At 69.2% G+C, this 115,343-nt stretch carries 101 protein-coding genes and 2 tRNA genes (2 of these 103 running past the window's edge); 59 read left to right on the top strand and 44 right to left on the bottom strand.

Features of this window, described 5'->3' with window-relative positions; genetic code table 11:
* Together OG746_RS05550 and OG746_RS05545 are read left to right on the top strand one after the other, a co-directional pair.
* Nucleotides 1–258 carry the 3' end of an ATP-binding protein gene (locus OG746_RS05550; protein ID WP_266712149.1) on the top strand. Its footprint begins 381 nt before the window's first position, so 258 of the gene's 639 nt are visible here — the last part of the coding sequence; its start codon lies beyond the left edge, outside the window; its stop codon occupies nt 256–258.
* Nucleotides 259–360: 102 nt separating this feature from the next.
* Entirely contained in the window at nt 361–1,347 is a 987-nt protein-coding gene (locus OG746_RS05545) for a DUF5926 family protein (RefSeq protein ID WP_266712147.1), read from the top strand.
* A 237-nt stretch (nt 1,348–1,584) separates the two neighbouring features.
* Here OG746_RS05545 and OG746_RS05540 read toward each other — a convergent pair whose 3' ends face one another.
* On the bottom strand, nt 1,585–2,283 hold the full coding sequence (locus OG746_RS05540; protein ID WP_266712145.1) for a hypothetical protein: 699 nt from the start codon (nt 2,281–2,283) through the stop codon (nt 1,585–1,587).
* 56 nt (nt 2,284–2,339) lie between these two features.
* Entirely contained in the window at nt 2,340–3,035 is a 696-nt protein-coding gene (locus OG746_RS05535; RefSeq protein WP_266712143.1) for a bifunctional DNA primase/polymerase, read from the bottom strand.
* A gap of 534 nt (nt 3,036–3,569) precedes the next feature.
* Between OG746_RS05535 and OG746_RS05530 the strand changes: the two genes are divergently transcribed.
* The gene (locus OG746_RS05530; RefSeq protein ID WP_266712141.1) at nt 3,570–5,078 is read left to right on the top strand and encodes a PP2C family protein-serine/threonine phosphatase; all 1,509 of its coding nucleotides are present in this window, start codon (nt 3,570–3,572) and stop codon (nt 5,076–5,078) included.
* Nucleotides 5,079–5,202: 124 nt separating this feature from the next.
* Nucleotides 5,203–6,666 carry an aminopeptidase P family protein gene (locus tag OG746_RS05525; RefSeq protein WP_266712139.1) on the top strand — a complete coding sequence of 488 codons (1,464 nt, stop codon included), beginning with the start codon at nt 5,203–5,205 and terminating at the stop codon, nt 6,664–6,666.
* A 51-nt stretch (nt 6,667–6,717) separates the two neighbouring features.
* On the opposite strand, the gene OG746_RS05520 is transcribed toward OG746_RS05525, so the two are convergent.
* Nucleotides 6,718–7,176, bottom strand: a complete 459-nt coding sequence (locus tag OG746_RS05520) for an ATP-binding protein (protein WP_266712137.1) — start codon at nt 7,174–7,176, stop codon at nt 6,718–6,720.
* A 191-nt stretch (nt 7,177–7,367) separates the two neighbouring features.
* Between OG746_RS05520 and OG746_RS05515 the strand changes: the two genes are divergently transcribed.
* The 9 genes from OG746_RS05515 (at nt 7,368) to OG746_RS05475 (ending at nt 17,355) form a co-directional block, all read left to right on the top strand.
* Nucleotides 7,368–8,159 carry a hypothetical protein gene (locus OG746_RS05515; RefSeq protein WP_266712135.1) on the top strand — a complete coding sequence of 264 codons (792 nt, stop codon included), beginning with the start codon at nt 7,368–7,370 and terminating at the stop codon, nt 8,157–8,159.
* A gap of 158 nt (nt 8,160–8,317) precedes the next feature.
* Nucleotides 8,318–9,058 carry a YcnI family copper-binding membrane protein gene (locus OG746_RS05510; protein WP_266712133.1) on the top strand — a complete coding sequence of 247 codons (741 nt, stop codon included), beginning with the start codon at nt 8,318–8,320 and terminating at the stop codon, nt 9,056–9,058.
* 78 nt (nt 9,059–9,136) lie between these two features.
* A complete protein-coding gene (locus tag OG746_RS05505; RefSeq protein ID WP_266712131.1) occupies nt 9,137–9,820 on the top strand; it encodes an SCO family protein in 684 nt (227 codons plus the stop codon).
* Nucleotides 9,817–10,293, top strand: a complete 477-nt coding sequence (locus tag OG746_RS05500) for a copper chaperone PCu(A)C (RefSeq protein ID WP_266712129.1) — start codon at nt 9,817–9,819, stop codon at nt 10,291–10,293. The genes OG746_RS05505 and OG746_RS05500 overlap by 4 nt, the downstream gene beginning before the upstream one ends.
* Before the next feature lie 16 nt (nt 10,294–10,309).
* Nucleotides 10,310–12,241, top strand: coding sequence for a copper resistance CopC/CopD family protein (locus OG746_RS05495; protein WP_266712127.1), 1,932 nt, complete (start codon nt 10,310–10,312; stop codon nt 12,239–12,241).
* An 8-nt stretch (nt 12,242–12,249) separates the two neighbouring features.
* Entirely contained in the window at nt 12,250–13,542 is a 1,293-nt protein-coding gene (efeB, locus tag OG746_RS05490) for an iron uptake transporter deferrochelatase/peroxidase subunit (RefSeq protein ID WP_266712125.1), read from the top strand.
* Nucleotides 13,543–13,628: 86 nt separating this feature from the next.
* On the top strand, nt 13,629–14,564 hold the full coding sequence (gene pheA, locus OG746_RS05485; RefSeq protein WP_266712123.1) for a prephenate dehydratase: 936 nt from the start codon (nt 13,629–13,631) through the stop codon (nt 14,562–14,564).
* Between the two features lie 643 nt (nt 14,565–15,207).
* Complete coding sequence (gene serS, locus OG746_RS05480; RefSeq protein WP_266712121.1) at nt 15,208–16,479, top strand: serine--tRNA ligase; 1,272 nt, start codon at nt 15,208–15,210, stop codon at nt 16,477–16,479.
* Nucleotides 16,480–16,530: 51 nt separating this feature from the next.
* Nucleotides 16,531–17,355: an HAD family hydrolase gene (locus OG746_RS05475; protein WP_266712119.1), complete on the top strand. Its 825-nt coding sequence runs from the start codon at nt 16,531–16,533 to the stop codon at nt 17,353–17,355.
* A gap of 326 nt (nt 17,356–17,681) precedes the next feature.
* Here the strand turns inward: OG746_RS05475 and OG746_RS05470 are convergent, their stop codons facing one another.
* The 5 genes from OG746_RS05470 to OG746_RS05450 all read right to left on the bottom strand — a co-directional run bounded on the left by OG746_RS05470 (nt 17,682) and on the right by OG746_RS05450 (nt 21,616).
* Complete coding sequence (locus tag OG746_RS05470; protein ID WP_266712092.1) at nt 17,682–17,924, bottom strand: SGM_3592 family protein; 243 nt, start codon at nt 17,922–17,924, stop codon at nt 17,682–17,684.
* A 130-nt stretch (nt 17,925–18,054) separates the two neighbouring features.
* Nucleotides 18,055–18,774, bottom strand: coding sequence for an ABC transporter permease (locus OG746_RS05465; protein ID WP_266712090.1), 720 nt, complete (start codon nt 18,772–18,774; stop codon nt 18,055–18,057).
* A 9-nt stretch (nt 18,775–18,783) separates the two neighbouring features.
* Nucleotides 18,784–19,695, bottom strand: a complete 912-nt coding sequence (locus tag OG746_RS05460) for an ABC transporter ATP-binding protein (protein WP_266712088.1) — start codon at nt 19,693–19,695, stop codon at nt 18,784–18,786.
* Nucleotides 19,692–20,594, bottom strand: a complete 903-nt coding sequence (locus OG746_RS05455; protein ID WP_266712086.1) for an ABC transporter permease — start codon at nt 20,592–20,594, stop codon at nt 19,692–19,694. The genes OG746_RS05460 and OG746_RS05455 overlap by 4 nt, the downstream gene beginning before the upstream one ends.
* A complete protein-coding gene (locus OG746_RS05450) occupies nt 20,591–21,616 on the bottom strand; it encodes an ABC transporter ATP-binding protein (RefSeq protein ID WP_443063113.1) in 1,026 nt (341 codons plus the stop codon). The genes OG746_RS05455 and OG746_RS05450 overlap by 4 nt, the downstream gene beginning before the upstream one ends.
* A gap of 226 nt (nt 21,617–21,842) precedes the next feature.
* On the opposite strand from OG746_RS05450, the gene OG746_RS05445 reads away from it, so the two are divergent.
* The 6 genes from OG746_RS05445 (at nt 21,843) to OG746_RS05420 (ending at nt 28,169) form a co-directional block, all read left to right on the top strand.
* Nucleotides 21,843–22,685: a M24 family metallopeptidase gene (locus OG746_RS05445; protein WP_266712084.1), complete on the top strand. Its 843-nt coding sequence runs from the start codon at nt 21,843–21,845 to the stop codon at nt 22,683–22,685.
* 11 nt (nt 22,686–22,696) lie between these two features.
* Entirely contained in the window at nt 22,697–24,475 is a 1,779-nt protein-coding gene (locus tag OG746_RS05440; protein WP_266718731.1) for an SDR family oxidoreductase, read from the top strand.
* Nucleotides 24,472–25,452, top strand: a complete 981-nt coding sequence (locus tag OG746_RS05435) for a MerR family transcriptional regulator (RefSeq protein WP_266712082.1) — start codon at nt 24,472–24,474, stop codon at nt 25,450–25,452. The genes OG746_RS05440 and OG746_RS05435 overlap by 4 nt, the downstream gene beginning before the upstream one ends.
* A 150-nt stretch (nt 25,453–25,602) precedes the next feature.
* Complete coding sequence (locus tag OG746_RS05430; protein WP_266712080.1) at nt 25,603–26,145, top strand: RNA 2'-phosphotransferase; 543 nt, start codon at nt 25,603–25,605, stop codon at nt 26,143–26,145.
* A gap of 72 nt (nt 26,146–26,217) precedes the next feature.
* Nucleotides 26,218–27,171, top strand: coding sequence for an LLM class flavin-dependent oxidoreductase (locus tag OG746_RS05425; protein ID WP_266712078.1), 954 nt, complete (start codon nt 26,218–26,220; stop codon nt 27,169–27,171).
* A 107-nt stretch (nt 27,172–27,278) separates the two neighbouring features.
* Nucleotides 27,279–28,169 (top strand): HAD hydrolase family protein, encoded by an 891-nt coding sequence (locus tag OG746_RS05420; RefSeq protein ID WP_266712076.1) that lies wholly within the window; start codon nt 27,279–27,281, stop codon nt 28,167–28,169.
* Nucleotides 28,170–28,220: 51 nt separating this feature from the next.
* On the opposite strand, the gene OG746_RS05415 is transcribed toward OG746_RS05420, so the two are convergent.
* From OG746_RS05415 to hisC, 6 genes are all read right to left on the bottom strand, one after another.
* The gene (locus OG746_RS05415) at nt 28,221–29,207 is read right to left on the bottom strand and encodes a M23 family metallopeptidase (protein WP_266712074.1); all 987 of its coding nucleotides are present in this window, start codon (nt 29,205–29,207) and stop codon (nt 28,221–28,223) included.
* Nucleotides 29,208–29,461: 254 nt separating this feature from the next.
* Complete coding sequence (locus OG746_RS05410; RefSeq protein ID WP_266712072.1) at nt 29,462–31,192, bottom strand: GAF domain-containing sensor histidine kinase; 1,731 nt, start codon at nt 31,190–31,192, stop codon at nt 29,462–29,464.
* Nucleotides 31,193–31,298: 106 nt separating this feature from the next.
* Entirely contained in the window at nt 31,299–34,799 is a 3,501-nt protein-coding gene (gene cydD / locus OG746_RS05405; protein ID WP_266712070.1) for a thiol reductant ABC exporter subunit CydD, read from the bottom strand.
* 79 nt (nt 34,800–34,878) lie between these two features.
* Nucleotides 34,879–35,883, bottom strand: a complete 1,005-nt coding sequence (gene cydB, locus OG746_RS05400; RefSeq protein WP_266712068.1) for a cytochrome d ubiquinol oxidase subunit II — start codon at nt 35,881–35,883, stop codon at nt 34,879–34,881.
* A 13-nt stretch (nt 35,884–35,896) separates the two neighbouring features.
* A complete protein-coding gene (locus tag OG746_RS05395) occupies nt 35,897–37,471 on the bottom strand; it encodes a cytochrome ubiquinol oxidase subunit I (RefSeq protein ID WP_266712066.1) in 1,575 nt (524 codons plus the stop codon).
* 205 nt (nt 37,472–37,676) lie between these two features.
* On the bottom strand, nt 37,677–38,756 hold the full coding sequence (gene hisC, locus OG746_RS05390; RefSeq protein ID WP_266712064.1) for a histidinol-phosphate transaminase: 1,080 nt from the start codon (nt 38,754–38,756) through the stop codon (nt 37,677–37,679).
* 366 nt (nt 38,757–39,122) lie between these two features.
* Here hisC and OG746_RS05385 point away from each other — a divergent pair, with 366 nt between their 5' ends.
* From OG746_RS05385 to OG746_RS05375, 3 genes are all read left to right on the top strand, one after another.
* A complete protein-coding gene (locus tag OG746_RS05385) occupies nt 39,123–40,235 on the top strand; it encodes a LacI family DNA-binding transcriptional regulator (RefSeq protein ID WP_266712062.1) in 1,113 nt (370 codons plus the stop codon).
* Between the two features lie 219 nt (nt 40,236–40,454).
* Nucleotides 40,455–41,519 carry a metallophosphoesterase gene (locus tag OG746_RS05380; RefSeq protein ID WP_323179549.1) on the top strand — a complete coding sequence of 355 codons (1,065 nt, stop codon included), beginning with the start codon at nt 40,455–40,457 and terminating at the stop codon, nt 41,517–41,519.
* 182 nt (nt 41,520–41,701) lie between these two features.
* On the top strand, nt 41,702–42,526 hold the full coding sequence (locus OG746_RS05375; protein WP_266712060.1) for a hypothetical protein: 825 nt from the start codon (nt 41,702–41,704) through the stop codon (nt 42,524–42,526).
* A 71-nt stretch (nt 42,527–42,597) separates the two neighbouring features.
* On the opposite strand, the gene thiC is transcribed toward OG746_RS05375, so the two are convergent.
* The gene (gene thiC / locus OG746_RS05370; RefSeq protein WP_266712058.1) at nt 42,598–44,373 is read right to left on the bottom strand and encodes a phosphomethylpyrimidine synthase ThiC; all 1,776 of its coding nucleotides are present in this window, start codon (nt 44,371–44,373) and stop codon (nt 42,598–42,600) included.
* Between the two features lie 235 nt (nt 44,374–44,608).
* On the opposite strand from thiC, the gene OG746_RS05365 reads away from it, so the two are divergent.
* A complete protein-coding gene (locus OG746_RS05365; protein WP_266712056.1) occupies nt 44,609–45,967 on the top strand; it encodes a YibE/F family protein in 1,359 nt (452 codons plus the stop codon).
* Between the two features lie 153 nt (nt 45,968–46,120).
* Here the strand turns inward: OG746_RS05365 and OG746_RS05360 are convergent, their stop codons facing one another.
* The 4 genes from OG746_RS05360 to OG746_RS05345 form a co-directional block, all read right to left on the bottom strand.
* Nucleotides 46,121–46,585 (bottom strand): SsgA family sporulation/cell division regulator, encoded by a 465-nt coding sequence (locus OG746_RS05360; RefSeq protein WP_266712054.1) that lies wholly within the window; start codon nt 46,583–46,585, stop codon nt 46,121–46,123.
* 100 nt (nt 46,586–46,685) lie between these two features.
* Nucleotides 46,686–47,465 (bottom strand): IclR family transcriptional regulator, encoded by a 780-nt coding sequence (locus OG746_RS05355; RefSeq protein WP_266712052.1) that lies wholly within the window; start codon nt 47,463–47,465, stop codon nt 46,686–46,688.
* Between the two features lie 187 nt (nt 47,466–47,652).
* Nucleotides 47,653–47,868, bottom strand: a complete 216-nt coding sequence (locus OG746_RS05350; RefSeq protein WP_266718729.1) for a DUF5326 family protein — start codon at nt 47,866–47,868, stop codon at nt 47,653–47,655.
* 202 nt (nt 47,869–48,070) lie between these two features.
* Nucleotides 48,071–48,388 carry a cupin domain-containing protein gene (locus OG746_RS05345; protein WP_266712050.1) on the bottom strand — a complete coding sequence of 106 codons (318 nt, stop codon included), beginning with the start codon at nt 48,386–48,388 and terminating at the stop codon, nt 48,071–48,073.
* Between the two features lie 48 nt (nt 48,389–48,436).
* On the opposite strand from OG746_RS05345, the gene OG746_RS05340 reads away from it, so the two are divergent.
* The 5 genes from OG746_RS05340 (at nt 48,437) to OG746_RS05320 (ending at nt 52,152) form a co-directional block, all read left to right on the top strand.
* The gene (locus OG746_RS05340) at nt 48,437–48,817 is read left to right on the top strand and encodes a phage holin family protein (protein WP_266712048.1); all 381 of its coding nucleotides are present in this window, start codon (nt 48,437–48,439) and stop codon (nt 48,815–48,817) included.
* 12 nt (nt 48,818–48,829) lie between these two features.
* Complete coding sequence (locus OG746_RS05335; RefSeq protein ID WP_266712046.1) at nt 48,830–49,324, top strand: low molecular weight protein-tyrosine-phosphatase; 495 nt, start codon at nt 48,830–48,832, stop codon at nt 49,322–49,324.
* Nucleotides 49,321–50,505 carry a cystathionine gamma-lyase gene (locus OG746_RS05330; RefSeq protein WP_266712044.1) on the top strand — a complete coding sequence of 395 codons (1,185 nt, stop codon included), beginning with the start codon at nt 49,321–49,323 and terminating at the stop codon, nt 50,503–50,505. Before OG746_RS05335 ends, OG746_RS05330 begins: the two co-directional genes overlap by 4 nt.
* Nucleotides 50,506–50,704: 199 nt before the next feature.
* A complete protein-coding gene (locus OG746_RS05325) occupies nt 50,705–51,610 on the top strand; it encodes a LysR family transcriptional regulator (RefSeq protein WP_266712042.1) in 906 nt (301 codons plus the stop codon).
* Between the two features lie 59 nt (nt 51,611–51,669).
* Nucleotides 51,670–52,152 carry an NUDIX domain-containing protein gene (locus OG746_RS05320; protein WP_266712040.1) on the top strand — a complete coding sequence of 161 codons (483 nt, stop codon included), beginning with the start codon at nt 51,670–51,672 and terminating at the stop codon, nt 52,150–52,152.
* A gap of 75 nt (nt 52,153–52,227) precedes the next feature.
* On the opposite strand, the gene OG746_RS05315 is transcribed toward OG746_RS05320, so the two are convergent.
* Nucleotides 52,228–53,604 (bottom strand): globin domain-containing protein, encoded by a 1,377-nt coding sequence (locus OG746_RS05315; RefSeq protein ID WP_266712038.1) that lies wholly within the window; start codon nt 53,602–53,604, stop codon nt 52,228–52,230.
* 577 nt (nt 53,605–54,181) lie between these two features.
* Here OG746_RS05315 and OG746_RS05310 point away from each other — a divergent pair.
* Nucleotides 54,182–55,066 carry a GNAT family N-acetyltransferase gene (locus tag OG746_RS05310; RefSeq protein WP_266712036.1) on the top strand — a complete coding sequence of 295 codons (885 nt, stop codon included), beginning with the start codon at nt 54,182–54,184 and terminating at the stop codon, nt 55,064–55,066.
* Between the two features lie 67 nt (nt 55,067–55,133).
* On the opposite strand, the gene OG746_RS05305 is transcribed toward OG746_RS05310, so the two are convergent.
* Together OG746_RS05305 and OG746_RS05300 are read right to left on the bottom strand one after the other, a co-directional pair.
* A complete protein-coding gene (locus OG746_RS05305) occupies nt 55,134–55,553 on the bottom strand; it encodes a GlcG/HbpS family heme-binding protein (RefSeq protein ID WP_266712034.1) in 420 nt (139 codons plus the stop codon).
* 80 nt (nt 55,554–55,633) lie between these two features.
* Complete coding sequence (locus tag OG746_RS05300) at nt 55,634–56,839, bottom strand: MFS transporter (protein ID WP_266712032.1); 1,206 nt, start codon at nt 56,837–56,839, stop codon at nt 55,634–55,636.
* Nucleotides 56,840–56,981: 142 nt separating this feature from the next.
* Between OG746_RS05300 and OG746_RS05295 the strand changes: the two genes are divergently transcribed.
* Nucleotides 56,982–57,440 (top strand): MarR family winged helix-turn-helix transcriptional regulator, encoded by a 459-nt coding sequence (locus tag OG746_RS05295; RefSeq protein ID WP_266712030.1) that lies wholly within the window; start codon nt 56,982–56,984, stop codon nt 57,438–57,440.
* Between the two features lie 46 nt (nt 57,441–57,486).
* Nucleotides 57,487–57,939, top strand: coding sequence for a GNAT family N-acetyltransferase (locus OG746_RS05290; RefSeq protein ID WP_266712028.1), 453 nt, complete (start codon nt 57,487–57,489; stop codon nt 57,937–57,939).
* Nucleotides 57,940–58,027: 88 nt separating this feature from the next.
* Here OG746_RS05290 and OG746_RS05285 read toward each other — a convergent pair whose 3' ends face one another.
* Nucleotides 58,028–59,410, bottom strand: coding sequence for a serine hydrolase domain-containing protein (locus OG746_RS05285; RefSeq protein ID WP_266712026.1), 1,383 nt, complete (start codon nt 59,408–59,410; stop codon nt 58,028–58,030).
* Nucleotides 59,411–59,510: 100 nt separating this feature from the next.
* A complete protein-coding gene (dnaB, locus tag OG746_RS05280; RefSeq protein WP_266712024.1) occupies nt 59,511–60,989 on the bottom strand; it encodes a replicative DNA helicase in 1,479 nt (492 codons plus the stop codon).
* A 459-nt stretch (nt 60,990–61,448) separates the two neighbouring features.
* Between dnaB and OG746_RS05275 the strand changes: the two genes are divergently transcribed.
* A complete protein-coding gene (locus tag OG746_RS05275) occupies nt 61,449–62,786 on the top strand; it encodes an MATE family efflux transporter (protein ID WP_266712022.1) in 1,338 nt (445 codons plus the stop codon).
* A 199-nt stretch (nt 62,787–62,985) separates the two neighbouring features.
* On the opposite strand, the gene rplI is transcribed toward OG746_RS05275, so the two are convergent.
* The 4 genes from rplI to rpsF form a co-directional block, all read right to left on the bottom strand.
* Entirely contained in the window at nt 62,986–63,432 is a 447-nt protein-coding gene (gene rplI, locus OG746_RS05270) for a 50S ribosomal protein L9 (RefSeq protein WP_266712020.1), read from the bottom strand.
* Nucleotides 63,433–63,450: 18 nt separating this feature from the next.
* Nucleotides 63,451–63,687, bottom strand: a complete 237-nt coding sequence (gene rpsR, locus OG746_RS05265) for a 30S ribosomal protein S18 (protein ID WP_003949403.1) — start codon at nt 63,685–63,687, stop codon at nt 63,451–63,453.
* 63 nt (nt 63,688–63,750) lie between these two features.
* Nucleotides 63,751–64,362: a single-stranded DNA-binding protein gene (locus tag OG746_RS05260; RefSeq protein ID WP_266712018.1), complete on the bottom strand. Its 612-nt coding sequence runs from the start codon at nt 64,360–64,362 to the stop codon at nt 63,751–63,753.
* Nucleotides 64,363–64,437: 75 nt separating this feature from the next.
* Nucleotides 64,438–64,728, bottom strand: coding sequence for a 30S ribosomal protein S6 (gene rpsF / locus OG746_RS05255; RefSeq protein WP_164559357.1), 291 nt, complete (start codon nt 64,726–64,728; stop codon nt 64,438–64,440).
* A gap of 287 nt (nt 64,729–65,015) precedes the next feature.
* On the opposite strand from rpsF, the gene OG746_RS05250 reads away from it, so the two are divergent.
* The 3 genes from OG746_RS05250 (at nt 65,016) to OG746_RS05240 (ending at nt 67,698) form a co-directional block, all read left to right on the top strand.
* On the top strand, nt 65,016–65,336 hold the full coding sequence (locus OG746_RS05250) for a hypothetical protein (protein ID WP_266712013.1): 321 nt from the start codon (nt 65,016–65,018) through the stop codon (nt 65,334–65,336).
* Nucleotides 65,337–65,486: 150 nt separating this feature from the next.
* Nucleotides 65,487–66,608, top strand: a complete 1,122-nt coding sequence (gene femX, locus OG746_RS05245) for a peptidoglycan bridge formation glycyltransferase FemX (protein WP_266712011.1) — start codon at nt 65,487–65,489, stop codon at nt 66,606–66,608.
* Between the two features lie 58 nt (nt 66,609–66,666).
* Nucleotides 66,667–67,698 (top strand): alanine racemase, encoded by a 1,032-nt coding sequence (locus OG746_RS05240; RefSeq protein WP_266712009.1) that lies wholly within the window; start codon nt 66,667–66,669, stop codon nt 67,696–67,698.
* Between the two features lie 133 nt (nt 67,699–67,831).
* Here the strand turns inward: OG746_RS05240 and OG746_RS05235 are convergent, their stop codons facing one another.
* Both OG746_RS05235 and OG746_RS05230 read right to left on the bottom strand, forming a co-directional pair.
* Nucleotides 67,832–69,343 (bottom strand): glycosyltransferase family 87 protein, encoded by a 1,512-nt coding sequence (locus OG746_RS05235; protein WP_266712007.1) that lies wholly within the window; start codon nt 69,341–69,343, stop codon nt 67,832–67,834.
* A 129-nt stretch (nt 69,344–69,472) separates the two neighbouring features.
* The gene (locus OG746_RS05230) at nt 69,473–72,226 is read right to left on the bottom strand and encodes a transglycosylase domain-containing protein (protein WP_266712005.1); all 2,754 of its coding nucleotides are present in this window, start codon (nt 72,224–72,226) and stop codon (nt 69,473–69,475) included.
* A gap of 375 nt (nt 72,227–72,601) precedes the next feature.
* Between OG746_RS05230 and OG746_RS05225 the strand changes: the two genes are divergently transcribed.
* The 3 genes from OG746_RS05225 (at nt 72,602) to OG746_RS05215 (ending at nt 75,793) form a co-directional block, all read left to right on the top strand.
* The gene (locus OG746_RS05225; protein WP_266712003.1) at nt 72,602–73,282 is read left to right on the top strand and encodes a PadR family transcriptional regulator; all 681 of its coding nucleotides are present in this window, start codon (nt 72,602–72,604) and stop codon (nt 73,280–73,282) included.
* Nucleotides 73,283–73,326: 44 nt separating this feature from the next.
* Nucleotides 73,327–74,409 carry an inositol-3-phosphate synthase gene (locus OG746_RS05220; protein ID WP_266712002.1) on the top strand — a complete coding sequence of 361 codons (1,083 nt, stop codon included), beginning with the start codon at nt 73,327–73,329 and terminating at the stop codon, nt 74,407–74,409.
* A gap of 124 nt (nt 74,410–74,533) precedes the next feature.
* Entirely contained in the window at nt 74,534–75,793 is a 1,260-nt protein-coding gene (locus tag OG746_RS05215; protein WP_266712000.1) for an MFS transporter, read from the top strand.
* 90 nt (nt 75,794–75,883) lie between these two features.
* Here OG746_RS05215 and OG746_RS05210 read toward each other — a convergent pair whose 3' ends face one another.
* The gene (locus tag OG746_RS05210) at nt 75,884–77,356 is read right to left on the bottom strand and encodes a CCA tRNA nucleotidyltransferase (RefSeq protein ID WP_266711998.1); all 1,473 of its coding nucleotides are present in this window, start codon (nt 77,354–77,356) and stop codon (nt 75,884–75,886) included.
* A gap of 198 nt (nt 77,357–77,554) precedes the next feature.
* On the opposite strand from OG746_RS05210, the gene OG746_RS05205 reads away from it, so the two are divergent.
* The 7 genes from OG746_RS05205 to trxA all read left to right on the top strand — a co-directional run bounded on the left by OG746_RS05205 (nt 77,555) and on the right by trxA (nt 87,108).
* Nucleotides 77,555–79,927 (top strand): DUF6049 family protein, encoded by a 2,373-nt coding sequence (locus OG746_RS05205; RefSeq protein ID WP_266711996.1) that lies wholly within the window; start codon nt 77,555–77,557, stop codon nt 79,925–79,927.
* Nucleotides 79,928–79,972: 45 nt separating this feature from the next.
* Nucleotides 79,973–82,219 carry a murein biosynthesis integral membrane protein MurJ gene (gene murJ, locus OG746_RS05200; RefSeq protein ID WP_266711994.1) on the top strand — a complete coding sequence of 749 codons (2,247 nt, stop codon included), beginning with the start codon at nt 79,973–79,975 and terminating at the stop codon, nt 82,217–82,219.
* Between the two features lie 120 nt (nt 82,220–82,339).
* Nucleotides 82,340–84,052, top strand: coding sequence for a protein kinase family protein (locus OG746_RS05195; RefSeq protein WP_266711992.1), 1,713 nt, complete (start codon nt 82,340–82,342; stop codon nt 84,050–84,052).
* A 34-nt stretch (nt 84,053–84,086) separates the two neighbouring features.
* The gene (sigM, locus tag OG746_RS05190; RefSeq protein WP_266711990.1) at nt 84,087–84,800 is read left to right on the top strand and encodes an RNA polymerase sigma factor SigM; all 714 of its coding nucleotides are present in this window, start codon (nt 84,087–84,089) and stop codon (nt 84,798–84,800) included.
* The gene (locus OG746_RS05185; RefSeq protein WP_266711988.1) at nt 84,797–85,633 is read left to right on the top strand and encodes an anti-sigma factor family protein; all 837 of its coding nucleotides are present in this window, start codon (nt 84,797–84,799) and stop codon (nt 85,631–85,633) included. The genes sigM and OG746_RS05185 overlap by 4 nt, the downstream gene beginning before the upstream one ends.
* A 118-nt stretch (nt 85,634–85,751) precedes the next feature.
* Entirely contained in the window at nt 85,752–86,729 is a 978-nt protein-coding gene (gene trxB, locus OG746_RS05180; RefSeq protein ID WP_266711986.1) for a thioredoxin-disulfide reductase, read from the top strand.
* Between the two features lie 46 nt (nt 86,730–86,775).
* Complete coding sequence (trxA, locus tag OG746_RS05175; protein ID WP_266711984.1) at nt 86,776–87,108, top strand: thioredoxin; 333 nt, start codon at nt 86,776–86,778, stop codon at nt 87,106–87,108.
* A 105-nt stretch (nt 87,109–87,213) separates the two neighbouring features.
* Here the strand turns inward: trxA and OG746_RS05170 are convergent, their stop codons facing one another.
* From OG746_RS05170 to rpmH, 9 genes are all read right to left on the bottom strand, one after another.
* A complete protein-coding gene (locus OG746_RS05170; RefSeq protein WP_266711982.1) occupies nt 87,214–87,831 on the bottom strand; it encodes a GNAT family N-acetyltransferase in 618 nt (205 codons plus the stop codon).
* A gap of 305 nt (nt 87,832–88,136) precedes the next feature.
* Nucleotides 88,137–89,240, bottom strand: a complete 1,104-nt coding sequence (locus OG746_RS05165) for a ParB/RepB/Spo0J family partition protein (RefSeq protein ID WP_266711981.1) — start codon at nt 89,238–89,240, stop codon at nt 88,137–88,139.
* Entirely contained in the window at nt 89,237–90,313 is a 1,077-nt protein-coding gene (locus OG746_RS05160; protein ID WP_323179670.1) for a ParA family protein, read from the bottom strand. The genes OG746_RS05165 and OG746_RS05160 overlap by 4 nt, the downstream gene beginning before the upstream one ends.
* 255 nt (nt 90,314–90,568) lie before the next feature.
* Nucleotides 90,569–91,285 carry a 16S rRNA (guanine(527)-N(7))-methyltransferase RsmG gene (gene rsmG, locus OG746_RS05155; protein WP_266711979.1) on the bottom strand — a complete coding sequence of 239 codons (717 nt, stop codon included), beginning with the start codon at nt 91,283–91,285 and terminating at the stop codon, nt 90,569–90,571.
* Nucleotides 91,286–91,395: 110 nt separating this feature from the next.
* A complete protein-coding gene (locus OG746_RS05150; protein WP_266711977.1) occupies nt 91,396–91,905 on the bottom strand; it encodes a Jag family protein in 510 nt (169 codons plus the stop codon).
* Nucleotides 91,906–91,962: 57 nt separating this feature from the next.
* On the bottom strand, nt 91,963–93,270 hold the full coding sequence (gene yidC / locus OG746_RS05145; RefSeq protein ID WP_266711975.1) for a membrane protein insertase YidC: 1,308 nt from the start codon (nt 93,268–93,270) through the stop codon (nt 91,963–91,965).
* Between the two features lie 8 nt (nt 93,271–93,278).
* Nucleotides 93,279–93,629: a membrane protein insertion efficiency factor YidD gene (gene yidD / locus OG746_RS05140; protein ID WP_266711973.1), complete on the bottom strand. Its 351-nt coding sequence runs from the start codon at nt 93,627–93,629 to the stop codon at nt 93,279–93,281.
* The gene (gene rnpA / locus OG746_RS05135; protein ID WP_266711971.1) at nt 93,626–93,997 is read right to left on the bottom strand and encodes a ribonuclease P protein component; all 372 of its coding nucleotides are present in this window, start codon (nt 93,995–93,997) and stop codon (nt 93,626–93,628) included. The genes yidD and rnpA overlap by 4 nt, the downstream gene beginning before the upstream one ends.
* Before the next feature lie 20 nt (nt 93,998–94,017).
* Nucleotides 94,018–94,155 carry a 50S ribosomal protein L34 gene (gene rpmH / locus OG746_RS05130; RefSeq protein WP_010985740.1) on the bottom strand — a complete coding sequence of 46 codons (138 nt, stop codon included), beginning with the start codon at nt 94,153–94,155 and terminating at the stop codon, nt 94,018–94,020.
* Between the two features lie 382 nt (nt 94,156–94,537).
* Here rpmH and dnaA point away from each other — a divergent pair, with 382 nt between their 5' ends.
* The 9 genes from dnaA to OG746_RS05085 all read left to right on the top strand — a co-directional run bounded on the left by dnaA (nt 94,538) and on the right by OG746_RS05085 (nt 107,416).
* Nucleotides 94,538–96,616 carry a chromosomal replication initiator protein DnaA gene (gene dnaA, locus OG746_RS05125; protein ID WP_266711967.1) on the top strand — a complete coding sequence of 693 codons (2,079 nt, stop codon included), beginning with the start codon at nt 94,538–94,540 and terminating at the stop codon, nt 96,614–96,616.
* A 952-nt stretch (nt 96,617–97,568) separates the two neighbouring features.
* A complete protein-coding gene (gene dnaN, locus OG746_RS05120; protein WP_266711965.1) occupies nt 97,569–98,699 on the top strand; it encodes a DNA polymerase III subunit beta in 1,131 nt (376 codons plus the stop codon).
* Between the two features lie 165 nt (nt 98,700–98,864).
* Entirely contained in the window at nt 98,865–99,740 is an 876-nt protein-coding gene (gnd, locus tag OG746_RS05115) for a phosphogluconate dehydrogenase (NAD(+)-dependent, decarboxylating) (RefSeq protein WP_266711963.1), read from the top strand.
* Nucleotides 99,741–99,795: 55 nt separating this feature from the next.
* Nucleotides 99,796–100,920, top strand: coding sequence for a DNA replication/repair protein RecF (gene recF / locus OG746_RS05110; RefSeq protein WP_266711961.1), 1,125 nt, complete (start codon nt 99,796–99,798; stop codon nt 100,918–100,920).
* On the top strand, nt 100,917–101,477 hold the full coding sequence (locus OG746_RS05105; RefSeq protein ID WP_266711959.1) for a DciA family protein: 561 nt from the start codon (nt 100,917–100,919) through the stop codon (nt 101,475–101,477). Before recF ends, OG746_RS05105 begins: the two co-directional genes overlap by 4 nt.
* Nucleotides 101,478–101,776: 299 nt before the next feature.
* Nucleotides 101,777–103,825 carry a DNA topoisomerase (ATP-hydrolyzing) subunit B gene (gene gyrB / locus OG746_RS05100; protein WP_266711957.1) on the top strand — a complete coding sequence of 683 codons (2,049 nt, stop codon included), beginning with the start codon at nt 101,777–101,779 and terminating at the stop codon, nt 103,823–103,825.
* 41 nt (nt 103,826–103,866) lie between these two features.
* Complete coding sequence (gene gyrA / locus OG746_RS05095; protein ID WP_266711955.1) at nt 103,867–106,494, top strand: DNA gyrase subunit A; 2,628 nt, start codon at nt 103,867–103,869, stop codon at nt 106,492–106,494.
* A gap of 18 nt (nt 106,495–106,512) precedes the next feature.
* The gene (locus OG746_RS05090) at nt 106,513–107,211 is read left to right on the top strand and encodes a DUF3566 domain-containing protein (RefSeq protein ID WP_266711953.1); all 699 of its coding nucleotides are present in this window, start codon (nt 106,513–106,515) and stop codon (nt 107,209–107,211) included.
* A gap of 131 nt (nt 107,212–107,342) precedes the next feature.
* A tRNA-Ile gene (locus OG746_RS05085) sits at nt 107,343–107,416 on the top strand.
* Nucleotides 107,417–107,869: 453 nt separating this feature from the next.
* On the opposite strand, the gene OG746_RS05080 is transcribed toward OG746_RS05085, so the two are convergent.
* Complete coding sequence (locus OG746_RS05080) at nt 107,870–108,205, bottom strand: DUF6344 domain-containing protein (RefSeq protein ID WP_266711951.1); 336 nt, start codon at nt 108,203–108,205, stop codon at nt 107,870–107,872.
* Between the two features lie 264 nt (nt 108,206–108,469).
* On the opposite strand from OG746_RS05080, the gene OG746_RS05075 reads away from it, so the two are divergent.
* Both OG746_RS05075 and OG746_RS05070 read left to right on the top strand, forming a co-directional pair.
* Entirely contained in the window at nt 108,470–108,598 is a 129-nt protein-coding gene (locus OG746_RS05075; RefSeq protein ID WP_003999697.1) for a DLW-39 family protein, read from the top strand.
* A gap of 148 nt (nt 108,599–108,746) precedes the next feature.
* Nucleotides 108,747–110,240 (top strand): hypothetical protein, encoded by a 1,494-nt coding sequence (locus tag OG746_RS05070; protein ID WP_266711949.1) that lies wholly within the window; start codon nt 108,747–108,749, stop codon nt 110,238–110,240.
* A 42-nt stretch (nt 110,241–110,282) separates the two neighbouring features.
* Here the strand turns inward: OG746_RS05070 and OG746_RS05065 are convergent, their stop codons facing one another.
* The gene (locus tag OG746_RS05065; RefSeq protein WP_266711947.1) at nt 110,283–112,094 is read right to left on the bottom strand and encodes a serine/threonine-protein kinase; all 1,812 of its coding nucleotides are present in this window, start codon (nt 112,092–112,094) and stop codon (nt 110,283–110,285) included.
* A 54-nt stretch (nt 112,095–112,148) separates the two neighbouring features.
* Complete coding sequence (locus OG746_RS05060; RefSeq protein WP_266711945.1) at nt 112,149–112,697, bottom strand: helix-turn-helix domain-containing protein; 549 nt, start codon at nt 112,695–112,697, stop codon at nt 112,149–112,151.
* A 184-nt stretch (nt 112,698–112,881) separates the two neighbouring features.
* Here OG746_RS05060 and OG746_RS05055 point away from each other — a divergent pair.
* A tRNA-Ala gene (locus tag OG746_RS05055) sits at nt 112,882–112,954 on the top strand.
* Between the two features lie 61 nt (nt 112,955–113,015).
* On the opposite strand, the gene OG746_RS05050 is transcribed toward OG746_RS05055, so the two are convergent.
* Nucleotides 113,016–113,714, bottom strand: coding sequence for a DUF5324 family protein (locus tag OG746_RS05050; protein ID WP_266718727.1), 699 nt, complete (start codon nt 113,712–113,714; stop codon nt 113,016–113,018).
* 282 nt (nt 113,715–113,996) lie between these two features.
* Here OG746_RS05050 and OG746_RS05045 point away from each other — a divergent pair, with 282 nt between their 5' ends.
* Nucleotides 113,997–114,524 (top strand): peptidylprolyl isomerase, encoded by a 528-nt coding sequence (locus tag OG746_RS05045; RefSeq protein WP_266711943.1) that lies wholly within the window; start codon nt 113,997–113,999, stop codon nt 114,522–114,524.
* A 151-nt stretch (nt 114,525–114,675) separates the two neighbouring features.
* Nucleotides 114,676–115,343, top strand: the 5' portion of a protein-coding gene (locus OG746_RS05040; RefSeq protein ID WP_266711941.1) for a rhomboid family intramembrane serine protease. It continues 232 nt past the right edge of the window; 668 of the gene's 900 nt are visible here — the first part of the coding sequence; the start codon lies at nt 114,676–114,678; its stop codon lies off the right edge, out of view.

Raw genomic sequence — 115,343 nt, 5'->3', positions numbered from 1 at the left:
ACCCGCCCGATTCCGGCCACACCCTCGATCACGGCGCACGGCGGCCGCGGGCTCAACATCATCACGGCGCTCGCCGACGACTGGGGCGTACGTGACGGCATGCGCGGCGAGGTCACCGTCTGGGTGATCGTCCACAAGGACGTCCACGCGGAGGCCATGGCAGGCCGCCGGGACGACTTCGCCTCGCGGGTGGCCGCGCCGCCCGTCGCGGACCTGGCCGACCTGGGCTTCCCGGACGCTTTCGACGAGCTGGGCTGAAAGCCGCCCGGGCGCGGCCAGTTGGGCGCATCCCCCTCTTGTCGGTACGAGCGGCTAGGCTCGCGCCGTACGTATGAGCGCCGTATCCGGGAGACACCCAAGATGGCCAAGAAGCGCCCGCAGACCAAGGGCAAGCCGCACGTCACCGCTGGTGCCCGCGCCGGAGGCGCTGACGGGAACTTCCCGGTCGTCGGTGCCCGCGAACCCTGCCCCTGTGGCAGCGGTCGCCGCTACAAGGCGTGCCACGGCCGGGCCGCCGCGCACGCCGTGACCGAGCTCGTGCAGCGCCCCTTCGAGGGCCTGCCGGGCGAGGGCGACTGGGTCGCGCTGCGCGAGCTGGTACCGGCCGCGACGGCCGAGCTGACGCTGAAGGACGGCCTCCCGGAGGGCGTCCCCTCGGTCACGCTCGCCACCGTGCTGCCCATGGCCTGGCCGGCGCTGCGCCGTGACGACGGCTCGGTCCTGCTCGGCCTGCAGAACGAGACGCCTTCCGGGGACATCAGCCGGGACCTGGCCGACACGCTGCTGCGCGCGCTGGCCGCGGAGCCGGGCAACCCGGTGCAGACCCGCCGCGCGCCGGCCGACGGGCCGCGCCTTCAGGACGTGCTCGCCCCAGAGGGCACTTTCGAGCCCATCGTCCACACCGGTTTCGAATTCTGGGTTCCGGACTCGGAGAACGCTTCGGGCGAGGTCGCCGCCTCCCTGGAGCGGGCCAACGCCGCGGCGATCCCCACGGTGAAGCTCTCCGGCGTGGACAGCGCTTATTGGTGCGAGACGCCGGAGAAGAACCACCTCCGGTGGGTCATGCCGCACGCGGAGGAGAAGCTGCTCGACGCGCTGGCGCGGCTGCACGCGGCGGGCACGTCGTCGCTCGGCGAGGGCACCCGTCTGGTGGGCTCCTTCAGGGCGCACGGCCTGACCGTTCCGGTCTGGGACCTGCCCAGCGCGATGCAGGCGGAGGACATCGAGAAGCCGGCCACCGAGTTCGCCGAGCGGCTGGCCGCCGCGCTGGCCTCGGACGCACCGCTGACCCCGGACGAGCGCCGGGCCCGCGGAGGACTCACCAACCGACAGGTGACGCTCAGCTGATTCACAGCTTCGGGGGCTGACCGACCAGTCAGCCCACCGGGACGTGAACACCTCTCCGAACCGCGAGGTGAGCCGGGTCACAACTCCCGGTAGTTGCAGGTAAATCCATGTCCGAATAGAAGAGATCGAATTTGCTAACCGGCGATCTCTTGTTACCGTTCAAGTAGCCCGGTTGCTGGTGCATCCCCCGTCGCCAGCAACCGGGCGCTTCCATGTGCGCCCAGCGCCCACCGGGTCTCAACCCCCGTGCAGCGGCGCCGAGTTGCTTCCGGAGCGCAGCAGCAGCGGGCCTTCCGCGCCCTTCGCGTACTCCGCCACCGCCGTGTACTGGCCGGGCTCTCCCCGCGTACGTCCCCGCGGCGTCTCGCACATCCCCGGCTCGTCCTCCACACCCACGGCACAGTGCAGCTGCACCGTGCGTCCCCCGGGTGCCATCAGGGTCAGTACGGCGGCCAGACCCGAGCCCGTCGCGTTGCGGTAATAGGTACGCGCCCAGGTCTCGTGCCCCTGGACGAGCACGCAGGTCTGCGCCTCGATGCCGTCGGGGGCGGACAGTTGGGGACCGCAGTGGGCCTCGGTGGTCAGGCCGAGACCGGTCAGCAGGGAGGGCTTTCCGGTGTTCCGCTCAGCCGGTTTGGCGTCCCCGTTTTCGCCCCTGTTTTCGTCCCCGCTGTCGCTCGCCTTGTCGCTCGCCTTGTCATTCGGCTTGGCGTTCGCCTTCTCGGCGCCATCGGGCACGTCCGCCTCGGAGGCGTCGGCCTCGGTGGCCGTCTGTCGCGTGGGCCCGTCGTCCACAGGACCCGCGGACGCACCCGCCAGCGGCAGCGCCGCTGTGAGAACCACCACGGCCAGCAGACCGAACAGCCGGAGTCGCGCGCGCGGCCGCTCCCGCTCGATCTCGTCCGGGAGCTGGGGGAGGCGTGGCGCGGCAGGCATGCGCCGAAGATATCGGCGCACACGCCGCCCACCGGCCCGCCGCGCGCCGGATTCCGCTACAACTCGGGCGCGCTCACACCCGTACGGGTGAGGGCGTCGACCAACGTGCCGACCACGGCCTCCACATCCGGCACCCACGGGGCCGCCGAGCCGGGCAGCGGCGCGCGCTCCCAACACACCTGCCCCGCGCCCGAGACCGACGGCGGCAGGGCGAGATATCCGCCCTCCCCGTGGAACCGCAGCGAACCGGGCACGAAGTCCTGCGCGTACAGGAGTTCGCCGAGCTGCTCCAGCGAGTAGGGCGCCACGAGGATCGCGAGCCGCTCCGGCGTCGCGATCACCGGGCCGAGCCGGACGTCCCTGCGGTCGAGCGCGGCAAGCGCGCGGGCGCCCGCGTCGGCCGGGAGGCTCACGGCACAAGGTGCGTGCCCCCCGGAGGCCCCGGACGGGGCACCGGTGGCGAGCACGATCGGCGCGTCGGGACGGTTGGTCCACCACCAGCGGACCATGCGCTCATCGGTCGTCGCGGCGAGCAGCCCCGGGTCGAAGGGGTGCGCGCCCGGCACTGTGCACTCAGGGTCGGGGCAGGCGCAGCGGACGCCGTCACGACGGCCTCCCGCTTCGAGCCCTATGCCCGGCAGGACCGGCCACTGCCACGCTGTCGCGAACGTGAGGGCCGCGCTGATCAGGTCAGACTTCCCGTTGTCACGCCTGGACAGGAGCCTGCGTCGCCTTCCGAGGATCTCGCGCATGAGCGCTCGTTCCTTTCCGTAGACCGAAGAGAACGCTATGGGCCACATCACACCATGTGTCGATCAGTCACTGCGTGTACGTGTTGCAGCGCCGCACCCCAGCCCGATCCGCCGGCCTGAGGCAGGGAGAACCCCTATAGTCCGAGCGCGTGCTGTGTGCTTGAAAAGCCTGGCGTGGGGTGGCGGCGCCTGGCGTTTGCCGTCCCGCGTATTTCTCGCCGCCTCCGCCACCGGAGGATGGGACACGGTCGCCGATGGTTATGACGCCCGGTTCCGTCACCAGGTTCCGGGCGGATCCCAACTACCCCTGGTCTTCACCGAGTACGTACCCATCGCGGCCGCTATGACGCTCTGTCGACCACAGCTGAACAATGCCAGTCGACCGCAATAGACGCTTCCCCCAGGCGGTTTTTGGCCATCTTCGAACGATCGGGATCGGCTCGGGATCGGGAGGAGATCACATATGAGAACCGAGATCGTTTTTAGTGCGGATGGCACCTGACCACGGCAGACACCCACAATCCCAACGGGACAATGCTGGACATCCCCTTACGAGTCCGTGTACATGTGGAGGCATTGCTAGCGGCGCAGAATGACATGGGGGTTTGCGATGCTAATGAGCAATATGCACCGGCCGGAAAGCCGGAAGCCATGACAACCCCACGCCTGCCGAAAGTGGCCGGAATCGATTCCTCTCCTGGACAGGTTCCCCCTCCCACCCCCGGCATCACGCCCGCTCCCCCCGTGTCGCAGATCACTCCTTCCGCCGTGGCACCCGGAGCCGTGATCCAGGACCGGCTCGCGGGCTGGGTCTCCGATCTCACGACGCTGCACGAACTCACGGAACGCCTGGCCCGCACGGCCGCACTCGAGGACGCACTGCACGAACTGCTGCGCGCCGGAGCCGCCCTGGTGGGTGCCCGGCGCGGACTTGTCGTCCTGGAACCGGGCGACGGACGCGGCCCCGACACCACCGTCGGCCTCGGCCTGTCCAGGCCCGACCTCGGGCACATCGAGACGGTGCCGCGTGGCGCGACCTCGTACGGACGGATCCTCGACGGGCTGTGCGCCGAGCCCGAGGCGCGCGCCGATCTGCTCGCCGAGGACGGGCTCGACCCGCGCCACCGCGAGGTCGCCGCGCGCCTTGGCTACGCCGCGAGTTACGCGATGCCGCTCGCCACCGAGGCGGCCGGCCGGCTCGGCGCCGCCGTCTGGCTCTACGACGAGCCGGCCGAGCCCGGCGAGCGCCAGCGCCACCTCATCGGGCTCTACACGCGCTACGCCACCGAGCACCTCGCCCGCCTCCTGGAACTGGAGCGCACGCGCGCGTGGTCACGCACCGTCGCCGACGAGCTGCTGCCGCCGCGCCTGCCCCGGGTCGCCGGTGTGCAGCTCGCCGCGCGGCACCGCACAGGGCCGCGCGGCGGCGGCGACTGGTACGACGCGCTGCCGCTGCCCGAGGGGGCGCTCGGGCTCGCGGTCGGCTCGGTCAGCGGCTCCGGCGCGAGCGCGGTCGCCGCGATGGGCCGGCTGCGCGCCTCCCTGCGGGCGTACGCGGTCATGGAGGGGGAGGACCCGGTGGCGGTCCTGTCCGACCTGGAGCTTCTGTTGCGCCTGACCGAGCCGGCGCGCAGCGCGACCGCCCTCTTCGCGTACTGCGAGCCCGCGCAGCGCAAGATCGTCCTCGCCGGAGCCGGGCACAGCCCGCCCCTGGTGATCGGCGAACGGCGCACCGAGTACGCAGAGACGACGCTGTCCGCACCGCTCGGGATGCTCGCCTGCTGGGAGGCGCCGAGCGTGGAGATCACGCCGGAGCCGGGCGAGACCGTGCTGCTCTACACGGACGGCCTGCTGCGCCGCACCGGCGATCCCATGGACCGCGCGTTCGCCCGGCTGCACGCGGCCGCCGCCGGGGTGCCCAAGGCGATCCGTGACGACCCCGGGGCGATCGCCGACCACGTGCTGCGCTCGATGCTCCCGGACGGCCTCGACACAGCGGAGAGCGAGGAGGACGTGGTGCTGCTCGCGGCGCGCTTCGAGTGACCTCCGAGACGCTGTGTGTAACAGGCCCTCCGGCCCTGGACCCCCTTCCTCACGCTCGTACGATGGAGGGGGTCCACTGCCGTATCCAGGGCATTTCACCGGGCCGCCGTGTCGAGGAGGAACTGTGTCGGAGGAGCTCAACCCGGAGACCCCGGAGGCCCCGGAGGCCGAAGAGCCCATCAAGCAGCGCAAGAACGGCCTCTACCCGGGCGTGTCCGACGAGCTCGCCGAGAACATGAAGTCCGGCTGGGCCGACACCGAGCTGCACGACCTGCGGCCGATCGCGCAGGCCGCCGAGACCGCCGCCCGCCGTGCCGCCCTGTCCGCCCGCTTCCCGGGCGAGCGCCTCGTGGTGCCCGCGGGCAACCTCAAGACCCGCTCGAACGACACGGAGTACGCCTTCCGCGCCTCGGTCGAGTACGCCTACCTGACCGGCAACCAGACGGAGGACGGCGTCCTCGTCATGGAGCCGCGCGCGGGCGGCCACGACGCCACGCTCTACCTGCTGCCGCGCTCCGACCGCGAGAACGGCGAGTTCTGGCTCGACGGCCAGGGCGAGCTGTGGGTGGGCCGCCGGCACTCCCTGACCGAGGCCGAGAAGCACTACGGCATCCCCGCCTCCGACGTGCGCGAGCTGACCGACAAGCTAGCCGAGGCCGCAGGCCCGGTGCGCGTCGTGCGCGGCTACGACGCCGGCGTCGAGGCCGCCCTGACCGACAAGGTCACCGCCGAGCGCGACGACAAGCTGAAGGTCTTCCTCTCCGAGGCCCGCGTCGTGAAGGACGCGTTCGAGATCGGCGAGCTGCAGAAGGCCGTCGACTCGACCGTGCGCGGCTTCGAGGACGTCGTGAAGGTGCTCGACAAGGCCGAGGCCACCTCCGAGCGCTACATCGAGGGCACGTTCTTCCTCCGCGCACGCGTGGAGGGCAACGACATCGGCTACGGCTCCATCTGCGCCGCGGGCCCGCACGCCTGCACGCTGCACTGGGTCCGCAACGACGGCGCGGTCCGCTCCGGCGACCTGCTGCTGCTCGACGCGGGCGTGGAGACGCACACGTACTACACCGCCGACGTCACGCGCACGCTGCCGATCAACGGCACGTACAACGAGCTCCAGCGCAAGATCTACGACGCCGTGTACGAGGCCCAGGAGGCCGGTATCGCGGCCGTCAAGCCGGGCGGCAAGTTCCGGGACTTCCACGACGCCGCGCAGCGTGTGCTCGCCGCGAAGCTCGTCGAGTGGGGCCTGGTCGAGGGCCCGGTCGAGCGCGTCCTGGAGCTGGGCCTGCAGCGCCGCTGGACCCTGCACGGCACCGGTCACATGCTCGGCATGGACGTCCACGACTGCGCGGTCGCGCGCACCGAGTCGTACGTGAACGGCACGCTGGAGCCCGGCATGGTGCTCACGGTCGAGCCCGGTCTGTACTTCCAGGCCGACGACCTGACCGTGCCGGAGGAGTACCGCGGCATCGGCGTCCGTATCGAGGACGACATCCTCGTCACCGAGGACGGCAACAAGAACCTGTCGGCCGGTCTGCCCCGCAAGGCCGACGAGGTCGAGGCGTGGATGGCCCGCCTGAAGGGCTGACACCTCGCATGAAGGAAAGGCCGCGCCTACGTAGGCGCGGCCTTTTCGCGTTCACACCGCCATCAGCGGTGCGTCCTCCCGCCACTTGAGGATCTTGTCGAAGCTGACCACGGCGCCGCCCTTGCCGGGTCTGTTCACGAAGTGCACATGGTCGGCGAGTTCCTGGATCAGACACAGGCCGCGGCCGTGCTCCGCGTAGTCGGGCGCCGGGCGGACGGACACCGCCGCACGGCCACCCGTGGCGGTGAAGCCGGGTCCGGTGTCGGCCACTTCGATGCGGCACATCTCGCCGTCCAGGTACGCGGTGACCCGAAACGCGTCCGTCGCCTCGCTCGTCGCCGCGCCGCCGTGCTCCACGGCGTTCGCACACGCCTCGCTGAGCGCGACCGACAGGTCGTAGGAGATGTCGGGGTCGACGCCCGCGGTCTCCATGGTGCCCATGAGGAGGCGCCGGGCGAGCGGCACGCTCGCGGCATTGCGCCGTAGTTGGAAGGACCACCAGATGCTCATGCTCCCGCCTCCCGGCAACGACTCGACATACCGATACGTATTGCCACCACCGGCCCCGCGCAATCGCGCAGTTGACGTGATGACGCCCATACGGCGGACGCGCATACGGGGTTCGGCGGTGTACGGGAGATTTGGGACCTTGCGGACCTGCTGTATGGAGCGTGTGAAGCCAGTGCGATGATGAGGCCGCCATGTCTGCCCCCCACGAGCGCCAGGCGCGCAGCGCAGCCGATCTCCGGCTGCTCAGGGCCGCGGTGTTCGCCGCGGTCTGCGTCATGCTGTCCGCGGCGGGGCACGTCCTCGGTTCGACGGCCACCGTCCCGCTGTGGACGCTGTCGCTCGGCTTCCTCGCCGTCTTCTGTGTGGCCCTGCCGCTGGCGGGCCGCGAGCGGTCGCTGCCGGGCATCGCCGCCACGCTGGGGGCCGGGCAGATCGCGCTGCACAGCCTCTTCGGCCTCGGCCAGCAGCACACCATGACCATGACCGGCGCGTCGGGCGAACCCTCGGCGGTCGAGCGGGCCGCGCGGCTCATGTGCGGGGCGGGCGCGTCGACGCTCAGCCCGGCGCAGGCCCAGCGGATCCTCGACCACGCGCGCGTGCCGTCCGGCGACGCACACCACATGGCGGGCGCGACCGGCTCCGCGATGTCGCTGTTGCCGTCGCTTCCGATGCTTCTCGGGCACCTGCTCGCCGCGGCCGGCGCAGGCTGGCTGCTGCGCCACGGAGACCTCGCCCTGAGCCGCGTCGTGCGCCTCTCGCGGCTCTCCGCGCAGGGCGTCGCCCATGCGGCGCCCATCCGTTCGCTGCGGGCCGCCCTCGGCCTCGTACGCGTCCTCAGGGCCGGGCTCCGGTGTGCACCTGCCCCGGCGCCCGCCGCTCGTGCCGGGTTCCCCGAACCACCGGCCCTGCGGGCGGCGACACTTCAGCACTCCGTGAGCCGGCGCGGGCCACCCGCGGCCGACACGTTCCTTCTCGCTGCCTGAACGGCACGCATGCTCCACCGCGTACTGCGTGGGGATGAGTCGTGCCGTGGGCACGCGCGCGTACCTGCTTTTCGCCGCCTACGTAGTGCGGTGTTTCGCGGTCGCGCCAGCTTCCCTTCCGAAGTACGGATCCCGCTGAACGTGGAGTTCTCCCTGTCATGAAGAAGATGTCCCGCGCCGCTCTCGTCGGTGCCGCCGCCGTCTCCTCCGTCGTCCTCGTGTCCGCCCCCGCCTTCGCGCACGTGAGCGTGCAGCCGGAGGGCGAGGCCGCCAAGGGCGACTACGCCGTCGTCGACTTCAAGGTGCCCAACGAGCGCGACGACGCCGCGACCACCAAGGTCGAGGTCAACTTCCCGACCGAGCACCCGCTCGCCTCGGTGATGCCCGAGCCGGTGCCGGGCTGGAAGGCCGACGTCACCAAGACGAAGCTCGACAAGCCGATGGAGATGCACGGCGAGAAGATCACCGAGGCCGTCTCCAAGGTCACCTGGACCGCGACCGGTTCCGGCAAGGACAAGGGCGTGCAGCCCGGCTACTTCCAGAAGTTCCCGGTGTCCATCGGCCAGCTGCCGACCGACTCCGACCAGCTCGTCTTCAAGGCGATCCAGACGTACGACAACAAGGAGGTCGTGCGCTGGATCGAGCCGCAGCAGAAGGGCCAGGAGGAGCCGGAGAACCCGGCGCCCACCCTTGAGCTCTCGGCCGCCAAGGACGACGGTCACGGTGCCTCGGGCGCCTCCGACGACGGCGCCGAGAAGGAGACCGCCGCCGCGACCACGGACTCCGGCGGTTCCAGCAGCGACACCACCGCCCGCGCCCTCGGCATCGTCGGCATCGTCGTCGGCGCCGCCGGTGTGGCGTTCGGCGTCATGGCGGGCCGTCGGCGTACCAACAGCTGAGCCACTCTCGGTGGGTGCCGGGGTCGCGGTGGGCGACCCCGGCACCCGCCGGCCACCTCACATCTGGGACATTTTTCTATGCGCAACCCCCGCAAGAACACGACGTTCAACAGGAAGAGCCTGCTGGCCGCGGTCGGGCTCGTCACCGTCGCGACCTTCGCCCTGTCCGCCTGCGGCAACGGCGACGACAGCGGCAAGCCGGTCGCCGAGGTGTCCTCCGACACCGGCGCGAAGAAGGCCGCGACGGTCCTCGACAAGCCGTTCAAGAAGCCGGATCTGGTCCTCACCGACACCCACGGCAAGAAGTTCGACCTGCGCGAGCAGACCAAGAACAAGCCGACGCTGATCTACTTCGGCTACACGCACTGCCCCGACGTCTGCCCGCTGACGATGAGCAACATCGCCGTCGCCAAGAAGTCGCTGCCCAAGTCCGAGCAGGACAAGCTCCAGGTCGTCTTCGTCACCACCGACCCGGACCGCGACACCCCGTCCGTCCTCGGCAAGTGGCTCAAGGCGCAGGACCCCGACTTCATCGGCCTGACCGGCGACTTCGCCACCATCCAGGGCAGCGCCCGGACGCTCGGCATCTCGATCGAGCCGACGCAGAAGGACAAGAAGGGCAAGCTCGTGTCGATGCACGGCACGCAGGTGATCGCCTTCTCGCCGAAGAACGACGCCGGTTACGTGCTGTACGGCGAGGACGCCACCGTCGACGACTACACCAAGGACCTCCCCAAGATCGTCAAGGGGGAGAAGCCGTGAGGCGCACGCCCCTCGCCCTCGGTGCCCTGACGCTCGCGGCGGGGCTCGCCCTGACCGCCTGCGGCTCCGGCTCCGGCTCCGACTCCGATACCGCCGACAAGCCCGACGTGAAGGTCGAGGGCGCGTTCATTCCCGCGCCCGCTTCCGGCGACATGGCGGCCGGGTTCTTCACCGTGCACAACAAGGGTGCCGCCGACACCCTCACGTCCGTGAGCAGCGGTATTTCCCAGAAGGTCACCCTGCACAGCACCAAGGGCGGTGTGATGAAGGAGCAGAAGTCCTTCGCCGTGCCCGCGAACGGCGAACTCGACTTCGAACGCGGCGGCAACCACCTCATGTTCGAGAACCTGAAGCGCAAGCCCGCGGAGGGCGACAAGGTGTCGGTGCAGCTGCACTTCACCAAGTCCGGGACCGTCACTGTCTCGTTCCCGGTGAAGGCCGCCACCTACAACCCGTCGCACGCTTCGCACTGAAGGGGCTGACTCGTACGTGAAGACCATCGCTCCCCGCACCTGGCAGCTGGTGCTGCTCTTCCTCGCCGTCACCGGCGCGCTCCTGGCCGGCGCCGCCCCCGCGTCCGCGCACGCCGCGCTGACCGGGAGCGACCCCAAGCAGGGAGCGGTGGTCGACACGGCGCCGAAGAAGGTGTCGCTCACCTTCTCCGAGAGCGTCGCGATCTCCGACGGCGCGGTCCGCGTCCTCGACCCCGCGGGCAAGCGCGTCGACGACGGCAAGGTCGCCCACTCCGGCGGCACGACCTACACGGTGGGAGTGCACTCGGGCCTGCCCGACGGCACGTTCACCGTCGCCTACCAGGTCGTCTCCGCCGACAGCCACCCCGTCGCCGGCGCCTACACCTTCTCCATCGGCGCGCCCTCCAAGACGACCGCGGTGGTGGCCGACCAGAACGCCGGCGGTGGCGTCGTCGGCGTGATCTACGGCATCGCACGCTACGTCTCGTACGCGGGCTTCGCACTGCTCGTGGGCGGCGCCGCGTTCGTGCTCGGCTGCTGGCGGCGCGGCGCGGGCAGCAAGCCGGTGCAGCGCGTCGTGGTCGGCGCCTGGACCGCGCTCACCGCCGCCACCCTGGCCATGCTGCTGCTGCGCGGCTCGTACACCGGGTCGGGGAAGCTCGGCGACATCTTCGACATGTCGCTGCTCGGCCAGGTCCTGCAGACGAAGACCGCCGCCGCGCTCACCTCCCGACTGCTGCTGCTCGCGGCGGCGGCCCTGTTCATCGCCGTGCTCTTCGGGGCGTACGCGAAGAAGAACGAGGAGGACGGAGAGGGCGGCGAGGAAGGGAAGGACGGTCGGGACGCCAAGGCCAAGGAGCGGAACGATCTGACCTTCGGGCTCTCCGTCGGCGGCGCCGTCGTCGCGGCCGGGCTCGCCGCCACCTGGGCCATGGCCGAGCACGCCTCGACCGGTATCCAGGCGGCCCTGGCGATGCCCGTCGACGTGCTGCACCTGCTGGCCGTCGCCGCCTGGCTCGGCGGACTGACCACGCTGCTCGTCGCCCTGTACCGGGTGCCGACGATCGAGGGCTCGGCCGTGCGCCGCTTCTCCCGGGTCGCCTTCTGCAGCGTCCTCGTCCTCGTCGCCACCGGGCTCTACCAGTCGTGGCGCCAGGTCGGCTCCTGGTCGGCGCTGACCGGGACGACGTACGGGCAGCTGCTGATGGTCAAGGTCGGGCTCGTCGCCGTACTCGTTGGCGTCGCCTGGATCTCCCGGAAGTGGACGGCGCGGCTCACCGAGACCGTGGCCGCCGCCCCTGTGGCCCAGGAGCAGGCGTCCGAAGTGTCCGAGGAGAAGGAGCCGGTCTCCGTGGCCGCCGGCGGGAAGGGCGCGAACCCCGAGCGCGCCGCCCAACTCGCCCGGCAGCGCGCCGCGATGGCGAGCGCCCGCGAGAAGCGGGTGCGCGACGCCGATCCGCACCGCTTCGGTCTTCGCCGCTCGGTGCTCGTCGAGGCGGGCATCGCGGTCGTCCTGCTCGCGGTCACCACCGTGCTGACGTCCACCGAGCCGGGCCGCACGGAGGAGGAGGCCAAGTCCGCCACCTCGGCCGCGCAGGCGCAGACCGGACCGCTCTCCCTGAAGATTCCGTTCGACACCGGAGGCGCGGACGGCAAGGGCACCGCCCTCCTGGAGATGGACCCCGGGCGCACCGGCAACAACGAAATGCACCTCTATATAGAGCGGCCGAACGGCAAGGCCTTCGACGTCCCCGAGGTGAAGCTCGCCCTCACCCAAGAGGCGAAGAAGATCGGGCCGCTGCCCGTCGTGCCCGATCACATCGCCACGGGACACTGGACGGCGAGCGGTGTGCAGATTCCCGTGGCGGGCGACTGGAAGGTCGCGCTGACCGTGCGTACGTCGGACATCGACCAGATCACCATCAACAAGAACGCGAAGATCGGCTGACCCGCCCCATGGCTGACACGACTGACACGGCTGACACGGCTGACTCCAAGAGCAGTACCGAGTCCTCCCCGGGCATCTCGCGGCGCCGCCTGATCGGGACGGCGGGTGCCACCGGCGTCGCTCTCGGCGCCGTCGGTGCGGGCGCGGGGTATGCCGTGGCGTCCTCGAACTCCCCAGAGCAGCAGGCCACGTTGACCTCGATCGGGGCGGACGAGGTGATGTTTCACGGGAAACATCAGCCCGGCATCACCACCGCGATGCAGTCCAGTGGGCACCTCGTCGCGTTCGACCTGGCCGCGAGTGCGGGGCGCAAGGAGGCCGCGGCCCTGCTGCGCCGCTGGTCGGCGACGGCCGAGCGGTTGATGGCGGGCGAGCCCTCGGCCTCGGACGACACGGATGTGGCCCGGGACGCGGGCCCCTCGTCGCTGACGGTCACCTTCGGCTTCGGCCACAGCTTCTTCTCCCGTACGGGACTGGAGAAGCAGCGCCCCGCCGCCCTCGACCCGCTGCCGGACTTCTACTCCGACCACCTCGACAAGGCGCGCAGCAACGGCGACCTGTGGGTGCAGATCGGCGCGAACGACCCGCTCGTCGCCTTCCACGCGCTGCGCGCGATCCAGAAGGACGCGGGCGGCGTGGCCAGGCTGCGCTGGCAGATGAACGGCTTCAACCGCTCGCCGGGGGCCACCGCCCACCCGATGACGGTCCGCAATCTGATGGGCCAGGTCGACGGCACCAACAACCCCAAGCCGTCCGAGGCCGACTTCAACAAGCGGATCTTCGTGCCGGGTTCGGGCTCCACGCAGTCCCCCGCATGGATGGGAGGCGGCTCGTACGTCGTCGTACGCCGCATCCGGATGCTCCTCGACGACTGGGAGAAGCTGTCGACGACGGCGCAGGAGCACGTCATCGGGCGCAAGAAGTCGAGCGGCGCCCCGCTGACCGGCGGCAAGGAGACCACCGAGCCGGACCTGGAGAAGACGGACGCCAGCGGCGACCTCGTCATCCCGCTCAACGCGCACGCCCGCATCACCCGGCCCGACCAGAACGGCGGATCCGCGCTGCTGCGCCGCCCGTTCTCGTACCACGACGGCTACGACAAGGACGGCACCCCGGACGCCGGCCTGCTCTTCATCTGCTGGCAGGCGGATCCGCTGCGCGGCTTCGTGCCGGTGCAGCGCAAGCTCGACCGCGGCGACGCCCTGTCGAAGTTCATCCGGCACGAGGCGAGCGGGCTCTTCGCGGTGCCCGGCGGCGCCGAGAAGGGCGGCTATGTGGGGCAGGCGTTGCTGGAGGGGTGAGCGGGTCCGGGTGGGGCCGTCGCCGGGTGAGGTGGCCCGTGACGCATCCGTGAGCCCGGCCTCGTAGGGCGCATTAGGGTGAGCCCATGCCAGCCAGCTACGTGTATCTCGGCCCCGAGGGCACCTTCACCGAAGTCGCCCTGCGCACGCTCCCGGAGACGGCCACCCGGGAACTCGTCCCCGTGGTGTCCGTGCCCGCGGCGCTCGACGCCGTCCGCAGTGGCAAGGCCGAGGCCGCGTTCGTGCCGATCGAGAACTCCGTCGAGGGCGGCATCACCACGACCCTCGACGAGCTGGTCGCCGGCGAGCCGCTGATGATCTACCGCGAGGTGCTGCTCGACATCACCTTCGCGCTGCTCGTCCGCCCCGGCACCGCGATCTCCGACATCAAGACGGTCACCGCGCACCCGGCCGCCCAGCCGCAGGTGCGCAAGTGGATGAAGGCCAACCTGGCCGAGGACGTGATCTGGGAGTCCGCGGCGTCGAACGCCGACGGCGCGCGTCTCGTACAGGAGGGGCGCTACGACGCCGCGTTCGCCGGCGAGTTCGCGGCCGAGAAGTACGGGCTCGTGCCACTGGTCACCGAGATCCACGACGCGGAGAACGCGCAGACGCGCTTCGTCCTGGTCGGCAGGCCGGCCCGGCCCGCGGCGCCCACCGGCGCGGACAAGACTTCGGTCGTCATCTGGCAGCGCGAGGACCACCCCGGTGGGCTGATGGAGCTGCTCCAGGAGTTCGCCATCCGCGGGGTCAACCTGGTGCTGCTGCAGTCCCGGCCCACCGGCACGGGCATCGGCGACTACTGCTTCGCGATCGACGCGGAGGGGCACATCGCGGACCGCCGGGTGGCCGAGGCGTTGATGGGGCTGAAGCGGGCCTGCCCGGAGGTGCGCTTCCTCGGCTCGTACCCGCGGGCCGGGGTCGCCGTCGAGGACGTGCGCCCGCTGCGCTCGGGAACCTCGGACGGCGAGTTCGTGGCGGCGTCGGACTGGCTGGCGCGCTGCCAGGACGGCCGGTTCTAGCGCATCGGCCCTAGCCGGCCGTAATCCACTGCCGGATCCGGGTTGTCCACCGCCGGATCCGGCTCCTTTTTGCCTGGACACCCGGTCCTACCAGCGGATTTTCTTCATCCACAGAAGTTATCCACAGGGCGCCTTCTCGACCTGGGGACAAGTCGACAGGAAGGTGCTGGTTGGTCGACAAATCGGCCCACAGCCCCCAGATGCGTCCACAGCCCGGCAGGTCACCCTTCGTCCATGCATTTGCCGTGATCAACTCTTTGGAGTGAAGCATTTCCACCCGAAAGTGAGCTTGCACGCGGTTTGAGAGGGGAATTCTTCGTTACGCATGTGGCTTTCGGAATGATCTCTTCCGGCATCCACAGATCATTTTCACAGCCTGTGGATAACTTTTCTGGCCTGTGCATCACTGTGGATAGCGGGCCCCCAAGTCCCGCCCGCGGCAAGGGGATCGGGTCAAGGTGAAGTGCCGCGTCTGCCCCTTTCAAGGGAAAGTGGCAGTTTTCCTTGACACGCCCGACGGGGCCTCGTGTGGATCTTTTCCAGCCGCGCTCCACCCTCAATTCACATTCCGGCAAATAGGGCATAAGGGAGTGCAACGGATATCGGGTCGTGGGCCCGAAGCGGGCAACGGTAACCTTGAGGGGTGATTGACCTTCGCCTGCTCCGTGAGGACCCCGACCGTGTTCGCGCCTCCCAGCGCGCCCGTGGAGAGGACGTCGCGCTCGTCGACTCCGTCCTGTCCGCCGACGAGCGGCGCAGGTCGTCCGGGCTCCGCTTCGACGAACTCCGTTCCGAGCAGAAGTCGCTCGGCAAGCTGATCCCCAAGGCCTCCCCCGAGGAGCGCCAGGAGCTGCTGAAGAAGACGGGCGAACTCTCCGCCGCCGTCAAGGCCGCAGAGGCCGAGCAGCGCGAGGCCGAGGAAGAGACGCAGCGCCTGGCGCTCCAGCTGGGCAACATCGTGCACCCCGACGTCCCGCGCGGCGGCGAGGAGGACTTCGTCGTCCTGGAGACGCACGGCACGATCCGCGACTTCGGCGCCGAGGGCTTCGAGCCCAAGGACCACCTGGAGCTCGGCGAGGCGCTCGGCGCCATCGACGTCGAGCGCGGCGCGAAGGTCTCCGGCTCGCGCTTCTACTACATGACCGGCGTCGGCGCGCTGCTCGAGCTCGCCCTGGTCAACGCGGCGATCGCGCAGGCCACCGAGGCCGGCTTCACGCCGATGCTGACCCCGTCCCTGGTGCGCCCGCGCGCCATGGAGGGCACCGGCTTCCTCGGCCAGGCCGCGGAGAACGTGTACCACCTGGAGAAGGACGACTACTACCTGGTCGGCACCTCCGAGGTCCCGCTCGCCGCGTACCACATGGACGAGATCGTCGACGGCGCACAGCTGCCGCTGCGCTACGCCGGCTTCTCGCCGTCCTACCGCCGCGAGGCCGGCACGTACGGCAAGGACACCCGCGGCATCTTCCGCGTGCACCAGTTCAACAAGGTCGAGATGTTCTCGTACGTCGCCCCGGAGGACGCGGAGAACGAGCACCAGCGGCTCCTGGAGTGGGAGAAGCAGTGGCTGACCGGCCTCGAGCTGCCCTTCCAGGTGATCGACGTCGCCACCGGCGACCTCGGCGCCTCCGCCTCGCGCAAGTTCGACTGCGAGGCGTGGATCCCGACGCAGGGCAAGTACCGCGAGCTGACCTCGGCCTCGAACTGCGACGGATTCCAGGCGCGCCGCCTGTCGATCCGGATGCGCGACGGCAAGAAGGTCCAGCCGCTCGCGACGCTGAACGGCACGCTGTGCGCCGTCCCGCGCACGATCGTCGCGATCCTGGAGAATCACCAGCAGGCCGACGGCTCGGTGCGGGTTCCGGAGATGCTCCGGCCCTACCTTGGGGGACGCACCACCCTGGACCCCAAGTAATCGCAGCCTGACCGGCCTGCGCAGCCTGCCCAGCCTGGAGCCGAACGCCAAGTGAGCCACCCCGCTCCCCTCGCCCCTGCCTTTCCGTACAAGCTCGTGGCGACCGATCTCGACGGAACGCTGCTGCGTTCCGACGACACGGTCTCCGAGCGCACGCGTGACGCGCTCACCGCGGCCACCGCGGCGGGCGCCGCGCACATCATCGTGACCGGCAGGGCCGTGCCCTGGACCCGCCACATCCTCGACGACCTCGGCTACGAGGGGCTCGCGGTGTGCGGCCAGGGCGCGCAGGTCTACCACGCGGGGGAGCACCGGCTGCTCACCTCGGTGACGCTCGACCGGCAGCTGGCGGGGCTCGCGCTCGCCAAGATCGAGGCCGAGCTCGGCCCACTGGCGCTCGCCGCGAGCCGCGACGGCCTCGAGGGCGAGGTCATCGTCGGCCCCGGCTACGAGGTGCAGGAGGGCCCGCTCCCGGTCGTCCCGTTCACGGAGCTCGCGGAGCTGTGGGCGCAGCCGCTCAACAAGGTGTACGTCCAGCATCCGGGCCTGACCGACGACCAGCTGGCGGAGGTCGCGCGCACCGTCGCCGGCGGTCTGGTGGGGGTCACGATGGCGGGCGAGGGCATCGTGGAGCTGCTCCCGCTCGGCCTCTCCAAGGCCACGGGGCTCTCCCTTGCGGCCCGCCGCCTGGGCGCGAAGGCCGTCGACACGATCGCCTTCGGCGACATGCCCAACGACATCCCGATGTTCGGCTGGGCGTCCCACGGCGTGGCCATGTCGAACGCCCACGAGGAGCTCAAGACGGTGGCCAACGAGGTGACGTCGTCGAACGAGGACGATGGCATCGCGGTGGTGCTGGAGCGGTTGCTCGGCTGAGCGGTTTGTGATGTTGCATCGAGGGCCGGCCCCGGCTGTACCGGGGCCGGCCCTCGATGCAAAGGGTGGGCGGCCCGCGTGTCACGGAAGAAGGACACGCGCTCGAAGCGGCCGCCCCGGGCGACACCCTGGGCGCGGCTCGACGGAGTGCAATGACTACTCCGGAGCCTGCCTCGGGCCGCCCTGCCGGGAGCTCGACGGACTGTTGAAGGACATCGCCGCGCTCCTCTCCCGGTCCTTGGGCGCCACGGTCGGCGCACTGACACAACTACTGTGCCGCGCGGCGGAGTTCGACGCCACCGAATTAATCGCCGGCGCCCACCGGCTCACCGGCGGCGCCGCCTGCGCCGCCGCGCCTTGCTGAAGAACCACCCCGCGGGCGGCTCGTCCGAACGCCACGGCTGGGGCTCGGGGCCACCCTTTCGCCACCGCTCGGCGAGCATGCGGGCCCGCGCCGACGGTTCGGTCGTCTCGGCGGCACGTATGAAGTCGGTGTCCAGGACGACGTCGTCCCAGGTGTCGTCGCCCTGACCGGGCCGGTCCCCCTCGCGGTTCGGTTCGTGTGCCATCGCGGGTCCTCCGGGTACTCCGGGTCTTCATCGGGGCGCCTGCCGAACGGCGCACCCTCCCACCAGTGTCCTGGTGGGAGGGTGAAATCGGCATCAAGAACCGACCCGGAGCCCGTGCGGCGGCCGGGTCCTACTCCTCACCGGCCAGCTTCAGGGTCCGCAGCTTCTGCCCGGCGTACCAGGTCGCCAGAACCGTCACCACCACCAGGAGCACCGTCGCGAGCGGCAGCCCCACGTCCGAGGTGACGAGGTCGCCGCCGGCCACCTTCTGGGCGACCGCGAGCGACCACTGCTGCACGCTGAGCGTGCGCGCCCCGGAGACCAGGGACCCGAACAGGGCCTCCCATACGAGGGCGTAGACGAGGCCGAAGACGACCGCGTGCCGGGTGACCGTGCCGAGCAGCAGGAAGATCGCCGCGTACGCGATGGAGGCGACGAGAGCCGCGATCGTGTAGGCGACGGCGATCTGCTGCCCGTTCCCGTTCAGGATGAGGCCCGCGATGAGCGTCGGGACGGCGGAGAACACCATGGTCACGCCGATCGCCACGATGAGCTTGGTGAAGATGATCGTGGGCCGCTTGAGCGGCTTCGAGAGCAGGTAGACCACGGAGCCGTCGTCGATCTCCGGGCCGATGGCTCCGGTCCCCGCGATGACACCGATCAGCGGCACCATCGTGGCGAGCGCGAAGCCGCCGAGGAGGTCGGACGCGGTCTGGTCGTCTGCTCCCGTGAGCCCGCGCACGAGCGCGGCGATCGCGATCAGCAGCACGGGCAGCGCGAAGAGGATGAGGGCCCGGCGCCTGCCGAGCAGGGCCCGGTAGGTGAGTCGGGCGACAGTGGGGTCGTACATCAGGGCCTCCTACGCCGCGACCAGATACGAGAAGACGGACTCGAGGGACTCGTCGGACGGCGAGACCGTGAGCAGCCGGATGCCGTGCGCCTGCGCGACCTTCGGGAGCAGCGTCGTGAACCGGCCGAAGTCGACGGCCTGGACGTGCAGCGCGCCCTCCTTCAGGTCGACCTCGATGCCCGCCGTCGACGGGTCCGCGATCAGTACGGCGGCCAGCGCCCGGTCGTCGCTGGAGCGGATCAGGTAGCGGTGCGGACGGTCGGTCATCAGGCGGCGGATCTTGCGGAAGTCGCCGCTCGCGGCGTGCCGGCCCGCGACGACCACCTCGATGTGGGAGGCCAGTTGCTCGACCTCTTCGAGGATGTGCGAGGAGAACAGGACGGTGCGGCCCTCGTCCCCCATGCTCCGCAGCAGCTCCATGAGCTGCATGCGCTGGCGCGGGTCCATGCCGTTGAACGGCTCGTCGAGCAGCAGCACCGACGGCGTGTGGACGAGCGCGGAAGCCATCTTCACGCGCTGCCGCATGCCCTTGGAGTACGTCGAGATCTTGCGGTCCTGCGCGTACTCCATCTCGACCGTGGCCAGCGCCTCCTGGGCGGCCTGCTTGCCGAGGCCGTGCAACTCGGCGTTGGCGACGACGAATTCGCGTCCCGTGAGGAAGTCGTACATCCCCTCGCGCTCGGGGACGATGCCGATGTGGCGGTAGATCTGTTCGTTGCGCCAGATCGGCTGTCCGTCGAGGGTCACCGATCCGTTCGAGGGGGCGAGGAAGCCGCCCATCATGTTGATGAGCGTGGACTTGCCCGCGCCGTTCGGCCCCAGCAGGCCGGTCACTCCGGGGGCGATGTTCATCGTGACGTCGTTGACCGCGACGACATTGCCGAACCAGCGCGAGACGTGGTCGATGTTGATCGTGGTCACAGTCCGACCTTCCGGTAGCGGCGCATCAGCAGCCCGTAGGAGCCGGCGATGAGCCCGAGGACGACGAGCAGATAGACGAGTCCCTGGCCGGTCGAGGGTCCGTGTGCCCCGGGGAAGGACGAGCTCGCTCCGAGGAACGCGGTCCCCACTCCGTCGATGAGCGTGATCGGTGAGAAGAGGCCGAGCCAGGTCACCGCCCCGGCGTTGTCCTGGGCGTCGGCGATCGCCTGGACCGTGGACACCGCGCCGTAGGTGATCGTCAGGACGGCGATGACGGCGGCGATGCCGAACCCGCGGCGCGGGGTGACGGCGGAGACGACGAGTCCGATCCCGGCGAAGAGCAGCGACAACAGCGCCACGGATACCAGTCCTTGGGCGAATCCCTTGGTCTGCTCCGTGAAGTCCAGCTTGGCGAGCAGAGAGCCTACGTAGAGCACGATCAGTGGCGCGGCCGTGAGGATGAACAGGGCCGACGCCATGGCGGCGAACTTCGCTACTACGTAGTCGACGCGCTCGATGGGGCGGGAGAAGTAGAGCGGGATCGACTTGAAGCGCAGGTCCAGGGATACGGCGTTCGGCGCGGCGGACGCCACGTAGAGGCCGATCACCGCCTGGAGGATGACCGCGTAGCGCGTGTAGGCGACGGGCAGGTCGTTGGCCTTCGTGGCGACGGCCACCGCGACCATGATCAGCGCCGGGACGCACATCACGACGAAGAGCAGCATCGGCAGCACCTTGGACTTGGCCGAGCGGCCGAGTCCGTAGGCAGCGCGCAGGCTCTGTGAGAAGAGCGAGCGGCGCGAGTACGCGCGGCCCAGGCGGGGGCCGTCGTAATGGCGGTAGCCGATGTTGTGGATCTGGGTGGACGCCCGGTCCGTCGGCATGGGCTCGGTGGTCATCGCGCCGCGCCTCCCGTCTGCTGCGATGCGGCGGTGGCCGCCCAGGCCGCCGCGCGCTCGGAGCCCTGCTCCTGCTGCGCCTCGGCCTCGGGGCGGAAGACCTCCGCGATCTGGTGCCTGCGCTGTTCCATGCGGATCAGGCCGAGGCCGAGGTCCGCGACGATGTCGCGCACGACGTCGTACGTCTCCTCGCCCTGCGCCGTGATGAGGACGGTGTGCCCGGCGCCGGGCAGTTCACCGCCGGCGCTGGTCTCGATGCCGCGCTGCGCGAACGCCTCGCGCAACGCCTTTGTCCCGTCCGGGTGTTCGTCGCTGTCGGTGACCTCGATCGCCAGCGTCGCCGTGGCCTGCGTGAAGTCCGTGGTGGAGCTGGAGCGCAGCAGCTTGCCGCCGTCGATGATGACGACGTGGTCGCAGGTGCGCTCGAGCTCGCCGAGCAGGTGCGAGGTGACGAGGACCGAGATGCCGAAGTCGGCGTGCACGCGCCGGATCAGGCCGAGCATGTCGTCACGGCCGACCGGGTCCAGGCCGTTCGTCGGCTCGTCAAGGAACACCAGCTGCGGGTCGTGCACCAGCGCCTGGGCCAGCTTCACGCGCTGCTTCATGCCCGTCGAGTAACCGCCGATGGGGCGGTAGCGCTCCTCGTACAGGCCGACGTGGCGCAGGGTGTCCGCGGTGCGCTCGCGGGCTGCCGTGGGCGGCAGGCCCGACATGCGCGCCATGTGGACGACGAACTCGGTCGCCGAGACGTCCGGCGGCAGGCAGTCGTGCTCCGGCATGTAGCCGACGCGCTCACGGATCTTGGGACCCGATGAGGGGTCCGCGACGTCGAGCCCGAGCACTTCGGCTCGGCCCTCCGTCGCGGGGGACAGACCAAGCAGAATCTTGATCATGGTGGACTTGCCGGCTCCATTGGATCCGACGAGTCCGGTCACACCGGGCCCGATGTCCATGGTCAGCCGGTCAAGGGCGGTCACCTTGGGGAACCGCTTGCTCAGGCTTTCGGTCGCGATCACAGTCACGGTTCGACCGTAGTGGCGCAGGCCACACCAATTCGTCAGACCGTGGGGTCGACCTCGCCTAAGACCTGAGTATTACGGATCCCTAGGGGTCCACCCTGAGTAGCCCGTGCAAGCCCCTTGACGTCGCCGCCAAGCATTGTCACATTCATCAGTGTCAAGTTACGAGCGCGTACGGCGACGGCCCGGTCACGGCATCGGGGCGGCCGCGACCGGGACGGACGGTGGCATGACCTCAGCGGTGGTACGTGAACTCTCGGCGGAACTGCGGGGGTTCAGAGAAGTACAGAGGCTCGCGTACGAGTGCGCGGAATCGGTCGCGGCACAGCTCAAGCCGGGTGTGACGGAGCGCGAGGCGGCGCGGATGCAGCGGGAGTGGCTGCGCGAGCGCGGGGTGCGGGACTGGTTCCATCTGCCCTTCGCCTGGTTCGGGGACCGCACGGCGTTCGCGAACTTCCGCGTACCGCTGCAGTTCTTCCCGACGAACCGGAAGCTGGAGGCGGGGATGCCCTTCATCCTCGACATGGCGCCGGTCCACCAGGGGTACACCGCGGACATCGGCTACTCGGGCTGCCTCGGCCTCAACCCCGTGCACGACAAGCTGCTTTCGGACCTTGAGGCGCACCGCGACCTGATCCTGCGCGAGGTGCGCGAGCGGCGTTCACTGCGGGAGATCTACGAGGACGTGGAGCGGTTGATGGTCCGCCAGGGCTATGCGAACCGGCACCGGGCGTATCCCTTCGGCGTGATCGCGCACAAGGTCGACCGGGTCAAGGAGCGGCGGTTCAACGCCACGCTGTTCGGCTTCGGCACCCAGTCCCTGAAGGGCCTGGCGAGCGACGCGCTGCACGGGCACAGGGACGGCTGGTCGCCGCTGTGGTCGCCGTACAAGTTCTCCGACCACCCGCCGCAGCCGGGGCTGTGGGCGGTCGAACCCCACCTCGGATTCCGGGGCACGGGCGCCAAGTTCGAGGAGCTTCTCGTGGTCACCGACTCCAAGGACCCGCAGGAGAGCGCCTTTTGGCTGGACGACGATCTGCCGCACGTGCGGCGCTGGGCGGAGGGCATCTGATGACGGACCTGATGAAGATCGACGGCGCGCGCGAGCGCCGGGTGCGCACGGGCGGTATCGAGCTGTGCGTCGTCGAGCTGGGGGAACCCGGCGGGGCCGAGCGGCCGACAGTGGTGCTCGTGCACGGCTACCCGGACTCCAAGGAGGTGTGGTCGGAGGTCGCCACGCGCCTCGCTGACCACTTCCATGTGGTGCTCTACGACGTACGCGGACACGGCGGGTCGACGGCGCCGCAACCGCTGCGCGGCGGCTTCACCCTGGAGAAGCTGACCGACGACTTCCTGGCGGTCGTCGACGCGGTGAGCCCGGACCGGCCCGTGCACCTGGTGGGACACGACTGGGGTTCGGTGCAGTCGTGGGAGTTCGTCACGGTCAAGCGCACGCAGGGCCGCATCGCGTCCTTCACGTCGATGTCGGGCCCGTCCCTCGACCACTTCGGGCACTGGATCAAGCAGCGCGTGAAGAAGCCCACGCCCGCCAAGGTGGGCCAGCTGCTCGGCCAGGGCGCCAAGTCCTGGTACGTGTACATGCTGCACACGCCGGTGCTTCCCGAGCTCGCCTGGCGCGGTCCGCTCGGCAAGCGCTGGCCGAAGATCCTGGAGCGCGTCGAGCGGGTCCCTGCGGGCGACTACCCGACGTCGTCGCTGCCCTCGGACGCCGCCCGCGGAGCCTGGCTGTACCGGGACAACGTACGGTCGCGACTGCGCCGCCCGCGCGAGGACGCGTACGCGCACGCGCCCGTGCAGCTCATCACGCCGCTCGGGGACGCCTTCCTGTCGCCGAAGCTGTACGACCAGCTGGAGCTGTGGGCGCCGCAGTTGACGCGCCGCGTCCTGCCCGCCAAGCACTGGGTTCCGCGCACCCGCCCCGACCAACTCGCGGCCTGGATCACCGAGTTCGTCACCGCGCACGAGGGGCAAGCGGCGGGAGTGCCCGCGCAGCGCCCGGCGGCCGACGGGAAGCACGCGGACCGGTTCGCCGGTCAGCTGGTCCTGGTGACCGGTGCGGGCAGCGGCATCGGCCGGGCCACCGCGTTCGCCTTCGCGGAGGCCGGCGCGCGCGTGGTCGCCGTCGACCGGGACGCAGAGAGCGTCGCGCGGACCGCCGAGCTGGCCCAGCTCATAGGCGCCCCCGAGGCGTGGGGCGAGACCGTGGACGTCACGGACGAGCAGGCCATGGAGAAGCTCGCCGAGAAGGTCGCCGCCGAGTACGGCGTGGTCGACGTCCTGGTGAACAACGCGGGGATCGGCCTGTCCGGCTCGTTCTTCGACACCACTCCGGAGGACTGGAAGAAGGTCCTCGACGTCAATCTGTGGGGCGTCATCCACGGCTGTCGCCTGTTCGGCAAGCAGATGGCCGAGCGCGGGCAGGGCGGCCACATCGTGAACACCGCGTCCGCGGCGGCGTACCAGCCCTCGAAGGCGCTCCCCGCGTACTCGACCTCCAAGGCCGCCGTCCTGATGCTCAGCGAGTGCCTGCGCGCCGAGCTGGCCGGGCAGGGCATCGGGGTCTCCGCGATCTGCCCCGGCCTGGTGAACACGAACATCACGGCGACGGCCCGCTTCGCCGGGGTGGACGCCGAGGAGGAGCAGCGCCGCCAGAAGAAGTCCTCCCGCCTGTACGGCCTGCGCAACTACCCGCCGGAGAAGGTCGCGGAGGCGATCCTGGGCGCCGTCGTGCACAACAAGGCGGTCGTCCCGGTCACCCCGGAGGCCCGCGGCGCCCACCTCATGTCCCGCTTCACGCCCAAGGCCCTGCGCGCGGTCGCACGGATGGAGCCGCCACTGTGAGCAGCGAGGCCCCGGGACCACAGGAGAGGGCGGAGCAGTCGGCCGCCGAGTACCGGATCGAGGACCTGGCCCACCACAGCGGTGCCACGGTCCGTACGATCCGCGCCTACCAGGACCGCGGGCTGCTGCCGCGGCCCGAGCGCCGCGGGCGGGCCAATGTGTACACGGACACGCATCTGTCCAGGCTGCGCCAGATCGCCGACCTGCTGGACCGCGGCTACACCCTGGCGTCCATCAAGGAGCTGCTGGAGGCCTGGGACGCGGGGCGCGGCCTGGGCGGCGTGCTCGGTCTGGTCGCGGAGGTGGACGGCCCGTGGACGGACGAGCGGGCGGGGCGCATCACGCGCGCGGAGCTGGACGAGAGGTTCGGCGGCGAACCCGATGAGGCCGCCGTGCGGGACGCGCTCGACCTCGGTGTGCTCGAACACGTACCGGGGAAGGACGACGAGTTACTCGTACCGAGCCCTCAAGAGCTGGCGGTCGCCGCCGAGTTGCACGCGGCAGGTGTCCCGCTGTCCGCAATTTCCGGTCATCTACGGGAGTTGAGGGGGCACGTCGAACATATAGCGGCGCGTTTCCTGGAGTTCACCACCGAGCATGTCTTCGCACGCTATCTCGGTCCGCAACCGCCGACGGACACGGAAGCGGCCGAAGCGGCCTCGCTCGTACGACGACTCCGGCCGCTCGCGCAGCAGTCCGTGGACGCCGAACTTGCCCGGGCAATGCGGATGTTCGCCACCCGGCACCTCCATCGCCACCTTGCCGAGGAACCGGCGGTCGAAGTGGCGGATGAGCAGCAATCCGTCGCCCTACCGGTGGAGACAATGCGGGCCGTGCGCAGGCTTGTTGGCCCCGAGCACGTCTCCGCCTTCATCGCGGCGGCAGCCGAACGAGAGGTACAGACAAGGACATTGGATGCATTGACCTCAAACCCCAGCAATACTCCCACCGTTGACCAAAAGGGCCATCTGGCTTGAGAGTTGTCCACAGAATTGCCAACTGGCCTGTGGATAACTGGACTTGGCTGTGGATCAAACATCCGGACCAAAATTTGCGAAAGCAATCCAAGGGGGTCCGCAAGGGAAATCCACATGCGCCGCGGAGACTCTCCCGGGCACTCTGGCGCGATGAACGAGCAACGCGTCGTCAGGGTCTCGAAGTACCTCTCCAAGCACCTGCGGCATCAGCCGGAGCGCATCGGCCTGACGCTCGACGAGGCGGGCTGGGTGGAGATCGACGAGCTGCTCGACGCGGCCCGTGCGCACGGATTCACCATCGAGCGGGCCGAGCTGGAACAGGTGGTCGCCGAGAACGACAAACGGCGCTTCGCCATCGACGGCTCCCGGATCCGCGCGAGCCAGGGCCACTCGATCGAGATCGACCTCGACCTGCCCGTGGCCGAACCGCCCGCGTACCTGTACCACGGCACCGTCGCCCGCTTCCTCGACGCGATCCGCCACGAGGGCCTCAAGCCGATGAACCGGCACGACGTGCACCTCTCCGCCGACCGCGAGACCGCCACCCGGGTCGGCGCCCGGCGCGGCCGGCCCGTCGTGCTCCCGGTCGACTCGGGCACGATGCACCGGGACGGCCACACGTTCCGCCTGAGCGCCAACGGCGTCTGGCTCACCGCCGCTGTACCCCCACGCTACCTGCGCTTTTCCCGCTGAGCCCGCGCTCGCGGCCACACGGTGGAACCGCCCCGGACGACCGCCGTGCCCACTGCGCATACGCTCACAGTCATGACCGACAACGCTCCCGCCACACCCCCTCGCCCGCTGCGCCTGAGCACCGTGATCCTGCCCTACCGCCGCTGGCACGAGGGCGCCCGCGAGGCATGGCTGCGCGCGGAGGAGCTGGGTTTCCACACCGCGTACACGTACGACCATCTGTCGTGGCGCGTGCCGTTCCGGGACGGGCCGTGGTTCGGGGCGGTCCCGACGCTGACGGCCGCGGCCACCGCCACCGAGCGGATCCGCCTGGGCACCCTCGTGACCTCGCCGAACTTCCGGCACCCCGTCACCCTCGCCAAGGAACTGCTCTCGCTCGACGACATCTCCGGTGGCCGGATCACGCTCGGTATCGGCGCGGGCGGCACCGGCTTCGACGCGAGCGCCCTCGCGCACAGCGGGCAGGAACCGTGGACGCCGCGGGAGCGGGCCGACCGTTTCGCCGAGTTCGTCCCGCTGCTCGACCGGCTGCTCACCGAGGACACGGTCTCGTACGACGGGACCTTCTACTCGGCAGGCGGCGACGTCGGCGCGCAGAACATCCCGGGCTGCGTACAGCGCCCCCGGCTGCCGTTCGCGGTGGCCGCGACGGGTCCGCGCGGCCTGAAGCTCGCCGCGCGGCACGGGCAGGCGTGGGTGACCACCGGCGACCCGAAGCTGTACGCGACGGGCACCCCGGAGGAGTCGATTCAGGCCATTCGCGGGCAGGTCTCGAAGCTGGCCGCCGCGTGCGAGGCCATCGGCCGTGACGCGGACGAACCGGACAAGATCCTGCTCACCGGATTCACCCCGGACCGTGCCCGCCCCCTCGCCTCCGTCGACGCCTTCGTGGACTTCGCGGGCAGGCACCGGGAGCTGGGCTTCACCGAGCTCGTCCTGCACTGGCCGATCCCCGACACCGACTTCGCGGCCGACCAGAAGGTCTTCGAGGCGATCGCCACGGAGGCCCTGGCCCAACTCGACTGAATCGGACTCCGTCACGCCGGGGCCCGGGCGGGGCGCATGAGCCAGGTGCGCTCTCATCTGTGCGCCCCGCAGCACGCCCGTGCGCGCATATACGCGAACATGGTTCGGTGACCTCACCGACTCCCGGGCCCCGGACTCCGGCCCCCTCCGCCCCCACGCCCCGGCTGATCGCCACCGACCTCGACGGAACGTTGCTGCACGACGACAAGACCGTTTCGCCGCGTACGGTCGCCGCGCTCGCCGCCGCGGAAGAGGCCGGCATCGAGGTTTTCTTCGTGACAGGCCGGCCGGCCCGCTGGATGGATGTCGTCAGCGACCATGTGCACGGCCACGGCCTGGCGATCTGCGGGAACGGCGCCGCCGTCGTGGACCTGCACGGCGGCGCGGGCGAGCACCGCTTCGTCAAGATCCGCGAGCTGACGGTCCCGGACGCGCTCGACGTCGTCCGCATCCTGCGCGGCGTCGCGCCCGGCACCACCTTCGCCGTCGAGCGCACCGGCGGCCTGCACCACGAGCCGACGTACCCGCCGCTGCACCTGGACCCCGGGGAGACCGTCGCCCCCGCGGAGAAGCTGCTGGCCGCGGACTTCGAGGGCGCGGCCGTCGCGGACCAGCCGGTGCTCAAGCTCCTCGCGTACCACCCCGAGCTCGACCCCGACGCGTTCCTCGCGCTGGCCCGCGCGGGCGTGGGCGACCGGGCGACCATCACGCGGTCGAGCCCGAGCGCGCTCCTGGAGGTCAGCGGACCCGGCGTCTCCAAGGCGAGCACGCTCGCCATGTGCTGTGCGGAGCGCGGCATCGCGCCCGCCGAGGTGGTCGCCGTCGGGGACATGCCCAACGACATGGAGATGCTCGCCTGGGCGGGCACGTCCTACGCGATGGGGAACGCGCACCCCGAGGTCCTGGCCTCCGCGACCGCCCGTACGGCGACCAACAACGAGGACGGCGTGGCCCGCGTCATCGAGGACATCCTGGCCGCGCACGCGCCTGCCCGGTAGCGGATCCGGCCTGCCTGACTTGTCCGACTGGTCCGGCTTGCCCATTGGCGCCTACAGCTTCACGTGGCGCTCGGCGAACCACTTCACCGGGTCCACCCCGGACCCCAGATACGGCGTGAGCCGCACCTCGAAGTGGAGGTGCGGCCCCGTCGAGTTGCCGGTGGTGCCCGACTGGCCGACCCACTGCCCCGCGCGGAGCTTCTGCCCCTGGTCGACGGTGACCGCGGCGAGGTGCGCGTACTGCGTGTAGTAGCCGCCGGGGTGCCGCACGACGACCTCGATGCCGAAGGCGCCGCCGCAGGACACGCTCACCACGCGGCCCGCGCCCGCCGCCCGCACCGGCGTGCCGATGTCGACCGCGAAGTCCTGTCCGGTGTGCCGGTGCGACCAGCGCTCGCCCGCGCTGTCGAAGCCCGCGGACAGCTCGTACTTCTCCACAGGAGGCAGCCACGCGCGCGTGGTTGAGTTCTTCGGCTCCTTGAGGCGTACGGCGCCCCGGCACTTCCCCGCGGCGACCGAGGTGTCCGCCTGTCCCTGGAGCTGCCAGCGTGCCGCTTCGAGCTTGCTCTCGATGCCCTTCTTAAGGATGACGAGCCGTGCGTTGCGCTCCTTCAGGGCGCGCAACGCGTCCGCCGCCCTGCGCTGTCCGTCCGCGAGCCTGCGCTCGGCGCGCCTGCTCTTGTCCACGGCGTTGTTGAGTGCCAAGTCGGCCTGCCAGACCGCCCGTTGGCCGTGCATCAGCTTCTCGGGGTTCCCGGCCAGCAGCATCTGCGCCGTGATGGGGATGTCGCCGCCGCTGCGGTACTGGGCGCGGGCGATCCGGCCGAGGTCCCCGTGGAGCACGGAGATCTGCCGCCGCTCCCGCACGAGCAGCCGCTCCATCGTCCGTACCTCCGCCTTCTGTACGGAGGCGGCCTTCCGTCCCGCTTCGTAGCGCTGCGTCGCCTTGGACGCCTCCTCGAAGAGGCGCGCCACGTCCGCGCTCGCCTCCGGGCCCTCCGCGCCCTGGGAGACCGTGGGCGGGCCACCGAGGGCCACCGAGGGCCACGAGGGCGCACAGCAGCACCGGGAGGACGAGCGATGTGCTGGTTCGGCGGGGTCCATGACGCATGCATCGGATCGTCGACCGCCGCACGCCGGGCTTCCTGTGGGGCTGGTACGGCCGAGGGAACGGGTGCCCCGTACGGCGCAGGAACGTACCGCCAAACCGGGGCGGGCGGCGCCGGCCGGCGGTCTTCGGAGCCGGCGGTCTTCGGAACGCAGGCGCGCAGACCTCAGCAGCCGCACAGCCCTCAGTGAGGCGCCTGCCACACCACCGTCGTACCGTCCCCGTCGATCCCCGCCCCGTGCCAACTGGCGCCGCCGAGCGATTCGGCCCGCTTCTGAAGGTTCTTCAGGCCGCTGCGCCGCCCGCCCTCCTTGATGCCCACGCCGTCGTCCGCGACCGTCAGACGGACGCCCTGCCGCCCGTCGGGGAGGAGCACGGTGGCGTCCACGACGACGTCGATGCGGTCGGCCTCCGCGTGCCGGAACGCGTTCGACAGGGCCTCGCGCAGCGCCGCGATGAGGTGCTTGCCGGTGAGCTCGCCGACGACCGTGTCGACGGGCCCGAGGAAGCGGTGCGAGGGCTTGAACCCGAGCGGCACGGCGGCCATGTTGATCTCGCGGAACACCTTGGTGCGCAGGCCCGACGGCGCCTCGGTCGGCCCTTGCTGGAGCGCGAAGATCGCGGTGCGGATCTCCTGGATCGTGGTGTCGAGCTCGTCGACCGCCTTGCCGACGCCTGCCTGCACCTCGGGCACCACGGAGCGGCGCTGGGCGGTCTCCAGCATCATCCCGGTGGCGAAGAGGCGCTGGATGACGAGGTCGTGCAGATCGCGCGCGATCCGGTCGCGGTCCTCCAGGACGGCGAGGCGCTCCCGGTCGCGCTGCGCGTCGGCCGAGACCAGGGCGAGCGCGGCCTGGGAGGCGAACTGGGTTGCCAGGGTGCGCTCCGCCTCGCTGAAAGGACGCTCCCCACGCGCGCGGGTCATCACCAACGTCCCCAGGACCCGTCCGCCGCTCTGGAGGGGCAGCATCATGGACGGCCCGTAGTCCTGCGCGAGGCCGGTCAGCATGCGGGGGTCGGTGGCCGCGTCGTCGACGAACACGGCCTGGCCTTCGAGCAGTTCGGAGATGACCTCGCTCTCCGAGGGCACGATCACACCGAGCGCGGCGGAGGGTCCGTCCGAGTCGACGGCGACGATCTCCATGCCGCCCTCCTCCGCGGGCAGCATCACTATGCCGGCCGCCGAGTCCGAGAGGTGCCGGGACTGTTCGGCGACCACCTGGAGCGCGTCGTCGGCGTCGCCGCCCGAAAGGAGCGCGGTGGTCACCGCCACCGAGCCGTCGATCCACCGCTCGCGCTGCTTGGCCGCTTCGTAGAGGCGTGCGTTGCCGATGGCGATGCCCGCCTCCGTGGCGAGCACCCGGACCATGTTCAGGTCGTCGTCGTTGAACTCTCCGCCGTCGTGCTTCTCCGTGAGATAGAGGTTTCCGAAGATCTCGCCCTGTACGCGGATGGGGAGGCCGAGAAACGTGTGCATCGGCGGATGGTTCGTGGGAAAACCGCAGGAGCGCGGGTCGTCCGCGAGATTCGCCAGGCGCACCGTCACGGGGTCGTGGATGAGCGCGCCGAGCAGCCCCTTGTGCCCGTCGGGCAGCCGCCCGATGCGCCGCGCGGTCTCCTCGTCGACTCCGGAGTAGACGAAGTCGGAGAGCCCCTCGCCGTCCTCGGCGACGACGCCGATCGCGGCGTACTTGGCGTCGGTCAGTTCGGCGGCCGTCTCGCAGATCCGGTCGAGCGTGGTGTGCAGCTCGAGGCCCGTGCCCACGGAACGCATCGCTTCCAGGAGCTGCGGCAGCCGGGCGGTCAGCTCGGCCGACAGACCGTGAAGGCTGCGTGTCGCCTCGGTCGCCGCCTCCAGGGAAGCCGCGGCGGGCTCGGTGGGAGGCGGGGCGCCGGGATCCGTGGGTGCTGCCATGCGACGAGCCTAATTAGTGCCGATTGGCGAGGAAAGTCGGGATCCGGGTGGGCGGGAGAGAAGAGGCGGGTCCTCCGCAGGGCCTCAGCGCGTCCTCAACGCGTCCTCAGCCCTCCGCGCAGGCCAGCGCCTCCGCCGCGCCCTCCCGACGCCGAAGCTCCCGAAGCGGCCCGTCGACCGCGACGAGCTCGGCGTACGCGCCGCGCTGGGCGACCCGGCCCCCGTCGAGCACGAGCACCTCGTCCACGGCCTCCAGACCGGCGAGCCGGTGCGTGATCAGCACTGTCGTCCGGCCCCGCGTGGCGTCCAGGAGGTCCGCGGTGAGCGCGTCCGCCGTCTCCAGATCGAGGTGTTCGGCGGGCTCGTCGAGCACGAGGACGGGGAAGTCGGCGAGCAGCGCGCGGGCGAGCGCGAGCCGCTGCCGCTGGCCGCCGGAGAGACGTGCGGCATGCTCACCCACCAGGGTGTCGAGCCCGTCCGGCAGCGCCTGCGCCCACTCCCGAAGACGTACGCGGCCGAGCACTGCCCACAGGTCGTCCTCGGTGGCGTCCTTCTTGGCGAGCAGCAGATTCTCGCGGAGGCTGCTGTCGAAGAGGTGCGCGTCCTGGGCGCACAGCCCGACGATTCGCCGGACCGCGTCGCCGTCGAGGGCCGCCGCGTCGACACCGCCGAGCGTGTACGTCCCGGCGTCCGCGTCGAGGAAGCGCAGCAACACCTGGGCGAGGGTCGTCTTACCGGACCCCGACGGGCCGACGACGGCGACGTGGCGGCCGCGCTCCAGCGTCAGGTCGAGGCCGGCGAGCGCGTCCCGCTCCTGGCCCTCGTAGCGGGCGGTGAGGCCGTGCACGGCGAGCGGGAAGGGGTCCCGCGGCGCCTGTGCGGGCCGCTCGGGCTCCCGTACGGGTTCCGGCGCGTCCAGGACCTCGTAGACCCGCTCGGCGCTCTTGTGGACGCGCTGGCGGTGCTGCACGGCGAGCGGCAGGCCGAGCACCGCCTCGAACGCGGCGAGCGGCGTCAGGACGACGACCGCGAGCGACACCCCGTGGAGCTGCCCGGTGCGCACGCCCTGGACGCCGACGAACGCGGCCGCCGCCACGGTCAGGCCGGTGATCAGCGCGCTGAGCCCGTCGCCGAGCGCGGTCGCGGTGGCGGCGCGCGAGGCGATCCGCGTGAGCACGGAGTCGGCTTCCGCGGCCTCCGTCGTCCGTCGCGGCAGGGCGCCCGAGACCGTCAGTTCGGCGGTACCGGTGAGCAGTTCGGCCGCCTTCGTGGCGAGCACACCGCGCGCGGGGGCCAGCCTCCGCTCCGCGCGCCGGGACACCGCGCCCGACAGCAGCGGCACCCCGACGCCGGCGAGCAGCAGCCCGACCGCGAGCACGGCACCCGCGGCGGGCAGCATCCACGCGGTGAACGCCACCGACCCCACGCCCACGAGCGCGGCGACCGACGCGGGCAACAGCCAGCGCAGCCAGTAGTCCTGCAGGGCGTCCACATCGGCGACGAGCCGGGAGAGCAGGTCGCCGCGCCGCGTCGTGCGCAGCCCCGCAGGGGCGAGCCGCTCCAGGCGCCGGTACACGGCGACCCGGGTGTCGGCCAGCATCCGCAGCACCGCGTCGTGCGACACGAGCCGCTCCATGTACCGGAAGATCGCCCGTCCGATGCCGAACGCGCGCGTGGCCGTCACCGCGACCATCAGGTAGAGCACCGGCGGCATCTGCGAGGCCCGCGAGATCAGCCACCCGGACGTCGCCATCAGGCCGACCGCGCTGCCGAGCGCGAGCGCGCCGAGCAGTAGGGCGAGGGCGAGCCGCGAGCGGCGCGGCCTGGCGGCGTCACGCAGCCGTGCGAGCACATGGCGCCGGTCCACCGGCACGTCGCCGGGCACCGCCACCGGGGCGGCTTCGACGGCATCGGCAAGGACCTGCGCGGACGGGCTCCCCTGCACGGCGCCACGCACCTGCGCCGGCACCGCGCCAGGTGCCTCGACCCGTACGACCCGGTCCGCGACGGCGAGCAGCGCGGGACGGTGCACGACGAGCAGCACGGTCCGCCCCACGGCGAGCCTGCGCACCGCGTCGACGATGCCCGCCTCGGTCTCGCCGTCCAGCGCGGCCGTGGGCTCGTCGAGCAGCACGACCGGCCGGTCCGCGAGGAACGCCCGCGCGAGCGCGAGCCGCTGCCGCTGCCCTGCCGAGAGCCCGGCGCCGTCCTCCCCGAGCACGGTCGCCACGCCCTGGGGCAGCACCTCGACGAACTCCAGGGCCCCGGCCTCCCGCAGCGCGGCGAGCACCGCGGCGTCATCGGCGTCCGGCCGCGCGAGCCGCACGTTGTCCGCGATCGACCCGGCGTACAGCTGCGGCCGCTGCGGAACCCACGCCACGCGCGCGTGCCACGCCTCCCGCGACACCTCGGCGAGGTCGACACCGCCGACGGCGATTCGCCCACTACAAGGGCGTACAAAACCCAACAGGGCACTGACCAGCGTCGACTTGCCCGCTCCGCTCGGCCCTACGAGGGCCACGGTCTCGCCATCGGCCACCTTGAAGGAGACATCCGAGACGGCGTCGAAGGACCGCCCTTCGTAGCGAACAGAAACGCTTTCAAACCCGATTCCGCCGGCCGCGGGGGCCTCCCGCGTGCCGTCCTCGGGCAGCGGCGACTCCAGAACCGCGAAGATCTCCTCCGCCGCGGCGAGCCCCTCTGCGGCCGCGTGGTACTGCGCGCCCACCTGTCGCAGCGGCAGATACGCCTCGGGCGCGAGCACCAGAATCACGAGCCCGATGTACAGATCCATCTCGCCGTGCACGAGCCGCATGCCGATGGTCACGGCGACGAGCGCGACCGACAGTGTGGCCAGCAGCTCCAGCGCGAACGACGAGAGGAAGGCGATCCGCAGGGTGCGCATCGTCGCCCTGCGGTACTCATCGGTGATCTTGCGGATGGACTCGGCCTGCGCCTTGGCGCGGCCGAACACCTTCAGGGTCGGCAGGCCCGCGACGACGTCCAGGAAGTGGCCCGAAAGCCGGGAGAGCAGCCGCCACTGACGGTCCATCCGGGACTGGGTCGCCCAGCCGATCAGCATCATGAAGATCGGGATGAGGGGCAGCGTGCCGACGATGATCGCCGCCGACACCCAGTCCTCGGTGACGACGCGGGCGAGCACCGCCACCGGGACCACCACCGCGAGCCCCAACTGCGGCAGATAGCGGGAGAAGTAGTCGTCGAGGGCGTCCACGCCGCGCGTCGCGAGCGCCACGAGGGACCCGGTGCGCTGCCCGCTCAACCACCCGGGGCCGAGCCGCGAGGACCGCTCCAACAGCCGCCTGCGCAGCTCCGACTTGACCGCCGCGCTCGCCCGGTGCGCGGCCAGCTCGGTCAGCCAGGCCACGAGCCCGCGACCGGCCGCGACCGCCGCCAACAACAGCAGCGGTGCCCGCAGTTCGGCCACGTCGAGGCCGTGCTGGAACGCGCCCACCACGACCTCGGCGATGAGCATCGCCTGCGCGATGACCAGGCCCGCCCCAGCGGCGCCAAGCACCACCACCGCGATCAGGAAGAGACGTGAGGCCCGGCCGTACCGGAACAGACGCTGGTCGATCGGTTTCACGTGAAACACACCCTCACGTAGACGAACGCAGACGGGCGAAGACGGAGCTAAGACGCTCAGTGCGCCCCTTGTCAGGAGCTCAGTGCGCCCCGGCAGGAATGCTCTTCGTGCTGAGCCGCTTGCGGAACACCCAGTAGGTCCAGCCCTGGTAGAGCAGGACCAGCGGCGTCATGATCCCGGCGACCCAGGTCATGACCTTCAGCGTGTACGGACCCGAGGACGTGTTGTCGATCGTCAGGTTCCACGCCTCGTTGAGCGAGGAGGGCATGACGTTCGGCACCAGGGCCAGGAAGATCGCCGCCACCACGGCCGCGATCGCGACCCCGTTGAAGGAGAACGCCCAGCCTTCGCGTCCCCTGCCGTTCATCACGAGCGTCCCGAGCAGTCCGACGACCGCCACGGCGAACGCCACCGCGGTCCACGCCGTCCCGCGCTCGACCTGGAGCCAGGCGAGGAACCCGCCGCCCAGGAGCACGGTGGCCACACCCGCCTTCGTCGCGAGCGCACGCGCCCGCACCCGGATGTCGCCGTCCGTCTTCAGCGCGGTGAACACCGCACCGTGCAGCGTGCACACGGCCGTGAAGGCGAGCCCGCCGAGCAGCCCCCACCAGGTCAGCAGGTCGCCGAACGAACCGGCGAAGTCCTGCTTGGAGTTGATCGGAACGCCGTGCACCATGTTCGCGAACATCACGCCCCACAGGAACGGCAGCAGCAGCGAGCTGACGAAGAGCACCAGCTCCCAGTTGCGCTGCCAGCTCTCCTCGGGCCGCTGGTGCCGGTACTCGAAGGACAGCACGCGCACGATCAGCAGCAGCAGCGCGATCACGAGCAGCAGGTAGAAGGCACTGAAGAACGTCGCGTACCAGATGGGGAACGCGGCGAACATCGCACCGGCCGCGGTGAGCAGCCAGACCTCGTTGCCGTCCCACACCGGCCCGATGATGTTGATCAGCACGCGCCGCTCGGTCCTGTCGCGCGCGAGCAGCCGCGTCAGGATGCCCACCCCGAAGTCGAAGCCTTCGAGGAAGAAGTAGCCGGTCCATAGAACGGCGATCAGAAGGAACCAGAAGTCGTTGAGGCCCATGGCGTTTCTCCTCTCAGTACGCGAAGGTCAGTGGCTTGTCGGCGTCGTCGTCATCGGAGTCGTCCCCCGAAGGACCACGCAGCTTCGGGTCCTTGGTCGGCGGTTCCTCGTCCGTGTCGGGACCCTTGATGGCGTACTTCTTCATCAGCCGTACGTTGATCCAGAACAGCACCGCGTACAGCAGGGTCAGCACGGTCAGCGAGATCGCCATCTCGGTCTGGCTGACGCCGGGGGAGACCGAGTCAGCGGTCCGGAACAGGCCGAAGACGGCCCAGGGCTGACGGCCCATCTCGGTGAAGATCCAGCCGATGGAGTTGGCGATGAAGGGGAAGATCAGCGAGGCCATGCCGACCCGCCAGCCCCACTTCGTGACGGTCGGGCCGAGTTCCTTCTTGTTGGTGAGCATCAGCTTGGGGATTTCGTCCTCACCCCTTCGATGCTCGGGCAACAGCCATCGCCGCTTCCGGGTCAGCCAGAATCCGGCGCCCGCGGCGACGGCAGCGGTGAGCCCGATGCCGATCATCAGGCGGAAGCCCCAGAAGGTGACGAAGATGTTGGGGATGTAGTCCTCGGCCTTGCCGCCGTACTTCTCGGCCTCGGCCTTGGCGGTCTCGTGGATGCCGGGGACACAGCTGGAGAAGTTGTCGTCGGCCAGGAAGGAGAGCAGGCCCGGAAGCTCTATCTCGACGGAGTTGTGGCCCTTGTTCACATTGCCGACGGCGAAGATGGAGAACGGCGCGGGGCATTCGGTGTCCCACAGCGCCTCGGCCGAAGCCATCTTCATCGGCTGCTGCTTGAACATCACCTTGGCCAGCTGGTCGCCGGAGAGGGCGACCAGGACGCCCGCGATCATCGCGGTCACCAGACCGAGCCGGAGCGAGCTGCGCAGCGTGATGGTCCGCTTGCGGTCGACCTGCTCGCCGGCGTCCTTCTGCTTCTTGATCTTCCAGAGCAGGAAGCTGGAGACGCCGATCATGAAGGCTCCGCCGGTCAGGAAGGCGGAGGAGATGGTGTGCGTGAACTGGACGACCGCGGTGTTCTGGAAGAGGACGTGCCAGATGTCGTTGAGCCGGGCCACGCCGGTCTTCGGGTCGATCTCGTAGCCCACCGGGTGCTGCATCCAGGAGTTGGCCGCCAGGATGAAGTAGCCCGAGGCCAGTGTGCCGATCGACACCATCCACATGCAGGCGCAGTGGAGCTTCTTCGGCAGCTTGTCCCAGCCGAAGATCCACAGCCCGATGAAGGTGGACTCGAAGAAGAAGGCGATCAGCGCCTCCATCGCGAGCGGAGCACCGAAGACGTCACCGACGAACTTCGAGTAGTCCGACCAGTTCATGCCGAACTGGAACTCCTGCACGAGGCCGGTCGCGACGCCGATCGCGATATTGATCAGGAAAAGCTTCCCCCAGAACTTCGTGGCGTGGAAGTACTTCTCCTTGCCCGTGCGCACCCATGCCGTCTCCAGGCCCGCCGTGAGCGCGGCCAGAGAGATCGTCAGTGGGACGAACAGGAAGTGGTAGACGGTGGTGATGCCGAACTGCCATCGCGCCAGGGTCTCCGGCGCGAGGGCGATCGTTGTCGGGTCCACTGCGTCTTCTCCTTACATCGCCGTGGTCACAGCGGCAGTTTGCCCCTTTAATCCCACAAATCCCGGGAGGAACCGGGACACGCTTGTGAACGCGTTCACATTCACAAGCATTATGTCGTACTGGTTGTCGGCATACGAGAGGGGGTCCCCCCTAACTTCGGGGGGGACCCCCTTCGCCTACGATCTCCGCCCAACGCGGGGCAGGTCAGAGCTCCTTGCGGAACTCCGCGGCCGTCTGCAGGAAGATGTCGTTGGCCTCGGTCTCCGCGATCGTGGTGCGCACACCCTCGCCCGCGAACGGCCGCACGACCACGCCCGCCTGCTCACAGGCCGCCGCGAAGTCCATCGTCTTCTCCCCCAGGCGCAGCCACACGAAGTTGGCCTGCGTCTCGGGCACCGTCCAGCCCTGCGCCCGCAGCCCCTCGACGACCCGCGTGCGCTCGGCCACCAACGAGCCGACCCGGCCGAGCAGCTCGTCCTCCGCGCGCAGCGAGGCCACCGCCGCGTCCTGCGCGAGCTGGCTCACACCGAAGGGGACCGCCGTCTTGCGCAACGCCGCGGCGACCGGCTCGTGCGCGATGGCGAAGCCCACGCGGAGCCCCGCGAGCCCGTACGCCTTCGAGAAGGTCCGCAGCACCGCCACGTTCGGCCGGTCCCGGTAGATCTCGACGCCGTCCGGCACCTCGGTGTCGCGGATGAACTCCCGGTACGCCTCGTCGAGGACCACCAGGACATCGGCGGGCACCCGGTCGAGGAACCGTTCCAGCTCGGCCCGGCGGATGGCATTGCCCGTGGGGTTGTTGGGGTTGCAGACGAAGATGAGGCGCGTGCGGTCGGTGATCGCGTCGATCATCGCGTCGAGGTCGTGGTCCTCGCTCGGCGTGAGCGGCACCTGCACCGACTTCGCGCCGCTGATCTGCGTGATGATCGGGTACGCCTCGAAGGACCGCCACGCGTAGATGACCTCGTCACCCGGCCCCGAGGTCGCCTGGAGCAGCTGCTGCGCGACGCCGACCGAGCCGGTGCCGGTGGCGAGGTGCGAGACGGGCACACCGAAACGGTCGGACAGCTCGTTCATCAGGCCGGTGCACGCCATGTCCGGGTAGCGGTTGAAGGTCCCGGCAGCCGCGATCGCCTGCTCCATCACTCCGGGCAGCGGAGGATAGGGATTCTCGTTGGAGGACAGCTTGTACGCCACCGGCCCCCCGGCGGCGGCCGGCTTGCCGGGCTTGTAGGCAGGGATCCCCGCCAGCTCCGCACGCAGCTTGGGGTTGATCTCGCTCACCGCAGTCCTCCTTGTGGGCACCGTTCCAATACTGCTCACCTTAAGAGGATTCGCCGCGCTCCCCAATGGCCCGGGTCTCGACCCTCCGCAAGGCGTGCGGAGAGGGGGGAGCGCTCCTCGCCCTGGCGCGCGCCGGTGGCTCGCGCCGTGGCGCGCATCACCCGTGAAGGTGAGTTGAGACCTACTCGCAACATCGCCGACTTGGCAGGCCCCTGCGTGACGACAAGCGAAGTGCCATACCCTGACCCTTCAACTCCCTTTTATTTAAAGGTTGATGATGGGCCATCACCTTGCAGAAACGTGCCTGTCAACGCCTGCATATGCTCCCCCACCATGCAGCCGAATGAGCCCTACTATCGGCTCGCCATGACAGCAGCAGGGAAGCACCAGGTGAGCCGGGCAGAGACGACCCGCAGGGGCACCCGGCCGAGCCGGGCAGGCATCAGAGACGTTGCCGCAGCCGCCGGGGTCTCGATCACGACTGTGTCCGATGCGCTCAACGGTAAGGGCCGGCTCCCGGACGCCACCCGACGCCACGTTCGCGAGGTCGCCGACCGGTTGGGCTATCGCCCCTCCGCGGCCGCTCGCACGCTCCGTACCGGGAAATCGGGCCTCATCGGCCTGACAGTGACGACGTACGGGGATGAACCTTTCACCTTCACAGAATTCGCGTACTTCGCCGAGATGGCGCGTGCCGCCACCTCCGCCGCGCTCGCCCGCGGGTACGCCCTCGTCATCCTGCCCGCCACCTCACGCCACGACGTGTGGTCGAACGTCGCCCTTGACGGCACCGTCGTCATCGACCCCTCCGACCACGATCCGGTCGTCACCGAGCTGGTCCGCCAGGGCCTGCCGGTCGTCTCCGACGGACGTCCCGCGGGCACCCTGCCCGTGACCGCCTGGGTCGACAACGACCACGAGGCCGCCGTGCTCGGCATCCTCGACCACCTCGCCGAGTCCGGCGCCCGCCGCATCGGCCTGCTGACCGGAACCACCACCGACACGTACACGCACCTCTCCACCTCGGCGTATCTGCGCTGGTGCGAGCGGATCGGACAGGAACCGGTCTACGAGTCGTACCCCGCGCACGACCCGTGCGCGGGCGCCGTCGCCGCCGACCGGCTGCTCGCCCGGCCCGACCGCCCCGACGCGGTCTACGGCCTCTTCGATCCCAACGGCACCGATCTGCTCGCCGCCGCGCGCCGCTACGGGCTGCGTGTCCCGGACGACCTGCTGCTGGTGTGCTGCAGCGAGTCGATGGTCTACGCGAACACGGAACCGCCCATCACCACCCTCTCGCTCAAACCGCGGCGGATCGGGACGTCCGTCGTGCAGCTCCTCATCGACGCCATCGAAGGGGTCGATTCCGACCAGCCGGTCGAGCAGGTGATGCCGACCGAACTCATCGTGCGGACCTCGTCCCATCGACGCCCGCACCGCACCACGGTCAGCCCTCCCCGGTCTCCGGGACAGGGCTGACCGCCCCCACCCGCCCCCTCCACCGACTCCTCCGAAGAGAAAAGTCCACACCAATTCGGGAGAAATGCACGGCGATCAGCCGCCCGTCACCGATTCACCACCCCTGGTGCATCACACAGCGCGAGCCGCATTCCTATGATGGGCGCACGACACCGCGGGCCGCTGCGACCAGGCAGTCCGATACGGTGCACAGGCGGCGCAATGGTGGTGGAGGGGTCGATGACTCAGGGGGCCGGTCCGGGATCCGCAGCGGAGACGGAGACGCTGCGCGACTTCCGTGTTCCCGCGTACGTCCATGACGTACCGGCGAACGTGCAGCCGACGGACCCCGACGTCCCCGCGCCCGGCGCAGAGAGTCCCGACGGTTACACGCCGACCGAGCGTGACCTGCCGGTCATCAACCAGGGCGACACGGTCCAGGTCGAGGTGGCGCAGCCCGCGCCCACGGGGGACGAGGGCCTCGGCCCGCTGTTCGTCGTCGGCGATGTGCACGGCTACCTCGACGAGCTGCTCGCCGCGCTCTGCGAGAAGGGCCTGATCGACGCGGAGGGCAACTGGGCGGCGGGCACCGCGCGCCTGTGGTTCCTCGGCGACTTCACCGACCGCGGGCCGGACGGGATCGGCGTCATCGACCTCGTCATGCGGCTGTCCGCGGAGGCGGCGGCCGCGGGCGGCTACTGCAAGGCGCTCATGGGCAACCACGAGCTGCTCCTGCTCGGCGCGAAGCGGTTCGGCGACACGCCCGTGAACTCCGGAGCGGGCACCGCCACGTTCCAGGCGGCCTGGTTGCTCAACGGCGGGCAGAAGGCCGACATGGACCGCCTCCAGGACGTGCATCTGCAGTGGATGTCCCGGCTCGACGCGATCGAGATCGAGGACGACCATCTGCTCACGCACTCGGACACCACCGCGTATCTCGACTACGGCGACTCCATCGAGGCCGTCAACGACACGGTGCGCGAGACCCTCACGCGCAATGACGCGGACGAGTGCTGGGACCTGTTCCGCAAGTTCACCAAGCGGTTCGCGTTCAAGGACGAGGAATCGGGGCCCAGCGCCGCACGACAGCTCCTCGACGCCTTCGGCGGCTCGCGCATCGTGCACGGCCACAGCCCGATTCCGTATCTGCTCGGCGAGGTCGGTGGTGAGGACGGGGACAGCGAGGACAGCAGGCCCCCCGTCGAGGGCCCGCATGTGTACGCGAACGGCCTGGCCATCGCCATGGACGGCGGCGTGACCATGGCCGGAAAGCTGCTCGTCCAGCAACTGCCCATGGATATCTGAGACTTCGCGGGGCAGACGCGAAAGCGGAGGATCCGACTGGCCGCAGGGCCAATTTCCGGAAACCCCCTGTCACCGCGTGCCGTGACAGCTCTACCATCGGCTTATCCGTAGCAGGCTCCCCTCCGTTTCTGCCCGACGGCTCGCACCCATGCGGGCCACCAAGCCCTACGGAGCATCGGGGGATGCACATGAACAGCGCTCCGCATTTGCTGAACGAGGACCGTCCCGAGTTCGAGCGGCTCCTCGATGACGCGCTGCGTACCGCACCGAATCGGCCTGAACTCGCCGCTGTGGGCCAGCGGCTCAACCCCGAGCAGCTGCGCACCATGGCGCTCGGCGCCGCCGCACTGATCAACACGGCGGCCGCCGACGAGTACCAGCGCTACGTCAAGGTCCGCGAGGAACTGCGCTCCACGCCGCGGCTCCTGCGTCCGCTACGCGAAGGAGGCAAAACCAGCGGGGAGAGCACGGGACCGGGCGTCGCCGCGGTCGCCGTCGTGCTCGCCCCGGTCCTGGCAGGGACCGCAGCCGTGATCTTCCTGCTCGTCGGCTACATCCTGGGCATGCTCAACCCGGTGCCAGGCCTCGCGAGGACCCTGCGCACCTTCGGCTGGGTCTTCGGCGTGATCGCCGCGGCAAGCATTCTCGTCGCGGCCGTCTGCCTGCTGCTCGCGGCCTTGCGCAATGGATCGACGTCTCTCCAGGCGAGCGCGCACGGCGAGGCCAGCGAGGAAGTGAAGCAGGCCAGGGAAGCCTGGCGCGTCGCGCTCCTGGACCGGGGCATCCTGCCGTTCCTGCGGGACGCCCTGGCGGATCCATCGGCGGGCGGCGGCTCGCCCCTCGGGGGCCGCGGCGGCTCCGGCGGGCGCATGCCGCAACTCGGCTACAACAGGCCGGGGTTCAGCAGCCCCGACGGCGGCGGCACGGCCACGGGCCAGCGCGCCGGCTATTCGAGCCCGGACTTCTCCAGCCCGGACTTCGGCGGCCCGGACCACCAGCCGGACTGATCCTCCGGCGGCCACCAGGCCGTGACCGACGACGAGGCCCCTCGCGCACGAGGGGCCCCACCGTCATGCCCTCAGTCGGCGATCGGCAGATACACGCGGTTGCCGGCCTGTGCGAACTCCTTGGACTTCTGCTCCATGCCCTCCGCGATCTCCGAGGAGGTGGTGCCGTGTTCCCGCCGGATGTCCTGCGAGATCTTCATCGAGCAGAACTTCGGCCCGCACATCGAGCAGAAGTGTGCCGTCTTCGCGGGCTCCGCCGGCAGCGTCTCGTCGTGGAACTCCCGTGCCGTGTCCGGGTCGAGGGCCAGGTTGAACTGGTCCTCCCAGCGGAACTCGAAGCGGGCGTCGGAGAGCGCGTCGTCCCAGGCCTGCGCGTCCGGGTGGCCCTTGGCGAGGTCCGCCGCGTGCGCCGCGATCTTGTACGTGATGACGCCGGTCTTCACGTCGTCGCGGTTGGGCAGGCCCAGGTGCTCCTTCGGCGTGACGTAGCAGAGCATCGCCGTGCCCCACCAGGCGATCATCGCGGCGCCGATCCCGGACGTGATGTGGTCGTACGCCGGGGCGACATCGGTGGTCAGCGGGCCGAGCGTGTAGAACGGCGCCTCCTCGCAGATCTCCTGCTGGAGGTCGATGTTCTCCTTGATCTTGTGCATCGGGACGTGTCCCGGGCCCTCGATCATGGTCTGCACGTTGTGGCGCTTGGCGATCGAGTTCAGCTCGCCGAGCGTCCGGAGCTCCGCGAACTGCGCCTCGTCGTTGGCGTCCGCGATGGAGCCGGGGCGCAGGCCGTCACCGAGCGAGTACGTGACGTCGTACGCCGCGAGGATCTCGCAGAGCTCCTCGAAGCGCTCGTAGAGGAAGCTCTCCTTGTGGTGCGCGAGGCACCACGCGGCCATGATCGAGCCGCCGCGGGAGACGATGCCGGTCTTGCGGTCGGCGGTCAGCGGGACGAACGGGAGGCGGACGCCCGCGTGGACCGTCATGTAGTCCACGCCCTGCTCGGCCTGCTCGATGACCGTGTCCTTGTAGATCTCCCAGGTCAGTTCCTCGGCCTTGCCGTCGACCTTTTCGAGCGCCTGGTAGAGCGGCACGGTGCCGATCGGGACGGGGGAGTTGCGCAGCACCCACTCACGCGTGGTGTGGATGTTGCGGCCGGTGGAGAGGTCCATGACCGTGTCGGCGCCCCACTTGGTCGCCCAGGTCATCTTGTCCACCTCCTCCTCGATGGAGCTCGTCACGGCCGAGTTGCCGATATTGGCGTTGACCTTCACCAGGAACCGCTTGCCGATGATCATCGGCTCGATCTCCGGGTGGTTGACGTTCGCGGGCAGCACGGCCCGGCCCGCCGCGATCTCCTCGCGCACGACCTCCGGCGCGACGTTCTCCCGGATGGCCACGTACTCCATCTCCGGGGTGATCTCCCCCCGGCGCGCATACGCGAGTTGGGTCACGGCCTGGCCGTCCCGGCCGCGGCGCGGCTGGCGCGGGCGGCCGGGGAAGACCGCGTCGAGGTTGCGGAGGCCGCCGCGCGGCGACGTGTGCTTGAGGCCGTCGTCCTCGGGACGGGCGGGGCGGCCCGCGTACTCCTCGGTGTCGCCGCGGGCGATGATCCAGTTCTCCCGCAGCGGCGCGAGACCGCGACGGACATCGGTGTCGACGGTCGGGTCGGTGTACGGACCTGAGGTGTCGTACAACGTCACCGACTGCCCGTTGGTGAGGTGCACTTGACGGACCGGCACCTGGAGGTCGGGGCGCGAGCCCCTGATGTACCCCTTGTGCCAGCCGATGGACCGGCCGGCCTCCTCGGTCGAGTTGGAGGCAGGCGTGTGCGCGTCCGTTGTGGTCATGAGACCTACTCCCTACGCCGGCATTACCCGGTAACAGGTTCAGCGGTCGACGCAGCGATATTCGTCCTTGGTCACGCAGCTCCACGCTGTTTCACGTGAAACGCGCAGGGACGAAGGTCAGCGCCCTCTCAGCCCGGTGCTCCGAGCTCCCGCGATGGCAAAAGCGGCTCCACGCTAACGTGACGCACGCCGCGTTGAACAGAGGGCCCCCCTCCGTTCTTGCGATGATCTGGCGGTGACCACCAGACAGCAGCCCTCAGCTCCGCCGTCCCACGCGCCGCATGGGCACTCCCACAGCCACGGCCCAGCGGCGCCTGTCTCCCGGCACTTGCGCAAGGTGATCGCGGCCGTCCTGATCCCGTTCTCGGTCGCGGTCGTCGTGGGCCTCGCGGTGCTCTGGCCGGGCGGCGCACCGCCGCACGAGCGCAGCGGTGTCGGCTTCGACCGGCAGACACAGCAGGCCACGGTCACCCGCGTCGAGAAGGTCGACTGCTCGTCCGTGCACGCCCAGGGCCAGAGCTCGACCGGGGACCCCACGGCGCAGCAGGGCACCACAGGCGAGCAGAAGACCAGTGGCACCTGCGAGAACGCGACGATCCGGATCGACAGCGGCAAGGACAAGGGCCGTACGTTCACCGAGGTCGTTCAGCCGGATTCACCGCGGCAGTTGCACGAGGGCCAGAAGGTGATCGCCGCCTACGCGCCGGACGCACCCAAGGACCTGCAGTACTCGGTCACCGATGTGAACCGCAAGGTTCCGATGGTGCTGCTGGCCGGGATCTTCGCCCTGGCCGTGGTCGTGGTGGGCCGGATGCGCGGCGTCATGGCACTGGTCGCGCTCGCGGTCAGCTTTATGGTGCTGACGTTCTTCATCCTGCCCGCGATTCTGCAGGGGTCGAACCCCCTGGTCGTCGCGGTGGTCGGAGCCAGCGCGATCATGCTGATCGCGCTCTACATGTGTCACGGCCTGACGGCCAGAACCTCCGTCGCCGTGCTCGGCACCCTGGTCTCGCTGCTGTTGATCGGCCTGTTGGGCTCGCTGTTCATCGGCTGGGCGGCCCTGACGGGCAACACCGACGACAACACGGGACTGATCCACGGCCTGTACCCGGACATCGACATGAGCGGTCTGCTGCTCGCCGGCGTCATCATCGGCTCACTCGGTGTGCTCGACGACGTGACGGTCACGCAGACCTCCGCCGTGTGGGAGCTGCACGAGGCGAACCCGACGCTGGGTCGGCGCGCCCTGTACCGGGCGGCGATCCGCATCGGCCGCGACCACATCGCGTCCGTCGTCAACACGCTCGTCCTGGCCTACGCGGGCGCCGCGCTGCCGCTGCTGCTGCTCTTCTCGATCGCGCAGAGCAGCGTCACCGACGTGGCCAACAGCGAACTGGTGGCCGAGGAGATCGTGCGTACGCTGGTCGGCTCGATCGGCCTCGTCGCCTCGGTGCCGGTGACCACCGCACTGGCCGCGCTCGTGGTCTCCGCCGACCGCCCGGAGACACACGGCGACCACCCGGAGACACTGGAGCCCGCGACGGCCGCTCCCGCTCCTGGACGCGGTGGCGGAGGCCGGCGGCGCAAACGCTGAAGGGCGCGGAACTGCTCGGGTGCACCGCGCTGCTGAAGCGTTACGTCTGGTCCGGTGTCGCACAAACCATCTGATGTCGCGAGAGCCGCCCGCTGTCGTGCGGGCCGTCTGCTGCTGTGCGTGCCGTCTGCTGTCGTGCGGGCCGATGGGGAGTCAGCCCGCGCTCTGCTCCTCGGCGAGGATCCGGTCGAGAGCCTCGTCGAGGTCGGACTCGAAGTCCGCGCCCGTCTCCTCCTGGCCCAGTGGGACGAGCCTGTCCGTCCGGTCGAGGAACGCCACGAGCGGTGCGACCCCGGCCCGGAACAGGGCCTGGTCCGCCCCGACCTGGAGCCTGATGTGCACCTCTCCCGGCATCTCGCCGACAGCGCCACCCACCCGCTCCACCGGTGTGACCTGTACATCCCCTTCGCCACTGGCCCCGTTGACCCCGTCGACGAGGAGCTCCCGGCCGAACGCCCAGGTCACGGGCGCGTCTCCGGGGAGATGGAAGGTCAGCCGCACGGCGTACGGATCGGTGGACTCGTACCGGAGCTCCACCGGAATGCGGAACGAGAGCTCCTCGGAGACGAGGAAGCTCATCATGACCTCTGCTTGGACTGCTTGTACGGACTCGCGCATCGCCTACCCCGTCAACTTGCCGTCGATTGGCCAGGAATCATCTCCCTGACACTGCTGGCATCTTGCTCAACGTACACACAGGATCACAAGGAGTGAGTTTTCAAATGCTGATAGAGAAGGCGAGTGTTCCTACCAGCCTGCCGATCTCGTGCTGCAACTGGCGGGCTGTGGGCAGCAGTTTCTCCGCCTGGTGGGAAGGGAGAGAAATGGCCAAAGTTGCCGCGGCCGACCCGATCGTCAGCGGAAACGCGGCACAGGCCGTGCCCAGCGCGTACTCCTGACGCTCGACGATCGGTTCCATGCGGCCCACCCGGCTCAGCTTCCGTAGCAGCGCGCGGTCGTCACGGACCGAATACGGAGTGATGGACTGCGCGGGGTAGCGCTCGAGGTGGTCCTTGCGGGCCTCCTCGTCGAGCTGGGAGAGCAGACACTGGCCGATGGCGTGGGCATGGCCGGTCTCCCGGAAGTCGGCCCACTCCTCGACGGCCGGATTGGCCGGGGTGTCGGCTACGGCGACGAGCTCGATCTCGCCGTCCCGGTAGACCGCGAAATAGACCGGGACGCCGATGGTGTCGCGCCAGTGCCGCAGCGCATCGGTGATCATGCTGCGACGATTCTGCTGCGCTCCGCTGCTGCTCAAACGCTCGGCGGCGTCACCGAAAACAAAGACGCCGTTCTCCCGGCGGAGATATCCCTCGTGGGTCAGCGTGCGCAGCAGGTGGTACGCGGTGGGAAGGGCGAGGCCGGCTTCCCGCGCGAGTTGCTTGGCCGGCGCCCCGTCGTCATGGGAGGCGACCGCCTCGAGCAGTCGCATGGCCCGCTGTACGGAGCCGATGAGTGTCTGCGGGGCAGCGGCGGGTGCGGTATCGACCGTGGCCAAGGTTCACTCCCGATGCGCGTGGGGAACCCCCGCGTGTTCGAGGCTCGCAGGGGGCTAAAGCCATCGAATTCCGGACTCTAACCCTTGGCCACCGATTGGCGCCTGCCGCGCAAGGAAACTTCCCCCGGTCGTGCGAAAGGTCGCGCGACGCAACGACCGGGATCCGCACACAAGTGCGTGCCCGGCTTCACCAGTCGCGGCTCCGCGACGACGAACCGACCATGAACTTCCGCACTACGTAGATGAGTCCACCGACCAGAGCGGCGAACACGAGCACCTTGAACAGCAGGCCGATCACAAAACCGACGACGCTCGCGATCAGACCGCCGAACACGACGATGGCGATGACCGGCACCGCGACCCACTTCACCCACCACGGCATGTCCGCGAATATTTCTCGCACTGCCATCGCTCTCCTCCGTTGTCTCTTGGATGCTTCTGCTTCGAGGCTTCTGCTTCGAGGCTTCTGCTTCAGTGTTCTACTTCGGTGTTCTGCTTCGATGCTGGCACGTCGAAGGCCCGTGCGGGCCCTTCCGATCCCTTGTCCTCCCCTGACCCGCCCCCTAGGGAACCCCGAGGTCGGGGCCGTCCGCGGGGCCTACCCGTCAGCTCTCCGGAGGCGAGAAGACGACGAGGACGCGCAGGTCCTCGCTGATGTGGTGGAACTTGTGCGCGACACCGGCCGGCACGTACACGACGCTGCCCCGGCCGACCTGAGTGGTCTCCATGCCGACCGTGATCGAAGCGCGGCCGCTGACCACGAGATAGACCTCGTCCTGCTGGTGCGGCTGCTGCCGGTCCTGCGTACCCGCGTCGAGCGCGTACAGCCCGACCGACATATTGCGCTCGCGCAGGAACTGCAGATAGGCCCCGTCGTTGGCGGCTCTCTCCGCCTCGAGCTCATCCAACCGGAACGCCTTCATCAGCCTCGCCCACCCCTGTCACCGATCATGTCTGCAACGATCAGACACATGAAGAATTTCCTCGTCAAGACGATCGCCAACGCGGGCGCCCTGGCCGTCGCCGTCTGGGTGCTCGACAAGATCACCCTCACCGGCGACAGCACCGGCAAGAAGATCGGCACGCTGATCCTCGTCGCCCTCATCTTCGGCCTGGTCAACGTGATCGTGAAGCCGATCGTAAAGCTCCTGACCTTCCCGCTGTTCGTCCTCACGCTCGGCCTGATCACGCTGATCGTGAACGCCGTGATGCTGCTCCTGACCTCGTGGCTGGCCGATCAAGTGGACCTCAGCTTCCACGTCGACGGCCTCTGGACCGCGATCCTCGGTGGCCTGATCGTGTCGATCGTCTCCTGGGCGCTGAACGTCGTGCTGCCCGAGGGCAAGGACTGAGAGCGGCCGAGGATGACCTACCGCGTCTGTTTCGTCTGCACCGGCAACATCTGCCGCTCGCCCATGGCCGAGCACGTCTTCCGCGCCCGCGTCGAGGAAGCGGGGCTCGACGGCCTCGTCGAGGTCGACAGCGCGGGCACGGACGGCTGGCACGAGGGCGACGGCGCCGACCCGCGCACCGTCCTTGTCCTCACCGAGAACGGCTACGACTCCGAGCACACGGCCCGCCGCTTCCACCGCGACTGGTTCGACCGCCTCGACCTGGTCGTCGCCCTCGACCACGGCCATCTGCGCACCCTGCGCCGCCTGGCGTCGACGCCCGAGGACGCCGAGAAGGTGCGCCTGCTGCGTTCCTACGACGCCGAAGCCGATCCCTCGGACCTGGACGTCCCCGATCCGTACTACGGCGATCTGGGCGGCTTCGAGGAGTGCCTGAAGCTCGTCGAGGCGGCCTCCGACGGCCTTCTCGTATCCGTGCGCGAAGCAGCGGGAGGACAGGTCGCATGACGGAGCCCTCGGCACAGGAACCAGGAACGGAGCCTTCGGCACAGGAGCCCGGAGACGGCACGCGGGCGGTCCGGGCGGGTCTGCCCGAGCCGGTCAAGAACGAACCGACCCTGCCGGGGCCGGTGTTCGCCGCACACTTCCATCTGCCCGGCGATGTGTCGGGGCCCTATGCGTACGGCCGCGACGAGAACCCGACGTGGACACATCTCGAGCGCGCCATCAGCGAGTTGGAGGCTCCGGGGCGCTCCGGCGTGGAGACGCTGGCCTTTGCCTCCGGCATGGCCGCGATCTCCGCGGTCCTCTTCTCGCAACTGCGCGCCGGCGACGCGGTGGTTCTGCCGGCCGACGGCTACCAGGTCTTCCCGCTCGTCCGCGAGCAGCTCACGGCGTACGGGATCGAGGTGCGTACCGCGCCGACCGGCGGTGACGCGCAGCTCGACGTGCTCGACGGGGCACGCCTGCTGTGGCTGGAGACGCCGTCCAACCCGGGCCTCGACGTCTGCGACATCCGGCGCCTCGCCGACGCCGCCCACGCGCGCGGGGCGCTCGTCGCCGTGGACAACACGCTCGCGACGCCGCTCGGGCAGCGCCCGCTGGAGCTCGGCGCGGACTTCGCGGTGGCCAGCGGCACCAAGCAGCTCACGGGCCACGGCGACCTCCTGCTCGGCTACGTCGCGTGCGCCGACGCCGAGTTGATCGCCTCGGTGAAGCGCTGGCGCAAGATCGTAGGAGCGATTCCCGGGCCGATGGAGGCCTGGCTCGCGCATCGGTCCCTCGCCACGCTCGAGCTGCGCGCCGAGCGGCAGAGCGCCAACGCGCTGGCCGTGGCACAGGCGCTGCTGGAACGCGAGGACGTCGCCGCGGTGCGTCATCCCGCTCTGCCCGGCGATCCGTCCCATGACGTCGCCGCAGGGCAGATGCGGCGGTTCGGCTGCGTGGTCGCCTTCGAGCTGCCCTCGCGCGCCCGGGCCGAGCGGTTCCTGGAAGCCCTGACCCTGGTGGACGACGCGACGAGCTTCGGCGGCGTACGGTCCACCGCCGAGCGGCGCGGGCGCTGGGGCGGGGATGCCGTCACCGAAGGCTTCATCCGCTTCTCCGCGGGCGCCGAGAACACCGAGGACCTGGTGGCGGACGTGCTGCGGGCGCTGGACGGGGCCCGAGACCCGTCAGAAGGGCCCTAGTACCGCGCGCGCTACGTACAACGGACGGTCCGAGCCTCCCCCCTCGTGGCTCGGACCGTCCCGGTTCTTACGCGCGAAGAACCGCGCGAACAAGGCTAGTTGACTCTGTGTCAGTGTCCAATCACGGTAGCGACAGAGACCTATCGACTTATTTATAGTTGGGCGCGGCTCTGGGGTTGGGAAGGGGAGGTGTGCCGCGATGGATCTCGCGTTGCTGCGCACCTTTGTGACGGTGCATCGCGCCGGTTCGTTCACCCGCGCCGCCGCTCTGCTCGGCCTGTCCCAGCCGGCGGTCACCTCCCAGATCCGCACGTTGGAGCGGCAGCTGGGGCGCCCGCTCTTCCTGCGCCAGGCGCGCGGTGTGACGGCCACGACGATCGCCGACGAGCTGGCCCACAAGGCGGCTCCGCATCTCGACGCCCTCGTGGAGATCGCCGAGGCAGGGCTCGGCGAGGAGTCCGCCGTGCGCACCCTGCACCTGGCGGGGCCTCCGGAGTTCACCGCGGAGCGCGCCCTACCTGCACTGACGGCCCTGACCCGGGACGACGGGCAGAGCATCGCGTTACGGACGAGCTTCGGCACGGCCGAGGAAACCCTGGAGGGGCTCGCCGCGGGGCATCACGATCTGGCCATCGCGACGGCCCGTCCGCGCGGCGCCCTGCACACGGCGACTCCGCTCTGCGACGAGGAGCATGTGCTGGCCGCCGCCCCGCGCCTGGCCGCCCGGATCGGCCGCGGCATGCTGCACCGCGACGCGGCGCCGTCCCTGGAGAAGTTCCCGGTGGTCGAGGTGCACGAGTCGTTGCCCCTGGTCAGCCGCTACTGGGCCGCAGTCTTCGACTCCCGGCCCGCTGTCTCCGCCACGGTCGTCGTGCCCGATCTGCGCGCGGTGCTCGCCTGTGTGATCGCGGGAGCCGGCCTCGCCGTCCTGCCGCGCTATCTCTGCGAGGAGAACCTGGAGCGCGGGGAAATCGTCGCCCTGCTCGACCCGCCCGTGCCGCCGCTGCGTACGTATTTCCTGGTGGTGCGCACCGGCACACTCGCCATGCCGCACATCGCGCGGGCGCACGAGTGGCTACTACGCGCTGCCGTCGACTGGTCGTGATCGGGGCACCGAGCGATACGGGATGTTTCACGTGGAACCAGCCGGGCCACATTTCTCCCATGACCGTCCGACCCGTGGTCAAGCGCACCGCACGCGCCGTCCTGCTGGATGGCGACAACCTGATCCTGATCAAGCGAACCAAGCCCGGCGTCGATCCGTACTGGGTGACTCCCGGTGGTGGGGTCGAGCCGGAGGACACGACCGTCGTGGACGCCCTCCATCGCGAGGTGCACGAGGAGCTCGGCGCCAAGATCGTCGACGTGGTGCCCTGCTTCGTGGACACCGTCGAGCACATCGGCGAGGACGGCGGCGCGACCGGCGTGAAGGTCCAGCACTTCTTCGTCTGCCGACTGGAATCGATGGACACCGACGAGCGGCACGGGCCCGAGGTCGAGGACCCGTGCGGCAGCTACGAGATCGTGCGGGTGCCGTTCACCCGCGTCGGCATCGCCTCGGTCCATCTGGTGCCGCTCTCGCTGCGTCACTACCTGGACGGCAACATCGAGGGCGTACGGGCGATGCACGCGCCCGATCTGGGCTGACGCCCCGCTGTACGAGGTGTGGGACGGCGCCGCACCTCGCTACGAGGCGTGGGGGCGGCGCCGCGCATCGAGGGCTCAGTCCGCCGCAGCGACCAGGTCCTCGACCGAGTCGTGCCGGATGCGGCTGCCGGGGATACCGATGCGCCGCAGGGTGTCGATGCTGCTGCGGATCATGCCGGGCGGCCCGGAGAGATACGCGTCGTACTCGTTCCAGGGGCCGTACTCCCGTACCGCGTCCGGCAGCTGGAGGTGGGCCTGCTGGTCGACGATGGGACGCACCGAGAGCCACGGGTGGCTCTGCGAGAGGCGCAGCATCGTGTCGATGTCGTACAGATCATGGTTGGTGCGGGCGCCGTAGAACACCTCGACCGAGCGCTGGTGCCCATGCTCGGCCACGTCCTCGACGAGCGCCTTGATGGGCGCGATGCCGGTGCCGCCGCCCAGGCAGAGAAGCCCACTGTCGGTGGTGTGGTCGACGGTCATGGAACCGGCGGGCGGGCCGAGGCGCAGCACGTCGCCGGGGCGGGCCCGATGCACCAGGGCGTTGGAGACCCAGCCCGCCGGAACCGCCTTCACGTGGAACGAGAGCAGCCCGTCGGAGCGGGGCGCGGACGCGAACGAGTAGTGCCGCCAGATCCGCGGCCACCAGGGCGTCTCCAGCGTCGTGTACTGCCCCGCCAGGAACGGGTAGGGCTGATCGGGCCGCACGGTCACCACGGCGACGTCGGGGGTGCGCAGGTCGTGCGAGACGACCTCGGCCAGCCACCAGGCCGGCGCCTTCAGCTCGTCCTCGGCCGCCGCGTCGATCATGACCTGGGAGATCGTCGTGTACGTGCGGACCCAGGCGGCCTCGGTCTCCGCGTTCCACGTGGTCGTGGCGTACTGGGTGAGCGCGGCGATCAGACACTCGCCGACGGCCGGGTAGTGGTCGGCCTGCGTGCCGTACTTGCGGTGCCCGCGGCCCAGGTTCTTCAGGTACGCCACGAGGACGTCCTTGTTGTCGATGTGCTCGGCGGCGGTCAGCAGCGCCTTGAGGATCCGGTCGCGCTGGGTGTCCATCGCCGCGGGGAAGAGCGGGCGCAGTTCGGGGTGGCGCACGAAGAGCAGCGCGTAGAAGTACGAGGTGACCCTGTCCGCGACGGGGCCGATCTCCTCCATCGTCCGGCGGATGAGAATCGCGTCGGGGGAGGCATGCGTGGGAGCGGTGCGCGCGGAGGCGGCCATGGGGCCGGGCGTCTCGGCGGCCCGCGGCGGGGCGGGCTGCTGCGTCTGCTGAGCGGCCGGCGCCTGACGCGGCTCCGGTATTCGGTGCTCCTCCGGCGTCGCCTCCTGGCCGGAACCGGTGGTGGGCGGCTGCGGGGCCGGGGCCGTGCGCGGCGTGAACCAGCCGCCCCCACCGTCCGAACCGTCAGAACCGGAACCGGCCGACGGCGTAGTGGTCGGAGCGTCCATGCTGTGCCTCGCCTCGAACATATTTCGGTCGGTCAACGTACTCCCGAGCTGTTCCACGCCCGGAAACTGTGGGCTTTCCCCCGCGCCTCGACAACAATGCAGTCCACATTGAACACTGCATTCCGGACGGCTACTGACAAGTAAGGCAAGAGTGTGACATTGTCCGCAGTCCCCTCATCTCAGCATGCCACCCGGTGTCATTGCCCAGAACGCAAAGCGGAAAGTGCAGGTCTTCGATCTCTCCGTCCCGTTAGGCTGCGTGGGCCTGCGCGCACCACGGGCTTCCCCTCGGCCTTCTTCGGCCACCCGGCGCGATCCGGATCCGACGATACCGGCCGCCGCGAAGTCGACAACCCCCTACCGGCATAACTGCGGATTAAGCGAACCTCGGTCGCCTCGTAAATTCCTCAATTACCGGTCTCGGCGCGCCAATTCGTGCGTCCGGCGCCGTCGAGCGCGGGCGAGAGCCGAGCCCCGCGCCATGTTTCACGTGAAACTCCCGGCGGGACCGAAAGCCTCGGGGCACTCTCCACAAAGCGGTGGACGCCACGGGGCGAAGTCCGACAGCCTGACCTGCGTGTCGACACCTTCCCTCTCCGACCTGCCCATCCGTCGTCTCACCCCGCGCGATGTCCTCGCGTGCGCCGACCTGTCCGAGAACCGGGGCTGGCCCCGTGAGGAACACAAGTGGCGGCTGCTGCTCTCCGCCGGTACCGGCTACGGCATCGATGACCCCGACGGCGGTCTCGTCAGCGCCTGCGTAGTGACCGAGTACGGCCCCCGGGAGCGGCCCGAACTCGGCGCGATCGGCATGGTCCTGGTCGCCGAGCAACACGCACGGCAGGGCATCGGCAGACGTCTGATGCGCCACATCGTCGAGCGGGCGGGCACGACACCGCTCACCCTCCATGCGACGCCGTACGGGCGGCCGCTCTACGAGGAGTTGGGCTTCAAGGTCACGGGGCGGGCCGAGATGGTGCGCGGCCGCTTCGCCGCGGGCGGGCCCCTGCCCGATGTCACCACGCGCGCGGCCACGGCGAACGACCTCCCGGCGATCCTCCGCCTGGACGCGAAGGTCTTCGGCCCGGACCGTACGCATGTGATCACGCGACTTCCGGCTTTCGCGGACCAGTTGCGGGTGGCGGTGGACAGTGGGGCCGGCGGGGCCGGTGGCGGGCTCATCGGCTTCGCGGCCGCCTGGCCCAATGAGGACACCCACGTCGTCGGTCCTCTCGTCGCCCGCGACACCGCGACGGCGCAGGCCCTCGTGGCCTCGCTCGCGGCGGGCACGGACCGGCCGCTGCGCACCGACATCGACGTGCGCCATGAGGAGCTGCTGGCGTGGCTCAAGGAGCGCGGACTCGAGGCCGTCGGCCTCAACGCGGTGATGAACTACGGGGCTTCGGGCCTGCCCGGCGACTGGACCCGCCGCTTCGCGCCGCTGACCGTGGCCGCGGGCTGATACACGTCCGCCCCAAGTACCGCTGTGCTGCGGCAACTTGGGGCGGCTGTGTGGTGTGGCTCTGCTGCTACGCGAGGGCCTCCACGGCCGCGGTGGCGAATCCGTGGTCCTGCTCGGGGGCGCCGCCACCGACACCGATGGCGCCGATGAGCCGGCCGTCGCGGTGGACCGGCAGGCCGCCGGCGATGAACAGCAGCGGCCGGTCCAGCGCGGTGGGCAGGGTGTGGAAGGGACCCTCGGGCTTCACCAGGTCGACGAGGTCGGCGGTGGGGGCGTTCAGCTGGAGCGCGGTGAACGCCTTGCGCGTGCTGGTCTCGCCGGAGATGAGGACGGCGCGGTCGTCGCGGCGGAAGGCCAGGAGGTGCCCGCCCGCGTCGAGGACGGTGACGCTGACGGTGACTCCGGCCGCCTCGGCGGCGAGGCGAGCGGCGGAGACCAGGGCCTCGGCGTCCTGCGTGCTGAGCGGGGTGACAGCGGTGGTGCTCATGAGGTGATGCTCCTTGCGGGGTGGTGCTGAGAGGTGCTGTGGGGCGGGGGCGTCATCGGCCCCGTCGACCGGGGTGGGGGTCAGTGGTGGGCCGGCTCGGTGCGCGGCTGCTCGGCGGCCGCGACGATCAGGCTCGGAGCGGGCGAGCGGCGCTCGAGGGCCGCGGACAGCACGGCCAGAACGAGAGCCCCTGCGGCGAGCACGGCGCCGACCCAGTTCGGGGAGGTGTAGCCGAGGCCCGCGGCGATCACCATGCCGCCGAGCCAGGCGGAGAGCGCGTTGCCGAGGTTGAAGGCGCCGATGTTGACGGCCGAGGCGAGCGTCGGGGCGCCGGAGGCCTGGTCGAGGACGCGCTTCTGCAGCGGCGGCACGGTCGCGAAGCCGAACGCGCCGATCAGCACGATGGAGATCGCGGACAGCACCTGGTTGTGCGCGGTGACCGTGAACAGGGCGAGCACGAGGGCGAGCGCGCCCAGCGACACGTACAGCAGGGGCATCAGGGCGCGGTCGGCGAACTTTCCGCCGACGAGGTTGCCGGCGACCATGCCGAGGCCGAAGAGGACCATGAGCCAGGTGACGGAGCCGTCCGCGAAGCCGGCGACGTGCGTCATCATCGGCGCGATGTAGGTGATGGCCGCGAAGACGCCGCCGAAGCCGAGCACGGTCATCGCCATGGCGAGGACGACCTGCACGTTCTTGAACGCGGCCAGCTCGTGACGCAGCCGCACGCCTTCCGGCTTGGGCAGGTCGGGCACGAGCTTGGCGATTCCGGCGAGGCCGATGACGCCGAGCGCGGCGACGACTGTGAACGTCACGCGCCAGCCGACCGTCTGGCCGATGAAAGTGCCGAGCGGGACACCGACGACGTTGGCGACGGTCAGGCCCGTGAACATCATGGCGATCGCTCCGGCCTTCTTCTCCGGTGCCACGAGCTCGGCCGCGACGACCGAGCCGATGCCGAAGAACGCGCCGTGGGCGAGCGAGGCGACCACGCGGCCGATCAGCATGACGGCGAAGACGGGCGCGACGGCGGACAGCAGGTTGCCGACGATGAAGAAGCCGAGCAGCAGCATCAGCATCCGCTTGCGCGGGATGCGCGTGCCCAGGGCGGTCATCAGCGGGGCGCCGAACATCACACCGAGCGCGTAGCCGGTCACCAGAAAGCCGGCCGTGGGGATGGAGACGCCGAAGTCACCCGCGACCTCAGGGAGCAATCCCATGATCACGAATTCCGTGGTTCCGATACCGAACGCCCCGATCGCGAGGGCGAGAAGCGCGAGAGGCATGGAGGGACCCCTTCCAGACTGTTGCGGGTGCGCTTTACAAGACCTCACAATAATTGCAGACGCTGGTTAATTGCAAACGCGGGCAACCCCGAACATCGACTACCCTGGGCTGAGCCGCTCCGGGACGGAGGAACCAAGAGCCATGACCGCTACAGACCCCGCACTGACCGCCCTCTCGCAGGGCTGGTGCGCGCTTTCGCTGCTGCACGGGAAGATCGAGTCCCACATCGAGCGCGCACTGCAGGCCCACCACGGGCTGAGCGTGCGCGAGTATTCGCTGCTTGACGTCCTCAGCCGTCAGCACGACGGGGAGGGCGGCCACCTCCAGATGAAGCAGGTGGCCGACGCCGTCGTCCTGAGCCAGAGCGCGACCACGCGCCTGGTCACGCGGCTCGAGGAGCGCGGCCTGCTCTCCCGCTACCTGTGCCCGACCGACCGTCGGGGCATCTACACGAACGTCTCCGAGGCCGGGTTCACCCTCCTCGAAGAGGCCCGCCCCACGAACTCCGCGGCGCTGCGGGAAGCCCTCGACGCCGCGGCCGAGAACCCGGACCTCGCACCCCTGGTCAAGGCGGTCGAGGGGCTGCACGCCGTCGCCTGACCGGGCCGAGCACAGTCGGCGGGAGGCTCCGCATAGGCTGCGGCCCATGGGAGATCTTGAGATCAGGCCGGCCGCGGCCGAGGACATTCCGGAGATCGTCGCCATGCTGGCGGACGACCCGTTGGGCGCCCAGCGGGAGTCACCGGAGGACCTCACGCCGTATCTCGCCGCGCACGCACGCCTGACGGCGGACGCGAATCAGCACCTCGTCGTCGCCGTGCGCGGGGGCCGCGTCGTCGGCACGCTGCAACTCAGCATCATCCCCGGGCTCTCCCGGAAGGGCTCCACCCGCTCGCTCATCGAGGCCGTCCGCATCCACGCGGACGAGCGTGGAAGCGGCCTCGGCACGCAGCTCATCGAGTGGGCCGTCGACGAGTCCCGGCGCGAGCACTGCCAGTTGGTGCAGCTGACCTCCGACGCCACGCGCACCGATGCCCACCGCTTCTACGAGCGGCTCGGCTTCGTGGGCTCGCATCTGGGCTTCAAGCTGCAACTCTGATCGGGGCCGGGGCCGGGGAGTCGATCGGTCGGCTGTTTCACGTGAAACAGCCGATTCACGTGAAACAGCCGACCGACGGAGCCGCGCATCACCGCGGAATGCCCCGCCACCCCTCCGGATCCACCCCGCCAGGAACGGGCCCGTCCGCCGGGTACGGCTCCCGCGTGAAGACGAAGGAACCGAGGTCGAGGTGGCTCACCGCCCCATCGTCCCGCCGGACGGCCCGGAGCAGCTCCCCCGCGTAGTAGCCGTCGAGCCCGGTCCAGGTGCCATCCCCGTTCGACCGGAACCGGGAGCGTCGCCCGCCCTCGGCCGCCGGCCCCATCTCCACTCCACCGTCGGCCGCCAGGCGCAGCACCACGGCCTGTGTCCCCCAGTACCAGGGCCCCACCAGCTCCAGTTCGGAAGCCTTCACTTCGGGGAGCGGTCGCCACGGCTCGGGCAACCTCGGTTCAGCCTCGGCGACGATCCCCAACAGCTCGGCGGCCAGCGTCGCCACGGGCACCCCCGTCGTGCAGTTGGCGAGAGCGACCGCCACGAGTCCCTCTTCTTCGCACAGCCACAGCCCCGCCACGAACCCCGGCAGCGAGCCGGTGTGTCCGGCCAAGGTGAGGCCGCCGCCCCGCACCACCTGCATGCCGAGCCCGTACGAGGCCTCCCAGTTGCCGGGCAGCGTCGGCGCCGCGGGGGTCCGCAGCTCCCGGACGGAGTCCGCACTCAGCACCCGCTCGTCTCCGACTGCGAGGAAGGACGCGAAGACGGCCAAGTCCCGGGTGGTGGACCACAGTTGACCGGCAGGGGCCATCAGGCCCAGATCCTCACTCGGCTCCGGAAGCAGCACATCTGCGTACGGGTGCACGGCCCAGCCCCCGGCGTGCGGGTGCTGCGGTTGGACGCTGGTGCGGGTCAGACCCAGCGGTTCGAGGATCTCGTCGCGCAGGGCCTCCTCCCAGGACACCCCGCGCACCGCCTCGACCAGGGCGCCCAGGAGCGTATAGCCGGGGTTGGAGTAGTGGTGGCGACGGCCGACGGGGTGCCGGAAGGGCTGCTCGCCGAGGACGTCCGCGAGGGTCGGGCGCCGGCTCCCCGGGCTCCGCTCCCACCATTCCCCCGGAGTCTCCGCAGCCAACCCGCCAGTGTGGGCGAGCAGTTCGGCGATGGTGACCGTGCCGGCACCGGTGTCGGGCAGATGCTTCTCGAGCGGGTCCGCCAGGTCGAGCAGCCCTTCGTCGCGCAGCCGCAGCACCAGCACGGCCGTGAACGTCTTGGTGATCGAACCGATCCGGTACTGCACGTGCTCGTCCGGCCCGTGCCCGTCCACCGAGGTACGCGACCCGGTCCACACCAGCTCACCGTCCCGCGCGACCGCGGCCACGAGTGAGGGCGCCCGCCCCTCGCTCTGGGCTACGGCGATGCGGTGCAGGAGGGCGCGACGCGTGGTGGGCAACAACTCTTCCGGGGATGTCGTCATACGCCCAGTCCATCCCGGCCGACGACCGACGTCGAGCGGTTTTCACCGGAGGCTGATCTTCTCCAGAGCAGCCGGGGTGCTCGCCCTACCCGTCTTCCGATCAGGTCTGCGCCATGTCCACGAAGCGCGAGTAGTGGCCCTGGAAGGCGACGGTGATCGTGGCCGTCGGACCATTACGGTGCTTGCCGACGATGATGTCCGCCTCGCCCGCGCGCGGAGACTCCTTCTCGTACGCGTCCTCACGGTGCAGAAGGATGACCATGTCGGCGTCCTGCTCGATGGAGCCGGACTCACGCAGGTCGGAGACCATCGGCTTCTTGTCCGTGCGCTGCTCGGGACCACGGTTCAGCTGGGAGAGCGCGATCACCGGCAGTTCCAGCTCCTTGGCCAGCAGCTTCAGGTTTCGGGACATGTCCGATACCTCCTGCTGACGGCTCTCGGAGCGCTTCGAGCCACCGGCCTGCATCAGCTGCAGATAGTCGATGATCACGAGCTTGATGTCGTTGCGCTGCTTGAGCCGGCGGCACTTCGCGCGGATCTCCATCATCGACAGGTTCGGGGAGTCGTCGATGTACAGCGGCGCGGCCGAGACCTCGGGCATCCGGCGCGCGAGCCGCGTCCAGTCCTCGTCCGTCATCGTGCCGGAGCGCATGTGGTGCAGGGCCACGCGCGCCTCGGCCGACAGCAGGCGCATCGCGATCTCGTTGCGCCCCATTTCGAGGGAGAAGATGACGCTGGGCAGGTTGTTCTTGATCGACGCGGCGCGCGCGAAGTCCAGTGCCAGCGTGGACTTACCCATGGCGGGGCGGGCCGCGATGACGATCATCTGGCCCGGGTGCAGACCGTTGGTGAGCGAGTCGAAGTCGGTGAAGCCTGTCGGCACACCGGTCATCTCACCGCTGCGCGAACCGATCGCCTCGATCTCGTCGAGCGCGCCCTCCATGATGTCGCCGAGCGGGAGGTAGTCCTCGCTGGTGCGCTGCTCGGTGACCGCGTAGACCTCGGCCTGCGCCCTGTTGACGATCTCGTCGACGTCGTCGTCGCCCGCGTATCCCATCTGCGTGATCCGCGTGCCCGCCTCGACGAGACGACGCAGTACGGCGCGCTCGTGGACGATCTCCGCGTAGTACTCGGCGTTCGCCGCCGTCGGGACCGTCTGCACGAGGGTGTGCAGATACGATGCGCCACCCACCTTGTTGATCTCGCCGCGCTTGGTCAGCTCCGCGGCGATGGTGATCGGGTCGGCGGGCTCGCCCTTGGCATAGACGTCGAGGACTGCCTGGAAGATCGTTTCGTGGGCCGGCTTGTAGAAGTCGGCCCCCTTGATGACCTCCACGACGTCGGCGATCGCGTCCTTCGACAGGAGCATGCCGCCGAGCACGGACTGCTCGGCGTCCAGGTCCTGCGGCGGGACGCGCTCGAAGGTGGCAGGGCCCTCGTCCCAACCACCGCCCTCGCTGCCCCGCTCGTGCTGGTCACCCTGGCCTCGGCCACCGCCCCGGAACGGCCGGGAAGCGGGGAGGCGATCGCTGGGACCGTCGTCGGCCCAGGGGTCGTCCAATGGCTCGGAGATACTCACCGGGCCGCCTCCTCCCGTCCGCCGAGCGGACCTCGCCGTACCCCTCATTCCTACGGCACGACACTGACAAATAAGAGGCCCAACTCCGCTTCTGACGCGTCGGTTTTGTGAGGTTTCCGAGGTCGCGGGACACGGTGGGCGCCGCACCACGGTAGGCCTGTCTGCACCGTCAGCCAATCTGGTTATCCACAGGCGGTGTGGATGACGGGCCCCTCGCTGTGGAGAACCAGGGAAAACCTGTGCACGACACGGTGGACAGTCCTGTGAACAAGCCCTCAGGCTATTCCATACATAGGCTCTGACCTGCGGTTTTCCCGTCCACCGGCTGTGCAGAAGAAAAACTTTCCCAGTCGGCCCAAGATCTCCGTCGGCCCCGCCGCGCGACACGCGGAAGACCTCCACAAGTAAGGGTCATTATCGCGTTGCATCTCTTACCTGTGGAAGATTAGATTGGTGCCCATGACACAGGCTCCCGCGACACCCAAGGCCGCCCGACGCCGGCACGACCGAGAGATCGTCGCCCTCGCCGTTCCCGCCTTTGGCGCACTCGTCGCCGAGCCTCTTTTCCTCATGGCCGACAGCGCCATCGTCGGCCATCTCGGCACCTCACAGCTCGCCGGACTTGCCGTCGCCTCGGCCCTGCTGCAGACCGCGGTCAGCATCTTCGTCTTCCTCGCCTACGCGACCACCGCGGCGGTTGCCCGCCGCGTCGGCTCCGGCGATCTGAAGTCCGCCATCCAGCAGGGCATGGACGGCATCTGGCTCGCCCTGTTCCTCGGAGCCGTGGTGGTCGCGGTCGCCCTGCCCACGGCCCCGGGGCTGGTCGAGCTCTTCGGCGCTTCCGACACGGCGACGCCCTACGCGATCACCTACCTGCGCATTTCCTCGCTCGGCATTCCCCCGATGCTCATCGTCCTCGCCGCCACCGGTGTGCTGCGCGGGCTGCAGAACACCAAGACCCCTCTCTATGTGGCGGTCGCCGGCTTCGTCGCCAATGCCGGGCTGAACGTCGCGCTCGTCTACGGTGCCGGACTGGGCATCGCGGGTTCGGCCTGGGGCACCGTCATCGCCCAGGTCGGCATGGCCGCCGTCTATCTCGTCGTCGTGATCCGCGGCGCCCGCCGCCATGGAGCTTCGCTGCGTCCAGATGCCGCCGGCATCAAGGCCTGCGCCCAGGCAGGCGCGCCGCTCCTGGTCCGTACGATCTCGCTCCGGGCGATCCTGATGATCGCGACGGCCGTCGCGGCCCGGCTCGGTGACGCCGATGTGGCCGCGCACCAGATCATCCTGTCGCTGTGGAGTCTGACGGCCTTCGCTCTCGACGCCATCGCCATCGCCGGCCAGGCGATCATCGGCCGCTACCTCGGAGCGGACGACGCTCCGGGCGCACGGGCCGTCTGCCGCCGGATGGTGGAGTGGGGGATCGCCGCGGGAGTCGTCCTTGGCGTACTGATCGTCGCCGCCAGACCTCTGTTCGTCCCGCTGTTCACGAGCGATCAGCTCGTGCAGGACGTCGCGCTGCCCGCCCTCATCGTCGTGGCCCTTTCCCAGCCCATTTGCGGGATCGTCTATGTCCTGGACGGTGTCCTCATGGGCGCGGGCGACGGTCCGTATCTGGCCTGGGCCATGCTGGTCACCTTCGCCATCTTCACGCCAGTGGCGCTACTGGTCCCCGTCCTCGGCGGTGGTCTCACCGCCGTATGGGGCGCGATGGCGCTGATGATGACGGTGCGCATGATCACGCTCTGGATCCGCTACCGCTCAGGACGCTGGGCCGTGACGGGCGCGACGCGCTGACTCGAAACGGGCTGTTTCACGTGAAACCGTGAACAGCGAAACGGCGTTCAGCGAAGCCGGTCGTACACCAAAGCAGTCCGTCAGACCGTTCCACGGTTTCACGTGAAACGCAGCCGGCAGGCAGCAGACAGCAAGCATGTGGGGCCGCACCCCGAAGGGTGCGGCCCCACATGTGCTTCAGCGCTGCTCAGGGCAGTGCTCAGGCAGAGACGACCTCGATGTTGACCTTGGCGGCAACCTCGGGGTGCAGACGCACGGAGGCCTCGTGGCCACCGAGCGACTTGATCGGCGAGCCCAGCTCGACACGGCGCTTGTCGACCTTCGGGCCACCGGCAGCCTCGATCGCCGAAGCGACGTCGGCCGGGGTGACGGAACCGAAGAGACGACCGGCGTCGCCGGAGCGGACGGCCAGACGGACCGAGGTGCCCTCGAGCTTGGCCTTGATCTCGTTGGCCTGCTCGATGGTGGCGATCTCGTGGATCTTGCGGGCGCGGCGGATCTGCGCCACGTCCTGCTCGCCACCCTTGGTCCAGCGGATAGCGAACTTCCGCGGGATCAGGTAGTTACGGGCGTACCCGTCCTTGACGTCGACGACCTCGCCGGCGGTGCCGAGGCCAGAGACCTCGTGGGTCAGGATGATCTTCATGTTTCGGTCACCCTTTCCTTATCGCGCGGTGGACGTGTAGGGCAGCAGCGCCATCTCACGGCTGTTCTTCACGGCCGTGGCGACGTCACGCTGGTGCTGCGTGCAGTTGCCGGTCACGCGGCGGGCACGGATCTTGCCGCGGTCGGAAATGAACTTCCGCAGCATGTTCGTGTCCTTGTAGTCCACGTACGTGACCTTGTCCTTGCAGAAAGCGCAGACCTTCTTCTTAGGCTTGCGCACAGGCGGCTTCGCCATGGTGTTTCTCCTGTGTGATCAAGAAGTGTGGGGTGCGAACCCAGCCCTGAAAGGGAGTGATCCCTAGAAGGGGGGCTCGTCCGAGTAGCCGCCGCCGGAGCCGCCGGAGCTTCCGCCCCAGCCGCCACCGCCGCCGCCCTGCTGGCCGCCGCCGGCCGGCGCACCGGTCGCCCAGGGGTCGTTGGCCGGGGCTCCGCCCTGGCCACCTCCCTGACCGCCCTGCTGGCCGCCGGGGCCGCCGCCCCAGCCGCCACCGCCGCCGCCCTGCTGGCCGCCGCCGAATCCGCCGCCGCCACCCTGGCCACCACGACCGGGGGTCTTGGTGACCTTGGCGGTGGCGTAGCGCAGCGAGGGGCCGATCTCGTCGACCTCGAGCTCCACGACCGTCCGCTTCTCGCCCTGCTGGGTCTCGTACGAACGCTGCCGCAGACGTCCCTGAGCGACGACGCGCATGCCGCGCGTCAGCGACTCGGCAACGTTCTCCGCGGCCTGACGCCAGATCGACGCGCGGAGGAACAGCGCATCGCCGTCCTTCCACTCATTGGTCTGGCGGTCGAACGTCCGGGGCGTCGACGCGATCGTGAAGTTCGCGACGGCCGCGCCGGACGGTGTGAAGCGCAGCTCGGGGTCGTCGGTCAGGTTTCCGACGACGGTGATAACGGTCTCGCCTGCCATGGGGGAACCTCTCGGCGGGTTTGCTGCTGGCTGCTTGCTGCTACTCGAATCCCGAGTACCGCTGAACTAGGAAGTTCAGTGGGTCTCGGGACGGAGGACCTTGGTCCGGAGGACCGACTCGTTCAGGTTCATCTGGCGGTCGAGCTCCTTGACGACCGCAGGCTCGGCCTGCAGGTCGATGACCGAGTAGATGCCCTCGGGCTTCTTCTTGATCTCGTACGAGAGACGACGACGGCCCCAGGTGTCGACCTTCTCCACCTTGCCGTTGCCCTCACGGACAACAGACATGAAGTTCTCGATCAGGGGGGCGACAGCGCGCTCCTCCAGATCGGGGTCGAGGATGACCATCACCTCGTAGTGACGCATGTAGAACCCACCTCCTTTGGACTCAGCGGCCACGGTCGTTCCGTGGCAGGAGGGTTGTTATGCGTGTGCAACGGTATCGGCCACCACTGACAATCGGGCCCCGCCGAGCGGATCCGCGCTGGTCAGTGGAGTGAGCCCCTGGTCGGGGGCGTGAACAGACACCGGTGCAGACCGTACAGACTACCCGCACCTCTGCTTCCGGTTGAAATCCGGCAGCCCATGCCCGCAATCTGTACACATCGGGTGTGTACGGCGCTACGATGCGCCGCTTCCGCAGGAGGTGCCCCATGGCACAAGTAATGCGTCCCAACAGCACCGTTTCCTCCTCCCTTTTCGCCACGGACGGCAAGCCCCACCCGCTGCCGGACACCCTGCTCGGGGTGACCGTGGTGCTCGGAGCGATCGCGATCATCTCCTCGCTCTGGCCCGGTCTCCATCTCCTCAGCTCCTGGGCAGGGCTCGTCGGCATCCTGGCCGGGGCCTACGGCCAGTTCGTCTCCGAGACGACCCGTGAACGATTCGGCCTGATCCTGGGCCTGGGGGCGTCGGCCATCGGCTTCTTCATCGGCATGGCCCATGGCGGCCTCTTCGGCGGGGTCATCGGCTGAGGCGGCCCTCCTCGGAAGCCGCCGCGGGGCGGCCTTCACCACCGACCTCCCATACGGCCGGTCGGGGCGCTCACAGGGCGCAGTAGGCTTCGGCGCGAGAGCCGGAGCCCCTGTACCCATGGGGACACACCAGCCCGAGGAGCGCCCCGAATGAGCCTGACCCTGAGGACCATCAGCCGAGAGCAGCATCTGGCATACATCCAGAGCCTGCCCTCGGCGAGCCACATGCAGGTTCCCGCATGGGCAGATGTGAAGGCGGAGTGGCGCTCCGAGCACCTGGGCTGGTTCGACGAGCGCACCGGCGAGATGGTCGGTGCGGGCCTCGTGCTGTACCGACAGCTCCCCAAGATCAAGCGCTATCTCGCGTACCTGCCCGAGGGCCCGGTCATCAACTGGTACGCCCCGAACCTCGAAGAGTGGCTGCGCCCGATGCTCGCGCATCTGAAGCAGCAGGGCGCCTTCTCCGTGAAGATGGGCCCGCCGGTCATCATTCGCCGCTGGGACGCGCCCTCCATCAAGAAGGGCATCCAGGACGCGGATGTGAAGCGCCTGCGCGACATCGAGGCGGACCACATCGAGCCGCGCGCCTTCGAGGTCGCCGACAAGCTCCGCCGCATGGGCTGGCAGCAGGGCGAGGACGGCGGCGCCGGCTTCGGCGACGTACAGCCGCGCTATGTCTTCCAGGTGCCGCTCGCGAACCGCTCCCTGGAAGAAGTGCACAAGCAGTTCAACCAGCTGTGGCGGCGCAACATCAAGAAGGCCGAGAAGGCCGGCGTCGAGGTCGTCCAGGGCGGCTACCAGGACCTCGCCGAGTGGCAGCGGCTGTACGAGATCACGGCCGTGCGCGACCACTTCCGGCCGCGCCCGCTGTCGTACTTCGAGCGCATGTGGACGGCCCTCAACACCGAGGACCCCAACCGGATGCGGCTCTACTTCGCGCGGCACAACGGCGTGAATCTGGCGGCCGCCACGATGCTCGTCGTCGGCGGGCACGTCTGGTACTCCTACGGCGCCTCCGACAACATCGGCCGCGAGGTGCGCCCGTCCAATGCCATGCAGTGGCGGATGCTGCGCGACTCCTACGCGCTCGGCGCCACCGTCTACGACCTGCGCGGCATCTCCGACTCGCTGGACGAGACCGATCACCTCTTCGGCCTGATCCAGTTCAAGGTCGGTACGGGCGGCCAGGCAGCCGAATACCTGGGCGAGTGGGACTTCCCGCTCAACAAGCTGCTGCACAAGGCGCTCGACATCTACATGTCGCGTCGCTGAGCACCCGGCACAATCTGATCTAGCTCCGTACTCTCCACGAAAGGTTCCGGGACCGGCCATGGCGCTCACGCTCTACGTCGACACCGCGCGCTGGCGGGCACACCACAAGCAGGTGCTCGAGCAGTTTCCGGGGCTCGTCCCCGTCTGCAAGGGCAACGGCTACGGATTCGGCCACGAACGGCTCGCGGAAGAGGCGACCCGCTTCGGCACCGACGTCCTCGCCGTCGGCACCACGTACGAGGCCGCCCGGATCAAGGACTGGTTCAGCGGTGACCTGCTGGTCCTGACGCCGTTCCGGCGCGGCGAGGAGCCGGTTCCGCTGCCCGACCGCGTCATCCGCTCCGTCTCCTCCGTCGACGGCGTGCACGGCCTTGTCGGTGCCCGCGTCGTCATCGAGGTCATGTCCTCGATGAAGCGGCACGGCGTCACCGAGCAGGACCTGCCGCAGCTCGCGCACGCCATACAGGACGTGCGTCTCGAGGGCTTCGCGATCCACCTGCCGCTCGACCGCACCGACGGCACGGACGCCGTCGAGGAGGTCATCGGCTGGATGGACCGGCTGCGCGCGGCCCGCCTTCCGCTGCACACCATGTTCGTGAGCCACCTGAAGGCCGACGAACTGGCGCGCCTGCAGCAGCAGTTCCCGCAGACCCGCTTCCGCGCGCGGATCGGTACGCGGCTGTGGCTGGGCGACCACGAGGCGACCGAGTACCGCGGCGCCGTCCTGGACGTCACGCGCGTCGCGAAGGGCGACCGGTTCGGCTACCGCCAGCAGAAGGCCCCCTCCGACGGCTGGCTGGTGGTCGTGGCGGGCGGTACGTCGCACGGTGTGGGCCTGGAGGCCCCGAAGGCCGTGCACGGCGTCATGCCGCGCGCCAAGGGCGTCGCACGGGCCGGCCTGGCCACGGTGAACCGGAACCTGGCGCCGTTCGTCTGGTCGGGCAAGCAGCGCTGGTTCGCCGAGCCGCCGCACATGCAGGTGTCGATCCTGTTCGTGCCGTCCGACGCCCCCGAGCCGCAGGTCGGCGAGGAACTGGTGGCCCACCTTCGACACACCACCACGCAGTTCGACCGGATCGTGGATCGCTGACCACTGAGCACGCCTCTACGTAGGGCGTGCCTGGTCCAGGTAGGACACTGGTCTACGTAGGACACACGAAAGCGGGTCGGGCGCCCATGAGGTGCCCGACCCGCTTTTCGTTGCCTTCAACGAGCGCGTTCGCTCAGAGTGAACTTTCCGGGGCCCGGCCCCAGTCGACCGCCGCCGGCCCTTCCGCGGTACGAGCGGCGTGCCGGTGCCGCCGCGGGCGAGCCGCCTGCCCCAGTACGAAGACGTCCTTGGCGCCGTCCAGGACACCGCCCGTGGGGTCGTCCTCGCCGGAGCGGCGCACCACGTCCCGGTCGGGCAGCCAGATGTCCCGCACGATGATCGCGCAGATGTAGAGCGTGCCCAACAGGTGTGCCGCGATGACCAGTTGGTATCCGTCCTCGGGCAGTCCCTGGTGCTTGTCCCCGCTCGTCGTGTACGCGAGGTACAGCCAGATCCCCAGGAAGTACGCGACCTCGCACGCCTGCCAGATCAGGAAGTCCCGCCACTTGGGGCGCGCGAGCGCGGCGAGCGGGATCAGCCACAGGACGTACTGCGGCGAGTAGACCTTGTTGGTGAGGATGAAGGCCGCGACCACCAGGAACGCGAGCTGTGAGAAGCGCGGCCTACGGGGTGCGGTGAGCGTCAGCGCCGCGACGCCGAGGCAGGCGAGCACCATCAGCGTCGTGGCCAGGGTGTTGACGACGTTGGTGTCGAGGGGCGTGTCCCGGTGCTGGGAGATGATCAGCCAGAAGGAGCCGAAGTCGACTCCGCGCTCCTGGCTGAACGTGTAGAACTTCGACCAGCCCTCGGGCGCCAGCATCATCACCGGCAGGTTCACGGCCAGCCACGAGACGGCGACGCCCAGGCCCGCCCTGCCGAACTCCCGCCACTTTCCGGCCCGCCAGCACAGCACGAAGAGCGGCCCGAGCAGCAGCACCGGGTACAGCTTGGCGGCCGTCGCAAGCCCGAGCAGCACACCGAAGGCGAAGGCCCTGCCCCGCGACCACATCAGCATCGCGGCCGCCGTGAGCGCCACCGCGAAGAGGTCCCAATTGATGGTGGCGGTCAGCGCGAAAGCGGGCGCCAGAGCGACCAGCAGGGCGTCCCAGGGGCGCCTGCGGTGGGTGCGGGTGACGCACACGGCGATCACCGCCGCGCAGATCATCAGTATCCCGGCGTTGACCATCCAGTAGACCTGCTCCTGGTGCTGGATGGAGCCGCTGCCCGGCGTCAGCCACGCGGCGACCTCCATGAACACACCGGTGAGCACCGGATATTCGAGGTAGTCCATGTCGCCGGAGAGCTTGTCGAAGTACGGCACGAGGCCATCGGCGAAGCCGCGTCCCTGGTAGAGGTGCGGGATGTCCGAGTAACAGGCGTGTGTGTACTGGGAGCTGGCGCCGTAGAACCAGGAACCGTCGTAGCAGGGGAACTTCTGGACCATGCCGAGCGCGAACATGCCGAGCATGACCAGTGCGATCACCCGCGCGGGCGTCCACCAGGAGCCCCCGAGCAGGGCGCGTCGCCCGATGGGCCCGCCGATGAACTCGGCTCCGGCGGCCGCGACCTCGTCCTCTCTCGTCGGCCGTACCTGCTCCGGTTCCGGCTGCTGCGGGTTCGTGCTCGTCGTCTCTGCACTGGGCATGCGGCACATCCTGCCGTACGAGCCTGAGAACGGGGCGAGGGCCGCCACACCCGATGGGTGTGACGGCCCTCGACTGCCGTGGAACACGCTGTGTTTCACGTGAAACACGGCGCGTTGAGGCAGGGTCGGCTAACTGTCGGGGCCTCCGAAGATGCCACCGCCGTTTCCATTGCCCGGGCCTCCGGTGTCGTCGGTACTTCCGTCGCTCGGTGTCGACGAGGCTCCACCGTCGGTCGCGCCTCCGGTGTCCGTCTCCCCGGTGCCCCCATCATCTTCGTTCTTGCAGGCCCAGTCCCAGTCGCTGCACGTCTCCGAGGGCGTCGGGGACGGCGACGTACTCTCGCTGGTCGACGGGGACGGCGGGGCGGTCTCCGACGGGGTTGCCGTGACCGACGGGGTCGGCGTGGGACTCGGGGTCGCGCCCACGAGCGATCCGATGGGCTCCGGCGTCGGGAACGGCTCGTTCGGCTGGCCCTTCAGGGCCTGCGCCATGTAGTCGTGCCAGATCTCGGACGGGAACGACGCACCGTGGATCTTCTCCTGACCACCGGTTCCGTACATCTCGAGGAACTTGCGGTCCTTGGACTTCTCGTTGTCGTCCATCCGGTACATCGTGATCGCGGTGGACAGCTGCTTGGTGTAGCCCACGAACCAGGCGGACTTGTTGCCGTCGGTGGTACCGGTCTTGCCGGCCACGTCGCGGCCCGGCAGTCGCGCCGCCGTACCCGTGCCCTTGTCGACGACGGTCTTGAGGACGTCGGTCACGTTGTCCGCGACCTTCGTGTCGAAGGCGCGCACCGGCTTGGGATCGTGCCGGTAGACGGTCTCGCCCTCACGGTCGACGGACTTCACCGAGTACGGATCGTTCTGCTGACCGCTGGTCGCGAACGTGCCGTACGCGCCCGCCATGCGGATCGCGCTCGGGTCGGAGGTACCGAGGGAGAACGAGGGGTAGTTGGAGTCGGCGAAGCTGTCGTCCAGGATGCCGGCGCCCTTCGCCGCGGCCCGCACCTTGTTCAGACCCACGTCCATGCCCAGCTGCACATAGGCCGAGTTCACGGACTCGCGCATGGCCTCGCGCAGATCGATCTGGTAGCTCGGCCGGTTGTACGACTGCTTACCGTCGTTGGTCTGGTTCCACTGCTTGCCCTTCTCGTTCGTCCAGATGTCCCCCTTCCAGTCCTTGATCTTGAGCCCGTTCTTGCCGCTGTACAGGCTCTTGGGGGAGGCGATCGTGCGCTGGCTCGCGTCCTGGACTTCGGGCCCCTCCGGGTTCCTGACTCCGTACTTGAAGGCAGCCGCGAGAACGAAGGGCTTGAAGGTCGAGCCGACCTGGGCGCCGGTGACGTCGGCGTTGTTGGTGAAGTGCTTGGTGGCGTCCTCACCGCCGTAGATGGCCTCGATCGCGCCGGACTTGGGGCTGACGGAGGCACCACCGAACTGGACGTGCCGGTCCACGTACTTCCCGTTGACCTTGCGGTTCTTCTGAAGGTTCTCCTTGCGGACCTTCTTCACGGCGTTCTCGAGCTTCTTCACCTTGTTCTTGTTGAACGTGGTGTGAATCTCGTAGCCGCCCTTCTGCAGGTCGTCCTCGGTGATCCTGCCGTTGCTGTTCTTGACGGCGTTCGCCTTGGCGAGGTCGACGAGATAGCCGGTCTGGCCGCCGAGCTGCGCGTTGGCGCGCGGGCTCTCCAGCTTGGGGAAGCTCTTGAACTGGGCGCGCTGGCTCTGGCTCAGCCGCCCGTCCTTGACCTCTTCGCCGAGGATCCACGACCAACGCTTCGTGGCGCGCTCGCGGTTCTTCTGCGGCGTCGCGTTGACCGGGTCGATGCCGGGCGAGCCCGCCGGGTCGTAGTACGTGGAGCCCTTGAGCACTGACGCGAGGAAGGCGGTCTGGCTCGCGTTGAGCTTCGTGGCGTCCTCGTCGAAGTAGGTGCGCGCCGCGGCCTGGATGCCGTAGGCGCCGCGACCGTAGTACGCCGAGTTCAGATAGCCGGCCATGACGTCGTCCTTCTCGACCGTCCGACCGACCTTTATGGAGACGAACAGCTCCTTGAGCTTTCGGCCCACCGTCTGGGACTGGTCGTCCAGCATCGCGTTCTTCACGTACTGCTGGGTGATGGTCGAGCCGCCCTGCGTCTCGCCGCCCTTGGCCATGTTGAACACGGCACGGGCGATACCCATCGGGTCGACGCCCTTGTCCGTCTCGAACGTCTTGTTCTCCGCCGACATGACGGCGTAGCGCATGGACTTCGGGATGTCCTCGTACTTGATGATCTGCCGGTTGGTCTCGCCACCGGTGGCGACCATCTGCGTGTCGTCGGACCAGTAGTAGACGTTGTTCTGCGCCGTCGCCGTCTTGGCCGGGTCGGGCACACCCACCAGCGCGTACGCGAGGCCGGCCGCGACCATCATGCTGCCGAACAGACCGACGCACATGCCGGTCACCAGGCGCCAGGAGGGCACCCAGCGGCGCCAGCCGTACTTGTACGCGCGCGGGTAGTCGACGAACTTCTTCTTCTCCGGGCCGCCGCGCCCCGCGCCGTACGGGCCGCCGGGACCGCCACCGCCGGGTCCGCCGCCACCTCGGCGGCCGCCACCGCCGCCACCGCCGCCTCCGGCGCCATCGGCCGACCTGCGTCGACCGCCGCGCTGGGCCGCCTTACGGGCTTCTGCGCGACCGCCCCAGGGGCGTTCCTCCTCCGGGCTCCCTTGCGAGCCCGTTGAGCCCGTTGAACTCGGGGGGTCATAGGAAGCGGAGGACGAGGCGGAACCTCCACGCGGTGCCGCGCGGCGGCCCGATGGTGATCCGAATGCTCCGCGACGGGCCGCGGCGCGCCCACCGCCCTGCGGCTGCGGCGGTTTGCGACGGTGCTCGCTCATCGAACGACTACTCCTCGGGCAGGCGCGGGGTCACGCGCCTGGAAACGGCGTCTGGTTTCCGGTCCCCCCGGAGTACGGATGCGCCCCTTTCGGCACTCACCCGCACTACACCGGGGACGACGACGCCCACAGGCGTCACTTGGTTCCCGGTGGTCTGCATGGCGGACAGACTACGCACCGTCAAAACCCTCCTAGGGCCGAACTTCACCCCAAATCAGGCAACTCGATTCCTACGAATCAGTGATGTGACGCCGTTCACCGTGATCGCACTTGCCGCAGCCGAAGAGCAGTTCTATCGTCGGGATGTATCGAGTCGATACATCAGCTCGACATAAAGAGTCGATACAAGGGCCCGCGGCAGAGGAGGAGGCGACGATGAGCCGACGCTCCGGCATCCTCGAGTTCGCCGTACTCGGACTGCTCCGCGAGTCCCCGATGCACGGCTACGAGCTGCGCAAGCGACTCAACACTTCACTCGGAATCTTCCGCGCCTTCAGCTACGGGACGCTGTACCCCTGCCTCAAGACGCTGGTCGCCAACGGCTGGTTGATCGAGGAATCGGGTTCAGGACCCGACGACACCCCCGCGGCTCCACTCGCAGGGCGTCGCGCCAAGATCGTCTATCGGTTGACGGCGGAAGGTAAGGAGCACTTCGAGGACCTGCTCTCGCAGACCGGCCCCGATGCATACGAGGACGAGCACTTCGCCGCGCGCTTCGCCTTCTTCGGGCAGACGTCGCGGGACGTGCGCATGCGCGTCCTCGAGGGCCGTCGCAGCCGTCTGGAGGAGCGCCTCGAGAAGATGCGCATCTCCTTCGCCCGCACCCGCGAGCGCTTGGACGACTACACGCTCGAACTGCAGCGGCACGGCATGGAGTCCGTGGAGCGCGAAGTGCGCTGGCTGAACGAGCTCATCGAGAGCGAGCGCGCGGGCCGTGACCAACGTGGCTCCGGCCCGGGGGGCGCGGCTCAGCAGGACACATCTGGAGAGACGGGCGGCCTGCCCCGGCACCGGGACAGCACCCGGCCGGATCCGTCCGACGACACCGCCACGTGAAGCCCGGTCAGGGCTTCACCGAGTACACACAGGGAGCAACCGGAATGGGTTCGGTTCGCGTAGCCATCGTCGGCGTGGGCAACTGCGCCGCCTCGCTGGTGCAGGGCGTCGAGTTCTACAGGGACGCCGACCCGGAGACCAAGGTCCCGGGCCTGATGCACGTACAGTTCGGCGACTACCACGTCGGTGACGTCGAGTTCGTCGCCGCGTTCGACGTCGACGCGAAGAAGGTCGGCCTGGACCTCTCGGACGCCATCGGCGCGTCCGAGAACAACACCATCAAGATCGCCGACGTGCCGAACAAGGGCGTCGAGGTCCAGCGTGGCCACACGCTCGACGGCCTGGGCCGCTACTACCGCGAGACGATCGAGGAGTCCTCCGAGGCCCCGGTCGACATCGTCCAGATCCTCAAGGACAAGCAGGTCGACGTTCTCGTCTGCTACCTGCCCGTCGGCTCCGACGATGCGGCGAAGTTCTACGCCCAGTGCGCCATCGACGCCAAGGTCGCGTTCGTCAACGCCCTCCCGGTCTTCATCGCCGGCACCAAGGAGTGGGCGGACAAGTTCACCGAGGCCGGCGTCCCGATCGTCGGTGACGACATCAAGTCGCAGGTCGGCGCGACCATCACGCACCGCGTGATGGCGAAGCTGTTCGAGGACCGCGGTGTCCGTCTTGAGCGCACCATGCAGCTCAACGTCGGCGGCAACATGGACTTCAAGAACATGCTGGAGCGCGACCGTCTCGAGTCGAAGAAGATCTCGAAGACGCAGGCCGTCACCTCGCAGATCCGCGACCGCGAGCTGGGCGAGAACAACGTCCACATCGGCCCGTCCGACTACGTCGCGTGGCTCGACGACCGCAAGTGGGCGTACGTCCGCCTCGAGGGCCGTGCCTTCGGCGAGGTCCCGCTGAACCTGGAGTACAAGCTCGAGGTCTGGGACTCCCCGAACTCGGCGGGTGTCATCATCGACGCCCTGCGTGCCGCGAAGATCGCCAAGGACCGCGGCATCGGCGGCCCGATCCTCTCCGCGTCCTCGTACTTCATGAAGTCCCCGCCGGTGCAGTACTTCGACGACGAGGCCTACGCCAACGTCGAGAAGTTCATCAAGGGCGAGGTCGAGCGCTGACCTTGTCCTGAAGGACGGTCCGGGTGTTCCACGTGAAACGCCCACCTCCTGAAGGCTGTTGAGGCCCCCGGCTCGCACACATGGTGCGCGCCGGGGGCCCGCCTCATATGTGAGGCTGTGCCCCATGTCTGTCGTCCGTGACCTGCGCGTACTGCTGCGCCTGCACGATTTTCGGCGTCTGTTGACGTTGCGGCTGCTCTCCCAGGGCGCGGACGGCGTGTATCAGGTGGCGCTCGCCACCTACGTGGTGTTCTCGCCGGAGAAGCAGACCTCGCCCGCCGCGATCGCGTCGGCAATGGCCGTACTGCTGCTCCCGTACTCCCTTGTGGGCCCGTTCGCGGGCGTCCTCCTTGACCGTTGGCGACGCCGCCAGGTCTTCCTCTACGGCAACCTGCTGCGGGTGCTGCTCGCCTCCGTGACGGCCGCTCTCATGCTGAGCCACACCCCGGACTGGCTCTTCTACGCGTCCGCGCTCTGCGTCACCGCGGTCAACCGCTTCGTTCTGTCCGGGCTCTCGGCCGCGCTGCCCCGTGTCGTGGACGCGGAGCGCCTCGTCATGGCCAACTCCATCTCACCGACCGCGGGGACACTCGCGGCAACGTTGGGCGGCGGCCTCGCCTTCGGCGTGCGCCTGATCGCCGCCGACTCGGATGCCGCGGTGGTGCTCATCGGGGCGTTGCTCTACCTGTGTGCCGCACTCGCCTCCCTGCGCATGGACGCACAACTCCTCGGCCCTGAACCGGAGTTGATCCAGCCGCGCCTGGGAGCGGCACTGACCGGCACCGCCCGGGACCTCTCGGCCGGCGTCCGGCACCTTGTCTCGCGTCCGTCCGCCGCGCGCGCCCTTGCCGCGATGACGGTGATGCGGTTCTGCTACGGCGCCCTGCTCGTCATGGTTCTCATGCTGTGCCGGTACGCATGGTCATCCACGGAGTCCGAGGGCCTGGCCCTGCTCGGCCTCGCCATGGGCGTCTCGGGGGCCGGCTTCTTCGTCGCGGCGGCCATCACCCCGGCAGCCGTGGGGCGGTTCGGCGCGGCCGGGTGGATCGCCCTCTGCGCCGGCACCGCATCCGTACTGGAACTCGCCCTGGGTCTCACCTTCGAACCCACGCCGATCGTGGTGGCTGCGTTCGTCCTGGGACTGACCACACAGGCCGCGAAGATCGCCACCGACACGGTCGTGCAGTCCTCCATCGACGACGGCTTCCGCGGCCGGATCTTCTCCGTCTACGACGTGCTGATCAACGTCTCCTTCGTCGGCGCGGCCGGAGTGGCGGCGCTGATGCTGCCGCCGGACGGCCGCTCGGTCCCCCTCGTGGTCCTGGTGTCGGTCCTCTACGGAGCGACCGCTCTGACGCTGCGCGGGCGGCGGCGTTTCACGTGAAACATCGCCTCCCGAGATACGCGTAGGGCTCCCCAGATACGCGTAGGGCTCTGTTTCACGTGAAACAGAGCCCTACGCGTTCCGCACGTCTCAGTCCTGCGAGCGGTCGGCCCACCATTCCTTGAGCGCCGACACTGCCGCGTCGTACTCCATCGGACCGTTCTCGAGGCGCAGCTCCAGCAGGAACTTGTACGCCTGCCCGATCACCGGTCCCGGGCTGACGCCGAGGATCTCCATGATCTGGTTTCCGTCGAGGTCGGGCCGGATCGAGTCCAGCTCCTCCTGCTCCTGAAGCCGCTCGATGCGCTCCTCAAGGCCGTCGTACGCACGCGAAAGCGCATTGGCCTTCCGCTTGTTGCGCGTCGTGCAGTCGGAACGGGTCAGCTTGTGCAGCCGACCGAGGAGCGGCCCCGCGTCCCGTACGTAACGACGTACAGCGGAATCCGTCCACTCGCCGGTGCCGTAGCCGTGGAAGCGCAGGTGCAGCTCGACGAGGCGCGAGACGTCCTTCACCAAGTCATTGGAGTACTTGAGCGCGGTCATGCGCTTCTTCGTCATCTTGGCGCCGACCACCTCGTGGTGGTGGAAGGAGACGCGGCCGTCCTCCTCGAAGCGGCGGGTGCGCGGCTTCCCGATGTCGTGGAGCAGCGCGGCGAGGCGCAGCCTCAGATCCGGGCCTTCGGTCTCCAACGCCATCGCCTGCTCGAGCACGATCAGCGTGTGGTCGTAGACGTCCTTGTGCCTGTGGTGCTCATCACGCTCCAGGCGCAGAGCGGGCAGTTCGGGCAGTACGGAATCGGCCAGACCGGTCTCGACGAGCAGCGTCAGGCCCTTGCGCGGGTGCGCGGAGAGAATCAGCTTGTTGAGCTCGTCACGTACGCGCTCCGCGGAGACGATCTCGATGCGGCCTGCCATGGCCTTCATGGCGGCGACGACCTCAGGGGCGACCTCGAAGTCGAGCTGAGCGGCGAACCGGGCGGCCCGCATCATCCGCAGCGGGTCGTCGGAGAAGGAGTCCTCCGGGGTGCCGGGCGTGCGCAGCACCCGCTCGGACAGGTCACCGATGCCACCGTGCGGATCGATGAATTCCTTCTCGGGGAGCGCCACGGCCATCGCGTTGACGGTGAAGTCCCGGCGGACCAGGTCCTCTTCGATGGAGTCGCCGTACGACACCTCGGGCTTACGCGAGGTGCGGTCGTACGCCTCCGAACGATAGGTCGTGACCTCGATCTGGTAGCGATGATCAGCGTCTCCGACGCGGGCATCCTTCTGGCAACCGACGGTGCCGAACGCGATCCCGACCTCCCACACCGCGTCGGCCCAGGGACGAACGATCTTCAATACGTCCTCGGGACGGGCGTCAGTGGTGAAGTCCAGGTCGTTGCCGAGCCGGCCGAGCAGTGCGTCCCGCACCGAACCACCGACCAGGGCGAGGGAGAACCCGGCCTCCTGGAATCGGCGGGCGAGATCGTCTGCGACAGGCGAGACCCGCAGCAGTTCGCTGACCGCGCGGTGCTGCACCTGGCTCAGGGTGCTGGGGGTGTCTTCATTGGCGTTCGGCACAACAGGACAGGGTACGTGGCCCGGGCGGCCCGGGCCGAAACTTGTTTGCCGGGCCCGCGACAGGAGCACATCGGCGGCCCCCCTACTCTTGCCCCCACGATCAAGCCGGGCAGACCGTGGCACTCAGCCACAGTGCTCCTCGTTACCATGCGTGGACACATCTGCGACCACCGACGACGACGAGGGACGGACGACCACGTGGCCGAGGCGGCAGACTTCCCAACGGTGAGTCCCTCACCTGCACGGCGACTGCTGCGGCGCACCGGGGCCCTGCTCGCGGCTGCGCCGCTCCTGGCGTCGCTGCCGCTGCTGCCTGCCGCGGCCCCTGCCGGCGCCGCCACCCCGGCCACCGCCGCCTCGAGCGCGACAGGGACCAGCACGGTCGACGTGGCCGTGAACTCCCTGTCGCCCAGCGCGCCGACGGACGGCGACACCGTGACGGTCAGCGGCACGGTGACGAACAAGGGCAAGCGGACGGTCACCGGCGCCCACGTGGGCCTGCGGGTCGGCACGTCCTACAGCGGCCGCACGGCCGTCGACGAGGCCGCGAAGAACGGCACGGGCGGCGCCGCGGACGGCAACGAGCTCTCCCGCAAGTACGGCAAGAAGTTCGCCAAGCTGGCGCCCGGCGTCGCGCAGAACTTCACGCTGTCCGTCCCCGTCAAGGCACTGCACCTCGGCGCCGACGGCGTCTACCAGCTCAGCGTCGCACTGATGGGACAGACCGCCGCGCAGCCGTACCAGCAGACGCTCGGCATCCAGCGGACCTTCCTGCCCTGGCAGCCGAGCAGCGCCGATACGAGCACGAAGACGACGGCCCTGTGGCCGCTGATCTCCGATTCCCATCTCACCGCGGAGACGGGCGCGAACGAACAGCAGACGCCGGTCTTCGACGACAACGACCTGGCGAAGCAGATCGGTCCGGGCGGCCGCCTCCAGCAGATGCTGGCCCTCGGCAGCGAACTCGACGTGACCTGGGTGATCGACCCCGACCTGCTGGCTTCGGTCGACGCCATGACGGAGCCGTACAAGGTCAAGGGTCCCGGCGGAAAGCTCAGGTCGGGCAAGAACCAGGCGGACGCCAAGCAGTGGCTGAGCGACCTGGAGACCGCGGTGCAGAGCCAGAAGGTGGTCACGCTTCCGTTCGCCGACCCGGATCTCGCGTCGCTCGCGCACACGGGCACAAAGGTCACCGGCTCCCTCAGCCACCTGAAGGACGCCACGGACGCCGCCAACCTGACCGTGCAGACGATCCTGCACACCAAGCCGGACACGTCGTACGCATGGCCCGCGGAAGGCGCCGTCGACCGCGACATCGTCAAGGTCGCCACGTCCGCGGGCGCCGACAAGATCATCGCGCGCAGCGACCACTTCCCGGAGACAGGAGGGCTGGCGTACACGCCGTCCGCCGCCCGCCCGATCGGCGGTGGCGCCTCGGCCGTGGTCGCCGACGGCCGACTGTCGACCGCTTTCCAGGGCGACATGACGGGCGCCGAGAACTCCACGCTCGCCGTGCAGAAGTTCCTCGCTCAGTCCCTGATGCTCAACAAGCAGACGCGCAAGCAGCGCAGCGTCGTCGTGGCCCCGCAGCGCATGCCCACCGCGAGCCAGGCCCAGACCATGGCCAAGGCGCTGCACGCACTGCAGGACGGCACCTGGTCGCAGCCCCAGACCCTGTCGGCCGCCGCGAAGGCGAAGCCCGACTCGGCCGCCACCACGCGTGTCCCGCATGCGTACCCCTCGTCGCTGCGCAAGCAGGAGCTGCCGCAGTCGGCCTTCGAGCAGATCCAGGCGACCCAGCGCGACCTCGAGAACTTCAAGGTCGTCCTCACCGACCAGTCCCGCGTGGTGACGCCGTTCGGCCGCGCGATGGACCGGGAGATGTCCACGTCGTGGCGTACGGAGTCGGACACTTCGGGGAACTTCCGCGACGGCGTCTCCTCGTATCTGTCGGGCCTCACCGAACAGGTGGCGCTGATCGACAAGTCCGAGGTGAAGCTCTCCGGGCGCAGCGCGACGATCCCGGTGTCGGTGCAGAACAACCTGTGGCAGGACGTCGACCACCTGACGCTGCGCCTCACCTCGGGCAACGGCACCCGCCTCAAGATCGGCGACACCGCCTTCCAGGACCAGGAAGTGAAGATCGCCAGCGGGCACAGCCAGTCCGTGAAGTTCACGACCACGGCCAAGGCGACGGGCCCGATCACGGTGCATGCCCAGCTGTACACCAAGGACGGTGCGCCCTACGGCAAGCCGCTCGCCTTCAAGGTCGACGTCACCGAGGTCACCCCGACCGTGATGCTCGTCATCGCCGGCGGTGTCCTGCTGCTCGTCCTGGCCGGATACCGGATGTACCAGCAGCGCAAGCGTGCCGTCGCCGCGCAGCCCGACGAGAACGCCCCTGAGGGCGACTCCGTGGCCGCGGACGACGACGACAAGGGCGACGAGCCGGACGGCGCCCCGACCGACCCCGCACGGGCAGACGTTCCGCAGCAGCCGAGTGACCCGACGGCTGACACCGCTCCGGAAAGCACGGAGGCGTCGGGCACGAGTGAGAGAGTGGACCGTTGAGCGATGTCGGGGCCGCTGGGCCGGGGACGATGAGGTGGGGTAACCATGAACGCGCCGTACGACGGTGAGCGTGGCCACGGCTCGGGCGGCTCTGCCTCGGGCGATGGCCGGCCGTACGCCGGTTCACCACAGCCCGAGGGGCAGGTGCCGCCGCCGCAGCCTGCTCCCGACGCGTATCCGCAGGACGCGTACCTTCAGGACGCGTACGAGCAGGATCCGTACCGGGCGCACGACCTGACCGCCCAGGACCCGGTGACCGAGGCGTTGTACGACCGCGCCGCGCATCCTCCGCCGCCCCCGGGCACGCAGCAGGCGCAGCAGCCCTTGTACGCGCCGCCGCCCGCGCAGCAATACCAGCCCGACCCCCGTGTGTGGGCGCAGACGCCCGCGCCGGAGCCGGCGGGCCCCACACAGCATCTGCCGTACGGCGACGACGCCCGTACGACGCAATTCGTGGGCGTCGACGACCTGGTGACGCACTCCGCGGAGGAGAGCCACGAGCCGGACGCCTTCGCGCACCTGTACCGCGACCAGCAGCCCGGCCACAGCGGTGGCCGCCCGCCGGCCGAGCCCGTCGACAACCCGACCACACAGCTCGGTCCTCCGCAGCCCCCGCCGCCACCGGCCGCCACCCCCGCACCGGCGCCCGCGGCGAAGAAGGGCGGCCGCGCCTCCAGCATCATGAAGTCGAGCGCGGTGATGGCGGCGGGCACGCTGGTCTCCCGCCTCACCGGCTTCGTCCGCACCATGGTGATCACCGCGGCGCTGGGCGCCGGACTGCTGGGTGACACCTGGTCCGTCGCGTACACACTGCCGACGATGATCTACATCCTCACCGTCGGCGGCGGCCTGAACTCGGTGTTCGTGCCGCAGTTGGTGCGCGCGATGAAGGAGGACGAGGACGGCGGCGAGGCCTTCGCCAACCGCCTGCTCACGCTGGTCATGGTGGCGCTCGCCGCCATCACGGCAGTCGTCGTCTTCGCGGCACCCCTGCTGATCCACCTGATGTCGAACACGGTCGCCAACGACTCGGACGCCAACAGCGTCGGCGTCGCCTTCGCCCGCTACTGCCTGCCCACGATCTTCTTCATGGGCATCCACGTGGTGATGGGCCAGATCCTGAACGCACGCGGGAAGTTCGGCGCGATGATGTGGACCCCGGTCCTCAACAACATCGTCATGATCTTCACGTTCGGCACGTTCATCTGGGTCTACGGGACCGCGGCCGAATCGCAGATGGGCGTCACGACGATCCCCGACGAGGGCATCCGCCTCCTCGGCATCGGCACCCTGCTGGGCCTCGTCGTGCAGTCCCTCGCGATGATCCCGTACCTGCGCGAGACCGGCTTCCGCTTCCGTCTGCGCTTCGACTGGAAGGGCCACGGACTCGGCAGGGCCGTGAAGCTCGCCAAGTGGACCGTCCTGTTCGTCCTCGCCAACCAGGCGGGCGTGCTGGTCGTCACCCAGCTCGCCACCGCGGCGGGCGAGGCGTCCCCGGTCGACGGCACCGGCATCATGGGCTACTCGAACGCCCAGCTGATCTGGGGCATGCCGCAGGCGATCATCACCGTCTCCGTCATGGCCGCCCTGCTGCCGCGCATCTCGCGCTCCGCCCACGACGGCGACCCGGGCGCGGTCCGCGACGACATCTCCTCCGGCCTGCGCACCTCGGCCGTGGCGATCGTGCCGATCTCGTTCATGTTCGTGGCGCTCGGCGTCCCGATGTGCACCCTGCTCTTCGGCTCCAGCGGCGTCGAGGCCGCCCAGTCCATGGGCTACATCCTCATGGCGTTCGGTATCGGCCTCATTCCGTACTCCGTGCAGTACGTCGTGCTGCGTGGCTTCTACGCGTACGAGGACACTCGGACGCCCTTCTACAACACGGTCATCGTCGCCGCGGTCAACGCCGCCGCCTCGGGCATCTGCTACCTGATCCTTCCCGCCCAGTGGGCCGTCGTCGGCATGGCACTCTCGTACGGCATCGCGTACGCGATCGGCGTCGGTGTGGCCTGGCGGCGACTGCGCAACCGGCTCGGCGGCGACCTGGACGGCGCGCACGTCGTCCGTACCTACGCCCGGCTCTGCCTCGCGGCGCTGCCGGCGACGGTCGTCGGTGGCGGAATCGGGTACGCGGTCACGCAAGCACTGGGCCACGGTGTGCTCGGCTCCATCGCGGCGCTGGTCGTGGGCAGTGCGGCACTGCTCGGAGTCTTCTACGTGGCAGCCCGCAAGATGAGGATCGAGGAACTGAATTCGCTGGTCGGCATGGTCCGCGGTCGTCTCGGCCGCTGAGTCGGCCGGAACTGTGTGCAACCATCGGCGGCCATCGCGTGTCGTGCATAGCGCCGGACTGTGGGCACAATTGGCTTTGGCGTCGGAGTGAGTGCAACGGATGGGGAGGCAGGAGCGACGGTGGCGGAACGGAGCACGGCTGCCGTCGACGTGGCCGACAACAGTGGTGATGAGCCGCTGACCGCCAAGGCGGACAAGGTCACGGCCGACGGGGTGGCCGATACCGGGGAGCAGGACGCGCCGGAGCGCGAGGAAGCCGTGGACACCGCGGAGACGGGGACTCATATGAGCCCCGGCGCCGCGTCGCCGCCCGAGTTGCACAGCGGCCACAAGCTCGCCAGACGCTACCGGCTCGAGGAGTGCGTCACCCGTCTGGACGGTTTCAGCAGCTGGCGTGCGATGGATGAGAAGCTTCGCCGCGCCGTCGGTGTGCACATCCTCCCCGCCGATCACCCCAGGGGCCGTTCGGTGCTCGCCGCCGCGCGCTCGTCGGCCCTTCTGGGCGACCCCCGCTTCGTGCAGGTGCTGGACGCGGTCGAGGAGAACGACCTCGTCTATGTCGTCCACGAGTGGCTGCCCGACGCCACGGAACTGACCACCCTGCTCGCCCTCGGCCCCCTCGAGGCGCACGACGCGTACCAGATGGTCAACCAGGTCTCCCACGCCATGGCGGCCGCCCACCGTGAGGGCCTCGCCCATCTGCGCCTCACGCCGAGCGCCGTACTGCGCACCTCCACCGGTCAGTGGCGCATCCGCGGCCTCGCCGTGAACGCGGCACTGCGCGGCATCACCTGCGACACCCCGCAGCGCGCCGACACCGAGGCGATCGGGGCGCTCCTGTACGCCTCCCTGACCCAGCGCTGGCCGTACGAGGACGACGCCTACGGCCTCTCCGGGCTGCCCAAGGGGGTCGGCCTCATCGCCCCCGACCAGGTGCGCGCCGGCGTCCACCGCGGTCTGGCGGAGCTCTCCATGCGCGCGCTCGCGAACGACGGGGCGACCGCGTCCCGCCAGGAGCCGCCGTGCACCACGCCGGAGGACCTGGTGAAGGCCATCGGCGAGATGCCCAAGATCCGTCCGCCGGAGCCCGCCTTCACGGCGCCGCCGGAGTACCAGCGAACCACGTACCAGCAGGGGAACTACGGCCGCACGTCCCCCCGCGCCACCCAGCCCGTACCCACGCCGCCGCCCCCGCTGCAGAGCCGTACCGGCAAGGCCCTCAAGTGGGGCGTCTCGGCGCTGCTCATCGCGGCCCTCGGCCTGGGCAGCTGGCAGCTCGCCGACGCCCTCATGGACCGTGGCAGCGCGGGCAGCTCCGGGCCCACGGACACCTCGGACGACAGCGGCAAGGGCAGCAAGCAGGACGCGAAGCCGATCTCCATCGAGAGCGCCAAGGAGTTCGTCGCCGAAGGCGGCGCCCAGGCTCCGGGCGAGGTCGGCAAGACGTACGACGCCAGTACGTCGACGTACTGGCGGACCAAGTCCTTCGTCGACGGCCCGAAGATGGTCATCAAGCCCGGCGTCGGCATCGTCTACGACCTCGGCTCAGCCAAGGAGGTGTCGGCCGCCTCGATAGGGCTCCGATACGGCGGCGACCACACCACGGTCTCCCTGTACGCCTCGCCGTCCCTCGACCCGGGCTCGGTGTCCGGCCTGAAGCAGATCGGGTCCAAGACGGATTCGAGGACCACCTCCGCCAAGATCACGGCCGATGACCCGGTCAAGACGCGCTATCTGCTCGTCTGGCTGACCGCCCTGCCCCACGCAGGCCAGGATGGCTACAGCAGCGCGGGCTTCAAGCAGGGCATCACCGATGTGGAGTTCACCGGCTGACGGGCACGGCTCACCACGGGGAGGGGGTTCGACAGTGGACGACGCCTACGGCGAAGCAAACGATCAGGACCTCCTCTCCCGTCATGTCGCCGGCGACAAGGACGCCTTTGGTGAACTCGTCCGACGCCATCGCGACCGCCTCTGGGCCGTGGCCCTGCGGACGCTGGGGGACCGGGAGGAAGCCGCGGACGCCGTGCAGGACGCGCTGGTCTCGGCCTATCGCGCCGCCCACACTTTCCGCGGCCAGTCCGCTGTGACGACCTGGCTGCACCGCATCACCGTCAACGCGTGCCTGGACCGGGCCCGCAAGATGGCCTCTCGCAAGACCGCGCCCGTGGACGACGCCGACCGTCTGGACCAGCTCCTGGAGCCGCACGAGTCCGCGGACGCCCCCGTCGAGCGGGGCGATCTGCACCGCCAGCTCCTGGAGGCGCTCTCGGTCCTGCCCAGCGATCAGCGCGCGGCCCTCGTCCTCGTCGACATGCAGGGGTATCCGGTCGCCGAGGCCGCGCAGATCCTCGACGTGCCCACCGGCACGGTCAAGAGCCGCTGCGCGCGCGGCCGGGCCAAACTGCTTCCGCTGCTGACCCATCTCCGCACGGAGGACGGGAGCCAGGAAGGTGGCGAGAACCCGCCCCCTCAAAGGAACCGGTCGCGGGGGCGATCCGTCCCACCCGCAGCAGGGCCTCGTGACGAGACAGGACCTGGCGATTCGGCTGCGGTGAAGGGCGGAGGTGGGCGAGCGTGACATCCACGACCGACACGGCAGAGCACCCGGAGATCACCGAGATCTCCGAACTCGCCGAGGGCCTGTTGCCTCCCACCCGTACGACCGACGTCCAGCAGCACCTCGACGGCTGCGCGCTCTGCGCCGATGTCCTCGCGTCCTTGGAAGAGATCCGGGGCACACTCGGCGCCGTGTCCGACCCGCCGCGCATGCCGGAGGAGATCGCGAGCCGGATCGATGCCGCCCTGGCCTTCGAAGGGGGCCGTGAAACGGGCCCCGTTTCACGTGAAACATCGGCCGCCGCCGACCGTCCTGCCGGGCACCCGCACGGGGCTACCGGCCCGGGACGCAAGGCCCGCGGCACCCGGAGGCGCACTGGTGCCGTACTCGGGGCCGTCCTGACGGTCACCGCGATCGGTGTGGGAGCCCTGCTCATCCAGAACGACGAGGGCGGCTCACCGGTCGCGCGGAAGAGCTCCAGCGCTTCGACCTTCGCCAAGGACACGCTGGAGACGAAGGTCACGAACCTCCTCGGCTCCTCGACACTCAGCACCGAAGAAGAGGGACCCAGCGCGCAGGGGACGAAGGCCCCGATGCAGAAACGGGCCGTCTCGGTGCCCCCGTGCATCCAGCTCGGGACCCACCGGAACGAGGATCCCCTCGCCGCGGAGACAGGCACGTACGAAGGGAAGAAGGCCTACCTCGTCGTGCTGCCCCACAAGACCGATCCGGCCCACCGGGTCACGGCCTTCGTCGTCGATTCCTCCTGTGTCGACTCGCCCTCCTCGGCCGGCACGCTGCTGTACAAGCACGATTACGACCACGGCTCCGGGGTTCTCAAGAACACTCGCTAGGTGTGGCCGGGCACGTCGGGAATGCATGCCCCGTAGGATCCGTTGGGTGGGGTGAGAGTCCTCCCAATGGCCTCCCCTGGCAGTACGCAGCAGTCCCGCAGAGACGAGGAATCAAGCCGTGAGCGACGTCCGTAACGTGATCATCATCGGCTCCGGGCCCGCCGGCTACACGGCGGCGCTCTACACCGCGCGCGCGTCGCTGAAGCCGCTCGTGTTCGAGGGTGCCGTCACCGCTGGTGGCGCGCTGATGAACACGACCGAGGTGGAGAACTTCCCCGGTTTCCAGGACGGCATCATGGGCCCCGAGCTCATGGACAACATGCGCGGCCAGGCCGAGCGCTTCGGCGCCGAGCTCGTCCCCGACGATGTCGTGGCCGTCGACCTGAGCGGCGAGATCAAGACCGTGACGGACACCGCGGGCACCGTGCACCGCGCGAAGGCCGTCATCGTCACCACCGGCTCCCAGCACCGCAAGCTCGGCCTCCCGAACGAGGACGCGCTCTCGGGCCGCGGCGTCTCCTGGTGCGCGACCTGTGACGGCTTCTTCTTCAAGGACCAGGACATCGCCGTGATCGGCGGCGGCGACACCGCGATGGAGGAGGCCACCTTCCTTTCGCGCTTCGCCAAGTCCGTGACGATCGTCCACCGTCGCGACACCCTGCGCGCCTCGAAGGCGATGCAGGAGCGTGCCTTCGCCGACCCGAAGATCAAGTTCATCTGGGACAGCGAGATCGCCGAGGTCAAGGGCGAGCAGAAGCTCTCCGGTCTGACGCTGCGCAACCTCAAGACAGGCGAGACGTCCGAGCTGCCCGTCACCGGTCTGTTCATCGCGATCGGCCACGACCCGCGCACGGAGCTGTTCAAGGGGCAGCTCGAGCTCGACGACGAGGGCTACCTGAAGGTCGAGGCGCCCTCGACGCGCACGAACCTCACCGGTGTCTTCGGCGCCGGCGACGTCGTGGACCACACCTACCGGCAGGCGATCACGGCGGCCGGCACCGGCTGCTCCGCCGCTCTCGACGCCGAGCGCTTCCTGGCCTCGCTCGCTGACGGCGAGGCCGCCGAGCCCGAGAAGACCCAGACCGCCAGCGTCTGACCCGAACTCCCACTCACGTATCCCCCCAAGAAATGAGGAGCCTGCTGTGACCGGCAACCTGAAGAACGTCACGGACGACACCTTTGACGAGGACGTCCTGAAGAACGACAAGCCCGTCCTGGTCGACTTCTGGGCCGCTTGGTGCGGCCCGTGCCGCCAGATCGCGCCGTCGCTCGAGGCCATCGCCGCCGAGCACGGTGACAAGATCGAGGTCGTCAAGCTCAACATCGACGAGAACCCGGGCACGGCCGCCAAGTACGGCGTCATGTCGATCCCGACCCTGAACGTTTACCAGGGTGGCGAGGTCGCCAAGACCATCGTCGGTGCCAAGCCCAAGGCCGCCATCGTGCGCGACCTCGAGGACTTCATCTCCGAGTAATCAGGCGACGCCGATTCACAGACGGCGGTCGTTGTTTCACGTGAAACACGAACGGGCCGGCCCTTCCGGGGCCGGTCCGTTTCCGTTGTAAGGGGCCGTCGACTGTCACAGCGGCCGGAGTGCCGGTTCCTTCTGTACGGCTCCCAGAAGCCTGTCCAGGGCCATCTCGACGTCTTCCTTCCAGGACAGCGTCGTCCGCAGTTCCAGACGCAGCCGCGGATGCGAGGGGTGGGGCCGGACGGTCTTGAACCCGACCGCCAACAGATGGTCCGCGGGAAGCAGACAGGCGGGCTCCTTCCACTGCGCATCCCCGAAGGCCTCGATCGCCTTGAAGCCCCGGCGCAGCAGATCCTTCGCGACGGTCTGCACGATGACCCGGCCCAGTCCCTGCCCCTGATAGTCGGGCGAGATCCAGGCCGTCATGAGCTGAACGGCATCGGGGGACACCGGACTTGTCGGGAAGGCGGTGGACCGTGGCACGTACGCGGGGGGCGCGTAGAGCACGAAGCCGACCGGAACGTCATCCACGTAGACGACGCGTCCGCAGGAGCCCCACTCCAGCAGGACAGCGGAGATCCACGCTTCCTTCTCCAGTTCGGACGTGCCCGCCTTTACCGCGGCTTCGCCGCTGACCGGGTCCAGTTCCCAGAAGACACATGAGCGGCAACGCTTGGGGAGGTCCGGGAGGTTGTCCAGCGTGAGCGGTACGAGCCGACGCCCCATGAAGGCAGTTCCTCGCTTCCTTCGCCCGCCGCTGCGCGGGCGGCCGTCAGAGCGCTCCGTTCCCTGAGCAGGCTGCCGACGAATCCGCCGACCGCTCCCAGGCCGAGACCTGCGGTCATCAGTCCGGTGCGACTCACCGATCGCATGACCCGCCTCCTGTTTGAGGTGCCGCCGGGTGGATGCGCTCTTCCCGTCGCATCGTAACCACGATGGGATTCGCTCGATACCGTAGATGGGCAAAGAGCGGGCCGTGTTCCGGTACATGCCGGAACACGGCCCGCTCTCGGGTCACGACAGGGCGGTGGTCAGTCCTGTTCGTCGCCGTCGGTCTCCTCCGGGAGACCGTTCTGGAGCACAGGACCCTCACCGGGAGCGAGGGAGCCGAGGATGCGCGACAGGTCGTCCATCGAGGCGAACTCGACGACGATCTTGCCCTTCTTCTGTCCCAGGTCGACCTTCACCCGCGTCTCGAAGCGGTCCGAGAGCCGCGTGGCGAGATCGGTCAGCGCCGGGGAGACCCGGGTGCCGGCCCGCGGCCCCTTGGCCCGCGCGTTGCTCTTGGGCCCCGACCCCATGAGGGTCACGATCTCCTCGACGGCCCGCACCGAGAGCCCTTCGGCGACGATGCGGTGGGCCAGCCGGTCCTGCTCCTCGGAGTCCTCGACGGAGAGCAGAGCACGCGCATGCCCAGCCGACAGCACGCCTGCGGCCACCCGGCGCTGGACGGCCGGCGAAAGCTTCAGCAGCCGCAGCGTGTTGGACACCTGCGGGCGGGACCGGCCGATCCGGTCGGCCAGCTGATCGTGCGTGCAGTTGAAGTCCTTGAGCAACTGGTCGTAGGCGGCAGCCTCTTCCAGCGGGTTCAGCTGCGCACGGTGCAGGTTCTCAAGGAGCGCGTCGAGGAGAAGCTTCTCGTCATCCGTGGCACGCACGATGGCCGGGATGCGCTCGAGCCCCGCCTCTCGACAGGCCCTCCAGCGCCGCTCGCCCATGATGAGCTCGTAGTTGCCGGCCCCTACCTGTCGTACGACGACAGGCTGCAGCAGGCCGACTTCCTTGATGGATGTGACGAGCTCGGCGAGAGCGTCCTCGTCGAACACCTCACGCGGCTGGCGCGGGTTGGGCGTGATCTCGTCGATCGGCAGCTCGGCGAAATGAGCTCCCGCAGGACGCTCGAAGTCATCGGCTGTCGTCGTCGCCGGCTCCTCGGTTTCCCGTGAAACAGGCTGCTGTGACAGCGCGGCCACCTTCGCGGCCGCCACTCCACGCTCGGACGTCAGCACCGGCACCGAGGCAGGAGACGTCGACGCTCCGCCCGCCTGGGTGGCCGGGCCCGTCCTCTCAGGGGTGGGGGCAGCCGGGATCAGCGCGCCGAGTCCTCGGCCAAGTCCCCTCCGTCGCTCGCTCACTGAATCCCCTCCGACGTACTCTGCTGGTCAAGTTGAGTGCCCGTGTGGGCGTTCTGGGCGTCGTAGTGAATCCCGACTCCGCGCAGCGCCATCTCTCGTGCCGCTTCGAGGTAGGAGAGCGCCCCACTCGACCCTGGATCGTAGGTCAACACGGTCTGCCCGTAACTCGGGGCCTCCGAGATACGCACCGAACGCGGAATGCTCGTCCGAAGAACCTCGCCGGCGAAGTGATTACGGACTTCATCCGCGACCTGGGACGCCAGCCGAGTCCGGCCGTCGTACATCGTGAGCAGGATCGTGGAAACGTGCAGGGCGGGGTTGAGGTGCCCACGCACGAGATCAACATTCCGTAGGAGCTGCCCGAGGCCCTCCAGCGCGTAGTACTCGCACTGGATCGGAATCAGCACTTCCGCCCCGGCCACCATGGCGTTGATCGTCAGAAGCCCGAGCGACGGCGGACAGTCGATGAGGATGTAGTCCAGCGGCTGCTCGTACGCCTGGAGGGCGCGCTGCAGTCGGCTCTCCCGCGCGACCAGGGAGACCAGCTCGATCTCCGCACCGGCGAGATCGATGGTGGCCGGGGCGCAGAAGAGACCTTCCACGTCAGGGACGGGTTGGACGACTTCGGAGAGCGGCTTGCTGTCGACCAACACGTCGTAGACGGAAGGCACTTCGGAGTGATGGTCGACACCCAGAGCCGTGGAGGCGTTGCCCTGTGGGTCCAGGTCCACCACCAGGACACGTGCGCCGTGCAGCGCAAGTGAGGCGGCAAGGTTGACCGTTGTCGTGGTCTTACCGACCCCGCCCTTCTGGTTGGCCACCACCATGACGCGGGTCTGCTCGGGTCGTGGCAGGCCCTCGCCCGCACGACCGAGAGCCTCTACTGCCAGTTGGGCAGCGCGACCAATGGGTGTGTCGTCCATCGGGGGCGGTGTTTCACGTGAAACATCCTCCCCCGCCGATTCGGTACGGGGACCGGGGACCGGATCGGTCATCGGTCCCGCGATGTTGGCGTCGGACCGCAAGGATTCACTCTCCTCGACTTCAGGCTCGCAATGAACAGAGCCTCCCATGCCTTCGGGGTCGAGAACCAGCGAGGCCCGTGCTTCTGTGGACGAATCCCCCTCTGTGGACAACTCCGTGTCCGTATCGAGGGATCCGAGAGGTTTTTGGTCGCGGGGAGCGGCCGCCGCGCGGCCGCGACTGATGATGCCCTGCAGCAGTGAGCGACGTTTCACGTGAAACACGATGCACCGCAGCGGGTTACCCTCCCGCGCGACACCCCGAGATGCGTACGTTTGACAGCTTTTGTGGAGTACTGCTGGTCGTCAGCGCCTGCGTCGGGTACGCCCCGTGCGGGCTGCCTTGGCGCGCTTCGCCGCGAAACGCACGCCGCCGGGGCTCTCCCCGACCTCTACACGCACGACGGTGGACAGGGGATCCACGATGCCCTCTCCGACATGCAGAACCGACGTCTCCACCGCGCCGAGCTTGCTCAGGGCGGTGGCCGCGCTCTTGAGCTCTTCCTCGGCCGTGTCGCCCTTGAGCGCGAGCATCTCCCCGTACGGCCGGAGCAACGGGACGCCCCACGCGGCCAGCCGGTCCAGCGGGGCCACGGCGCGAGCGGTGACGACATGGACGGGCGTCAACGTGCCGAGGACCTCCTCGGCCCGTCCCCGCACCACGGTCACATGGTCGAGCCCGAGCAGTTCGACGACCTCAGTCAAGAAGGTCGTACGACGGAGCAGCGGCTCCAGCAGGGTGATCTTGAGGTCCGGGCGGACCAGGGCGAGCGGAATGCCCGGCAGGCCCGCACCCGAACCGACGTCGCACACCGTGACGCCCTCGGGGACCACCTCGGAGAGCACGGCGCAGTTCAGGATGTGCCGCTCCCACAGACGCGGCACCTCGCGAGGGCCGATGAGGCCGCGCTGCACTCCCGCGTCAGCGAGAAGCTCCGCGTACCGGACCGCGTCCGGGAAGCGCTCGCCGAATACCACCCGGGCCTGCTCCGGGGCCGGGGGGAGTTCTGCTGCCTCCGTCACGGGGACCGTCCTTCCGTACCGCTCTACCGCAGTAAGTGGCTGACTAACAGGCTGACAAAGATCGGCCCCGCCTGCGAAACAGACGGGGCCGGAAGGCGACGTGCTGCCGTTCAGGCAGGAAGCACGACGACGAAGCGCTGCGGCTCCTCGCCCTCGGACTCACTGCGCAGGCCGGCTGCCTTGATGGCGTCGTGGACGACCTTGCGCTCGAAGGGCGTCATCGGGTTCATCTTGACCGGCTCACCGGTGTTCTTCACCTCGGCCGCGGCCTTGGCGCCCTGCTCGGTGAGCTCGGCGCGCTTCTTCGCGCGGTAGCCGGCGATGTCCAGCATCAGGCGGCTGCGGTCCCCGGTCTCCCGGTGCACCGCGAGGCGGGTCAGCTCCTGGAGCGCCTCGAGGACCTCTCCGTCGCGACCGACCAGCTTCTGCAGATCGCGGCTGCTCACATCGCTGACGATGGACACGGCGGCCCGGTCGGCCTCGACGTCCATGTCGATGTCGCCGTCGAGGTCGGCGATGTCCAGCAGACCCTCGAGGTAATCCGCGGCGATCTCACCCTCCTGCTCGAGGCGGGTCAGGGTGTCGCCAGCCTCAGCAGCGGCGGTGGTGCCTTCCGTCACGGGATGGGCTCCTTCTTGCGTCAAGGCTTGCGCCAACGTCTTACGTCGAGGTCTTACTTACTTCTTGGACGGGGACTTCGGCCGCTGCGGGCCGCCCTTGCGCTGCCCGGACTTGGCCTTGCTGCGCTGCTGTGAACCGCCCGCGGGCTTGGCGCCACCGGACTGCTTGGACTGCGGCTTCGCGTCCTGCGGCTCGTCCTTCTTCTCCAGCGAGGTCTTCTCGGAAGGGGAGTCGTCCTTCTCCGAGCCCTGGGCTGTCGAGCCACCGGTCTGGCGCTGCGACTTGGACTGGCGCTTGGGCTGCTGGCGCTTCGGGGTGCCCTTCGGCATACCGTCCTCGTCCAGCTCCTCCGCGGCCGCGGAGCCCTTGGCCACGGTGCCGTCGGTCTGAGCCGCGAGACCGGCCTTGCTCAGTCCGTTGATGAACTTGCGCTCGTACTCGTTGCGGTCGCGGCCCTTGGCGACGATCGCCTTGACGATGTTCCGCTCGCGCTTGTTCCTCGTCGCGCTGTGCTCGACGACGTGCTTCTGCAGACCCTCGAGCATCTTGGCCTGAGCCTTGGAGCCCGGAGTGGGGTTCCGGTTGATCACGTACATCTGCTGGCACATGGTCCACACGTTGGTGGTCAGCCAGTAGACGAGGACACCGACGGGGAAGTTGATGCCCATGAAGAGGAAGATCAGCGGGAAGACGTACATCAGCATCTTCTGCTGCTGCATGAACGGCGTCTTCACCGTCAGGTCGACGTTCTTCGTCATCAGCTGGCGCTGCGTGTAGAACTGCGACGCCGACATCATGAGGATCATGATCGCGGTGACCACGCGGACGTCGGTCAGCGAGGCGCCCATGGCCTGGAGCTCGGAGGCGCTGTCCGTGAACTTGGCGGCCAGCGGGGCACCGAAGATGTGCGCCTTCTGGGCACTGTCCAGGAGCGACTGGTTGATGACGCCGATGGTGTTGCCCTCGGCGATGGCCGCGAGCACGTGGTACAGGGCGAAGAAGAACGGCGACTGCACGAGAATCGGAAGGCACGAGGAGAGCGGGTTGGTACCCGTCTCCTTGTACAGCTTCATCATCTCTTCGGACTGACGCTGCTTGTCGTTCTTGTAGCGCTCCTGGATCGCCTTCATCTGAGGCTGGAGCAGCTGCATGTTCCGGGTCGACTTGATCTGCTTCACGAAGAGCGGGATCAGGCAGATCCGGATCAGGACCACAAGGGACACGATCGACAGGCCCCAGGCCCATCCGGTATCAGGGCCGAAGATCGCCCCATAGACCGTGTGGAACTGGACGATGACCCACGACACCGGGGTCGTGAGGAACGCGAAAACGCCTGATACAGCGTTGACGATATCGGAAATCATGTCCCTGATCAGGCTCCTTGGGCGTTGGGCGAAGTCGCTCCGGACTTATTGTCCTGTGCAGAGGGGCTGTCGCCCTCAACGGCGGGGGCCGTTTTCTTGTCCCCGCGCCATGCCTCGCGCAGCATCTCGTGCCAGCGCGGACGCTTGCGTGGCGGAACATAGTCGACGCCGCCCAGTGACCACGGATTGCACCGAAGGATCCGCCAGGCGGTAAGTGCTGTTCCCTTGACTGCCCCGTGCCGGTCGATGGCGGTGAAGCCATAGTGGGAGCACGACGGGTAGTACTTGCACACCGGACCCAGCAATGGACTGATGGTCCACTGGTAGATCTTGATCAAGGCGAGCAGTGGGTACTTCATCGCGCGCCCCCTCCCAGCAGCCGCTGCAGGGCGGCATCCAGGTCTCGGGCCAGCTGTGCGTGGGTAGCGTCGCCCGCTCCGGGCAACGCGCGTACGACTACCAGGCTACCTGGGGGCAATGAAGCCACCCGGTCGCGCATGAGGTGGCGAAGCCTGCGCTTCACCGCGTTACGTACGACGGCGCCACCCACGGCCTTGCTCACGACGAAACCCGCACGCGGCGGGGAGAGAGTCTCCCTGGTCGCGTGCGGGTCCGTTGAACCGCTACGTAGGTGAACGACGAGAAGCGGGCGTCCGGCCCGACGTCCCCGGCGTACCGCGGTCGCGAAGTCCTCGCGCCGCCTCAGCCGATACTCGGTAGGCAGCACGTCATGACCTGATTACGAGATCAGGCGGACAGGCTGGCGCGACCCTTGCCACGACGGCTGGCGAGAATCGCACGACCGGCACGGGTCCGCATGCGAAGGCGGAAGCCGTGGGTCTTGGCACGACGACGGTTGTTCGGCTGGAAGGTGCGCTTGCTCACTCGGGGGCTCCTGAAAAACGTGTGGTGGCGGGACATCGCCTGGCTGTCACCGTGCGCCCACGAGTAGCTCGCGAATACGCCCGAGTGCACCGCTACACGGTCCGCAAGAACTGTGGATCGTGACCTTGCCCATCGGAGGCAGGCGGCAGCAGCCATCGACAACTCGACCTGGTCACGGTACGCGCGGCTACGCCATCCGGTCAAACCGGCGTCATGCGGGGGACACTGTCCACAGGCTGGGGACAACAACTTGAACCGCAGCGGTCGCGCTGACTACCGTGGCTGAACTCCGATTCGTTCCCTTCTCACCGCACCACCCGATTTTCTTCCCGATCCGTCCCAGGAATCACACGTTCGTGGGACCAGCGAGAGAGCGTGCCCTGTGGCTGACGTACCTGCCGATCTTGCCGCAGTGTGGCCACGAGTTCTGGAGCAACTCCTCGGGGAAGACCGCGGGCAGGGCGTCGAGACGAAGGACGAACACTGGATCCGGCGCTGTCAGCCGTTGGCGCTCGTCGCCGACACCGCACTGCTCGCCGTTCCGAACGAATTCGCCAAGGGCGTACTCGAGGGTCGGCTGGCCCCGGTCGTCAGCGAGACCCTCAGCCGCGAGTGCGGCCGCCCCATCCGGATCGCGATCACCGTCGACGACTCCGTGGGCGAGCCGCCCGCCCCCACACCTCCGCCGGCCCCGCAGCACCGCTACGAGCCCCCCGAGCCGCAGCCGTCCCCCGGCCAGCCGCGCGACGCCTTCGACAAGCGGGAGACGTACGAGAGCCGGGAGACCTACGAGGGCTACGAGCGCCGCGGCGCCGACGAGCACGGCCAGGGCCCGCGGGCCGAGCAGCCCCCGGCGCCCCGGCCCGACCAGCTCCCGACCGCCCGCCCCGCCTACCCGGACTACCAGCGTCCCGAGCCGGGCGCCTGGCCGCGTCCGCAGCAGGACGAGTACAACTGGCAGCAGCCCCGGCTCGGTTTCCCGGAGCGGGACCCGTACGCGACGCCCACCCAGCAGCCGCAGCACGACTACCGGCAGCAGGAACGGTCGCCCTACGAGCAACAGCAGCCGTACGAACAGGAGCGCGGTCGCTACGACCAGCAGCAGGAGCGCCCCCCGTACGAGCAGAAGGGGGACGGTCGCCCCTCTTATGAGGACCGTTCCTCCTACGAGGACCGCTCCTCCTATGAAGAGCGACCTTACGAAGACCGTTCCTACGGGGACCGCTCTTCTTATGAAGAGCGGTCGTCCTATGAGGAGCGCGGTTCCTACGAGCCTTCGCGCGAGCGGCAGCAGCGGCGTGAGCCCGGCAAGCCCACGATGGGCGGCCGTCCGAACCAGGACGGCGGGCACGGCACCCGTGGCGTGCCCAGTGGAGCGCCCGGCCCCCTGGCGGCCCAGCCCGCGCCGGCGACTCGCCCCGGTGAGCCGACGGCGCGCCTGAACCCCAAGTACCTCTTCGACACGTTCGTCATCGGCGCGTCGAACCGCTTCGCGCACGCGGCCGCGGTCGCCGTCGCCGAAGCGCCGGCCAAGGCGTACAACCCCCTGTTCATCTATGGGGAGTCGGGCCTCGGCAAGACCCACCTGCTGCACGCCATCGGGCACTACGCGCGCAGCCTCTATCCGGGCACGCGCGTGCGGTACGTGAGCTCGGAGGAGTTCACCAACGAGTTCATCAACTCGATCCGAGACGGCAAGGGCGACTCCTTCCGTAAGCGGTACCGCGAGATGGACATCCTTCTGGTCGACGACATCCAGTTCCTCGCGGACAAGGAGTCGACGCAGGAGGAGTTCTTCCACACCTTCAACACGCTCCACAACGCGAACAAGCAGATCGTGCTGTCCAGTGACCGGCCGCCCAAGCAGTTGGTGACCCTGGAGGACCGGCTGCGCAACCGGTTCGAGTGGGGCCTGATCACGGACGTCCAGCCACCGGAGCTGGAGACCCGTATCGCCATCCTTCGTAAGAAGGCGGTACAGGAGCAGCTCAACGCGCCTCCGGAAGTGCTCGAGTTCATCGCGTCCCGCATCTCGCGCAACATCCGTGAGCTGGAAGGGGCGTTGATCCGCGTCACGGCGTTCGCGTCGCTCAATCGACAGCCTGTGGACCTGGGACTGACGGAGATCGTCCTCAAGGACCTGATCCCCGGTGGCGAGGACGCGGCCCCCGAGATCACGGCCTCGGCCATCATGGCGGCGACCGCGGACTACTTCGGGCTCACCGTGGAGGACCTCTGCGGATCCTCGCGCAGCCGCGTCCTGGTGACGGCCCGGCAGATCGCGATGTACCTGTGCCGTGAGCTGACCGACCTCTCGCTGCCGAAGATCGGCGCTCAGTTCGGCGGCCGCGACCACACGACCGTGATGCACGCGGACCGCAAGATCCGCGCGCTGATGGCCGAGCGGCGCTCCATCTACAACCAGGTCACCGAGCTCACCAACCGCATCAAGAACGGCTGACAGCGGACCGGTTACGAACCGCAGGGCGCTTCGGGAACGACTCCCGGAGCGCCCTTTTCGTGCCTCCGGAGCGCCCTTCTCGTGCCTGCGGACGGCCCGCGGACGTGTCCGGGGTCGTGTCAGCCACCGGTTCAAGGACACCGCGCGCTCGCCCGGTGTTCGATTCGCAGCCGCGTTACGGGTGTTCTCCACAGATCTGCCGGGTTTTTGCGGTCCACACCCTGGGGACCGGAAAGTTGTCCAGACTGTGTCCACAGCGCCCCCGAGTGACAGGGCATCAAGGCAGGTCAGGTGGCTGTGGATTCGTGGAAAAGTGATCTCCACAGACTGTGGAGAGATTTTTTATCCACAGGCTGTGCATGACGTTGTCCACCGGCGACCCACAGGCTCGCGGCCGTTGTGCACAGCGATCAAGAGCTTCTCCACACGGCTGTCCACTGTTCGGCAACGCAACGCGCCATCTCACCTCCGCGAGTGAAAGGCGTCACACCAAGGTGGTCGGTTGGGCTGGGGAGAACCGGGGTAAAGCTGGGGACAGCGCTGGGGAGAAGTGGCCCAAGGCTGTGCATCGAGTGTGCAGAACTTTCCGCCGTCCACAGCGAAGGCCGGTTGTCCACCGCCTCGGCCCACAGGCCCGGTGGACAAAAAACCGCCTCTGACCTGCGCTTTAGAGGTTATCCACGGTTTCCACAGCCCCTACTACTACGTCCAACTAGTAAGAGCTGGGAATTCGTTTCGAAGACGGGGCTGTGCACAACTCGCTCCCGGCACCTCGACCTCGGTTCGGCGCGACTTGACCGAGGCAGGCAACGACTGTCAGTGCCGTGCGTCAGACTGTTCCCCGGTGCTCTTCCCATCAGCGGGCTGAGCGACACCACGTCTGCCGATGCAGACGGCAGACCGAAGACCAAGCAGGGCGAGAGCAGCCAGCAACAGCAGGAGGCGGCTTACGGTGAAGATCCGGGTGGAACGCGACGTACTCGCGGAGGCGGTGGCCTGGGCGGCGCGCAGCCTCCCGGCACGACCGCCTGCGCCCGTCCTCGCGGGCCTTCTGCTGAAGGCCGAGGAGGGCGCACTCAGCTTGTCGAGCTTCGACTACGAGGTTTCGGCACGCGTATCGGTGGACGCGGAGATCGACGAGGAAGGCACGGTGCTCGTCTCCGGTCGCCTGCTCGCCGACATCTGCCGCGCTCTGCCCAACCGTCCGGTGGAGATCTCCACAGACGGTGTACGAGCAACCGTTGTCTGCGGTTCCTCGCGATTCACACTCCACACGCTTCCTGTGGAGGAGTACCCGGCGCTGCCGCAGATGCCGACCGCCACGGGCACCGTCCCGGGTGAGGTCTTCGCAGCTGCCGCTTCGCAGGTGGCCATCGCGGCCGGCCGCGACGACACGCTGCCCGTCCTCACCGGTGTGCGCATCGAGATCGAGGGCGACACGGTGACGCTGGCGTCCACGGACCGCTACCGCTTCGCCGTCCGCGAGTTCCTGTGGAAGCCGGAGGACCCGGAGGCCTCCGCGGTCGCCCTGGTGCCCGCCAAGACGCTCCTGGACACCGCCAAGGCGCTCACGAGCGGTGACACGGTCACGCTGGCGCTCGCCGGTTCCGGTGCGGGCGAGGGCCTCATCGGCTTCGAGGGCGCGGGCCGCCGCACCACGACCCGCCTTCTCGAGGGCGACCTGCCGAAGTACCGCACGCTGTTCCCGACGGAGTTCAACTCCGTGGCCGTCATCGAGACCGCCCCCTTCGTGGAGGCCGTCAAGCGTGTGGCCCTCGTCGCCGAGCGCAACACCCCGGTGCGGCTCAGCTTCGAGCAGGGCGTGCTCATCCTGGAGGCCGGCTCCAGCGACGACGCACAGGCTGTGGAAAGGGTCGACGCCAACCTGGAGGGCGACGACATCTCGATCGCCTTCAACCCGACCTTCCTGCTCGACGGCCTGAGTGCCATCGACTCCCCGGTCGCCCAGCTGTCGTTCACGACGTCCACCAAGCCCGCGCTGCTCTCCGGCAAGCCGGCCGTGGACGCCGAGGCGGACGACGCGTACAAGTACCTGATCATGCCGGTGCGGCTCTCCGGCTGAGGACCTTGAGGGGCAGGCCGCTCGGGTTCGCCTGAGCGGCTTTGTCCACAGGTGTGCGGGAGCGTCCGGGTTTAGGCTCGGACGCAGGTACGGGACGCCACGCGCGCGTGCTCTCGTACCGCCCCCGCATCACCTCACGCCTCGTCGCAACGTAAGGAACCACTGATGGAGCTCGGTCTCGTCGGCCTCGGCAAGATGGGCGGCAACATGCGCGAGCGCATCCGCCGCGCGGGCCACACCGTCTTCGGCTACGACCGCAACCCGGACCTCGCGGACGTCCACAGCCTCGAGGAGCTTGTGGGCAAGCTCAAGGGCCCGCGCGTGGTGTGGGTGATGGTCCCGGCCGGCGCCGCGACCCAGTCCACGGTCGACGAGCTCGGCGAACTGCTCGAGCCCGGCGACGTCGTCGTCGACGGCGGCAATTCGCGCTGGACGGACGACGAGAAGCACGCCGAGGAGCTCGCGGCCAAGGGCATCGGCTTCGTCGACTGCGGCGTCTCAGGCGGCGTCTGGGGCCTGGAGAACGGGTACGCGCTGATGTACGGCGGCGGCCCCGACGACGTGGCGAAGGTTCAGCCGGTCTTCGACGCCCTGAAGCCGGAGGGCGACTTCGGCTCCGTGCACGCGGGCAAGGTCGGCGCGGGCCACTTCGCGAAGATGGTTCACAACGGCATCGAGTACGCGATGATGCAGGCCTACGCCGAGGGCTGGGAGCTCCTGGAGAAGGTCGACTCCGTGGACAACGTCCGCGAGGTCTTCCGCTCCTGGCAGGAGGGCACGGTCATCCGTTCCTGGCTGCTCGATCTCGCGGTCAACGCCCTCGACGACGACCAGCACCTGGACAAGCTGCGCGGTTACGCACAGGACTCCGGCGAGGGCCGCTGGACTGTGGAAGCCGCCATCGACAACTCCGTGCCGCTGCCGGCGATCACCGCGTCGCTCTTCGCCCGCTTCTCCTCCCGCCAGGAGGACTCGCCGCAGATGAAGATGATCGCGGCGCTGCGCAACCAGTTCGGCGGCCACGCCGTCGAGAAGAAGTAATCCACACCTGTAGAAACCCGCTGTTCAGAACTCTGGGGGAGGTCGGCCCACGACCATGCACGTCACGCATCTGTCGCTGGCCGACTTCCGCTCGTACACCCGGGCCGAGGTTCCTCTCGACCCGGGCGTCACCGCGTTCGTGGGCCCGAACGGGCAGGGCAAGACGAACATCGTCGAGGCCGTCGGCTACCTCGCCACGCTCGGCAGTCACCGGGTCTCCTCGGACGCTCCGCTGGTGCGCATGGGCGCCGAGCGCGCCGTGATCCGGGCTCAGGTACGCCAGGGCGAGCGCCAGCAGCTCGTCGAGCTGGAGCTGAACCCTGGCAAGGCGAACCGCGCCAGGATCAACAGGTCCTCGCAGGTCAAGCCGCGTGACGTGCTGGGGATCGTACGGACGGTGCTGTTCGCGCCCGAGGACCTGGCCCTGGTGAAGGGCGACCCCGGCGAGCGCCGGCGCTTCCTCGACGAGCTGGTCACCGCGCGCTCGCCCCGGATGGCGGGCGTGCGCTCCGATTACGACCGCGTCCTGAAGCAGCGCAACACGCTCCTGAAGACCGCGGCGCTCGCGCGGCGGCACGGCGGGCGCTCCATGGACCTGTCCACGCTCGACGTGTGGGACCAGCACATCGCGCGCGCGGGCGCGGAACTCCTCGCGCAGCGGCTCGACCTGATCGCGACGCTGCAGCCGCTGGCCGACAAGGCGTACGAGCAGCTGGCGCCCGGCGGCGGGCCGATCGCCCTGGAGTACAAGCCCTCGTCCCCCGAACTCGTCGGGCACGCGCGCGAGGAGCTGTACGAGCAACTTCTCGCCGCCCTCGAAGGGGCGCGCAAGCAGGAGATCGAGCGGGGCGTCACGCTGGTCGGCCCGCACCGCGACGAACTGGTCCTCAAGCTCGGCCAGCTGCCCGCCAAGGGCTACGCGAGCCACGGCGAGTCCTGGTCGTACGCGCTGGCGCTGCGCCTGGCCTCGTACGACCTGCTGCGGGCCGAGGGGAACGAGCCGGTGCTCGTCCTCGACGACGTCTTCGCCGAGCTGGACGCGCGCCGCAGGGAGCGCCTGGCGGAGCTTGTGGCGCCCGGTGAGCAGGTTCTCGTCACGGCCGCCGTCGACGACGACGTGCCGGGCGTGCTGGCGGGTACCCGCTACGCGGTGTCGGACGGAACGGTGGAGCGACTGTGAGCGCCGACGAATCCCCCGAAGGTGCGAAGGGTCCGCGGGAACCAAAAGGCGATCCCGAGCCTTCTGGTGTCGACCTGGCCCGCGTCGCTCTACGTGCGGCGAAAGAGGCGGCACGCGCGCGTGGTGACTCCGCGCAGCAGAAGAAGCAGGCGCGGCGCGGCGGCGGGCTGAGGTCCGGTGCGCGCTCCGACGGGCGGGACCCGATGGGGCTCGGCCCCGCCATCAACCGGCTGATCACCGAGCGCGGCTGGGAGACACCGGCCGCGGTCGGCGGTGTCATGGGGCGCTGGCCGCAGATCGTCGGCGAGGACCTCGCGAAGCACTGTGTTCCGCAGACGTACGACGAGGACGAGCGGGTCCTGGTGGTGCAGTGCGATTCGACGGCCTGGGCGACACAGGTGCGGATGCTGGCTCCGCAGCTGGTCAGGCGGTTGAACGAGGATCTCGGGCACGGTGCCGTGCGGCGCATCGACATCAAGAATCCCGGCGGCGGCCCGCGCCGCTACGGCCCCTTGCGGGCCCCCGGAAGCAAGGGTCCCGGCGACACCTACGGGTGAGCTATCGGCCGCTGTAGCTGGTGGTTCACACCTCGAAGCGCTGAGTGCCGCTGTGAGCCTCTCGGGGCCCCGCTCCGCATAGGGGGAGTCGGGCGAGTCCGGTTGAGGGCGGCACATGAGGACTCAGGCACCGCCAAACCCCCATCTATGTCCGAGCTACCGGTACACTGGGAGACAATCCCGCCCCACTTGTGGGACGCACCGAGCAACGCTGATCAGGGCTTACCGAACAAACACGCCGCAGCCGCTCCGGCCACCAACCGGGAGCTTGGCTTGTGCTGTGCCAGAAAGGGCGCTTCGTGGCCGATTCCGGCAACCCCAACGAGAACATCCCGTCCACCGACGCCGAAGAGCACGTCGAGGCCACAGAGGCCTCGTACGACGCCAGTGCGATCACCGTCCTCGAAGGGCTGGACGCGGTCCGCAAGCGACCCGGCATGTACATCGGCTCGACCGGTGAGCGTGGCCTTCACCACATGGTGCAGGAGGTCGTGGACAACTCCGTCGACGAGGCCCTGGCGGGTCACGCGGACACGATCGACGTCACGATCCTGCCCGACGGCGGCGTCCGCGTCGTCGACAACGGCCGTGGCATCCCCGTGGGCATCATCCCCTCCGAGGGGAAGCCCGCGGTCGAGGTCGTGCTCACCGTCCTGCACGCGGGCGGCAAGTTCGGAGGCGGCGGCTACGCCGTCTCCGGTGGACTGCACGGCGTGGGCGTCTCCGTCGTCAACGCGCTGTCCACGAAGGTCTCCGTCGAGATCAGGACCGAGGGCCACCGCTGGACGCAGGAGTACAAGGCCGGCGTTCCGACGGCGCCGCTGGCGAAGCACGAGGCCACCGATGAGACCGGCACCGCGGTCACCTTCTGGGCCGACGGCGACATCTTCGAGACCACCGAGTACTCCTTCGAGACGCTGTCGCGGCGCTTCCAGGAGATGGCCTTCCTCAACAAGGGCCTGAGGATCAACCTCACGGACGAACGCGACATCGCGAAGGCCACGGCCGGAGCGGACACGAACGAGGCGGGCGACGACACCGCCTTCGAGCCGCGTTCGGTGTCGTACCACTACGAAGGCGGCATCGTCGACTTCGTGAAGTACCTCAACTCCCGCAAGGGTGAGGTCGTTCACCCCTCCGTGATCGACATCGAGGCCGAGGACAAGGAGAAGCTCCTTTCCATCGAGGTCGCGATGCAGTGGAACACCAGCTACAGCGAGGGCGTCTACTCCTTCGCCAACGTGATCCACACGCACGAGGGCGGCACGCACGAAGAGGGCTTCCGCGCCGCGTTGACCGGTCTCATCAACCGGTACGCGCGCGACAAGAAGCTGCTGCGCGAGAAGGACGACAACCTCACGGGCGACGACATCCGCGAGGGTCTGACGGCGATCATCTCGATCAAGCTGAGCGAGCCGCAGTTCGAGGGCCAGACCAAGACCAAGCTGGGCAACACCGAGGCGAAGACCTTCGTCCAGAAGGTCGTCTACGAGCACCTCCAGGACTGGCTCGACCGGAACCCCGTCGAGGCCACGGACATCATCCGTAAGTCCATCCAGGCGGCCACCGCGCGCGTGGCGGCCCGCAAGGCCCGTGACCTGACCCGTCGCAAGGGCCTCCTGGAGACGGCGTCCCTGCCGGGCAAGCTCTCCGACTGCCAGTCGAACGACCCGACCAAGTGCGAGATCTTCATCGTCGAGGGTGACTCCGCCGGCGGCTCGGCCAAGTCCGGCCGTGACCCGATGTACCAGGCCATCCTGCCGATCCGAGGCAAGATCCTGAACGTCGAGAAGGCGCGCATCGACAAGATCCTGCACAACCAGGAGATCCAGGCGCTGATCTCGGCCTTCGGCACCGGAGTCCACGAGGACTTCGACATCGAGAAGCTCCGCTATCACAAGATCATCCTGATGGCGGACGCCGACGTCGACGGCCAGCACATCAACACCCTGCTGCTGACCTTCCTGTTCCGCTTCATGCGGCCGCTCGTCGAAGCCGGCCACGTGTTCCTGTCGCGCCCGCCGCTCTACAAGATCAAGTGGGGCCGTGACGACTTCGAGTACGCGTACTCGGACCGTGAGCGCGACGCCCTGATCGAGATGGGCAGGCAGGCAGGCAAGCGGACCCGTGACGACTCGGTCCAGCGCTTCAAGGGTCTCGGTGAGATGAACGCCGAGGAGCTGCGCATCACGACCATGGACCAGGAGCACCGCGTGCTCGGCCAGGTCACCCTGGACGACGCCGCCCAGGCCGACGACCTGTTCTCGGTCCTCATGGGCGAGGACGTCGAGGCCCGCCGCTCGTTCATCCAGCGCAACGCCAAGGACGTCCGCTTCCTCGACATCTGAGTCGGTCTCAGCTGACCGCACAGAAAGGATCTTGACCAGCAATGGCCGACGAGAACACCCCCACGCCGCCGCCCGAAGAGAACGTGGACGGCAGCGCCATCGCGATGCGCATCGAGCCCGTCGGGCTCGAGACGGAGATGCAGCGCTCCTACCTGGACTACGCGATGTCCGTCATCGTGTCCCGCGCGCTGCCCGACGTACGCGACGGTCTCAAGCCCGTTCACCGCCGCGTCCTGTACGCCATGTACGACGGCGGCTACCGGCCCGAGAAGGGCTTCTACAAGTGCGCCCGCGTCGTCGGTGACGTCATGGGTAACTACCACCCGCACGGCGACTCCTCGATCTACGACGCCCTGGTCCGCCTGGCCCAGCCGTGGTCGATGCGCATGCCGCTGGTGGACTCCAACGGAAACTTCGGCTCTCCGGGCAACGACCCCGCGGCCGCCATGCGCTACACCGAGTGCAAGATGGCGCCGCTGTCCATGGAGATGGTCCGTGACATCGACGAGGAGACCGTCGACTTCACGGACAACTACGACGGCCGCTCCCAGGAGCCCACCGTCCTGCCGGCCCGCTTCCCGAACCTGCTCGTCAACGGTTCGGCGGGTATCGCGGTCGGCATGGCCACCAACATCCCGCCGCACAACCTGCGCGAGGTGGCGGCCGGCGCCCAGTGGTGCCTGGAGAACCCGGAGGCCTCGCACGAGGAGCTCCTGGACGCCCTCATCGAGCGCATCAAGGGCCCCGACTTCCCGAGTGGTGCCCTCGTAGTGGGCCGCAAGGGCATCGAGGAGGCGTACCGCACCGGCCGTGGCTCCATCACGATGCGCGCGGTCGTCGCGGTCGAGGAGATCCAGAACCGCCAGTGCCTGGTCGTCACGGAGCTGCCCTACCAGACCAACCCGGACAACCTCGCCCAGAAGATCGCCGACCTCGTGAAGGACGGCAAGGTCGGCGGCATCGCGGACGTCCGCGACGAGACGTCGTCCCGTACGGGCCAGCGCCTGGTCATCGTCCTGAAGCGGGACGCGGTCGCCAAGGTCGTGCTGAACAACCTGTACAAGCACACCGACCTGCAGACGAACTTCGGCGCCAACATGCTGGCGCTGGTCGACGGCGTCCCGCGCACGCTGTCGCTCGACGCGTTCATCCGGCACTGGGTGGCGCACCAGATCGAGGTCATCGTCCGCCGGACGAAGTTCCGCCTGCGCAAGGCGGAGGAGCGCGCCCACATCCTGCGTGGCCTCCTGAAGGCCCTGGACGCCATCGACGAGGTCATCGCGCTCATCCGGCGCAGTGACACCGTCGACGTCGCTCGCGGGGGCCTCATGGAGCTCCTGGAGATCGACGAGATCCAGGCGAACGCCATCCTCGAGATGCAGCTGCGCCGACTGGCCGCCCTGGAGCGCCAGAAGATCGTCCAGGAGCACGACGAGCTCCAGGTGAAGATCAACGAGTACAACGCGATCCTGGCCTCGCCCGAGCGGCAGCGGCAGATCGTCAGCTCGGAACTGCAGCAGATCGTCGACAAGTTCGGCGACGACCGCCGCACCAAGCTGGTGCCCTTCGAAGGCGACATGTCCGTCGAGGACCTCATCGCCGAAGAGGACATCGTCGTCACCATTTCGCGTGGCGGTTACGTCAAGCGCACCAAGACGGACGACTACCGCTCCCAGAAGCGCGGCGGCAAGGGTGTGCGCGGCACGAAGCTCAAGGAAGACGACATCGTCGACCACTTCTTCGTGTCGACGACGCACCACTGGTTGCTCTTCTTCACCAACAAGGGACGCGTCTACCGAGCGAAGGCGTACGAACTCCCGGACGCCGGGCGGGACGCGCGCGGCCAGCACGTCGCGAACCTGCTCGCCTTCCAGCCGGACGAGGCGATCGCCGAGATCCTCGCGATCCGCGACTACGATGCGGTGCCCTACCTGGTCCTCGCCACGAAGGCCGGCCTCGTCAAGAAGACGCCTCTGAAGGACTACGACTCGCCGCGCTCCGGCGGTGTCATCGCCATCAACCTCCGCGAGGCGGCGGACGGTTCGGACGACGAGCTGATCGGTGCCGAGCTGGTCTCCTCCGAGGACGACCTGCTGCTCATCAGTAAGAAGGCGCAGTCCATCCGGTTCACCGCCACGGACGACGCACTGCGTCCGATGGGGCGTGCCACGTCGGGCGTCAAGGGCATGAGCTTCCGCGAGGGAGACGAACTGCTCTCGATGAATGTCGTGCGTGCCGGTACTTTCGTCTTCACCGCCACCGACGGTGGGTACGCGAAGCGGACCAACGTCGACGAGTACCGCGTCCAGGGTCGCGGTGGCCTCGGCATCAAGGCCGCCAGGATCGTGGAGGACCGCGGAGAGCTCGTCGGCGCCCTGGTGGTCGAGGAGACCGACGAGATCCTCGCCATCACGCTGTCCGGCGGTGTGATTCGTACGCGAGTCAACGAGGTCAGGGAGACGGGCCGTGACACCATGGGCGTCCAACTGATCAACCTGGGCAAGCGCGATGCCGTCGTCGGCATCGCTCGTAACGCCGAGGCCGGCCGTGAGGCGGAGGAAGTCGACGGTGACGTCGCGCAGGACGCGGACGGTACCGAGATCGACGACACCACCGCGGGCGAGACGGCCGTCGAAACGGACGAGGGCGGACAGTCCTCGGCCGAGTAGCGCGAGGAGTGAGTCATCGTGAGCGGAGCCACGGGCGCAGGCTCTACCGGGACATCCACCGGTACGGATACTGAGAGCGGCCGTGGCTCCGCTCACGACGTCGATGACGTCAAAGGCTCAACCGACTCGACCGACTCGAACGAGTCTCATGGATCCCAGGGGGGAACTGTGACGGACACCCGAGGTCCGCAGACCCAGCAGTACGCGGCCGGTGGCAGCGATGCCAGCGGTGCCCTGCCGGGCGAGAGGCCGCAGCAGCCGGCCCAGCCGTATCACCCGCCGCAGGCGTACCAGAACGCCCCGGACGCGGTCCGCAGGCCGCGTACGGGGGCGCGCACCACCCCGCGTACGCGCAAGGCCCGTCTGCGGGTCGCCAAGGCGGACCCGTGGTCGGTGATGAAGGTCAGCTTCCTGCTCTCCATCGCGCTCGGCATCTGCACGATCATCGCGGCCGCCGTGCTGTGGATGGTCATGGACGCCATGGGGGTCTTCTCCACGGTCGGCGGCACGATCTCCGAGGCCACGGGCTCGAACGAGTCCAACGGCTTCGACCTGCAGTCGTTCCTGTCGCTGCCGCGCGTCCTGATGTTCACGACGGTCATCGCCGTCATCGACGTCGTGCTGGCCACCGCCCTGGCGACGCTCGGCGCGTTCATCTACAACCTCTCCGCGGGCTTCGTCGGTGGCATCGAGCTCACGCTCGCCGAGGACGAGTGACCGTTCCCGCGGCTTGCTGAGGTCTGAAAGACCCGCTGGTGGGCGGGCCAGGACTATCGATTTTGGGACTGGCCCCCCAGTGCGCTAATCTTCAGGAGTCAGCGCGCGGGACACACACCGCAGAGCGCGGCGGGGCTATAGCTCAGTTGGTTAGAGCGCATCCCTGATAAGGATGAGGCCACAGGTTCAAATCCTGTTAGCCCCACATCATGAGGACCCTCAAGCGGAAACGCTTGGGGGTCTTCTGCGTGTGCAGTGCGGGGCGGGCGGACGTGCCGCGGACATGCCGATGGGCCCGCGCAGCCGTAGGGGATGGCTGGGGCCTCGTTCGACAGTCTTGCTCTTCTGTTGTTGTGCGGCGCTGTTGTGTGGCGCTGTTGTGCGTACCGGCTGTCTGGCTCTGCTGTGTTGCTCGGCTGTGCGTCTCTGCAGGGTTTTTCTGCAGGGCGTCTCTACAGCGTTGCTATGCAGCGTGGCTGTGCAGCACGGCTCTGTTGTGCGGTCTTGCCTTGTCCGGGCGTTGTGCGCCCGGCTGTTCCGTCTTTGCTGCGGTCGTGCGGTCCTGCTGTCCTGCTGTCGTGCGGTCGTGCAGTCCTGCTGCTTTTGCTGTTCTTGCGGTCCTGCTGTTCCGGCTTCTTCGTCTGCTGCGTGGTGCGGTCTACAGCTGCGAGGCCAGGGTCTCGGCCGCCAGGTGGCTGTCGGCGTTGCGCTGCTCGGTGTCGGCCGGCGGGCGGTGGCGGGCGCTCGGGGAGGAACCGTGGGCCTCGGCGCGGATGCGCTGCTTCATCGTCGGTGGCAGGGACCGCTTGAGCGACCAGTACGGGCGGGCCGCCGCAGGAGCGGGGGCGCTGATCGCCGCCGCGGGCTGGGTCTTCTCCGTCTGCTGAGCCGGAGTGGCCGCGGTGGCCGGGGAGGTGAGTCCGAGCGCCGAGAAGAGCGCGATGAATGTGGAGATGATGACGGTCCACAGCGTCATGACCTTCTGCTTGGTCATGGCCCCTCGCTTTCAGGTTGGGCGATTTGCGTACTTTCCTCATGATGTGGATGGGGACCCGGGAGTGCGGGACCGACGCTCGCGGGGCGTCGATATTCAGATGAACACCACTCGGATGGGCGCAAACGGCCGTTTCTGCTCCGTTTCTACTGCGGTCTTCAAGGGGTGAGTTGAGGTGGATCCAGGTCACCGATCGGTATCGATCGGTGTGTATAGTCGGGCGCCAGAAGTCCCCCTACGTCAAAGGAAAGACGAGGTCGCGCGGTGAAGAAGCTTCTCCTGGTCGCACTGGCCGCCATCGGCGGGCTCCTCGTGTACCGCCAGATCCAGGCGGATCGCGCCGAGCAGGATCTGTGGACGGAGGCGACTGACTCCGTGCCCACGGGTTCGTGAGTATCGACAACAGTCTCTTCATAGGGCCCCGGTCGCAGCAGCGGCCGGGGCTTTGTGCTGTCCGGGGCGCCTTTACGTATGCGATTGCGTGGCGGGAAACCGTCGGGCGCCGGACACCGCCCGGAGCGGAACGGCAGGATGACCGTCCATGGGGAGACTCCTGAGGCGGCTGAGGAAGGGGCGGCGCGGCCGGGGCCCGGCGAGGGGCGCTGCCGGGGCGGGGCTGTGCGCGGCCCTGGTTCTGGCGCTGCCGGGGACGGCGACGGCAGCGGGGAACGGCAACCCGTATGACTTCGCCAAGGGCGCCCGGACCGTCGACGGGGCGCCCAGCGGCGTGACGGCGGCGCAGCTCAAGACGGGTGTGACCTACCGGAGTTCGCTCGCGGCGGGGGACGGCGTCACCTCCTACTACCGCGTCGAGCTGGACGGGGCCGCCACCGCGTACGCCTCGGTCGTGGCCGTCCCGCCGCTCGGCTCGGGTGTGAAGGCGGCGCCCGCGGACGGCATCGCGGTGTCGTTGCGGGACGGCCAGGGAAATCAGTGCGATGCGGAGCGTGCGACGTTCCGCTCCGGCTCCTATCCGCGGCCGATCGCGGCGGCGGTGGAGCGTTCCGTACGTCCAGGAGGGCCCCGGTGCCAGTCGGCGGGGACGTACTACGTGGCCGTGGAGCGGACGGCGGCGGCCGGGTCGAGCGATCGGGACTGGGGGCTCGAACTGCGGGTGGCCACCGAGCCGGGGCTGGTGTCCGCCGCCCCCGGCGCGAGTGCGCGGACTTGGCCGTCGGAGCCGGCGGCGCTGCCGTCGGGGACGGGCGCGCGGCGCAGCGGGGGAACCGGGTTCAACGATGCGAGGGCGCTGGCGTCCGGCGCGTGGAAGGACCGGATCGGGCCGGGGCAGAGCCACTTCTACCGGGTGTCGGTGGACTGGGGGCAACAGCTCTCCCTCGGGGCCGAATTGGACGGTTCGGCGGGTGGCGGCACCCGGCGGGAAGCGGTGCCGGGGGCGCTCGACATGGAGCTGTACAACCCCGCGCGGGCGCCGGTGGCGGCGAAGGGGGCCGCGTACTCGGGTGGCACGACGTCGGCCACGTTCGACCCGCTGCCGCCCGTGGCGTACGGGAATCGGCTGTTGTCGCGCGACGACGAGGCGGCGATGGGGCTCGCCGGCTGGTACTGGCTCAAGGTCACGCTCAACCCGGCGATGGCGGAGCAGGCCGGGGGCCTCGGGATGACGTTGCGGGTGGCCGTCGACGGGGCGGCGAAGCAGGCGCCCGACTATGTGCGGGATCCGGGGGAGTTCCAGGTGGCGAGCGCGGATCTGGCTGCCGCCGAGCGGGGGGAAGGCGGGGTGGCGTGGGACTTCGGGGCCGGCTCGGGGTCTGGCTCCAAGTCCGACTCCGGCTCGGGTTCGGGTTCTGATCCGGGCTCTGGTGCCGACTCGGGTTCTGGTTCGGATTCTGGTTCTGCGAGTGGGCGTGGTGGGGCTTCCGGTGGTGCGGTGGCTTCGTCCGATACGTCGCCGGGGGGCGACCTGATGACGTTGGTGGGGGTGGCCGGGGTCGGGACCGGGAGTGCGCTGGTGCTGTGGCTGGCGGTGTGGCGGGTGCTCGCCGTGCGGAAGGTGCGGCGGGCGCAGGGCTGAGCGGGGCGGGCTCCGGGCGCGGGTGGACCCGTCAGGGACGGGTCAGGGGCGGGTCAGTGCCCAGATGCCCACCGCGAAACAGGCCAGGGCCAGGAGCAATACCGGGATCGTCACCCTCGCGGGTGGTCCTGGCTTACCCCGGGGAACTTCTCCGTCACCCGATGCGTACAGAGAGTGATGGGCCTGGGGAGGGTCGAGCGGGGAGGGGGCGGACGGGTGCGGGGCGAGAAGCGATGGTTCGGCGGCCGGTTCCGGAGCGGGATCGGGCGTGGGCTCGTCGGGTACGGGTTCGGGGGCGGGCGTCGGCTCCGGGGGAAGCGGTGGCGGGGTGTGCGTGGCTGGTGGCCTGGGGCCGGCCGACGGCGAGGTGTGCGTGGACGGTGGCGTGGTGCGGCTGATCGGTGGCGGGGTGAGGCCGGTGGGTGGCTCCGGAGGCATCTCGGGCACGGGAGGAATCCGGGGTGCCGGGGGCACGGCTGGAGCCGGTGGAGCCGAGGGAGTGGGGGACGCCAAGGCCTCGGGGGGAGCCGAAGGCCGTGGTGGGAGCGGGGTGTTGGTGGGTGGTGGCGGAACATGCGGAACATGCGGAACATGCGGCACCGATGGGCCCGTACCGGCCCCTTGGCCCGCCGAGCCCGATCCCTGCCCGACCGAGCCTGCTCCCTGCCCCGCCGAGCCCGATCCCTGCCCGACCGAGCCTGTTCCCTGCCCGGCCGAGCCCGCCCCCTGCCCGGCCGAGCCCACTCCCTGCCCCGCCGAGCCCGTCCAGTGAGCCGAGGAGTGGGCGTCTCGCCCTGCCGTCAGCTGCTCGTGCACCGACGTCTCCGCCCGGTACGGCGAAGGGCCGATTCCGCGCCCTGCCGCTCCATGCACCGCCGCTCCATACCCCGCCCCATCGGCCCCGCCCGCCGGGATACCTGTCTCGCTCGCCGGCGTTCCCGCACCGCTCACCGGGCGGGCCCGGCGGCCCCGTACCGCCGGGCCGCCGGGGCCGAAGCCCGGGGGAAGGGGGCCGAGTTGGTCGAAGACCTCGATCAGCTCGTCGTCGGGGCCCGGCTCCGGGAGGAGTTCGGCGGCGGCGAGAAGGGCCTTGCGGGCGCCCGTCGCGGTGCGGAAGCGGGTATCGGGATCCGGCTGCAGCAGACCGGCGAGGACGCCCCACAGCGGGCCGGGAACGCCCTGCGGAGCCCGCGGGGTGCCGTGTTCCTCGAAGTGTTCGATCAGCGCCTTGGAGTCGGGCCTGGCGCCCTCGAGGAGATAGAGCGCGACGAGCCCCGCGGCGAACAGGTCCGCGGGGAAGTCGGGTTCCGCGCCCATCTCCTGTTCGGGCGCGAAGTACCCCGGCGTGCCCACCACATAGTCCGCCTCCGTCAGACGCGGCTCGCCCTTGCGCATCGCGATGCCGAAGTCGGACACGCGCAGATGCGGCAGCCCGGTGCCGGTGGCCTCGAGCAGGAGGTTGGCGGGCTTGATGTCGCGGTGCACCACGCCTTCGGCGTGCACGGCGGTGAGCCCGGAGAGGAGCTGGTCGAGGAGAAGGCAGGCGAACTGGGGCGGCAGCGGCCCGTAGTCCGCGACGAGATGGACGAGCGAGCCGCCGGCGACCAGGTCCATGGTGAAAAGGACCTTGTCGTCGTCCGCCGCCCAGCTGGCCGGGGCCAGGACGTGCGGATGGTCGATGCGCAGCGCCTGCTCCCGCACGAAGCGCAGCAGGGTGTGGGCATCGGACTGCTGCAGTACCTTCGCCGCCACATAGCGGCGGCGCCGGTGGTCCCAGGCGCGCCAGACCGCGCCCACTCCCCCGCGGCCGATCGGATCGGCCAGTTCGTACCGGCCGGCGAAGACCTCACCCATGGTCGAGCGTTGCTCCCCTCCCGGAGCCGGACACGGCGCCGCGCCAGGCGGGGGTCAGCTCTGGTGCGACTGGTAGTGGGCGACCGCGTCGGAGGTGCGCCCCGCGCCGTACACCCGGAGGAACTCTGCCAGTTCGGGGTGGCTGGGGGCGAGCGAGTCCGCCGCGTCGATGATGTCGCTCGCGGCCGAGACGGAGCGCAGCAGCGACTGGATCTCACGCACCACGCGCTTCACTGTCGGCGCGCCCGAACTGTTCGTCGACTGCCCGGTGTTGCTGAGCACCGACCCACCCTGCGACTTCTTGATCTCGTCCATCCGCTCGGTGGCCTCGGCCGCGCTGACGCTGCCGTCGGCCACCTGTCCCGCGAGCGACTGCAGCAGCTGCACACGCTGCACCACGGCAGGGTTGCCGATCTTTGCGCGCTGACCGCTCATCAGCTGCGACAGCATGGGGGCGGAAAGCCCGAGCACTCCCGCGAGGCGGGCCTGATTGAGCCCCAGGTCCTCGATCAGCCGACGGAAGAGCGCCCCCAGCGGCTCCCCGTACCAGTTCCGCTGGAGCTCTCTGGCTCTTGCGGTGGCTTCCTGCTGTGCGGCATCCATTGCGTCTCCCCATCGCTTCCCCAAGTACGGTCCTTCGCTGCCGCGAAGCACGTGGGGGCATCTTACGGAGAGTGGTCGCCCGCCGGGACCCCCAATCTTTTTGCAGGATTCAGGGGGTGACCCGGTACTCTGGTCTGCGGTGCCGAACCGGAGCATGAACATTCCGGTGGGACGCATCGTTTTCGGGGCCTTAGCTCAGTTGGTAGAGCGCTGTCTTTGCATGGCAGATGTCAGGGGTTCGACTCCCCTAGGCTCCACAGCAAAAAGCCCCTCCGGCCAGGTTCTCCCTGGTCGGAGGGGCTTTCGCCGTATCTGGCGTCAGCGCTCGTCCTGCACGGACGTGTCCGCCTCGGCCTGCTTCGCCTCTACTTCCGGGTCGAGGACGTCCCGACCGCTGCCGTCGACGGAGGTCAGCGGAGCGCTGTCGGGGACCTCGGTGGCGGCCGGCGGCTCCACCAGCCAGTCCGGGTTGGCCTGCTTGTCCCACCACTTCCACGCGGCGAACGCGCCACCCGCGAGGATGCCGAGTACGACGAGACGCTTGGCGATACGGCCGGAGCGGGCGCGGCGCTCGTGCTTGCGCACCAGCTTGCGGATCTCCTTCGGCGAGACCTCGCCGCGGAGTCCTGAGTAGGCCGCGCTGCTGCGGGCCACGGCCTCCTTGCGGGCGGGCTCGGACGCGGCCACCGCCTGCTCGATGCGCGGCTTCGAATACGCCGCGGCCTGCCGGGCAGCCTCACGGGTGCGGGTCGCCGCGTCGTGCGCGGCCTGGTCGAGCTTCGGCGGGACATGCGTCCGTGCCTGCTCGAGGCGCGGAGCGAGGTGCGTGTCGTACTGGGCGCGCGCCTGGTGCGCGGCCTGCGAAACCTTGGGCCCGAGCGCGACGCGCGCCTCCTGCGCGTACGTCGTGGCCCGGTCCTTGGCCGACTCGGCGTAGGGCGCCACCACTTCCGCGGCATGCAGCACGCTGTCCTTCGCCGAGCCGGTCGCGGCACGCACGCTGTCGATGCGGGTCACGGGATCCTCCTCCTCGGTGGCGTACAGGTTTTTCACCTTTCCACCCTTTCGCGGATCATGCCTGCCAGGAGTGTCAATGCGGTGGTAAGGCTTGGTACGGCTTGATAAAGGGACTTGGCGACGACAATGCCACGGATCGCGGCGGGGCGCGCCTCTTCGACTACGAGTAGACCGGTTTTCGGCTGCTGAAACCCCACGCACAACCCTGACAAGTCCGTCCGGGGCCGTCGGGGGTGCGTCGTGCGAGGATCGGGGGGCACAAATGTCAACGGAAGGCAGATCGTGGCCGAGCAGCTGTACGCCACTCTCAGGACCAACCAGGGCGACATCGAGGTCCGGCTGCTGCCGAACCACACTCCCAAGACGGTCAAGAACTTCGTGGAGCTCGCCAAGGGCGAGCGTGAATGGACCAACCCGGAGACCGGGGAGAAGTCCACGGCACCCCTCTACGACGGCACGATCTTCCACCGCGTCATCGGCGGCTTCATGATCCAGGGCGGCGACCCGCTGGGCAACGGCACGGGCGGCCCGGGCTACCAGTTCGAGGACGAGTTCCACCCCGACCTGGCCTTCACCAAGCCGTACCTGCTGGCGATGGCCAACGCGGGGCCCGGTACGAACGGTTCGCAGTTCTTCATCACCGTCTCGCCCACCGCCTGGCTGACCCGCAAGCACACGATCTTCGGTGAGGTCGTCGACGAGGCCAGCCAGAAGATCGTCGACGCGATCGCCGGTACGCAGACCAACCCGCGCACCGACCGGCCGGTCAACGACGTGGTCATCGAGGCCGTCTCCGTAGAGACCCGGTAGTCCCGCAGGGAACCAATACGCCCCGCCGTCCGTCGCCTGTTCGTAGGCACGGGGGCGGGGCGGTGCGTTGCGCAGCCGCGCGGCGCCGACCTCACCGCATCCGATCACTCGATCCGAGACCCGAGACCTGAGACCCGAGGGGACGACCGCCATGGACCAGGCGCCCGGCAGCCCGCAGGAACCGAAGGACGCCCAGGGCCTGCCCGGCTGCTACCGGCACCCGGACCGCCCGACCGCCATCAGCTGCACCCGCTGCGAGCGGCCCATCTGCCCCGAGTGCATGGTCAGCGCGTCCGTCGGATTCCAGTGCCCGGAGTGTGTGCGCAGCGGCTCGGGGACCGGGCACGCGCCGAGCGCGAACCAGCCGAGGACCATGGCGGGCGGCACGATCACCTCCGATCCGCGTCTGGTCACCAAGGTGCTGCTCGGGCTCTGCGTGGCCGTGTTCGTGGTGCAGATGACGGTCGGCGAGCGGTTCACCGAGCGGTTCGAGATGCTCGGCCTCGCCTGGGTGCCCGACCTCGGCGGCCTCGAAGGCGTGGCGGAAGGGCAGTGGTACCGGCTGCTCACCGCGATGTTCCTGCACGGCTCCTATGTCCACATCGCCTTCAACATGCTCAGCCTGTGGTGGATCGGCGGCCCGCTGGAGGCGGCCCTCGGCCGCGCCCGCTACATCGCGCTGTATCTGGTCTCGGGTCTGGCGGGCAGCGCCCTGACCTATCTGCTCTCCGCGCAGAACCAGCCCTCGCTCGGCGCCTCGGGAGCGATCTTCGGTCTGTTCGGCGCGACGGCGATCCTGATGCGGCGCCTCAACTACGA

Source organism: Streptomyces sp. NBC_01016, assembly GCF_026341035.1.
Taxonomy (GTDB): Bacteria; Actinomycetota; Actinomycetes; order Streptomycetales; family Streptomycetaceae; genus Streptomyces.
The sequence above is the reverse complement of the archived record's forward strand: the minus strand, read 5'-3'. Positions and strand labels throughout refer to the sequence as shown.

Bases quoted from the DNA above. Each gene is read 5' to 3' on its own strand.
- OG746_RS05545 (WP_266712147.1), top strand. From the start codon at position 361: ATGGCCAAGAAGCGCCCGCAGACCAAGGGCAAGCCGCACGTCACCGCT.
- OG746_RS05540 (WP_266712145.1), bottom strand. From the start codon at position 2,283: ATGCCTGCCGCGCCACGCCTCCCCCAGCTCCCGGACGAGATCGAGCGG.
- OG746_RS05535 (WP_266712143.1), bottom strand. From the start codon at position 3,035: ATGCGCGAGATCCTCGGAAGGCGACGCAGGCTCCTGTCCAGGCGTGAC.
- OG746_RS05530 (WP_266712141.1), top strand. From the start codon at position 3,570: ATGCTGGACATCCCCTTACGAGTCCGTGTACATGTGGAGGCATTGCTA.
- OG746_RS05520 (WP_266712137.1), bottom strand. From the start codon at position 7,176: ATGAGCATCTGGTGGTCCTTCCAACTACGGCGCAATGCCGCGAGCGTG.
- OG746_RS05515 (WP_266712135.1), top strand. From the start codon at position 7,368: ATGTCTGCCCCCCACGAGCGCCAGGCGCGCAGCGCAGCCGATCTCCGG.
- OG746_RS05510 (WP_266712133.1), top strand. From the start codon at position 8,318: ATGAAGAAGATGTCCCGCGCCGCTCTCGTCGGTGCCGCCGCCGTCTCC.
- OG746_RS05505 (WP_266712131.1), top strand. From the start codon at position 9,137: ATGCGCAACCCCCGCAAGAACACGACGTTCAACAGGAAGAGCCTGCTG.
- efeB (WP_266712125.1), top strand. From the start codon at position 12,250: ATGGCTGACACGACTGACACGGCTGACACGGCTGACTCCAAGAGCAGT.
- pheA (WP_266712123.1), top strand. From the start codon at position 13,629: ATGCCAGCCAGCTACGTGTATCTCGGCCCCGAGGGCACCTTCACCGAA.
- OG746_RS05470 (WP_266712092.1), bottom strand. From the start codon at position 17,924: ATGGCACACGAACCGAACCGCGAGGGGGACCGGCCCGGTCAGGGCGAC.
- OG746_RS05465 (WP_266712090.1), bottom strand. From the start codon at position 18,774: ATGTACGACCCCACTGTCGCCCGACTCACCTACCGGGCCCTGCTCGGC.
- OG746_RS05455 (WP_266712086.1), bottom strand. From the start codon at position 20,594: ATGACCACCGAGCCCATGCCGACGGACCGGGCGTCCACCCAGATCCAC.
- OG746_RS05445 (WP_266712084.1), top strand. From the start codon at position 21,843: ATGACCTCAGCGGTGGTACGTGAACTCTCGGCGGAACTGCGGGGGTTC.
- OG746_RS05440 (WP_266718731.1), top strand. From the start codon at position 22,697: ATGAAGATCGACGGCGCGCGCGAGCGCCGGGTGCGCACGGGCGGTATC.
- OG746_RS05430 (WP_266712080.1), top strand. From the start codon at position 25,603: ATGAACGAGCAACGCGTCGTCAGGGTCTCGAAGTACCTCTCCAAGCAC.
- OG746_RS05425 (WP_266712078.1), top strand. From the start codon at position 26,218: ATGACCGACAACGCTCCCGCCACACCCCCTCGCCCGCTGCGCCTGAGC.
- OG746_RS05410 (WP_266712072.1), bottom strand. From the start codon at position 31,192: ATGGCAGCACCCACGGATCCCGGCGCCCCGCCTCCCACCGAGCCCGCC.
- cydB (WP_266712068.1), bottom strand. From the start codon at position 35,883: ATGGGCCTCAACGACTTCTGGTTCCTTCTGATCGCCGTTCTATGGACC.
- OG746_RS05385 (WP_266712062.1), top strand. From the start codon at position 39,123: ATGACAGCAGCAGGGAAGCACCAGGTGAGCCGGGCAGAGACGACCCGC.
- OG746_RS05380 (WP_323179549.1), top strand. From the start codon at position 40,455: ATGACTCAGGGGGCCGGTCCGGGATCCGCAGCGGAGACGGAGACGCTG.
- OG746_RS05375 (WP_266712060.1), top strand. From the start codon at position 41,702: ATGCACATGAACAGCGCTCCGCATTTGCTGAACGAGGACCGTCCCGAG.
- thiC (WP_266712058.1), bottom strand. From the start codon at position 44,373: ATGACCACAACGGACGCGCACACGCCTGCCTCCAACTCGACCGAGGAG.
- OG746_RS05360 (WP_266712054.1), bottom strand. From the start codon at position 46,585: ATGCGCGAGTCCGTACAAGCAGTCCAAGCAGAGGTCATGATGAGCTTC.
- OG746_RS05345 (WP_266712050.1), bottom strand. From the start codon at position 48,388: ATGAAGGCGTTCCGGTTGGATGAGCTCGAGGCGGAGAGAGCCGCCAAC.
- OG746_RS05340 (WP_266712048.1), top strand. From the start codon at position 48,437: ATGAAGAATTTCCTCGTCAAGACGATCGCCAACGCGGGCGCCCTGGCC.
- OG746_RS05335 (WP_266712046.1), top strand. From the start codon at position 48,830: ATGACCTACCGCGTCTGTTTCGTCTGCACCGGCAACATCTGCCGCTCG.
- OG746_RS05330 (WP_266712044.1), top strand. From the start codon at position 49,321: ATGACGGAGCCCTCGGCACAGGAACCAGGAACGGAGCCTTCGGCACAG.
- OG746_RS05325 (WP_266712042.1), top strand. From the start codon at position 50,705: ATGGATCTCGCGTTGCTGCGCACCTTTGTGACGGTGCATCGCGCCGGT.
- OG746_RS05320 (WP_266712040.1), top strand. From the start codon at position 51,670: ATGACCGTCCGACCCGTGGTCAAGCGCACCGCACGCGCCGTCCTGCTG.
- OG746_RS05315 (WP_266712038.1), bottom strand. From the start codon at position 53,604: ATGGACGCTCCGACCACTACGCCGTCGGCCGGTTCCGGTTCTGACGGT.
- OG746_RS05305 (WP_266712034.1), bottom strand. From the start codon at position 55,553: ATGAGCACCACCGCTGTCACCCCGCTCAGCACGCAGGACGCCGAGGCC.
- OG746_RS05300 (WP_266712032.1), bottom strand. From the start codon at position 56,839: ATGCCTCTCGCGCTTCTCGCCCTCGCGATCGGGGCGTTCGGTATCGGA.
- OG746_RS05295 (WP_266712030.1), top strand. From the start codon at position 56,982: ATGACCGCTACAGACCCCGCACTGACCGCCCTCTCGCAGGGCTGGTGC.
- OG746_RS05290 (WP_266712028.1), top strand. From the start codon at position 57,487: ATGGGAGATCTTGAGATCAGGCCGGCCGCGGCCGAGGACATTCCGGAG.
- OG746_RS05285 (WP_266712026.1), bottom strand. From the start codon at position 59,410: ATGACGACATCCCCGGAAGAGTTGTTGCCCACCACGCGTCGCGCCCTC.
- OG746_RS05275 (WP_266712022.1), top strand. From the start codon at position 61,449: ATGACACAGGCTCCCGCGACACCCAAGGCCGCCCGACGCCGGCACGAC.
- rplI (WP_266712020.1), bottom strand. From the start codon at position 63,432: ATGAAGATCATCCTGACCCACGAGGTCTCTGGCCTCGGCACCGCCGGC.
- rpsR (WP_003949403.1), bottom strand. From the start codon at position 63,687: ATGGCGAAGCCGCCTGTGCGCAAGCCTAAGAAGAAGGTCTGCGCTTTC.
- OG746_RS05260 (WP_266712018.1), bottom strand. From the start codon at position 64,362: ATGGCAGGCGAGACCGTTATCACCGTCGTCGGAAACCTGACCGACGAC.
- rpsF (WP_164559357.1), bottom strand. From the start codon at position 64,728: ATGCGTCACTACGAGGTGATGGTCATCCTCGACCCCGATCTGGAGGAG.
- OG746_RS05250 (WP_266712013.1), top strand. From the start codon at position 65,016: ATGGCACAAGTAATGCGTCCCAACAGCACCGTTTCCTCCTCCCTTTTC.
- femX (WP_266712011.1), top strand. From the start codon at position 65,487: ATGAGCCTGACCCTGAGGACCATCAGCCGAGAGCAGCATCTGGCATAC.
- OG746_RS05240 (WP_266712009.1), top strand. From the start codon at position 66,667: ATGGCGCTCACGCTCTACGTCGACACCGCGCGCTGGCGGGCACACCAC.
- OG746_RS05235 (WP_266712007.1), bottom strand. From the start codon at position 69,343: ATGCCCAGTGCAGAGACGACGAGCACGAACCCGCAGCAGCCGGAACCG.
- OG746_RS05230 (WP_266712005.1), bottom strand. From the start codon at position 72,226: ATGAGCGAGCACCGTCGCAAACCGCCGCAGCCGCAGGGCGGTGGGCGC.
- OG746_RS05225 (WP_266712003.1), top strand. From the start codon at position 72,602: ATGAGCCGACGCTCCGGCATCCTCGAGTTCGCCGTACTCGGACTGCTC.
- OG746_RS05220 (WP_266712002.1), top strand. From the start codon at position 73,327: ATGGGTTCGGTTCGCGTAGCCATCGTCGGCGTGGGCAACTGCGCCGCC.
- OG746_RS05215 (WP_266712000.1), top strand. From the start codon at position 74,534: ATGTCTGTCGTCCGTGACCTGCGCGTACTGCTGCGCCTGCACGATTTT.
- murJ (WP_266711994.1), top strand. From the start codon at position 79,973: ATGAACGCGCCGTACGACGGTGAGCGTGGCCACGGCTCGGGCGGCTCT.
- OG746_RS05170 (WP_266711982.1), bottom strand. From the start codon at position 87,831: ATGGGGCGTCGGCTCGTACCGCTCACGCTGGACAACCTCCCGGACCTC.
- OG746_RS05160 (WP_323179670.1), bottom strand. From the start codon at position 90,313: ATGGGAGGCTCTGTTCATTGCGAGCCTGAAGTCGAGGAGAGTGAATCC.
- yidC (WP_266711975.1), bottom strand. From the start codon at position 93,270: ATGATTTCCGATATCGTCAACGCTGTATCAGGCGTTTTCGCGTTCCTC.
- yidD (WP_266711973.1), bottom strand. From the start codon at position 93,629: ATGAAGTACCCACTGCTCGCCTTGATCAAGATCTACCAGTGGACCATC.
- gnd (WP_266711963.1), top strand. From the start codon at position 98,865: ATGGAGCTCGGTCTCGTCGGCCTCGGCAAGATGGGCGGCAACATGCGC.
- recF (WP_266711961.1), top strand. From the start codon at position 99,796: ATGCACGTCACGCATCTGTCGCTGGCCGACTTCCGCTCGTACACCCGG.
- gyrA (WP_266711955.1), top strand. From the start codon at position 103,867: ATGGCCGACGAGAACACCCCCACGCCGCCGCCCGAAGAGAACGTGGAC.
- OG746_RS05080 (WP_266711951.1), bottom strand. From the start codon at position 108,205: ATGACCAAGCAGAAGGTCATGACGCTGTGGACCGTCATCATCTCCACA.
- OG746_RS05070 (WP_266711949.1), top strand. From the start codon at position 108,747: ATGGGGAGACTCCTGAGGCGGCTGAGGAAGGGGCGGCGCGGCCGGGGC.
- OG746_RS05065 (WP_266711947.1), bottom strand. From the start codon at position 112,094: ATGGGTGAGGTCTTCGCCGGCCGGTACGAACTGGCCGATCCGATCGGC.
- OG746_RS05060 (WP_266711945.1), bottom strand. From the start codon at position 112,697: ATGGATGCCGCACAGCAGGAAGCCACCGCAAGAGCCAGAGAGCTCCAG.